Annotated in this window: 94 protein-coding genes, 3 tRNA genes and 1 riboswitch (1 of these 98 running past the window's edge); of the genes, 54 read left to right on the top strand and 43 right to left on the bottom strand. The window is 70.7% G+C overall.

Annotated elements, in window-relative coordinates:
- Positions 1–706, bottom strand: partial view of a 3-oxoacid CoA-transferase subunit A gene (locus AB0K08_RS06315; protein WP_363352679.1) — the 5' portion only. 47 nt of this gene lie to the left of the window's left edge; 706 of the gene's 753 nt are visible here — the first part of the coding sequence; the start codon lies at positions 704–706; the stop codon falls past the left edge of the window.
- Positions 707–990: 284 nt separating this feature from the next.
- Here AB0K08_RS06315 and AB0K08_RS06310 point away from each other — a divergent pair, with 284 nt between their 5' ends.
- From AB0K08_RS06310 to AB0K08_RS06250, 13 genes are all read left to right on the top strand, one after another.
- Entirely contained in the window at positions 991–2,100 is a 1,110-nt protein-coding gene (locus AB0K08_RS06310; RefSeq protein ID WP_363352678.1) for an NDMA-dependent alcohol dehydrogenase, read from the top strand.
- 36 nt (positions 2,101–2,136) lie between these two features.
- Positions 2,137–3,627 (top strand): aldehyde dehydrogenase family protein, encoded by a 1,491-nt coding sequence (locus tag AB0K08_RS06305; RefSeq protein WP_363352677.1) that lies wholly within the window; start codon positions 2,137–2,139, stop codon positions 3,625–3,627.
- Between the two features lie 21 nt (positions 3,628–3,648).
- A complete protein-coding gene (locus AB0K08_RS06300) occupies positions 3,649–4,815 on the top strand; it encodes an NDMA-dependent alcohol dehydrogenase (protein WP_363352676.1) in 1,167 nt (388 codons plus the stop codon).
- 30 nt (positions 4,816–4,845) lie between these two features.
- Positions 4,846–5,388, top strand: coding sequence for a UGSC family (seleno)protein (locus tag AB0K08_RS06295; RefSeq protein WP_363352675.1), 543 nt, complete (start codon positions 4,846–4,848; stop codon positions 5,386–5,388).
- The gene (locus AB0K08_RS06290) at positions 5,385–6,446 is read left to right on the top strand and encodes a hypothetical protein (RefSeq protein WP_363352674.1); all 1,062 of its coding nucleotides are present in this window, start codon (positions 5,385–5,387) and stop codon (positions 6,444–6,446) included. The genes AB0K08_RS06295 and AB0K08_RS06290 overlap by 4 nt, the downstream gene beginning before the upstream one ends.
- Positions 6,447–7,628 carry an alcohol dehydrogenase catalytic domain-containing protein gene (locus tag AB0K08_RS06285; RefSeq protein WP_363352673.1) on the top strand — a complete coding sequence of 394 codons (1,182 nt, stop codon included), beginning with the start codon at positions 6,447–6,449 and terminating at the stop codon, positions 7,626–7,628.
- An 8-nt stretch (positions 7,629–7,636) separates the two neighbouring features.
- Positions 7,637–8,632 carry an amidohydrolase family protein gene (locus AB0K08_RS06280; protein ID WP_363352672.1) on the top strand — a complete coding sequence of 332 codons (996 nt, stop codon included), beginning with the start codon at positions 7,637–7,639 and terminating at the stop codon, positions 8,630–8,632.
- A 110-nt stretch (positions 8,633–8,742) separates the two neighbouring features.
- Complete coding sequence (locus tag AB0K08_RS06275) at positions 8,743–9,789, top strand: ABC transporter permease (RefSeq protein WP_363352671.1); 1,047 nt, start codon at positions 8,743–8,745, stop codon at positions 9,787–9,789.
- Entirely contained in the window at positions 9,786–10,769 is a 984-nt protein-coding gene (locus AB0K08_RS06270) for an ABC transporter permease (RefSeq protein WP_363352670.1), read from the top strand. Before AB0K08_RS06275 ends, AB0K08_RS06270 begins: the two co-directional genes overlap by 4 nt.
- Entirely contained in the window at positions 10,766–12,799 is a 2,034-nt protein-coding gene (locus AB0K08_RS06265) for an ABC transporter ATP-binding protein (protein WP_363352669.1), read from the top strand. The genes AB0K08_RS06270 and AB0K08_RS06265 overlap by 4 nt, the downstream gene beginning before the upstream one ends.
- A 193-nt stretch (positions 12,800–12,992) precedes the next feature.
- Positions 12,993–14,270, top strand: a complete 1,278-nt coding sequence (locus AB0K08_RS06260; protein WP_363352668.1) for an NtaA/DmoA family FMN-dependent monooxygenase — start codon at positions 12,993–12,995, stop codon at positions 14,268–14,270.
- 46 nt (positions 14,271–14,316) lie between these two features.
- Complete coding sequence (locus AB0K08_RS06255) at positions 14,317–15,612, top strand: NtaA/DmoA family FMN-dependent monooxygenase (RefSeq protein WP_363352667.1); 1,296 nt, start codon at positions 14,317–14,319, stop codon at positions 15,610–15,612.
- 140 nt (positions 15,613–15,752) lie between these two features.
- Complete coding sequence (locus AB0K08_RS06250) at positions 15,753–17,405, top strand: ABC transporter substrate-binding protein (protein ID WP_363352666.1); 1,653 nt, start codon at positions 15,753–15,755, stop codon at positions 17,403–17,405.
- A gap of 126 nt (positions 17,406–17,531) precedes the next feature.
- Here the strand turns inward: AB0K08_RS06250 and AB0K08_RS06245 are convergent, their stop codons facing one another.
- Positions 17,532–17,774, bottom strand: coding sequence for a hypothetical protein (locus AB0K08_RS06245; protein WP_363352665.1), 243 nt, complete (start codon positions 17,772–17,774; stop codon positions 17,532–17,534).
- Between the two features lie 105 nt (positions 17,775–17,879).
- Complete coding sequence (locus AB0K08_RS06240; protein WP_363352664.1) at positions 17,880–19,223, bottom strand: MFS transporter; 1,344 nt, start codon at positions 19,221–19,223, stop codon at positions 17,880–17,882.
- Between the two features lie 141 nt (positions 19,224–19,364).
- Between AB0K08_RS06240 and AB0K08_RS06235 the strand changes: the two genes are divergently transcribed.
- The 3 genes from AB0K08_RS06235 (at position 19,365) to AB0K08_RS06225 (ending at position 21,758) form a co-directional block, all read left to right on the top strand.
- Positions 19,365–20,315 (top strand): DUF6282 family protein, encoded by a 951-nt coding sequence (locus tag AB0K08_RS06235; protein WP_363352663.1) that lies wholly within the window; start codon positions 19,365–19,367, stop codon positions 20,313–20,315.
- A gap of 73 nt (positions 20,316–20,388) precedes the next feature.
- Positions 20,389–21,141: a PIG-L deacetylase family protein gene (locus AB0K08_RS06230; RefSeq protein ID WP_363352662.1), complete on the top strand. Its 753-nt coding sequence runs from the start codon at positions 20,389–20,391 to the stop codon at positions 21,139–21,141.
- The gene (locus AB0K08_RS06225) at positions 21,138–21,758 is read left to right on the top strand and encodes a methyltransferase (RefSeq protein WP_363352661.1); all 621 of its coding nucleotides are present in this window, start codon (positions 21,138–21,140) and stop codon (positions 21,756–21,758) included. Before AB0K08_RS06230 ends, AB0K08_RS06225 begins: the two co-directional genes overlap by 4 nt.
- Positions 21,759–21,853: 95 nt before the next feature.
- Here AB0K08_RS06225 and AB0K08_RS06220 read toward each other — a convergent pair whose 3' ends face one another.
- Together AB0K08_RS06220 and AB0K08_RS06215 are read right to left on the bottom strand one after the other, a co-directional pair.
- Positions 21,854–22,840 (bottom strand): hypothetical protein, encoded by a 987-nt coding sequence (locus AB0K08_RS06220; RefSeq protein ID WP_363352660.1) that lies wholly within the window; start codon positions 22,838–22,840, stop codon positions 21,854–21,856.
- Positions 22,841–22,939: 99 nt separating this feature from the next.
- Positions 22,940–23,959 (bottom strand): VOC family protein, encoded by a 1,020-nt coding sequence (locus AB0K08_RS06215; protein ID WP_363352659.1) that lies wholly within the window; start codon positions 23,957–23,959, stop codon positions 22,940–22,942.
- A 170-nt stretch (positions 23,960–24,129) separates the two neighbouring features.
- Between AB0K08_RS06215 and AB0K08_RS06210 the strand changes: the two genes are divergently transcribed.
- The 10 genes from AB0K08_RS06210 (at position 24,130) to AB0K08_RS06165 (ending at position 36,752) form a co-directional block, all read left to right on the top strand.
- Positions 24,130–25,128: an ABC transporter substrate-binding protein gene (locus tag AB0K08_RS06210; RefSeq protein ID WP_363352658.1), complete on the top strand. Its 999-nt coding sequence runs from the start codon at positions 24,130–24,132 to the stop codon at positions 25,126–25,128.
- Positions 25,129–25,235: 107 nt separating this feature from the next.
- Positions 25,236–25,922: a queuosine precursor transporter gene (locus AB0K08_RS06205; RefSeq protein ID WP_363353105.1), complete on the top strand. Its 687-nt coding sequence runs from the start codon at positions 25,236–25,238 to the stop codon at positions 25,920–25,922.
- Positions 25,923–26,033: 111 nt separating this feature from the next.
- Entirely contained in the window at positions 26,034–26,501 is a 468-nt protein-coding gene (locus tag AB0K08_RS06200) for an MmcQ/YjbR family DNA-binding protein (protein ID WP_363352657.1), read from the top strand.
- Between the two features lie 159 nt (positions 26,502–26,660).
- Positions 26,661–26,775, top strand: a riboswitch (SAM riboswitch).
- Between the two features lie 62 nt (positions 26,776–26,837).
- A complete protein-coding gene (locus AB0K08_RS06195) occupies positions 26,838–28,223 on the top strand; it encodes an acyl-CoA dehydrogenase (RefSeq protein ID WP_363352656.1) in 1,386 nt (461 codons plus the stop codon).
- Complete coding sequence (locus tag AB0K08_RS06190; RefSeq protein WP_363352655.1) at positions 28,220–29,530, top strand: acyl-CoA dehydrogenase family protein; 1,311 nt, start codon at positions 28,220–28,222, stop codon at positions 29,528–29,530. Before AB0K08_RS06195 ends, AB0K08_RS06190 begins: the two co-directional genes overlap by 4 nt.
- 72 nt (positions 29,531–29,602) lie before the next feature.
- On the top strand, positions 29,603–30,994 hold the full coding sequence (locus AB0K08_RS06185) for an LLM class flavin-dependent oxidoreductase (protein ID WP_363352654.1): 1,392 nt from the start codon (positions 29,603–29,605) through the stop codon (positions 30,992–30,994).
- 87 nt (positions 30,995–31,081) lie between these two features.
- On the top strand, positions 31,082–32,893 hold the full coding sequence (locus AB0K08_RS06180) for an ABC transporter substrate-binding protein (protein ID WP_363352653.1): 1,812 nt from the start codon (positions 31,082–31,084) through the stop codon (positions 32,891–32,893).
- A gap of 3 nt (positions 32,894–32,896) precedes the next feature.
- Positions 32,897–33,949, top strand: a complete 1,053-nt coding sequence (locus tag AB0K08_RS06175; protein ID WP_363352652.1) for an ABC transporter permease — start codon at positions 32,897–32,899, stop codon at positions 33,947–33,949.
- Positions 33,946–34,851: an ABC transporter permease gene (locus AB0K08_RS06170; RefSeq protein ID WP_363352651.1), complete on the top strand. Its 906-nt coding sequence runs from the start codon at positions 33,946–33,948 to the stop codon at positions 34,849–34,851. Before AB0K08_RS06175 ends, AB0K08_RS06170 begins: the two co-directional genes overlap by 4 nt.
- Positions 34,851–36,752, top strand: a complete 1,902-nt coding sequence (locus tag AB0K08_RS06165) for an ABC transporter ATP-binding protein (RefSeq protein WP_363352650.1) — start codon at positions 34,851–34,853, stop codon at positions 36,750–36,752. The genes AB0K08_RS06170 and AB0K08_RS06165 overlap by 1 nt, the downstream gene beginning before the upstream one ends.
- A 62-nt stretch (positions 36,753–36,814) precedes the next feature.
- Here the strand turns inward: AB0K08_RS06165 and AB0K08_RS06160 are convergent, their stop codons facing one another.
- From AB0K08_RS06160 to AB0K08_RS06145, 4 genes are all read right to left on the bottom strand, one after another.
- A complete protein-coding gene (locus tag AB0K08_RS06160; RefSeq protein WP_363352649.1) occupies positions 36,815–36,994 on the bottom strand; it encodes a hypothetical protein in 180 nt (59 codons plus the stop codon).
- A 3-nt stretch (positions 36,995–36,997) separates the two neighbouring features.
- Positions 36,998–37,081, bottom strand: a complete 84-nt coding sequence (locus AB0K08_RS06155; protein WP_363353103.1) for an NINE protein — start codon at positions 37,079–37,081, stop codon at positions 36,998–37,000.
- 6 nt (positions 37,082–37,087) lie between these two features.
- Positions 37,088–37,270, bottom strand: coding sequence for a hypothetical protein (locus AB0K08_RS06150; protein WP_363352648.1), 183 nt, complete (start codon positions 37,268–37,270; stop codon positions 37,088–37,090).
- Between the two features lie 147 nt (positions 37,271–37,417).
- Entirely contained in the window at positions 37,418–38,518 is a 1,101-nt protein-coding gene (locus tag AB0K08_RS06145; protein ID WP_363352647.1) for an aldo/keto reductase, read from the bottom strand.
- Between the two features lie 76 nt (positions 38,519–38,594).
- Here AB0K08_RS06145 and AB0K08_RS06140 point away from each other — a divergent pair, with 76 nt between their 5' ends.
- Positions 38,595–39,593, top strand: coding sequence for an SRPBCC domain-containing protein (locus tag AB0K08_RS06140; RefSeq protein WP_363352646.1), 999 nt, complete (start codon positions 38,595–38,597; stop codon positions 39,591–39,593).
- A 139-nt stretch (positions 39,594–39,732) separates the two neighbouring features.
- Positions 39,733–41,415 (top strand): AMP-binding protein, encoded by a 1,683-nt coding sequence (locus AB0K08_RS06135; protein WP_363352645.1) that lies wholly within the window; start codon positions 39,733–39,735, stop codon positions 41,413–41,415.
- 30 nt (positions 41,416–41,445) lie between these two features.
- Here AB0K08_RS06135 and tgt read toward each other — a convergent pair whose 3' ends face one another.
- Genes tgt through AB0K08_RS06120 form a run of 3 tightly spaced genes read right to left on the bottom strand, consistent with a single transcriptional unit; the run spans position 41,446 to position 43,345 of the window.
- On the bottom strand, positions 41,446–42,813 hold the full coding sequence (gene tgt / locus AB0K08_RS06130; RefSeq protein WP_363352644.1) for a tRNA guanosine(34) transglycosylase Tgt: 1,368 nt from the start codon (positions 42,811–42,813) through the stop codon (positions 41,446–41,448).
- Between the two features lie 20 nt (positions 42,814–42,833).
- Positions 42,834–43,127, bottom strand: coding sequence for a type II toxin-antitoxin system RelE/ParE family toxin (locus AB0K08_RS06125; protein ID WP_363352643.1), 294 nt, complete (start codon positions 43,125–43,127; stop codon positions 42,834–42,836).
- Positions 43,124–43,345 carry a hypothetical protein gene (locus tag AB0K08_RS06120; RefSeq protein WP_363352642.1) on the bottom strand — a complete coding sequence of 74 codons (222 nt, stop codon included), beginning with the start codon at positions 43,343–43,345 and terminating at the stop codon, positions 43,124–43,126. Before AB0K08_RS06120 ends, AB0K08_RS06125 begins: the two co-directional genes overlap by 4 nt.
- A gap of 237 nt (positions 43,346–43,582) precedes the next feature.
- Here AB0K08_RS06120 and AB0K08_RS06115 point away from each other — a divergent pair, with 237 nt between their 5' ends.
- Positions 43,583–44,743: an FUSC family protein gene (locus tag AB0K08_RS06115; protein WP_363352641.1), complete on the top strand. Its 1,161-nt coding sequence runs from the start codon at positions 43,583–43,585 to the stop codon at positions 44,741–44,743.
- A 43-nt stretch (positions 44,744–44,786) separates the two neighbouring features.
- A complete protein-coding gene (locus tag AB0K08_RS06110; RefSeq protein ID WP_363352640.1) occupies positions 44,787–45,290 on the top strand; it encodes a LapA family protein in 504 nt (167 codons plus the stop codon).
- Positions 45,291–45,335: 45 nt separating this feature from the next.
- Here AB0K08_RS06110 and AB0K08_RS06105 read toward each other — a convergent pair whose 3' ends face one another.
- Positions 45,336–46,262, bottom strand: a complete 927-nt coding sequence (locus tag AB0K08_RS06105) for a DUF6707 family protein (protein ID WP_363352639.1) — start codon at positions 46,260–46,262, stop codon at positions 45,336–45,338.
- Between the two features lie 3 nt (positions 46,263–46,265).
- The gene (locus AB0K08_RS06100) at positions 46,266–46,805 is read right to left on the bottom strand and encodes an NUDIX hydrolase family protein (protein ID WP_363352638.1); all 540 of its coding nucleotides are present in this window, start codon (positions 46,803–46,805) and stop codon (positions 46,266–46,268) included.
- Positions 46,806–46,873: 68 nt separating this feature from the next.
- Between AB0K08_RS06100 and AB0K08_RS06095 the strand changes: the two genes are divergently transcribed.
- Complete coding sequence (locus tag AB0K08_RS06095; RefSeq protein WP_363352637.1) at positions 46,874–47,419, top strand: hypothetical protein; 546 nt, start codon at positions 46,874–46,876, stop codon at positions 47,417–47,419.
- Here the strand turns inward: AB0K08_RS06095 and AB0K08_RS06090 are convergent.
- Positions 47,314–48,087, bottom strand: coding sequence for a glutamine amidotransferase (locus tag AB0K08_RS06090; protein WP_363352636.1), 774 nt, complete (start codon positions 48,085–48,087; stop codon positions 47,314–47,316). The genes AB0K08_RS06095 and AB0K08_RS06090 overlap by 106 nt on opposite strands.
- Positions 48,088–48,125: 38 nt before the next feature.
- Entirely contained in the window at positions 48,126–49,352 is a 1,227-nt protein-coding gene (locus tag AB0K08_RS06085; protein ID WP_363352635.1) for an NADH:flavin oxidoreductase/NADH oxidase, read from the bottom strand.
- A 164-nt stretch (positions 49,353–49,516) separates the two neighbouring features.
- On the opposite strand from AB0K08_RS06085, the gene AB0K08_RS06080 reads away from it, so the two are divergent.
- Positions 49,517–49,825 carry a hypothetical protein gene (locus AB0K08_RS06080; protein ID WP_363352634.1) on the top strand — a complete coding sequence of 103 codons (309 nt, stop codon included), beginning with the start codon at positions 49,517–49,519 and terminating at the stop codon, positions 49,823–49,825.
- Positions 49,826–49,842: 17 nt separating this feature from the next.
- Here the strand turns inward: AB0K08_RS06080 and AB0K08_RS06075 are convergent, their stop codons facing one another.
- Genes AB0K08_RS06075 through AB0K08_RS06060 form a run of 4 tightly spaced genes read right to left on the bottom strand, consistent with a single transcriptional unit; the run spans position 49,843 to position 54,152 of the window.
- Positions 49,843–50,652: an alpha/beta hydrolase gene (locus AB0K08_RS06075; protein WP_363352633.1), complete on the bottom strand. Its 810-nt coding sequence runs from the start codon at positions 50,650–50,652 to the stop codon at positions 49,843–49,845.
- A 32-nt stretch (positions 50,653–50,684) separates the two neighbouring features.
- Positions 50,685–52,505 carry a hypothetical protein gene (locus tag AB0K08_RS06070; RefSeq protein ID WP_363352632.1) on the bottom strand — a complete coding sequence of 607 codons (1,821 nt, stop codon included), beginning with the start codon at positions 52,503–52,505 and terminating at the stop codon, positions 50,685–50,687.
- Between the two features lie 4 nt (positions 52,506–52,509).
- A complete protein-coding gene (locus AB0K08_RS06065; protein WP_363353101.1) occupies positions 52,510–53,121 on the bottom strand; it encodes a VTT domain-containing protein in 612 nt (203 codons plus the stop codon).
- 5 nt (positions 53,122–53,126) lie between these two features.
- Positions 53,127–54,152, bottom strand: a complete 1,026-nt coding sequence (locus tag AB0K08_RS06060) for a pseudouridine synthase (protein ID WP_363352631.1) — start codon at positions 54,150–54,152, stop codon at positions 53,127–53,129.
- Between the two features lie 355 nt (positions 54,153–54,507).
- On the opposite strand from AB0K08_RS06060, the gene AB0K08_RS06055 reads away from it, so the two are divergent.
- Positions 54,508–56,418 carry a 3-oxoacyl-[acyl-carrier-protein] synthase III C-terminal domain-containing protein gene (locus tag AB0K08_RS06055; RefSeq protein ID WP_363352630.1) on the top strand — a complete coding sequence of 637 codons (1,911 nt, stop codon included), beginning with the start codon at positions 54,508–54,510 and terminating at the stop codon, positions 56,416–56,418.
- A gap of 71 nt (positions 56,419–56,489) precedes the next feature.
- Positions 56,490–62,042: a carboxyl transferase domain-containing protein gene (locus tag AB0K08_RS06050; protein WP_363352629.1), complete on the top strand. Its 5,553-nt coding sequence runs from the start codon at positions 56,490–56,492 to the stop codon at positions 62,040–62,042.
- 32 nt (positions 62,043–62,074) lie between these two features.
- Here AB0K08_RS06050 and AB0K08_RS06045 read toward each other — a convergent pair whose 3' ends face one another.
- From AB0K08_RS06045 to AB0K08_RS06035, 3 genes are read right to left on the bottom strand one after another with little or no spacing between them, the layout of a single operon-like run.
- Entirely contained in the window at positions 62,075–63,265 is a 1,191-nt protein-coding gene (locus tag AB0K08_RS06045; protein ID WP_363352628.1) for a sugar phosphate nucleotidyltransferase, read from the bottom strand.
- Between the two features lie 36 nt (positions 63,266–63,301).
- Positions 63,302–64,267 (bottom strand): DNA-formamidopyrimidine glycosylase family protein, encoded by a 966-nt coding sequence (locus AB0K08_RS06040; RefSeq protein ID WP_363352627.1) that lies wholly within the window; start codon positions 64,265–64,267, stop codon positions 63,302–63,304.
- Positions 64,254–69,440: an ATP-dependent helicase gene (locus AB0K08_RS06035; RefSeq protein WP_363352626.1), complete on the bottom strand. Its 5,187-nt coding sequence runs from the start codon at positions 69,438–69,440 to the stop codon at positions 64,254–64,256. The genes AB0K08_RS06040 and AB0K08_RS06035 overlap by 14 nt, the downstream gene beginning before the upstream one ends.
- A gap of 63 nt (positions 69,441–69,503) precedes the next feature.
- Here AB0K08_RS06035 and AB0K08_RS06030 point away from each other — a divergent pair, with 63 nt between their 5' ends.
- On the top strand, positions 69,504–69,767 hold the full coding sequence (locus tag AB0K08_RS06030) for a hypothetical protein (protein ID WP_363352625.1): 264 nt from the start codon (positions 69,504–69,506) through the stop codon (positions 69,765–69,767).
- Positions 69,768–69,810: 43 nt separating this feature from the next.
- On the opposite strand, the gene AB0K08_RS06025 is transcribed toward AB0K08_RS06030, so the two are convergent.
- The 3 genes from AB0K08_RS06025 to AB0K08_RS06015 are packed head-to-tail and all read right to left on the bottom strand — an operon-like array spanning position 69,811 to position 73,999.
- Positions 69,811–71,142 carry an MFS transporter gene (locus AB0K08_RS06025; protein WP_363352624.1) on the bottom strand — a complete coding sequence of 444 codons (1,332 nt, stop codon included), beginning with the start codon at positions 71,140–71,142 and terminating at the stop codon, positions 69,811–69,813.
- 14 nt (positions 71,143–71,156) lie between these two features.
- Positions 71,157–72,338, bottom strand: a complete 1,182-nt coding sequence (locus AB0K08_RS06020) for an acyl-CoA dehydrogenase family protein (RefSeq protein ID WP_363352623.1) — start codon at positions 72,336–72,338, stop codon at positions 71,157–71,159.
- Positions 72,335–73,999: an AMP-binding protein gene (locus AB0K08_RS06015; protein WP_363352622.1), complete on the bottom strand. Its 1,665-nt coding sequence runs from the start codon at positions 73,997–73,999 to the stop codon at positions 72,335–72,337. The genes AB0K08_RS06020 and AB0K08_RS06015 overlap by 4 nt, the downstream gene beginning before the upstream one ends.
- A gap of 230 nt (positions 74,000–74,229) precedes the next feature.
- Here AB0K08_RS06015 and AB0K08_RS06010 point away from each other — a divergent pair, with 230 nt between their 5' ends.
- Positions 74,230–74,715 carry a MarR family transcriptional regulator gene (locus AB0K08_RS06010; protein ID WP_363352621.1) on the top strand — a complete coding sequence of 162 codons (486 nt, stop codon included), beginning with the start codon at positions 74,230–74,232 and terminating at the stop codon, positions 74,713–74,715.
- On the opposite strand, the gene rlmH is transcribed toward AB0K08_RS06010, so the two are convergent.
- Positions 74,716–75,174 (bottom strand): 23S rRNA (pseudouridine(1915)-N(3))-methyltransferase RlmH, encoded by a 459-nt coding sequence (gene rlmH, locus AB0K08_RS06005; protein ID WP_363352620.1) that lies wholly within the window; start codon positions 75,172–75,174, stop codon positions 74,716–74,718.
- Positions 75,175–75,219: 45 nt separating this feature from the next.
- On the opposite strand from rlmH, the gene AB0K08_RS06000 reads away from it, so the two are divergent.
- On the top strand, positions 75,220–75,690 hold the full coding sequence (locus AB0K08_RS06000; protein WP_363352619.1) for a nuclear transport factor 2 family protein: 471 nt from the start codon (positions 75,220–75,222) through the stop codon (positions 75,688–75,690).
- Positions 75,691–75,700: 10 nt separating this feature from the next.
- Here AB0K08_RS06000 and AB0K08_RS05995 read toward each other — a convergent pair whose 3' ends face one another.
- A complete protein-coding gene (locus tag AB0K08_RS05995) occupies positions 75,701–76,630 on the bottom strand; it encodes a LysR family transcriptional regulator (protein WP_363352618.1) in 930 nt (309 codons plus the stop codon).
- Positions 76,631–76,738: 108 nt separating this feature from the next.
- On the opposite strand from AB0K08_RS05995, the gene AB0K08_RS05990 reads away from it, so the two are divergent.
- The gene (locus AB0K08_RS05990; protein ID WP_363352617.1) at positions 76,739–78,103 is read left to right on the top strand and encodes an aminomethyl transferase family protein; all 1,365 of its coding nucleotides are present in this window, start codon (positions 76,739–76,741) and stop codon (positions 78,101–78,103) included.
- A gap of 72 nt (positions 78,104–78,175) precedes the next feature.
- Here AB0K08_RS05990 and AB0K08_RS05985 read toward each other — a convergent pair whose 3' ends face one another.
- From AB0K08_RS05985 to AB0K08_RS05975, 3 genes are all read right to left on the bottom strand, one after another.
- On the bottom strand, positions 78,176–79,552 hold the full coding sequence (locus tag AB0K08_RS05985; protein ID WP_363352616.1) for a PHB depolymerase family esterase: 1,377 nt from the start codon (positions 79,550–79,552) through the stop codon (positions 78,176–78,178).
- Between the two features lie 113 nt (positions 79,553–79,665).
- A complete protein-coding gene (gene sufU / locus AB0K08_RS05980; protein WP_363352615.1) occupies positions 79,666–80,148 on the bottom strand; it encodes a Fe-S cluster assembly sulfur transfer protein SufU in 483 nt (160 codons plus the stop codon).
- A complete protein-coding gene (locus tag AB0K08_RS05975) occupies positions 80,145–81,485 on the bottom strand; it encodes a cysteine desulfurase (protein WP_363352614.1) in 1,341 nt (446 codons plus the stop codon). The genes sufU and AB0K08_RS05975 overlap by 4 nt, the downstream gene beginning before the upstream one ends.
- A gap of 631 nt (positions 81,486–82,116) precedes the next feature.
- Between AB0K08_RS05975 and AB0K08_RS05970 the strand changes: the two genes are divergently transcribed.
- Together AB0K08_RS05970 and AB0K08_RS05965 are read left to right on the top strand one after the other, a co-directional pair.
- Positions 82,117–82,485: a hypothetical protein gene (locus tag AB0K08_RS05970; protein WP_363352613.1), complete on the top strand. Its 369-nt coding sequence runs from the start codon at positions 82,117–82,119 to the stop codon at positions 82,483–82,485.
- 252 nt (positions 82,486–82,737) lie between these two features.
- Positions 82,738–83,187: a hypothetical protein gene (locus AB0K08_RS05965; RefSeq protein ID WP_363352612.1), complete on the top strand. Its 450-nt coding sequence runs from the start codon at positions 82,738–82,740 to the stop codon at positions 83,185–83,187.
- Positions 83,188–83,318: 131 nt separating this feature from the next.
- Here AB0K08_RS05965 and AB0K08_RS05960 read toward each other — a convergent pair whose 3' ends face one another.
- The 4 genes from AB0K08_RS05960 to AB0K08_RS05945 form a co-directional block, all read right to left on the bottom strand.
- A complete protein-coding gene (locus AB0K08_RS05960; RefSeq protein ID WP_363352611.1) occupies positions 83,319–83,831 on the bottom strand; it encodes a GNAT family N-acetyltransferase in 513 nt (170 codons plus the stop codon).
- 640 nt (positions 83,832–84,471) lie between these two features.
- Positions 84,472–84,559: transfer RNA gene (locus AB0K08_RS05955), tRNA-Ser, on the bottom strand.
- Positions 84,560–84,621: 62 nt separating this feature from the next.
- Positions 84,622–85,107: a tRNA adenosine(34) deaminase TadA gene (tadA, locus tag AB0K08_RS05950; RefSeq protein WP_363352610.1), complete on the bottom strand. Its 486-nt coding sequence runs from the start codon at positions 85,105–85,107 to the stop codon at positions 84,622–84,624.
- Positions 85,108–85,118: 11 nt separating this feature from the next.
- Positions 85,119–86,378, bottom strand: a complete 1,260-nt coding sequence (locus tag AB0K08_RS05945) for a multidrug effflux MFS transporter (protein ID WP_363352609.1) — start codon at positions 86,376–86,378, stop codon at positions 85,119–85,121.
- A gap of 84 nt (positions 86,379–86,462) precedes the next feature.
- Here AB0K08_RS05945 and upp point away from each other — a divergent pair, with 84 nt between their 5' ends.
- From upp to AB0K08_RS05925, 4 genes are all read left to right on the top strand, one after another.
- On the top strand, positions 86,463–87,098 hold the full coding sequence (upp, locus tag AB0K08_RS05940; protein ID WP_363352608.1) for a uracil phosphoribosyltransferase: 636 nt from the start codon (positions 86,463–86,465) through the stop codon (positions 87,096–87,098).
- 380 nt (positions 87,099–87,478) lie between these two features.
- Positions 87,479–88,315, top strand: a complete 837-nt coding sequence (locus AB0K08_RS05935; protein WP_363352607.1) for a winged helix-turn-helix domain-containing protein — start codon at positions 87,479–87,481, stop codon at positions 88,313–88,315.
- A gap of 20 nt (positions 88,316–88,335) precedes the next feature.
- Complete coding sequence (locus AB0K08_RS05930) at positions 88,336–89,592, top strand: acyl-CoA dehydrogenase family protein (RefSeq protein WP_363352606.1); 1,257 nt, start codon at positions 88,336–88,338, stop codon at positions 89,590–89,592.
- Between the two features lie 42 nt (positions 89,593–89,634).
- Entirely contained in the window at positions 89,635–90,189 is a 555-nt protein-coding gene (locus tag AB0K08_RS05925; protein WP_363352605.1) for a histidine phosphatase family protein, read from the top strand.
- A gap of 22 nt (positions 90,190–90,211) precedes the next feature.
- On the opposite strand, the gene AB0K08_RS05920 is transcribed toward AB0K08_RS05925, so the two are convergent.
- On the bottom strand, positions 90,212–91,414 hold the full coding sequence (locus tag AB0K08_RS05920) for an AI-2E family transporter (protein ID WP_363352604.1): 1,203 nt from the start codon (positions 91,412–91,414) through the stop codon (positions 90,212–90,214).
- Positions 91,415–91,596: 182 nt separating this feature from the next.
- Here AB0K08_RS05920 and AB0K08_RS05915 point away from each other — a divergent pair, with 182 nt between their 5' ends.
- Positions 91,597–92,049 (top strand): PaaI family thioesterase, encoded by a 453-nt coding sequence (locus tag AB0K08_RS05915; protein ID WP_363352603.1) that lies wholly within the window; start codon positions 91,597–91,599, stop codon positions 92,047–92,049.
- A complete protein-coding gene (locus tag AB0K08_RS05910; RefSeq protein ID WP_363352602.1) occupies positions 92,046–92,591 on the top strand; it encodes a PaaI family thioesterase in 546 nt (181 codons plus the stop codon). Before AB0K08_RS05915 ends, AB0K08_RS05910 begins: the two co-directional genes overlap by 4 nt.
- A gap of 106 nt (positions 92,592–92,697) precedes the next feature.
- Here AB0K08_RS05910 and AB0K08_RS05905 read toward each other — a convergent pair whose 3' ends face one another.
- Both AB0K08_RS05905 and AB0K08_RS05900 read right to left on the bottom strand, forming a co-directional pair.
- On the bottom strand, positions 92,698–94,932 hold the full coding sequence (locus AB0K08_RS05905) for a tannase/feruloyl esterase family alpha/beta hydrolase (protein WP_363352601.1): 2,235 nt from the start codon (positions 94,930–94,932) through the stop codon (positions 92,698–92,700).
- A 433-nt stretch (positions 94,933–95,365) separates the two neighbouring features.
- Positions 95,366–95,442: transfer RNA gene (locus AB0K08_RS05900), tRNA-Arg, on the bottom strand.
- A 313-nt stretch (positions 95,443–95,755) separates the two neighbouring features.
- On the opposite strand from AB0K08_RS05900, the gene AB0K08_RS05895 reads away from it, so the two are divergent.
- Positions 95,756–97,600, top strand: a complete 1,845-nt coding sequence (locus AB0K08_RS05895) for a phosphoenolpyruvate carboxykinase (GTP) (protein ID WP_363352600.1) — start codon at positions 95,756–95,758, stop codon at positions 97,598–97,600.
- Positions 97,601–97,773: 173 nt separating this feature from the next.
- Here AB0K08_RS05895 and AB0K08_RS05890 read toward each other — a convergent pair whose 3' ends face one another.
- Together AB0K08_RS05890 and AB0K08_RS05885 are read right to left on the bottom strand one after the other, a co-directional pair.
- Positions 97,774–98,958: a globin domain-containing protein gene (locus AB0K08_RS05890; RefSeq protein WP_363352599.1), complete on the bottom strand. Its 1,185-nt coding sequence runs from the start codon at positions 98,956–98,958 to the stop codon at positions 97,774–97,776.
- A 115-nt stretch (positions 98,959–99,073) separates the two neighbouring features.
- On the bottom strand, positions 99,074–99,526 hold the full coding sequence (locus AB0K08_RS05885) for an Rrf2 family transcriptional regulator (RefSeq protein WP_363352598.1): 453 nt from the start codon (positions 99,524–99,526) through the stop codon (positions 99,074–99,076).
- A gap of 139 nt (positions 99,527–99,665) precedes the next feature.
- On the opposite strand from AB0K08_RS05885, the gene AB0K08_RS05880 reads away from it, so the two are divergent.
- Complete coding sequence (locus AB0K08_RS05880) at positions 99,666–101,864, top strand: RecQ family ATP-dependent DNA helicase (protein ID WP_363352597.1); 2,199 nt, start codon at positions 99,666–99,668, stop codon at positions 101,862–101,864.
- A gap of 102 nt (positions 101,865–101,966) precedes the next feature.
- On the top strand, positions 101,967–103,271 hold the full coding sequence (locus tag AB0K08_RS05875; protein ID WP_363352596.1) for a hemolysin family protein: 1,305 nt from the start codon (positions 101,967–101,969) through the stop codon (positions 103,269–103,271).
- 98 nt (positions 103,272–103,369) lie between these two features.
- Here the strand turns inward: AB0K08_RS05875 and manB are convergent, their stop codons facing one another.
- Complete coding sequence (manB, locus tag AB0K08_RS05870; protein ID WP_363352595.1) at positions 103,370–104,890, bottom strand: phosphomannomutase/phosphoglucomutase; 1,521 nt, start codon at positions 104,888–104,890, stop codon at positions 103,370–103,372.
- Between the two features lie 55 nt (positions 104,891–104,945).
- Between manB and AB0K08_RS05865 the strand changes: the two genes are divergently transcribed.
- From AB0K08_RS05865 to AB0K08_RS05850, 4 genes are all read left to right on the top strand, one after another.
- On the top strand, positions 104,946–106,157 hold the full coding sequence (locus tag AB0K08_RS05865; RefSeq protein ID WP_363352594.1) for an MFS transporter: 1,212 nt from the start codon (positions 104,946–104,948) through the stop codon (positions 106,155–106,157).
- Between the two features lie 199 nt (positions 106,158–106,356).
- Positions 106,357–107,511, top strand: coding sequence for a DUF1611 domain-containing protein (locus AB0K08_RS05860; protein WP_363352593.1), 1,155 nt, complete (start codon positions 106,357–106,359; stop codon positions 107,509–107,511).
- A 29-nt stretch (positions 107,512–107,540) separates the two neighbouring features.
- On the top strand, positions 107,541–109,466 hold the full coding sequence (locus AB0K08_RS05855) for an ABC transporter transmembrane domain-containing protein (RefSeq protein ID WP_363352592.1): 1,926 nt from the start codon (positions 107,541–107,543) through the stop codon (positions 109,464–109,466).
- Between the two features lie 24 nt (positions 109,467–109,490).
- The gene (locus AB0K08_RS05850) at positions 109,491–110,288 is read left to right on the top strand and encodes a hypothetical protein (RefSeq protein ID WP_363352591.1); all 798 of its coding nucleotides are present in this window, start codon (positions 109,491–109,493) and stop codon (positions 110,286–110,288) included.
- Positions 110,289–110,385: 97 nt separating this feature from the next.
- Here the strand turns inward: AB0K08_RS05850 and AB0K08_RS05845 are convergent.
- Together AB0K08_RS05845 and AB0K08_RS05840 are read right to left on the bottom strand one after the other, a co-directional pair.
- Positions 110,386–110,474: transfer RNA gene (locus AB0K08_RS05845), tRNA-Ser, on the bottom strand.
- Between the two features lie 80 nt (positions 110,475–110,554).
- A complete protein-coding gene (locus AB0K08_RS05840; RefSeq protein WP_363352589.1) occupies positions 110,555–112,939 on the bottom strand; it encodes a prolyl oligopeptidase family serine peptidase in 2,385 nt (794 codons plus the stop codon).
- A gap of 146 nt (positions 112,940–113,085) precedes the next feature.
- On the opposite strand from AB0K08_RS05840, the gene AB0K08_RS05835 reads away from it, so the two are divergent.
- Positions 113,086–115,143, top strand: coding sequence for an FAD/NAD(P)-binding protein (locus tag AB0K08_RS05835; protein WP_363352588.1), 2,058 nt, complete (start codon positions 113,086–113,088; stop codon positions 115,141–115,143).
- Positions 115,144–115,343 lie beyond the last annotated feature (200 nt).

The raw sequence follows: 115,343 nt of genomic DNA, 5'->3' as shown, positions 1-115,343 counted from the left end.
TGGGTGCGGCGGTCATCACCACGTGGTCCACGAAGACCCCGGGCAGGTGGATGTCGTCCGGATCCAGGTCCCCCGCCTGGACCAGCCGCTCGACCTCCACGAAGGTGGTGCGGCCGGACATCGCGGCCAGGGGGTTGAAGTTCCTCGCGGAGAGGTGGAACCGGAGGTTGCCCTTCGGATCGGCCTGCTGCGCCTTGACGAGGCCGAAGTCTGCGGTGATGCCGTACTCGAGGACGTGGGGGCGCCCGCCGAAGTCCCGCTCCTCCTTGGCGGGCAGCAACCGGTCCGGGGCCCCGGAGGAGTACGACGCCGGAAAGGTGCCGTCCGCGAGCATCGTCCCGCTTCCCGAGGGGGTGAAGAAGGCGGCGATGCCGGCTCCGCCGGCCCTCATGCGCTCCGCCAGGGTGCCCTGCGGGATCAGCTCGAGCTCCACGCGGCCGGCGAAGTACTCCTCGTAGAACTCGGGCAGCACGGGGAAGGACGCGGTGAGGCGCCGGACCCGGCCCTCCATGACCAGGCGGCCGATGCCGGTGAAGTCGTCCCCCACGTTGTTGACGTAGAGGTGAAGGTCCGTCTTGCCGAGGTCGGAGAGGGCGTTGAGCAGGGCGTCCGGACGGCCGGAGCTGCCGAAGCCGCCCACGGCGATCGAGGCGCCGTCCCAGACGGCGTCCAGGTCCTCCAGGAGGTCGGTGCGGAACTTGTTCATCACGGGCGTCCTCGATCTCTGCTGTCTGCTGACGGCTCATGGCGGTGTGGTCACCCGTAGTCAATCCCGGGGCGGCGGGGGCGTCTTGCGGGCTTCCGCACCGTAGAAGACCAAGGGGTGACGGACGTCACTGCCTGCGGGCAGTGTCCCCTGTCACGCCGACTTCTTCCATGCCATGGAAGGTCGATGGCAGCCGTGCGGCGGACCGAGCACGGTGGACTCAGCAACATCCACCCGACACCGGTGCCTGTTCCACGGCGCCACCTGCCAGAAAGGGGTCTGTCATGAGCATGAAGACTCAAGCGGTCGTCTGCCGTGAGCCCGGACAGCCTTGGGAAGTCACCGAGCTCGACCTGGACGAGCCGAAGGCCAACGAGGTCCGCATCAAGATGATGGCCGCCGGCATGTGCCATTCCGACGACCACATCCAGAAGGGCGACGCCCCCATGCGGATGCCCGTGGTCGGCGGGCACGAGGGGGCCGGCATCATCGACGCGGTGGGGGAGGGCGTGACCCGCGTCAAGGTCGGCGACCACGTGGTGTGCTCCTTCATCCCCGCCTGTGGCTCCTGCCGCTACTGCTCCACCGGTCAGCAGAACCTGTGTGACTCCGGCAAGAACGCCGCCACCGGCGAGTTCCCGGACGGGACCTTCCGGTTCCACCAGGACGGCGTGGACTTCGGCGGACTCTGCGTGCTGGGGACCTTCTCCCAGTACACGGTGGTCTCCGAGTACTCCGTGATCCCGATCCCCGAGGACCTGCCCTTCGACGTGGCCTGCCTGGTCGGCTGCGGGGTGCCCACCGGCTGGGGCTCGGCGGTGCACGCCGCCGGCGTCGAGGTGGGGCAGACCGCGGTGATCTTCGGGGCCGGCGGAGTCGGCATGAACGCCGTGCAGGGCGCCGCCCTGGCCGGCGCCACCCGCGTGGTGGTGGTGGACCCGGTGCAGTTCAAGCGGGACAAGGCCTTGGAGTTCGGCGCCACCCACGTCTTCGCCACGGCGCAGGAGGCCACGGACTTCGTCATCGAGGCCACCTGGGGTGAGCTGGCCGACCACGCCATCATCACGGTCGGCACCCTGCATGACGAGGTCATCCACGACGCCATCAGCATCGTCGGAAAGTCCGGACAGGTCACCATCACCGCGGTCGGCAACGGCACCATCCGGGAGCACCCGGGCATGCTGATCGGCTACCAGCGCCGCATCCAGGGCGCCATCTTCGGTGCCTGCAACCCCCTGCACGACGTCCCCCGGCTGGTCGGCATGTACCAGGCCGGCAAGCTCAAGCTGGACGAGCTGATCACCAACCGGTACTCCATGGCGGACGTCAACCAGGGCTACCAGGACATGCTCGACGGCAAGAACATCCGCGGCATCGTCACCATCGAGCACTGAGCCAGGCCACGCCACCACCTCACGGAAGAGAACACCATGACTGCAGTGATCGACCCCCAGGCCACCCTGGACACGCCCCTGCTGGCGGAGAACGTCCAGCTGATCGGCGGCGAGTGGGTCCCCGCCGCCTCCGGCGAGACCCTCGAGGTCATCAACCCCGCCAACCGCGAACTCCTCAGCCGCATCCCCCGGGGCGGCGCCGCCGATGTGGACGCCGCCGTGCAGGCCGCCGAGAAGGCCCTGCCCGGCTGGCGGGACACGAACGCCACGGCCCGCGCCGGACTGCTGTTCCGCTGGGCCGCCCTCGTGGAGGAGCACGCCCAGGTCCTGGACCAGCTGGAGTCCAGGGACGTCGGCCGCCCGCACTGGGGCCCCTCTCCGCTGGCCGGGATGATCCGGTTCATCGCCGGCCAGACGGACAAGGTCCACGGACTGTCCCTGCCGACGTACTCACCGGACGTCCTGGGCTTCACCCTGCGTGAGCCCTACGGCGTGGTCGGCGCCATCATCCCGTGGAACGCCCCCGGACCGATGTTCACGAACGAGGTGGCCGCGGCCATCGCCGCCGGGAACACGATCGTCATCAAGCCGGCCGAGGACGCCCCGCTGGCACCCCTGGCGATCGCCCGGTTGGCCATGGACGCCGGGATCCCGGCCGGCGTGGTCAACGTGGTCACCGGCCTCGGGGCCGAGGCCGGTGCCGCGATCCCGAGCCACCCGGGCATCCGGCGGATCGGCTTCACGGGCTCCCCGGCCACCGGCTCCACCGTGATGGAGGCCTGTGCCCGGAACCTCATCCCGCTGCACCTGGAGCTCGGCGGCAAGTCGCCGCAGGTGATCTTCCCCGATGCGGACCTCGCCACGGCCGCCCAGGCCATCGCCACCGGAATCACCCTGAACACCGGGCAGATCTGCGCGGCCGGCTCCCGCGTGGTGGTCCACCGCAGCGTCCACCAGGAGGTGGTGGAACGCCTGGCCGCCGCCATGCAGAAGGTCACCGTGGGTCCCTGGCACCAGCAGGTGAACATGGGCCCGCTGATCAACGGCAAGCAGCACGAGCGGGTGATGGGGTACATCGAGGCCGGGCGCACCGGCGGCGCGGACCTGGTCCTCGGTGGGGACACCCCCTCGGGTGGCGACTACGGGGACGGGTTCTTCGTGAACCCGACCCTCTTCGACAACGTCTCCCCGGACATGAGGATCGCCCAGGAGGAGATCTTCGGTCCCGTGCTCTCGGTCATCCCGGTGGACGACGAGCAGGAGGCCGTCGCGGTCGCCAACGGCGTGGACTACGGACTCGTCGCCTCCGTCTGGACGGAGGACGTGGGCACCGCGGTGCGGATGTCCCGTGCCCTGCAGGCCGGTCAGGTCGGCGTGAACAACGCCCTGGGCGCCGGCGTCATCGGCGGCCCCTTCGGCGGCTACAAGTCCAGCGGCTTCGGACGGACCATGGGAGCCGACTCCGTCCTGAACTGGACGCAGACCAAGACCGTCTCGATGCGCGGCGCCACGCGCCCGGGCCACTGAACCGAAAGGCAGACCAGCACCATGACCATCACCACCCCCTCCGCGACCACCGAGGGCGCCGTCCAGACCCTCACCACCCGGGCGGCCATCGCCCGGGGCCCCCATGAGGGCTGGCAGCTCACCGACCTGACGGTGGACCCGCCCAAGGACCACGAGGTCCGCGTCAAGCTCCACGCCGCCGGACTGTGCCACTCGGACCACCACATCACCGCCGGGGACGCCCCGGTCCGGTTCCCCATCGTCGGCGGCCACGAGGGCGCCGGCGTGGTGGAGTCGGTGGGCCCGAGCGTCACCCGGGTCAAGCCCGGCGACCGGGTGGTCTGCGCCTACATCCCGGCCTGCGGCTACTGCCGCCCCTGCTCCACCGGGCACCAGAACATGTGCGTCAAGGGCCTGAACGCCGGCACCGGTATGTTCCTGGACGACACCTTCCGGTTCCACGACGAGACGGGGGAGGACGTGGGCGGCTTCTGCACCCTGGGCACCTTCTCCCAGTACACCGTGGTCTCCGAGTACGCGGCCATCCCGCTGCCGGACGACATCCCGTTCGAGCTCGGCTCCCTCGTGGGCTGCGGCGTCCCCACCGGCTGGGGCTCCGCCGTCTACGCCGCCGAGGTCCGGGCCGGGGACACCGTGGTGATCTTCGGCGCCGGGGGAGTGGGATCCAACGCCGTCCAGGGCGCCCGCTACGCCGGGGCCAAGAACGTGGTGGTCGTTGACCCCGTGGCCTTCAAGCGGGACTCGGCGCTCGAGCTGTTCGGCGCCACCCAAGCCTTCGCCACGGCCAAGGAGGCCCACGACTTCGTGGTCGAGACCACGTGGGGACAGCTGGCGGACAAGGTCATCATCACCGCCGACGTGGTCACCCAGGAGATGGCCAACGCCGGCATCGCGATGGTCGGCAAGGGCGGCAAGCTCACCATCACCTCCGTGGGGCACCTCAACGAGCAGGCCGTGACCATCCACGCCGGCATGCTGATCAGCTACCAGCGGCAGATCCGGGGCGCGCTCTTCGGGGACTGCAACCCCCTGTACGACATCCCGAAGCTGCTCGGGCTGTACCGCTCCGGGGACCTCAAGCTGGAGGAGCTGATCACCCGCAAGTACACCCTGGACGAGGTGAACACGGCCTATGAGGACCTGCTCGCCGGCCGCAACATCCGCGGCATCATCGTCCACGAGCACTGAGACCCGAGAACTGAGAATGAGGAATCCGTCATGACGCAGATGATCCTGGACCCCACCGGCCGGGGACCACAGGCCAAGGAGGCCGCCGTGCTCGCCGGACGGCCGGCGTCGTTGTCCGGGGCCCGGATCGGGTTGCTGGACAACACCAAGCACAACGCCCTGCTGTTCCTGCAGGCCGTGGGCGAGCTGCTCGTGGCCGAGCACGGCGCGGCGTCCGTGGGGATCGTGGAGACGAAGCAGAACTTCTCGATCCCCGTGGGCGAGGAGATCATCTCCCGGTACCGGCAGGCCAGCGACGTGGTGGTCACCGGCGTGGGGGACTGCGGCTCGTGCAGCGCGGCCGCCGTGGCGGACGGCATCAACTTCGAACGCGCCGGGTTGCCGGCCGCCGTGGTGCTCACGGACGCCTTCGACGTCACCGGGAGGACCATGGCCGGGGTGCAGGGTGCCCCGGACTACGAGTGGATCCGCACCCAGCACCCGATGGCGGTGCTCACCGAGGACGAGGTCCGGGCCCGGGCCCGGAAGCTGCTGCCGCAGATCGTGGCCACGCTGGCGGGGACCGGCGCATGACCGCGGCGGAGGTGGAGGCGGGCGCGCAGACGCTGGACCCGACGGCGGCCCAGCAGGCGATCGAGTACGCCTACGAGCAGGGCTGGACCGACGGGCTGCCCGTGGTGCCCGCCACCCAGGACCTCGTGGACCGGTTCCTGGCCGCCGGGGGCCGTCCGGCGGACGAGGTCCTCAGCCACCTGGAGCAGGTGGACCGCACGGTGACCGTCGAGCTGCTGGCCATCAACGCGGCCATGGCCGGCTGCCGGCCCGAGTACTTCCCGGTGGTGCTCGCCGCCTGGGCGGCCCTCGCCGCCGAGCGGACCACCGCCGGTGGCGGCTGGCAGTCCACCTCCGGCCCGGCCCCGCTGATCATCGTCAACGGGCCGATCCGGCAGGAACTGGGCTTCAACAGCACCGGAGGGGTGTTCGGGCCGGGGTTCCGGGCGAACGCCACCGTGGCCCGGGCCATCGGGCTCACCGTCCGCAACGCCTACGGGATCCGGCCCCACGAGCTGGAACAGGCCACCCAGGGCCTACCCGGGCGCTGGTCCATCTGTCTGGCCGAGAACGAGGACGAGAGCCCCTGGGCGCCCCTTGCCGAGGACCTGGGGGTCAGTGGGAACGCCGTGACCTCCACCCTGTTGCGCACCAGCGAGTTCGTGGACAACCGGCACACCGCCGACCCGGAACAGCTGCTCGCCGACTTCGCCGACACCATCGGCCGGTCCGGCCCCTGGATCTTCAAGAACGCCATGGCCGGGGTGGTGCTCTGCCCCGAGCACGCCAACCTGCTGGCCCGGAACGGGTTCTCCCGGGCGGACGTGGCGGCCTGGCTGGCCGAGCACTCCGGACGGACCACCGGCCAGCTGGCCGCGGTGGGCAAGGACCACTCCGACGAGGGCGTGCGGTTCCCCGGGGGCAACGCGGACCCCGAGCACTTCCAACGCACCATCGCCGACCCAGCCTCCATGATCGTGGCGGTGGCCGGCTCCCGCAACGCGGGGATCTCCATGGTGGTGCGCTACTTCGCCGACTGGTCCGGACAGCCCGTGGCCATCACCACGGAAGGACCATGAATGACCACCACGACAGCCACTGAGACCGTGACCACGACCCCCGCGGGGACCCTCCGTCTGCACGAGAACCTCCCCGACACCGTCCGGGCGGCCGTCCAGACCGGCCCCCGGACCATGGAGGTCCGTCAGTTCCCGCGGCCCGTGATCGGTCCGGACGACGGCCTGCTGCGGGTGGAGGCCAACGGCATCTGCGGCTCGGACGTGGAGATCTACCGCGGCCACCTGCACGGCAGGGCGGCCGCCCCCTTCATCCCCGGCCACGAGCCCCTGGGCATCATCGAGGAGATCGGGGAGCGCGCCGCCGAGCGCTGGGGCGTCACGGTGGGGGACCGCGTGGCGCTCGAGGTGATCGTGCCCTGCCGCTCCTGCGCCGACTGCCTCGTGGGCCGCTACCAGGCCTGCCGCAACAAGCAGAACGGCCACGGGGTCACCCCGCTGGAGACGGCCCCGGCCCTCTACGGCGGATTCGCGGAATACCTGTACCTGGCGCCGAACGCGGTGATGCACAGGATCGACGCCTCGCTGCCGATCGACATCGCCGCCATGTACAACCCCCTGGGCGCCGGCGTGCGGTGGGCCGTGGACCTGGGCGAGGTCGGGCTGGGGGACACCATCGTCATCCTCGGCGCCGGACAGCGCGGCCTGGCCGCGGTGATGGCGGCGAAGGCCGCCGGCGCCCGCACCATCATCATCACCGGACTGGAGGCGGACCGGCACAAGCTGGCCATCGCGGAGGAGCTCGGCGCCGACCACACGGTGGTGGTGGACGGCCCCGAGGGTCGGGACATCGTGGAGGCGGTCACGGAGATCACCGGTGGCCGGATGGCGGACGTCTCGCTGGACCTGACCCCCATGGCCGCCGGCCCCGTCACGGACGCCCTGACCGTGGTCCGCCACGGCGGCCGGGTGGTGCTGGCCGGCCTCAAGGGCGGCCGGGAGATCCCGGTGCCAACGGACCTGCTGATTAACCGCGGCCTCACCGTCCGCGGGGCCTTCGGCGTGGACGCGGCCGCCAACGAGAAGGCCATCGCCCTGCTCGAATCCGGGCGCTTCCCGCTGGAGAGACTCCACACCCACACCTTCGGGCTGGACCAGGTGGCCGAGGCCATCGAGACCCTGGCCGGCGAGCGGGAGGACCGCAGCGCCATCCACATCACCGTCCAGCCCCACCTCACCCGTTAAGGACTCGCATGCTCATCGATGCCCATGCCCACCTGCTCCCCGGCCACTACCCGGAACACGGCCCCGAATGCTTCCCCTCCATGGAGGCGGTGGCCGGTTCCACGGACCGGACGCTCGTCTTCGGCGAGATGCGGTTCCGGGCCAAGGACGTCTTCTTCACGGCCGAACGGCGGATCGAGGCCCAGGACGCCTCTGGCGTGGACCTGGAGGTGATCAGCCCCATGCCGCCGCTGCTGAAGTACGACCTGGACCCGGCCGACGGGCTCGCCCTGGCACAGCACGTCAACGACGTCACGGCCGAGCTCTGTAGCCACGCCCCGGACCGGTTCGCCGGCCTGGGCATGGTGCCCATGCAGGACCCGGAGGCCGCCACCGCCGAACTGGCGGCCATCCGGGAACGGGGCCTGGCCGGCGTCGAGATCGCCTCCAACATCCTGGGCGACTCCATCGGCCACGAGCGGTTCCTCGGCTTCTTCCAGGAGGCCGAGCGCCTGGGCCTGTCCGTGTTCGTCCACGCCATGCCCTCGCCCATGTCCCGGTTGCCGGCCTCCGCCATGGGCACCTACGTGGTGGGGGTGGAGGGCATGTTCGCCGCCGCCTCCATGGTGCTGGGCGGCACGGCTGCCGCCTGTCCGGACCTGCGCCTGTCCTTCTCCCACGCCGCCGGCGGCTTCGCCATGATGCTGCCGCGCGCCAACTACTTCTGGGGCGGGGCCTGGAACGAGGGTCCGGTGGACCTGGAGCGGGCGGTGATGCCCGACGACGGCCCCTCGCCGCTGGAGATCGCGCGGCGGTTCTACTACGACTCGATGGTCTTCGACCATCGCACCATCCGTTACCTCATCGACCTGCTCGGTGCGGACCGGCTGCTGGTGGGCTCCGACTTCCCCGCCATGCTGCGCGAGGACCCGGTGGCGAAGACCCTGAAGGAGATGGACCTGCCCGAGGACCAGTGGGCCGATATCAGCTCGCGCAACGCCCTGCGGTGGTTGGGCCGGGACTGACTTTCACCCGGTGGAACTCCCGTGGGCGGGGCCCGTGGGCTCGGTCAGACTGCTCATTGACCGGATGTGTTGAACCGCTGGAACTGTCCCCTTGAGGAGGCCGAGAGACCGTGGCAGACATCGTGAACCTGGCGCCGACCGAGGCGGCTCCCCCCGTCGGGGGGCCGCCGGCGGGGAAGAACGCACCGCAGCGCAACCAGTCCGTCTGGCGATGGCGGCTCGGCGCGGTGCTGCGGAAGGTCGTGCACCTTTCGCTCGTGCTGGTCATCGTGACCTTCAGCGTGACCGTCCTGCTCTCCCGCAGCAGCAATGCGGCCTCCCAGATCCTCGGCCCGAACGCGACCGCCGAGCAGATCGCCACCATGAAGGCCCAGCTCGGACTGGACCAGCCCGTGATCGTCCAGTACCTCACCTGGGTCGGCAACGCGCTGCAGGGGGACCTCGGACGGTCGCTGTTGAACAAGGCCCCGGTGACTCAGACCATCTCCAACGGCATGGAGGTGACCTTCACGCTGATCTTCCTCTCTCTGTTCATGGCGCTGGTCATCGCGGTGCCGCTGGCCGCCTACGCCGCACGGCACCCGGGCGGGCTGCTGGACACCCTCTGCAACGCGGCCTCGTCGTTCTTCATCGCCATGCCGTCCTTCGTCCTGGCCCTGCTGCTGCTCCTGGTCTTCTCCGTGAACCTCGGATGGTTCCCCGTCAGCGGCTGGGTCCCGATCACCGAGGACGTCATCGCCTCCGTGCGGTCGTTCTTCCTGCCCGCACTGGCCATCGCCCTGACCCCGATGGCCACCTTCTACCGGCTGCTGCGCAGTGACATGATCACCACCCTGCAGCAGGACTTCGTGCTCACCGCGAAGTCCAAGGGGCTGAGCACCCGGTACATCCTGGTCCGGCATGCCCTGCGACCCTCGCTCACCACCGTGGTGACCATGCTGGGCCTGTCAGTCGGCATGCTCATCACGGGCGCGGTGCTCGCCGAGTCCATCTTCCGACTCCCCGGCCTGGGCTCCTCCATGGTCAACGCGGTCACCAAGGGGGACCTGCCCGTGGTCCAGGGACTCGTGTTGGTCATCGCCCTGATCTACATCCTGACCAACGCAGCCGTGGACTTCATCCAGACGCTGATCGACCCAAGGATCCAGGCATCATGACCGACATCGACGTGGTCACCGCGGGCGGAGACCGCCCGAACCACCTGCACCAACCGCAGCAGCCGGACCAGCGGCAGCGGACGAAACAGTCGAAGCGGACGAAGCAGGCGAAGCAGACGAAGAAGGGGGCGGAGGCTCCGGGGGCCCAGAGGCAGCGCCGCGCGCGGATGCCGTTGCTGACGGTCCTGTGCATCGTGTGGACCGTCCTCATCGTCGGGGGTGCCCTGCTGGCACCGCTGCTGCCCATGCCCGGCTATGAAGAGCCCATCGCCGGCTCGGCCCAGGCGCCCTTCACGGACGGCGGGGCGGCGATCCTCGGAACCGACACCATCGGCCGGTCGATCCTCTCGCGGATGATCTACGGTGCGCAGCTCTCGTTGCTGGTGGCCTTCATGGGCACCGCCATCGGCCTGGTGGTCGGGGCCCTGCTCGGCATGGCCGCCGCCTACTACAAGGGGTGGAGCGCCCGGGTCATCACACTGCTCAGCGACTCGGTCCTGGCCTTCCCCGGCCTGGTGCTGCTGCTGGCCACGGCCACCATCATCCCGCCGTCGGTGGCGAGCCTGTCCATCATCCTCGGCGTGCTGACCCTCCCCGCGAGCATGCGGATCGCGTACTCGAACACCAACGCCCACCTCGCCCGCGACTATGTGGCCGCGGCGCGGGCCCTGGGCATGTCCGGAGGACGGATCATCCTGCGCGAGATCCTGCCCAACATCCTGTTCTCCCTCGCGGCGTTCGGGTTCATCATGGTGGGCACCTTCATGGTGGCCCTCGCCGCGCTGGACTTCCTCGGCGTGGGGATGCCGCCACCACGGCCCAGCTGGGGTGGGGACATCGCCTCCGGCTTCGCGAGCATCCGGACCCGCTCCTACCTGGTGTTGGTGCCCTCGGTGTTCCTCGTGGCGACGGTGTTCTCGCTGAATCAGATTGGCGACTACTTGAGAGACAAGGCAGAAGGACGGGGTGGTCAGCTGTGACCGTTACAAGTACCTCAGCGGGGGCGGCGGTGGGGACACCACGGCGTCCCGGCAGTCTGTCCATCCGGGACCTGACCGTGGAGATCGACACGCCCCGGGGGACCATCTGGCCGCTGGACGGGATCGACCTCGACCTGGAGGGCGGCCAGACCCTCGGGCTGGTCGGTGAGTCCGGATCCGGCAAGTCCATGCTGGTGCGGACCATCATGGGGATCTCGCCGGACAGCGCCCGGCTGTCCGGCAGCATCGACTTCGACGGCGAACAGCTGGCCGGCGGCCGCCACACGGACGTCTGGGGCCGGCGCATCGCCATGGTGTTCCAGGACTCCCTGACCTCACTGAACCCGGTCGTGAAGATCGGCCGGCAGGTCGGCGAGCACGCCCGGAAGCATCTGGGGCTGAACAAGGCGCAGACTCGGGAGCGGGTGCTGGAGCTGCTCGACCTGGTCGGCATCCCGGAGCCAGCCAGCCGCATGGAGTCCTTCCCGCACCAGCTCTCGGGCGGCATGCGGCAGAGGGTGGCCATCGCCATGGCCCTGGCCTGCGAGCCGGACATCCTCATCGCGGACGAGGCCACCACCGCGTTGGACGTGACCATCCAGCAGCAGATCCTGGACCTGCTCCAGGAGATCCAACGCCGGCGGGGGATGTCCCTGATCATCGTGAGCCACGATCTGGGTGTCGTGGCGGGCAGGACGGACCGGATCGCCGTCATGTACGCCGGCCGGCTGGTCGAGGTGGCCACCACCGAGGACCTCTTCGCGAACCCGAAGCACCGCTACTCCAAGGCACTGCTGGAGTCCCTGCCGCGGGCGGACCAGCCGAGACACTCCCAGCTGCCCACCCTGGTGGGCTCACCCCCGGACCCACTGGGTCGGCCCAACGCGTGCCGCTTCGCGGGTCGGTGCCCGGCGGAGATCGACCTGTGCACGCAGGACCGTCCGCAGATGACCGAAGGACCGGGCCCGGGCCACACCTTCGCCTGTTTCGTCCCGGTGGAGGGCTTCAACGCCCAGGAGCCGCCGGCGAATCCGGTGTTCGAGGCCACGGAGGCCGGTGAGACGGACATGGTCTCCGTGCAGGACCTCGTGTGTTCCTTCAAGGTCCGCGGTGGCACCGTGCACGCCGTCAGCGGCGTCTCCTTCGGGATCAAGGAGGGGGAGACCCTCGGGTTGGTGGGGGAGTCGGGTTGTGGCAAGTCGACCACGGCCAAGGCCGTGACCCGACTGATCGACAGCCGTAGCGGCACCGTCACCATCGACGGCACCGATGTGACCGGCCTCCGCTCTGCGCAGTTGGGACCGATCCGGCAGAACGTGCAGATCATCCTGCAGGATCCGATCGCGTCACTGAACCCGCGCCGTACCGTCCGGGAGTCCGTGGCCGCCGGGCTGGAGGTGCACCGCTACCCCAAGGAGGAGATCGCCGACCGGGTGGACCGCGCGCTCCGAGACGTGGGTGTGGACCCGTCGATCCACGGCGGCAAGAAGGCGTTCCAGATGTCCGGCGGCCAGGCCCAACGCGTGGCCATCGCCCGGGCCATGGTCCTCGAACCCAAGGTCCTGGTCTGCGACGAGCCGGTCTCGGCCCTCGACGTCTCGGTCCAGGCGCAGGTCATCAACCTCTTGGAGCGGTTGAAGATCGAGAGGAAGCTGACGGTCCTGTTCGTCTCCCACGACCTGACCGTGGTGCGGAGCATCAGCGACCGCATCGCCGTGATGTACCTGGGCAAGATCGTGGAGATCGGTGACGCCGACCTCGTCTACGACGCGCCGGCGCACCACTACACCAAGGCGCTGATCGACGCAGTCCCGGTGGCGGACCCCCAGGTCGACGTGACCGCCAAGCCCCGGCTGTCCGGCCAGTTGCCCTCGCCTCTGGATCCGCCGTCCGGGTGCCGCTTCCGGACGCGGTGCCCCATGGCCACGGACTTGTGCGCCCAGGTGGAGCCCGAGCTCACGGACCGGGGGGACGGCCGCCTGGTGGCCTGCCATTTCCCGCGAAACGACTCCACAAATCGTCACATCTGATATGAACCGCGAAGGCGGCAATCGCTCTTGAATGGCGTTGGACGCGGATTATCTCGAAATTACGCTTGAATATTCGTCACATACGGTACTAGAATTACACGTAGCCGGCACGTGGAATGCAACTCGGCATCGTCGGCGAGAACGTGGAGGAAAGATGTCATCTCGTCCAGAGAAGATGATTTTGACAATGTTCATGTTGACCTCCGGATTTCAGATTGACAGTTGGCGCGCCCCGGGCAGCCGGTCGGAGGAACTGGCCCGGCTCCCGTTGATGCGGGACATGGCGCAGGCGGCCGAGGCGGCGAAGCTGCATGCGGTCTTCTTCGGGGACAGCGTCGACGTCGTGACGATCCGGGACAACAACATCCGGAATACCGGTCTGTACGAGCCGATCTCCTCGATCGGAGCCTTGATCGGGTACACCAAGAACATCGGCCTGGTGGGCTCACTGTCCACCAGCTTCACCGAGCCGTACAACGCGGCCCGGCAGTTCGCGGGACTGGACCTGCTCAGTGACGGCCGCGTCGGCTGGAACATCGTGACGTCCCTCTTCGGGGGGTTCCAGAACTATGGGTTGGACGCCATGCCGGATCCCAAGGACCGGTACCGCAAGGCCACCGAGTTCGTGAAGGTGGTCACGGAACTCTGGGACAGCTGGACGGACGACACCATTCTCAACGACCGCGCCTCCGGACAGTGGGCGGACGTGGAGAAGATCCACGACATCAACCACGCGGGGGAGTTCTTCAAGGTGGCCGGTGCGCTCAACATGCCACGCCCGCCCCAAGGGCACCCGGTGTTGTTCCAGGCCGGCCAGTCGGATCCCGGGGTGAAGCTCGGCGGCGAGACCGCCGACGTGATCTACACGGCACAGTCCAACCGCGAGGAGGCCGAGAACTTCACCCGCCGGGTGCGGGACTCCGCAGCCCAGGCCGGCCGGCCGCGTGACGCCGTCAAGATCCTGCCGGGGGTGGTGCCCATCGTGGCCGCCACCCGCGCCGAGGCCGAGGAGATGTCACGGGAGCTGGCCTGCTACATCGACATGGAGGCCGGGCGCCGCCGCTACGAGAACGCCAGCGGCGTGGACACCAGTGGCCTCGAGCTGGACGACCTGATCCCCGCCGAGCGATTCGAGGGCAGCCGCGGGAACAGCTCCCGCTGGGCCATCATGCGCAGGATGGCGGTGGACGAGAAGATGACGCTCCGCGAACTCATCATCGGCTTCGCCCGTTCCGGCGGACACCGCATCCTCGTGGGGTCCGTGGAGGAGGTCGCCGACGAGATGATCACCTGGTTCGAGGCCGGGATCTCGGACGGCTTCAACCTGGACCCGCCGTCCGTCCCCGAGGGCATGCACGCCATGCTCGACCTGCTGGTCCCACACCTGCAGGAGCGCGGCTACTTCCAGACCGAGTACTCCGGCGGCACCCTGCGGGAGAGCATGGGCCTGGAGCGGCCGGCCTCGCGGTGACCGCGAGGATGTGCGTCGAGCCGGTTCGAGACTAGAGGAGGCTTTTGTGGAACCACGGGGACAGATGGTCCTGACGATGTTCATGCTGGCGTTCGGGTACCAGAACGACGCCTGGCGAGCACCGGACAGCCGTGCCGAGGAGGTCGGCGGGCTGGACATGATCGCCGACATGACGCTGGCCGCGGAGCGGGCCAAGCTACATGCGGTGTTCTTCGCGGACAGCGCCGACGGCAACCCGCTGTTGGGCGGTGACAACCGGGGCGTGACGATCTACGAGCCGGTCGCCACGCTCGGTGCGCTGGCCGCCAAGACCCGTCACATCGGTCTGATCGGCACGGCGTCCACCACGTTCAGCGAGCCATACACGGTGGCCCGGCAGTTCGCGACGCTGGACAACCTGTCGGGTGGGCGCATCGGCTGGAACGTCGTCACGTCCTTCACAGGGGCCCGCAACTACGGCCTGGAGGAGATGCCGGAGCCGGCGGCCCGCTACCGCCGGGCCGGGGAATTCGTGGACGTCACGAACCAGCTCTGGGACAGCTGGGACCGTGACGCGATCATCGCGGACCGCGAGCGCGGCCTGTGGGCGGACCCGGACAGGATCCGCCGCATCAACCACCGGGGTGAGCACTTCACGGTGGAGGGCCCCCTGAACATCCCGCGGCCGGCCCAGGGGCGGCCGCTGATCGTCCAGGCCGGCCAGTCCGAGGCGGGGATCAGCCTGGGCTCCTCGGTGGCGGACGTCATCTACACGATGCAGTCGGACCTGGAGCGCTCGAAGGCCTTCTACCGGGACTACAAGGAGCGGGTGGAGGCCAAGGGGCGGCTTGCCGACCACGTGAAGCTCCTGCCCGGGATCATGCCCATCGTCGGCCGCACCCAGCAGGAGGCGCAGGAGCTCTCGGACGAGCTCGCCTCCTATATCCGCATCGACTCCGGGCGCCGGACTGTCGAGAAGATGATGGACGTGAAGATCGACGACCTCGAGGTGACGGACCGGATCCCGCCGGAACGCATGGTGGACGGCCCCACTCGCATGGACCGGTGGCGGGTCTACCGGGACTACGCGCTGGAGCACACCCTGGGTGAGCTCATCACCGAGCTGAGCCGGGCGATGGGGCACCGGTGGATGGTCGGGACGCCCGGGGCGATCGCGGAGAACCTCATCGAGTGGTTCGACGGCCGGGCCTGCGACGGCTTCAACCTGAACCCGCCGAGCGTTCCCGGGGGCATGAACGCCATGCTCGAGCTGCTGGTACCCGAGTTGCAGGAACGGGGCTACTTCCAGCAGGAGTACACCGGTTCCACACTGCGCGAGCGCATGGGCGTCCAGCAGTTCTGAACCCGTCCACCGGGGACCCTGCTCCCCTCGCGACGGACTTCCGTGGGCCGGAAGTGGGGGTGACGCCCGTCACACCCGCTCATACATTCGAAATGGCCCACCCTCGGGCCGTTGCCGATCCTTCGAAAGGGGCAAAGATCATGGGTTCCACACAGAGAGGTCGTTGGGTAGGCCTGATGGCCGGCCTGGCCGTGGGGGCGTTGACGCTCTCCGCATGCGGTGGGTCGAACGGGGGCGGCGGAGACGGCGGCTCCACGGTCGGTGAGCTGGACCCCGACCTTGCCACCGCCGGGATGAGCACCGAGGGGATCGTGGACGGCGGTGAGGTGAAGATCCTCATCACGCAGGGCATCTTCTCCCTGGACCCGGCCCGCATGCAGACCCCGAACTTCGGCTCGCAGGGCGGCTTCCTCCAGGCCATCTACGACACGCTCTTCTACGTCGACTCGGACACCAACACCGTGATGGGATCCATCGGCGACACGCTGGAGGCCACGGATGAGACCTGCGGTGCTTGGGACATGACACTCAAGGACGGCGTCGAGTTCACCGACGGCACCCCGCTGGACGCGGCGGCCGTCGAGGCGCACTGGCTGCGTCTGCAGGATCCCGAGGTCGCCTCCCCGCAGGCCACGAAGCTCGAGGGCGTGACCTTCGACGTCGTGGACGACCTGTCCATGACGATCACCCTGCCCGAGGCGAACTGCGACTTCGACCGGACCATCTCGACCGGCCTGGGCTTCGTGCCGTCCCCGACCGCGGTCGAGGCGGCGGGTGAGGACTACGGCGAGGACCCGGTCGGCGCCGGCCCCTTCACCTTCGACTCGTGGAACCGTTCGGCCAACGAGCTCAACCTGGTCAAGAACGACTCGTTCCACACCGAGGGGGAGCCGCACCTGGACAAGCTCTCCTTCATCACGGCCTCCAACACCGCCACCGTGGTGGACTCCCTGATCGCGGGCGAGTACCAGCTGGCGGACAACGGCTGGACCCCGACTGCCGTGGACGATGCCCTCGCCGGCGACCTCGGGGTGCAGCTGCGGCGTCCGAACGGTGGTTTCTCGCTGCAGTTCAACCAGCAGAAGCCACCCTTCGACAAGGTCTGCGCGCGCCGGGCCTTCGCCCACGCACTGGACCCGGAGGCCATCACCGCAGCCATGAGCCAGTCCGAGCTCATGTCCGCGCCGCTGAAGACCCTCTTCACCGAGGACTCCGAGTTCTACGCCGAGGACATCGCCTTCCCGGGCTACGACCTCGAGGCGGCCGCCGAGGAGGTCCAGGAGTGCGAGGACCAGGACAACCCCCTGACCTTCAGCATCACGGCCAGTCCCGGCACCGACCAGACCACGGCGGAGTACCTCGCCTCGCGTCTGAACGAGGTGGAGGGCTTCGACGTGACGGTGGATGTGATCACGTACGAGGAGGCCTACACGACCATCTTCCAGAACCGTGACTTCAACATCAACGCCTACCCCGGTGGTCAGCGGTTCTATGACCCCGCCCCGCTGTTCGTCGACTGGCTCCACTCGGCCGGCGCCACCAACATCACCAGCTACGCCAGCGATGAGATGGACGAGCTGATCCAGAAGGCGCAGACCACCCCGGGCGAGGAGGAGCGAATCGCCGCCTGGCAGGACGTGGCGCGGCTGTGGGTGGAGGACGTGCCGACCTATGCCTACATGGAGAACCGCCAGTACTTCCTGTTCGACAAGGACCTGGCCGGCATCTACCCGGTGAACGACGCGCAGAACCTGCTGCTGACGCAGAGCCTGGGATACACCACGCTCGACTGAGCGGTCTGAACGTAGGTCTCCTCCGGCCCGCGGGTGCTCCGGGGCCGGAGGGTGCGAGACGGGCAGGGCCCCGGAACCAGATGGTTCCGGGGCCCTGCCTGTTGGTCTGTTGGTGACGGGCCCGCCTCAGATGAGCTGGCCGTCGTCGCCGATCTCCGTGGGGTAGGTGAGGTCGATGGAGTCCGCGGCGGCGCCGGTGGCGTTGGAGATCATCAGGGTCATGAGGTTCTTCGGCACGAGGCAGTCGCCGCAGACCCCGTCCTCGGCACTGATCCGGGCGTCCATCCGGTCACCGGACTCGGCGATGGACAGGATGTAGCCGTCCGCGGCGAGGGTCTGGCGCAGGTCGTCGAGGGGCTGGGTGGTCATGGTTCCTCCGGTCGGGTGGGGTGGTCGGGCACGGCAGAGCCGTCTCCCGATCATTGTGGTCCGGGCCCCGGGTGCGACGGCGGCCCCCTTCCACCGCGCGGAACACTACCGAGAGCTCTCCCAGGAGGCGTCGAAGCGGCCGGTCTTCAGCGGCAGGATGGTCACCAGCGCCAGGGCGCCGAGGGCCAGGACGTACAGCGAGATGGGCCAGGAGGCGCCGAAGCTCGCGTACAGGCTGGTGGCGATGAGCGGGGCGAAGCCGCCGCCCACGATCGAGCCGATCTGGTAGGCCGTGGAGGCCCCCGAATACCGGACGTTGGCCGGGAAGAGCTCGGCCACGAGGGCCGCCTGCGGGCCGGCCATCAGGGACTGGGCCAGCAGCACCACGGCGAATCCCAGCAGGATGAGCACCGGCTGGGCCGTGTCCACGAGCCAGAAGAACGGGAACGCGCCCACCACCACGAGGGCGGCGCCGGCCACGAAGACGGACTTCTGCCGGAACCGGTCCGCCAGGAGCGCACCCAGCAGCACCGTGACCAGGTGGATCACGGCGCCGCCGACGATCAGCCACAGCATGGTCGGCTGGGGCAGCCCCAGCGCGTCCGTGCCGTAGGACAGCATGTACACGGAGTAGATGTAGCCGATGGCGGGTGAGGCGGCGGAGGCGAGGCCGGCCAGCAGCGTGGTCCCGCCGTGGTGGCGCAGCAGCTCACCGAGCGGGAAGCGGTGCACCTCGTCCTGCTCCTGGGTCTGCTGGAAGACGGGGGAGTCCTCGACCTTGAACCGCAGGTAGAGGGCCACGACGATCAGCAGTGCCGAGAGGAGGAACGGCACGCGCCAGCCCCAGGCCTGGAACGCCTCGGGGGCCAGGGTGGCCGTCACCACGATGAACACCAGGTTGGAGACGATGATGCCGACCGGCAGGCCCATCTGTGGGAACGCGCCGAACAGCGCGCGGCGGTTGCGCGGTGCGTACTCGACGGCCATCAGCACGGCGCCGCCCCACTCGCCGCCCACGCCCAGGCCCTGGATGAAGCGCAGGACCACCAGCAGGATCGGCGCCCAGACGCCGATGGTGGCGAAGTTCGGCAGCAGGCCGATGCCCACCGTGGCCCCGCCCATCACGAGCATGGTGATCAGCAGCATCTTCTTGCGCCCGATCTGGTCACCGAAGTGGCCGGCGGCGAGGCCGCCGATGGGACGGGCGATGAAGCCGACGGCGAAGGTGGCGAAGGCCGCGAGCGTGCCGGCGATCGGGTCCTCGCTGGGGAAGAACTGGGGCCCGAAGATCAGGGCGGCGGCGGAGCCGTAGATGAAGAAGTCGTACCACTCGATCGCGGTGCCCATGAAGCTGGCACCGAGGACCTTGCGCTGCTCCGCCGGGGTCGGGGCCACGGGGCCGCTCGGTTGCGGGGTGCTGGAGAGGGTGGAAGTGGAGGTCGAGGACAAGGAGCCCAGCCTTTCTCGGGATCTGGTCACGATGTGCGTCGGTGACGTGAACTGATTCACGAGAAACCACTCTGTCCATAGGCAGTTAGATTGTCAACAATTTTGGTGGCAATCTTGCGGGCCATTGTCTACGCTGGGGGCATGACTGAGCATCCCGTCCCCTCCGCCCGCGCCCGGGAACTCGTCCGGGGTGCCTACGACCTGCACGTGCACGTGGCACCGGACGTGATGAGGCGGCGGATCAGCGACCTCGATCTGGCGGTGCGCTTCCGGGACCTGGGCCTGTCCGGTTTCGTCATCAAGTCCCACTACGTCCCGACGGCGGAGCGCGCCGAACACGTCCGCGCGGTGGTCCCCGAGGTCCAAGCCCTGGGGGCCATCACCCTGAACGCCTCCGTGGGCGGCATGAACCCCGTGGCCGTGGAGATCGCCGGCCGCGGCGGGGCGAAGGTCGTCTGGTTCCCCACCGTGGACTCGGACAACCAGCGCTCCTGCCTGGCCGAGGAGCCTGAGGGGGCCACCCCGCCCATGTGGGCCCGGCTGCAGCAGGACCTGGAGGACGCCGGCATGAAGGCCGAGGCGGTGCAGGTCCTGCAACCGGACGGCACCCCCACCCGGGCCACCGCCCAGGTGCTCCAGGTGATGGCGAAACACTCGATGGTCCTGGCCACCGGGCACCTGCACACGGACGAGTCCTCGGCCCTCATCCCCGCCGCCCGGGCCGCCGGGGTGGAGAGGATCATCGTCACCCACCCCGAGTTCACCTCCCAGCGCATGGGCCTGGACTCCCAGCGCGCACTCGCCGAGCAGGGAGTCTTCCTGGAGCGGTGCCTGACCACGCCCCTGACCGGCAAGGTCTCCTGGCAGACCTGGCACGCGAACATCCGCGGGGCCGGCGTGGAGCACTCGGTGGTCTCCACCGACCTGGGCCAGCCGTTCAACCCGCCCGTGGAGGACGGCCTGGGCATCGTGGCGGACCTGATGCTCGCCGAGGGGTACACCGAGGCCGAGATCCGGCTGATGACCGTCCACAACTCCCGGCACCTGGCCGGGGCCGAACCCCTGCCGGACGCCCCGGCGCACCTGCGCTGAGAAATTTCCGCGCCGCCGTCGTTCTCGCCGGCCGGCATACCCACCACCACCCCGTCCCGAAAGGACCCCACCGATGACCGCACAGCCAGCCGCCGACCGATCCACCGACCGTTCCACCGGACGCCTCCTGGTCGTCGGCGCCCACTCCGCCGACTTCGTCTGGCGCGCCGCCGGTGCCGTGGCCGCCTTCGTGCAGGCCGGAGGCGAGGCCAAGGTCGTGGCCCTGACCTACGGCGAGCGCGGCGAGTCCGGCGTGCTCTGGCAGGAGGAGGGCCAGACCGAGGAGAACGTCAAGAAGATCCGCCACGGTGAGGCCGAGCGCGCCTCGCAGCACCTCGGCGCCTCCTTCGAGGCCTTCGACCTCGGCGACTACCCGCTGGTCAACGACCACTCGGACATCGAGCGCCTGGCCGAGCTGATGCGGGACTTCGCCCCGACCGTGGTGCTGACCCACCCGGACAAGGACCCCTTCAACCCGGACCACCCGGTGGCGTACGAGATGGTGCAGAAGGCCCGGTTGATGACCTCCGGCGCCGGCGTGGAGTCCGGGTTCAAGACCGCCCCGCCGAGCGAGTTCCTCGTCTTCGAGCCGCACCAGCCCGAGCTGTGCGGGTTCGTGCCCTCGGTCTTCGTGGACATCACCGCCGTGTTCGAGCAGAAGAAGGCCGCCATGGCGGAGATGAAGGCCCAGGCCTACCTGCAGAGGTACTACGCCGAGCGCGCCGAGCACCGCGGCAACCATGCCCGCAAGGTCACCGGCAACAAGGAGATCCGCCAGGCCGAGGCCTTCATGCGCCTGGTGCCGAACGTGGTGGGCACCCTGTGAGCGAGACGATCACGGCCGAGGGCGCTGCGCAACTGTCCGAGGCAGAGCTGATCGGACGCTTCGCCGCCCTGCCGGTGGCCAACGTCGGGGACGCCATGGACCGGCTGAACGTGGTGGACTCCGGGATCCAGTCCGTCTGGCCCGCCGCCGGGATCCGGATGGCCGGCCGCGCCGTGCCGGTGACGGTGGCCGGCGGGGACAACCTCGGCATCCACGAGACGATCGACTCGCTGCAGCCCGGCGACGTCTTGGTGGTCAACGGACAGGGTGCCACCCATCGGGCCCTGATCGGCGAGCTGATCGCCGGCCGGGCCATGGCCCGCGGCTGTGTCGGCTTCGTGCTGGACGCCAGTGTCCGGGACGCCGTGGACCTGCAGGAGATGCGCTTCCCGGTCTTCGCCCGCGGCACGACGCCGGCCGGCCCCTACCGCAACGGGCCTTTCGTTCGCGGGGTGGCGGCCGCCGTCGGGACCGTGGTGGTGCACCCGGGTGACCTCGTGCTGGGGGATGACGACGGCGTCGCGGTGGTCCCGTGGGCCAGCGCGGCCGAGGTACTGGTCAAGGCCGAGGCCAAGCACGCGGCCGAGACGAAGCAGCGCGCCGAGATCGGCTTCTGACCCCAGCTCACCTGAATCACGGCCGCAATAATTGTCGAGAATCGCCGAGCGAATCGACAGTTGGCGCGGCCGTGTTTGGTGTTTTGGACCCCGGGTCAGGGGAGGGGGTCGGCGTCCTCGGTGATGAACTCCAGTTCTTCCGGCACCGGCCACGCGGTGAGGGAGTTGATCGCCTCGTCGTAGTCGACCTCGCTGTCCGGCCCGTTCATCTCCTCGGCGAGCATGATGGACAGCGACTCTAGCCGGCCCTCGTGGATCTGCAGCTCGACCTCGAAGACCACGCCGTCCCGCGTGAAGCGGCCCTTGACCGGCCAGGTCTGCCTCCGTGGGCTGACGCGCGGGGAGTCCGGGTGAGCGACCAGGAAGGCGTCCGTCACAAACCCGGAGTCCACGTCCTGCTGCTCCACCGTCTCCAGCTGGATCCGCAAGGCCTCGGCGCCCGGGACTCCGGGCTGCAGCAGCGCGCCCAGGATGGCCGCGACGGCGGGATCGGCAGGACCCTGGCCGTCGTCCTCGTCGGGAATCTCCGCACCCTCCGGGAGGGCGCGCCGCAGGGCGCGGGCCTCGGCCCGGTCGGATGCCCAGCCGGCGGCCACCAGTGCCACTCCGACGCCGGCCATCCACCACCGCGGCCGGCTCACCCCGCGCTCGTCGAGCCAGCCGACGATGCGGGCGTCCAGTGCCTCGAGCGGATCGGCCAGGCCGAGGGCGAGGCCGCCGGTGGCCAGCGCCGCCGAGCCGCGACCGACGTCGCCCAGGGGGATGAACTGTCCATGCGGCCCGTCGCTGTAGCGGGCGGGCATCCCCGCCGTGATCCCGGCGGGCAGGGTGGCGGCGGTGTACGCGCCGGTGAGCGCCGCCGTCGTGATCCGGTAGACGGCCCGGGCGCCGGAGCCCAGGTGGCGGGGCTCGATGAGTGTCAACCCGCCGATGGCGGCGGCCGAGGCGGCGGCGAACCAGGGGGAGGCCGCCACGGGCCGGGAGCCCAGGGCGGCCTCCTGGTGGAGCACCGCCTGGCTGCTCGGAGCGAAGGCGTTGCTGGACCGGGGCGCAGAGGCGAACCAACCGAAGTTCTGGGGCATGGTCCGAGCCTACGCGGACAGCACCAGTCAACACGGCCGCGCCAACTGTCGATTCGCTCGGCGATTCTCGACGACTGGCGCGGCCGTGATGGTGAGGGGTCAGGACTCCAGGCCGGAGTCCTGCGGGGCGGCGTGCGGGTTGGCCGTGGCGTCCGAGTCCTCGACGACCGGGGTGCCGTGGGTGTGGAAGGTGGGGATGGTCTTCATGCCCCAGGCCTGGCCCTTGGCGCGCTCGCCCTGGGACCACGGGATGGGCTTCCAGTCCGGGGCCAGGATCAGGCGGGAGCCCTGGTTGGCCAGCTCGATCCGGTTGCCGCCCGGCTCCCACACGTAGAGGAAGAAGCCCTGCTGGATGGCGTGCTTGTAGGGGCCGTACTCGATGAAGATGCCGTTCTCCAGGAAGATGTCCGCGGCCTTGAGGATGTCCTCGCGGGTGTCCGAGGCGAAGGCGAGGTGGTGCAGGCGCCCCGGGGTGCCGGTCCAGTCATCGGAGTAGACCATGTCGTAGGACTTCTGGCCGAAGGTGAACCAGTGGCCGCCCACGTCCCCGTCGTCGAGCTGGATGAACTCGGTGGTGTAGCCGCCCATCACGTTCTCGGTGAAGTCGCAGACGGCGGCCATGTCCGAGGTCAGGTAGTTGATGTGGTCCAGGCGGCGCGCGTTGGCGCCGAAGCCGGGGAACCGGGCGGCCTGGTTCTTCAGGGCCGGGCGGTCGGAGTCATCGGCCTCGTACCAGGCGGTGTCGAAGTAGACCTCCATCAGGTGCTGGTCCGGGTTGCGGTACCGGAAGGTGCGGCCGCGGCCCATCTCCCCGTCCACCCAGCCCTCGCCCAGGCCGGTGGCCTCGATCCGGGCGACCACGCGCTCCAGGGCCTCCTGGCTCTGGGCGCGCCAGGCCACGCGGCCGACGCCCGCGTGGGACTTGGCGGTGAGCTTGATCGAGTAGGTCTCGTAGTCGTCCCAGCAGTGCAGGTACGCGGACTCCTCACCGTTCTCCGTGGTGCGGCCGACCTCGCGCATGGCCAGCAGGTCCTTGAAGAACCAGAGGGACTCCTCGAACTTCGGGGTGTACAGCTCCACCGTGGAGAGGTGGGCGATGTCGCGGATGCGCTCGGTCATGGATGTGCTCCTGTCAGACGCGGTGCTGCTCGGGGACGAAGGGGGCTGTGGGGCTGCGAACGGATGTTGAACAAGATTGTCAACAAAATTATAGACAGTTCGGCGCGCTGTGGCTACGGTCATAGGTATTCATTCGCTGAGTGACCTGTCTCACGCTTCCAGGAGTCGCCTTGAAATCCCGCCATCTCGCCGCCCTGTCCGTCCTCGCCGCGGCCGGCCTGGCCCTGACCGCCTGTTCCTCGGGAACGCCCTCGGGTACCGGGGACACCTCCGAATCGGGCGTTGCTGCCGTAGCGGAGGGGGAGCTGACGCAGGTGACCCTCGGTCTGATTCCCCTGGCGGCATCGGTCGCCGTGGAGTACGGGATCGAGGAGGGCATCTTCGAGAGGCACGGTCTCGAGGTGGAGATCGCCCTGGCCAACGGCGGCGCCGCCATGCTGCCGGCCGTGTCCAACGGGCAGATGGACTTCGGGGTCGGCAACCCCCTGTCCGTCCTCACCGCCGTGGACCAAGGTCTGGACATGAAGATCGTCGCCGGATACAGCAACTCCTCGGACGAGGGGGAGGACACCTCCGGGGTGGTCACCCGCGTGGACGCCGGGATCAAGGACTATGGGGATCTGGGTGGCAAGATCACCTCCATCAATGCCCTGCGGACTCTGGGAGACCTGACCCTGATGGACCTGGCGGAGCAGGGCGGTACGGACCCGGCGGACGTGAAGTTCGCCGAGATGCCCTTCCAGGACATGCCCGCCCAGCTGGAGCAGGGCAACACGGACGCGATCTGGATCCCGGAGCCCTTCCTGAGCAAGGCACTGGAGGACCCGGCGAACGAGCTGCTCGGCTACTCGTTCCGCGACTCCATCGAGGGCATGCCCACCATGGTCACCTTCACCTCCGGTACCTTCGCCGAGGAGAACCCCGAGACGGTCGAACAGTTCCAGGCGGCCATCACGGAGGCACTCGCTGCCACGGACGAGAACAACGATGAGGCGAAGAAGCTGCTGCCCGAGTTCATGAACCTGCCCGAGGACGCCGCCATGGCCCTCAAGCTGGACCAGCTCGGTGGCGAGATCCGCGAAGACCAGCTCCACGCGATGGGCCAGCTCGCCGTCAAGTACGACTTCATCGACGCCGAGCCCGATCTGGACGCCATGATCATCCAGTAGGACGGTGCGGCCCCGCCGGCAAGCTGCGGATATGGAAGAATAAGGGGTCGTCCGGACGCAACCTGGGGCAGCAGGATCGCGTCCATCCCGCAGCGCATCGTCCAAGGATTTCCGTGAACACCACCGCCCCTGCCCCCTCCGCCGCCCGCTTCGCCCCCACCGGCACCGGGCTGTACGCGATCTTCACCGCCGTCATGGCCGTGGTGCTCATCCTGTCCAACCTCGGGGCCTCGAAGGGCGTCATGTTCGGGCCGATCGTCACCGACGGCGGCTTCTTCCTCTTCCCGCTCGCCTACATCGTGGGGGACGTGGTCTCCGAGGTCTACGGCTTCAAGGCCTCCCGCCGGGCCATCGTGACCACCTTCGCGCTCTCGGTCTTCGCGGCGGTCTGCTTCTGGGTCATCATCGGGCTGCCCGGTGCCGAGTGGTACGACGGCCAGGACGCGCTCGTGCGCACCCTGGCCCCCGTGCCGCTGATCGTGCTGGCCTCCCTGCTGGGCTTCCTGGTCGGGCAGCTGGCCAACTCCTGGCTCATGGTCCGGATGAAGCGGCGCTCCGGTGAACGCCTGCTCTTCGGCCGGCTCGCAGCCTCCACCCTGGTGGGCGAGTTTCTGGACACGCTCGTCTTCTGCTCCATCGCCGCCGGCGTCATCGGCATCACCGACGTCCCGACCTTCCTCAACTACGTGCTCGTGGGCTTCGTCTTCAAGTCCGTGGTGGAGATCGTGCTCTCCCCGGTGACCATGTGGGTCATCGGCCGGGTCAAGAGGGCCGAACCCGCCTACTCCGCCTGACCCCCTGGGCGCACAGTGACCTCACCCCCACCGACGTGACGCGGTCTGGTCACCCCGTGCCCCGGGAACAGGGGCTTTCATCGGACGCCGCGGGCCGTGACACTGATGCGCATGGCCCACCCAAAGATGTACGACGACGGCGACCTCCACTTCCAGCGCGTCCGCGCCGTGGCGCTGGACCTCCCCGAGGCGCAGATGAAGGTCTCCCACGGTCGGCCGGCGTTCTTCACCACCACGGTCTTCGCGTACTACGGGACCTCGGTGAAGGCGGCGGCCGCAGGGGGCGACACCCCGCTGCCACCCGGCGGCCGCCGGAGCGGGGACTGGGAGGGCTACCTGCAGTATCCCCGCGCCCTGGTCATCAAGCCCGAGGGCTCCGACCTCGACTTCCTGGAGCAGGATCCCCGCGCCTTCCGCCCGGCCTACCTGGGCGCGAGCGGGTGGTTCGCCATCGACCTCTCGGCCCTCGACCCGGGCGCCGATGATGACGACGAAGGCTGGGCCGAGGTCGCCGAATGGCTGGAGGCCAGCTACCGGCTGACCGCCCCGGCCCGCTGCGTGAGGGCGCTCGACGCCTGAACGCTGGGCCTGATCGGGCCCGTCATCCCCCGTCACACAGGAGCGGTTGGGGCCGCTCCGGCCCCGACGTGGCGGATCGGGGCCGGAAGATGACGGCGCAGAACGGTTCATGACGACATGGTTGGCAGGCCCGGACCGCCTCCCTAGTGTTGACCTCGGAATCACGAGATCCGGTGCGAAGCCCTGGCTGGCCGGACGGCAACCCTCTCACCGTAGTGGGGTGCTCCAGGTGATGATTCGGCCCCCGGGGACCGCCGCGGGGCAAGTACGGCATCACCGCAACCGCATGCCCCGCATCGCGCGTCTCCGGTGTGCCATGGATGACAGGGACCACCCATGCCGGACAGCACTCAAACCAACACCACCACCACCCCCGACGCCGGCCCCGCCGGCCAGTTGCCCACGTTCGAGGACCTGCGCGCGGCCACCGCCGCCTCCGGACCGACGGACGCCCAGCTCACCGCACATTTCGCCCCGGTCTTCGCGGCCGTCGCCGCGGGCACCGCCCAGCGCGAGCTGGACCACGAGCTGGCGTTCGCGGCCATCGAGTACCTGCGCGGCGCGGGCTTCACTCGGGTCCGCCTGGGCCGGCAGTACGGAGGCATCGGGGCAAGCCTGCCCCAGCTGGCCGAGCTGCTGGTGGACCTGGCCGCCGCGGACCCCAACCTGCCGCAGGCCCTGCACGGGCACTTCATGTTCACCGAGCAGCACGAGAACGAGTCCCAGGGCGCGGTCTCCGAGTGGTGGCTGGCCGAGGTGGCAGCGGGCCGGATCTTCGGCAACGCCCTGGTGGAGCTGCCGCCGTCCGCCGGCCAGCGCCCCGTGCACTGGATCGACGCGGACCCGGACACCGTGCAGGCGGCCGCCGCCACCGGCACCACCGAGGTGGCCCGGCTCACCGGGGACAAGTTCTACTCCACCGGGGCGGTCTTCGCCGACTACCTGCTGGTCTCGGCCATTAAGCCCGGTTTCGAGGAGGACGGCCCGGTGTTCGCGATCATCGACGCCCGGGATCCCGGCGTGCAGCGGATCGACGACTGGAACGGCTTCGGCCAGCGGCTCACCGCCTCCGGCACCACGACGCTGGACCATGTCCCCGTGCAGGCCCAGCGCACCCAGGAGTTCAACGTGCCCACCGGGGTCCTGGCGTACACGGTGCTGTGGCTTGTGCTGACGGCCACCCAGGCCGGGATCGGGACCACCGCCCTGGGCGAGATCACCGCCTTCGTGAGGGGCCGGCGTCGTACCTATGACCACGCCGCGGCGGAGACACCGGCGGAGGACCCGCTGGTGCACCAGGTCATCGGCGCGGTCTCCGCCAAGGTCGCCGCCGCCCGGCAGATCGTCCGTGGCGCCGCGGCCGTGGTGGAGGAGTCCTACGTCCAGGTCCGCGGCCACATCGACCTGGAGGACCCGGTGGTCGTGCAGGCCCACACCCGGGCCAACATCACCCTGTCCGAGGCCTCGCTCGTGGTGTCCGAGCTGATCCTGGACGCCACGAACCTGATCTTCGAGACCGGCGGCGCCTCCGCCACCGACGCCTCGAGACAGCTGCACCAGCACTGGCTCAACGCCCGCACCGTCGCCAGCCACACCCCGCTGATCTATCGCACCCAGGCGATCGGCGCCTACCGCCTCCACGGGACCGTCCCGCCGTTCCACTCCACCGCCCGCAACTCGGCCCCGGCCGCAACCCCTTCCGCCACCACCCCAGGAGCATGATGACTGCCACCACCCTGTCCACCCCGTCCACCCCGCCCACCGCGTCCAGCCTGACTTCCCGTCCAGGCCAGGCCTCCGAGGCCTACCGGACCGCCCGGGAACGCCTCACCCCGGTGTTCGCCGAGATCGCGGCCAGCGCCGCCCAGCGGGAGGCCGACCGGCACATCGACCGCGGCGCCGTCCGGGCCCTCGCCGAGGCCGGGTTCACCTCCCTGCGGGTCCCGGTGGAGTACGGGGGGTCCGGGCTGACCTTCGCCGAGCAGGCGCCGCTGATCCTCGAGCTGGCCGCGGCGGACTCCAACCTCGTCCAGGCGCTGCGGGCGCACCTGATCAACCAGGAGAACGTGCTGGGCCACCCGGATGAGGCCCTGCGCCAGCGGTGGCTGCGCCGCCTCGGTGAGGGGGCCGTCGTCGGCAACGCCGTGACGGAGATCAACAACGCGGTGGGCCAGGGGACCACCACCCTGGTCCAGGACGTGGCCGGGACCTGGCGGCTCAACGGCACCAAGTACTACTCGACCGGCACGCTGTACGCGGACTGGATCATCGTGGCCGCGGTGGACGCGGCGGGCGAGGAGATCGCCGCCACGGTGCCCGTGGACGCGGCGGGGGTCACCCTGCTGGACGATTGGGACGGCTTCGGCCAGCAGCTGACCGCCTCGGGGACCACGGTGTTCGCGGACACCCCGGTGGCGGCCGAGGAGGTCTACGCCGGCGGCCTGGATGACGGCACCCGCGTGGCCACCGGGCAGGCCAGCTGGCAGTTCCTGCACCTGGCGGCGCTGACGGGCATCGCCGAGGCGATCGTGAGGGACGGCGCAGCATACGTGGCCGGCCGCCGTCGTTCCTTCAGCCACGGTGCCGCCGAGCTGCCGCGCGAGGACGCCCAGGTGCTCCAGGTTGTGGGCGAGCTCTCCGCCGCCGCCTTCGGGGCACGGGCCGCGTTCGACTCCGTGGTCACCGCCCTCGGCGGCATCCTCGAGCGCGAGGCCGCGCTGACGGACGGCGGGCAGCTGCCGGAGCAGGACGTGGACGAGCTGTACGTCCGCGTCTACCAGGCCCAGCAGGTCATCGCGAAGACCGTGCTGGCCGCCGCCACCCAGCTCTTCGAGGTGGGCGGGGCCACCGCCCTGAGCCAGACGAAGCGGTTGGACCGGCACTGGCGCAACGCTCGCGTGCTGGCCAACCACAACCCGCTGATCTACCGGGCCCGGCTGCTCGGCGACTGGGAGGTCAACGGCACCGGCCCCGAGCGCTCCTACCGCGTCGGCTCCGCCCCGGCCACGCCAACCCCGGGCGCAAAGTGACCCCACCCCCACCGGAGTGACGTGGTCTCGTCACTCCGTGCCCAACCCCTCACGAACCCTCAGGAGAACCCCATGAGCACACCCCTGCACTTCAACGCCTTCGTCATGAACACCACGAGCCACATCCACCACGGCCAGTGGCGCCGCCCTGACGCCGGCCAGACCGAGTTCACGGACGTCAACACGTGGATCAACCTCGCCCGGACCCTCGAGGCCGCCAAGTTCGACGCCATGTTCTTCGCCGACGTGGTGGGCCACTACGGGGACGCGGACGCCGACTACTCCGTCTACGTCAACGAGGGACTGCAGATCCCCTCCAACGACCCCACCGTGCTGCTCGGGGCGCTCGCCGTGAGCACCGAGCACATCGGACTGGCCACCACCTCGAACGTGTTCCAGTCCCACCCGTTCCAGTTCGCCCGCCAGCTGTCCACGCTGGACCACATCTCCGGCGGCCGGATCGCCTGGAACATTGTGACCGGCACCCAGGACAACGGCTCACGCAACTTCGGCCTGCCCCGGCTGACCGATCACGCCGAGCGCTACGCCTGGGCCGAGGAGTACGTGGACGTCACCTACAAGCTCTGGGAGGGGTCCTGGGACGAGGGCGCCGTGGTCAAGGACCGGGACGGATCCCGGTACTCGAACCCGGCGAAGGTCCACAAGATCCATCACGTCGGTGAGCGGTACACCGTGGAGGGCCCGCACCTTCCCTCCCCGTCCCCGCAGCGCACCCCGCTGCTGTACCAGGCCGGCTCCTCGGCCTCGGGGCGGGACTTCGCCGCCCGCAATGCAGAGGCCGTGTTCATCATCGCGGCGAGCCCGGAGATCGCCCGGCAGCAGATCGAGGACACCCGGCGCCGCGCGGTGGAGGCCGGGCGCGCACCCGAGGACATCACGTTCTACCAGGGCCTGAGCTTCGTCATCGGCGAGACCGAGGAGGAGGCCCACCGCAAGCTCGCGGAGTACGAGCAGTACGCCTCCGTGGACGGCTACCTGGCCCACGCCGCCCTGGTGGACCCGGACGGTCGGGTCTACCCGCCGGACACCCCGCTGTCCGAGCTGAACACGAATACGCAGAAGGGCTTCGCCGAGTGGACCTCCAAGGCCATCACGGACCGTGAGCCCGTGGTCGCGGACGTGGCGTGGCGCAGCCACCGCAACAACCGCATCGTCGGCACCCCCGAGCAGATCGCGGACCAGCTCGAGGAGTGGCAGGCCGCCGGCGTGGACGGCATCAACGTCATCAACTGGGTCATCCCCGGCTCCTTCGAGGAGTTCGCGGATAAGGTCCTGCCGGTGCTGCGCGAGCGGGGCCTGGCCCAGTCCGAATACGCCCCGGGCACGCTGCGGCAGAAGCTCTTCGGCCGGGACCGCCTCCCGGCGACCCATCCGGCCGCCTCCTACCGCGGGGCCTTCGCCCGCGACTCCCAGCGTGAGGAATCCGTCCCCGCCGGGGCCTGAGCCCGCCCCATCCGGGCACAGAGTGACCCAGCCACGTCACCGCGGCGGGGGTGAGGTCACTTTGCGCCCGGGCTGAAAGGAACCACCATGAGCACCCCACCTTCCCCGAGCGCGCCCGAAAGCGGGCCCGCCGTCAACACCCGGGCACGACGCCGGCCGGTCGGCCCCGCGTTCGGCCTCACCCTGGCCGCTGTCTCGGCCCTGGCCCTGACCGCCTGCACCGGCACCCCCACAGCAGGCAACGCAGCAGATCCCGCAGCGGATACCGCCGCCCTGACCGGCGCTTCCGCGGCCGCCGGGTCCTCCGCCAGTCCCCTCCGGGGCGGGGTGATCGAGTACGGCCACCTCCAGGAGCCCAACTGCATCTACGGCGGCTGGATCCAGGAGAACTTCACGGCCCGGCAGGTGCTGGACAACCTGGTCTCCGCCACGGAGGACGGCTCGGTGGTCCCCTGGATCGCCACCTCCTGGGAGATCTCCGAGGACCAGAAGATCTGGACGCTGCAACTGCGGGAGGATGTCACGTTCACGGACGGCACGGTCCTGGATGCGGCTGCGGTGGCCTACAACTTCGACTACTGGCTGGACGGCGGCAACGGCACGGCCGCGGCTCATCTCGGCGGTTTCTACGATCACTCCGAGGTGGTGGACGAGCACACGGTGCAGATCCATCTGTCGGCGCCGTTCGCCCCGTTCCTCTCCACCATCTCCCAGTCCTACTTCGGCCTGCAGTCACCCACGGCCCTGCAGACCCGCACGGACGAGGAGAACTGCACCGAACCCATCGGTTCCGGCCCCTTCACGGTCCGGGACTGGCGGCGCGGGGAGTACATCGAGTTCGAGCGCAACGAGGAGTACGACTGGGCGCCGGAGAACGCCCGGCACCAGGGCCCGGCCCACGTGGCGGGCATCCGGTGGAACATCGTCCCGGACAACACCTCGCGCTACGGCTCGCTGCTCGCCGGTGAGATGGACGCGATCGGCGAGGTGCCGGCCGTGAACATCGCCCAGGCCCGTCAGGAGTTCGAGTTCACCCAGTACATCACCCCGGGCCGCCCCGTGGTGATGAACCTGAACACCCAGCAGGGGATCTTCACGGAGCAGCCGGTCCGCCAGGCGCTGAGCTTCGCCACGGACCGCGAGGCCAACGTGGAGTCCGCGTTCCTGGGCACGGTCCCATTCGAGCCCAGCGGCTACCTGTCCCAGACCACCCCGGGCTATGACGAGAACGCCGCCACCGAGTACCCCTTCGACCTGGACCGGGCCGACGCCCTGCTGGACGAGGCCGGCTGGACCGGCCGGGACGCGGACGGCACCCGGACCAAGGACGGACAGCGGCTGACCGCCAAGGTGGTCTACGGGCTGAACAGCATCATCACCCCGGACGGCAACACGGTGATCCAGAACTTCCAGGAACAGGCCCGGGCCGCCGGCTTCGACCTCGTGCTGCGCCCGGGGACGCCCTCGGAATTCTTCGGGGGCGCCTTCTCCACGCCGGACAGTTATGACGCGCAGGTCGGCTACTGGACCAGTCCGCACGCCGGGATCCTGAACATCAACTACCGTCCGTCCACGGAGGACGCCCCCAACGGCGCCAACACCACCTTCCTGGACAACGCGGAGGTCTTCGAGACCATCCAGTCGGCCCTGCAGGCGCCGACCCCGCAGCTGGTCACCGAGCGGTTCTCCGCGGCCCAGTACCAGCTCAGCGAGCTGGCCCCGGCGATCGGGCTCTACGCCCAGACCAACACCCTGGCCGTGTCCGGGGAGGCCACCGGGATCTGGCTCGAGCCCGCCCAGGGCGGGCCGGTCTTCCACGACGCCGCCTTCACCTCCGAGGCGGCCCGGGACGCCTCGGAGGGATTCGCCTCCCGGACCCCGGCAGAGAACGAGGACTGAGCCATGACCGTGACCACCGACCGCGTGAGCCTCCCGGAACCACCGTCCCCCGCGCCGGGACCGCCCGCACCGGGACCGACCGCGCCAGGGCCTCGCGCCCGCCCTTCGGCCACCGCCCTGGCGGTCCGGATCGGCCGCAAGCTGGCCGGCGCCGCGATCGTGGTGTGGGCCGCGGCCACCATCACCTTCCTCATCCAGACGCTGCTGCCCGGGGACCGCGCCACGCTGCTGCTGAACCAGCAGACGGGCCAGGTCCAGGAGCGCACGCCGGAGGAGCTCGCGCCGATCAACGAGATGTTCGGTTTCGACGACCCCCTGCTGATCCAATACCTGGACTTCATCGGCGGGCTGCTGCGCGGGGACCTCGGCATCTCCTACACCCTCTACCAGCCGGTGACCACGGTGATCGGGGACCAGATCGCCCCCACCGTCGTCCTGACCTTCACGGCCCTGGCCGTCGCGTGGGCCCTGGCCCTGGTGCTCCTCGTGCTCACCGCCCGGCGCACGCCCTGGGTGTCCCGGCTCTTCTCGGGCCTGGAGGCCGCCGCGGCCGCCCTGCCGCAGTACTGGCTGGGCATCATCCTGCTGGTGGTCTTCGCCCTGTGGCTGGGCATCTTCCCCGTGGTCTCCGGATCCGGCACCGCCGGACTGGTCTTGCCGGCGCTGACCCTCGGCATCCCGCTGGCCGGCTTCCTGGCCCAGGTGATGCGCACCGAGTTCGAGCGGTCCCTGGATGAACCCTTCGTCCTCACCGCCCGCGCCCGCGGGCTCTCCGATTCCGGGGTCCGGATCCGCCATGTGCTGCGCCACGCGCTGCTGCCCGGACTCTCCCTGACGGGCTGGGCGGTGGGGGCCCAGTTCTCCGCCGCGGTCATCGCCGAGAACGTCTTCGCCCGCCCCGGCCTCGGCCGCGTCCTGGTCACCGCCGTCAACGGCCGGGACCTGCCGGTGGTCTGCGGCGTGGTGATGCTCGTGGCCGTGATCTACGTGATCACCAACCTGGTGGTGGACGCCGCCTACCTCCTCGTCGACCCGCGCCTGAAGGAGTCAGCATGAGCACCTCAACGGCCCCCCTCCACGACGCCGGCCCCGTCACCTCCGCCGGCCCCGTCACCTCCGCCGGCCCCGGCACCTCCGTCGGTCCCGGCGCCTTCCGCAGGGTTCCCGTCACGGTCTGGATCGCGGGGGTGTTCGCGGCGCTGCTGGTCCTCGCCTCCTTCGCCCCCTCGCTGCTGGCCACGGCGGACCCGCGGGCCATCAACCTGGCGGAGCCCCTGGCCCCGCCGAGCCTGCAGCACTGGTTCGGCACCGACCAGTCCGGCCGGGACCTGTACTCCAGGATCGTGCACGGCACCGGCCAGTCCCTGTTGATCGGTCTCGGGGCCACGGGGGTCGGCGTGGGACTGGCCGTGGTGTTCGGCTCCTGGGCCGCGCTCGGCGGACGCTGGGCGGACGCGGTCATCGGCCGGGCCATCGAGGTGCTCTTCGCCTTCCCGATCCTGCTGCTGGCCATGGTCTTCATCGCCGTCTACGGCCCCTCCGTGCCGACACTCGTGTTCGCCGTCGGGCTGGGGATCGCCCCCGGCTACGCCCGCATGGTCCGCGCCCAGGTGATGTCCGTGCACCGTTCCGGCTACGTGCAGGCCGCCCGCGCCCTGGGCCATCACCCGGCCCGGATCCTCGGCCAGCACGTGCTGCCCAACGCCCTGCGGCCCCTGCTGGCCGTGCTGACCCTGGGCATCGGCCAGTCGATCGTCTGGGCCTCCGGGCTCGCGTTCCTCGGCTTCGGCGTGGCCCCGCCGGCCCCGGAGTGGGGCGCCCTGCTGGAGGCGGGTCGCCCCTACATCACCGCCGCCTGGTGGCTGGAGATCATCCCGGGGCTGGCCGTGCTGGCCACGGCCCTGACCGCCACCAGCCTCGGCAAGTACGTGGAGTCCACCCTCGAAGGAGACCGCTGATGAACACCCTGACCGCCACCGCCATCCCGTCCCGGGGAGCCGCGCCCGTCGTTCCGAACGAAGGCACCGGCACCACCACAGCGGAGCCGCCCGCCGGCCCACCATCGCTGGCCCGGCTGGAACACCTGAACGTCTGGTTCGCGGACGCGCACGGCCGGCGCCGCCAGGTGGTCCACGATGTCTCACTGGCGATCCGCCCGGGCGAGTGCGTGGCCGTGATCGGCGAGTCCGGCTCCGGCAAGTCGGTCACCGCCCGCACCCTGATCGGGCTCACCGGCCCGAACTCGTACGTGGAGGCCACCACGGCCACCGTCTTCGGGCGCGAGGTGGGCACGCTGGGGGACCGCGAGTGGAGTCGGATCCGCGGCACGCAGATCGGCTTCATCCTCCAGGACGCCCTCGTCTCCCTCGACCCGCTGCGCCCGGTGGGCGCCGAGATCGCCGAGTCTCTCCGGGCGCATGGCGTGCGTGACCGTGCGGAACGGGCCGCACGGGTGGAGCGGCTGCTGGCCGAGGTCGGCGTCCCGGAGCCGCGGCTGGTGGCCGGCCAGCGGCCCGACCAGCTCTCCGGCGGCCTGCGCCAGCGGGCCCTGATCGCCTCCGCCATCGCCAACCACCCGCCGCTCGTGGTGGCCGACGAGCCCACCACCGCCCTCGACGTCACCGTGCAGGCCCAGGTGCTGGACCTGCTCGCCCAGCGCAAGGCGGCTGGCACCGCGCTCCTGCTCATCAGCCACGACTTCTCCGTGGTCGGCCGGCTGGCCGACCGGGTGCTCGTGATGCAGGGCGGGGCGATCGTGGAATCCGGGGCCGCCGCGGAGGTCCTGGAGGACCCGCAGCACCCCTATACCCGCCAGCTGCTGGACGCGGTGCCCTCCGGCCACACCCGGGGCGAGTTCCTGACCGAGGACGGTCGGGCCCGGGCCGCCGCGCGGGCCTCAGGTGCCGCGGTGGTGTCCGGGGAGCCGGGCGCGACGCCGGCCGGGACCTCCCAGCGCCAGGCCCCGGCCGGCGTCGTGAACCCGGTGGAGAAGGTGGCGGAGAAGTCGCCGGCGGCCGGCCGGCCGGCCGTGCTCTCCGCGCGCGGGCTGACGAAGTCCTACCGCGGGCCGGACGGCCGGGACCGCGCGGTGGTGCGGGACGTGTCCTTCGACGTGCACGCGGGCCGGACACTGGGGATCGTGGGGGAGTCCGGCTCCGGGAAGTCGACCACGGCGTCGATGGCGCTGGGCTTCATCGCCCCGGATGCCGGCACCGTGCTGCTGGACGGGGCGCCGTGGAGCGGGCTGTCCGTGGCCGGGCGGCGGGGACGGCGGCGCGAGGTCACCGTGGTTTACCAGGACCCGCTGAGCTCCTTCGACCCGCGCTGGACCGGCGAGCGGATCCTCACGGACGCGCTCGACCCGTCCGGGGCGGCCGGTGCGCCCGGGCTGCTCGCCTCGGCCCGGGCCCGGCGCGTCCACCGGGCCGAACAGTCCGAGCGGGCCGCGGAACTCGCGCGGGTGGTCGGGCTGGCCCCGGAACACCTGGCCAAACACCCGCTGCGCCTGTCCGGCGGACAGCGGCAGCGGCTGGCGATCGCCCGGGCGCTGGCCCCGGAGCCGAAGGTCGTGGTGCTGGACGAGGCCGTCTCCGCCCTGGACGTCTCGGTGCAGGCCCAGGTGCTGGACCTGTTGGCGGAGCTCCAGGAGACCCTGGGGACGACCTACCTGTTCATCTCCCACGACCTCGGCGTCATCCACCACCTCAGCCACGAGATCCTGGTGATGAAGGACGGGGAGGCCGTGGAGTACGGGGACGCCGACCGCGTGTTTGAGGACCCCGAGCACGACTACACGCAGACCCTGCTGTCGTCCCTGTCATCCCTGTCTTCCCTGACCTCCCTGTCAGGCGCAAAGTGACCGCACCCCCACCGTTGTGACGTGGTCTGGTCACTCTGTGCCTAGGACGGGCGGGGTCGGTGTCAGGCCGCGGCGGTCACTCGGCTGCCGGGTCTGCCGGTCACGATGCTCCCGACGGAGACGATCCCCCACAGCACCAACGTGGAGATCCATGCCGTGGTCTGGTGCTTCTGCTGTCCAGCCAATGGGCGGCCCCCTCGGTCATGCATGGAACCGGTCACCACCAGGATGACGTCGACCATGTATCAGATGAAGAAGCCACCGAACGTGAAGAGCTTGACCAGCCCCAGCCCGTTCTGCCCCCGGTAGAACCGATCCGCGCCGAAGATCCCGAACTAGACGGAGATGAGCCACATGGCCATGAAGGACTTCTGTGGTTCGATCGCGCGCGGGCCAGGCTGACCGGGGTGGCCGCGGTAGAGGTAACCGGGCTGAGGCGCATACGGCCGTACCGGGTGGTAGCCGGCCGCGAGGATCCGATCGCCGTCATTCCGGTCATACCGATCCTGCCCAGCCACAGGGATAGTCCTTGTGGCCGGGCAGGATGAGTGCGGCCAGACAGTTCGAGAACTCACGCCACCGGGCACTGAGTGACCAAACCACGTCACTACGGTGGGGGTGAGGTCACTGCGCCCGGAGGGGTGGGCCGGAACCTGCGGTGAACCTCAGTCGATCCGGGCGGAGACGTTCCAGATGTCGATCGAGGACACCTCTCCGGGCTCCTTGCCGGTGATCGCATCGATCCGGGCCAGCTCCTCGTCGCTGAAGGGCGCGCCGCCCAGGGCGCCGAGGTTCTCGTCCAGCTGTGCCGTGGAGGAGGCGCCCAGCAGCACCGAGGTCACCCCGCCGGGCCGCAGCAGCCACGAGATGGCCAGCTGCGCCAGGGACTGGCCGCGCTCGCCGGCCACCGCGTTCAGGGCCCGGGCCTTGTCCAGGTTCTCAGGCGTGAGGTGACCACTCAGGGAGGTGCGGCCGCCGGAGGGGGCGGCACCGTCGTCGTGCAGGTACTTGTCCGTCAGCAGGCCCTGGGCCAGCGGGGTGAAGGCGATGGACCCCATGCCCTGCTCCGCCAGGGTCTGCAACAGCCCGTCCTCCACCCAGCGGTTCAACAGGGAGTAGGCGGGCTGGTGGATGACCAGCGGGGTGCCCAGCTCCCGGGCGATCCGCTGCGCCTCGACGGTCCGCTCGGGGGAGTAGGACGACAGTCCCACGTAGAGGGCCTTGCCCTGGACCACCAGGGTGTGCAGGGCGCCGACGGTCTCCTCGAGCGGGGTGTCCGCGTCCGCGCGGTGCGAGTAGAACACATCCACGTAGTCCAGGCCCATCCGCCGCAGGGACGCCTCGGCGGAGGCCAGGATGTACTTGCGGGACCCGAGGTTGCCGTACGGCCCCGGCCACATGTCCCAGCCGGCCTTGGAGGAGATGACCAGCTCGTCCCGGTACCGGCCCAGGTCCTTGGCCAGCACCCGGCCGAAGTTCTCCTCGGCGGAGCCGGCGGGCGGGCCGTAGTTGTTGGCCAGGTCGAAGTGGGTGACGCCGCGGTCGAAGGCGTGCCGCAGGATCTGCCGCTGCGTGTCGAAGGGGCGGTTGTCCCCGAAGTTCCACCACAGGCCCAGGCTGATGGGCGGCAGCGCGAGTCCGGTGGCGCCCACCCGGCGGTAGACGGTGGACTCGTAGCGGTCCGCAGCCGCCGCGTAGGGGGCGTGGTGCTCGGGCGTGGAGCCGGGGCGGATCTCGGCGGCGGGGCGGGGCTCCTGGGCGGTCATGCTGCTCCTCGGACGGTCGTGGGAAAACGGGCGGCCTACCGTTCAGACCCTACGCCGGGTATGTCAGGCTGGCCCCATGAGCGCTGCATCCCCCAGCTTCGCCGGCCCGCACCCCGCCGACCACGAGCCCACGGCCCGGCTCATCCGTCCCGCCGGTGGCTGCTTCGCGGTGGTCGAGGTGGACATACCGGCGGCCGTCGAGGACGTCTGGGAGTCAGTGGCCACCGGGCCCGGCTACCGCCGTTGGTTTGTGGAGGCCGAGCTCGAGGGCCGGGTCGGCGGCCGGCTCGTCACCCACCACGGCGACTTCGGGGACTCCACCGGGACCATCACCGTCTGGGAGCCGCCCCACCGCTACGCCTACACCGAACCGGACTGGATGGGGGACGGCACCACGGTCCCGGACTGGGTCACGGAGATCACCGTGCACCGACTCTTCCCCACCGATCCGGCCTCCGGCCCCGGCCCTGGCTTCGGCCGGCCCACAGACCCGGGGCACGACGACGGCCCGGGCCGCACCCGCGTCCGGCTCGCCAGCGGGGTGGAGACCGAGGGGGAGCGCTGGGGGCGGGACATCGAGGGAACGATCCCCGGTTGGACCTCGGCGCTGCGGCTGCTGGCCGGATATCACACCCATTTCGCCGGTCGGCAGACCGTCCAGGCGCTCCTGATGCGCGACGTCCCGGCGGGGCGCCGGCTGGTCCCGGCGCTGGGACTGGACGGGGCCGTCGTCGGGCAACAGGCCACCGCCCGCGGGGAGGCCGAGGGCGGGCCGGCCGAGGTGACCGGCACCGTGATCGAGGTGACCGGCGGGCCTGGGGGCGGGGGACCCACGGGCCAGGAGTCCGTGGTGCTGCGCGTGTCCGGCGCGGACGGCGCCTCGGCGCACGACCTGCCGGCCCCGGGCTTCTACGAGTTCGGCACCATGCAGTTCGGGCAGGCCCGGATGTCCGTGGTGCGCGGCTACCTGAACCTGCCCGCGGACTGGGGCGCCGAGGCCTGCCAGGAGGCGGCCCGGCGGACCCGCGCCCGGTGGTCGGCGGTGCTGGACCGGCTGCTCGAGCCCTCCCACTGATCCGTCCTCGAGGCAAGGGCGTGGAACTGAGTACCGGGTTTCTTGGAACTGGGTTGCGGGATTAGGGTGTTGCGGGTCACCCTCGGGCGGCCGGGACCGGCCGCCCGCCTCAGGACGACCGCCGAGATCAGGAGCCCTCATGACCACCGCCTCCATCGCCTCCACCACCCCCTCCGCCGCCTCATCCGCCGCGAACTCGGAGCAGCTCAGCCCCCTGGGGTTCCTGGGCCGCTCGGCCGCGGTGTTCCCCGAGCGGGAGGCCGTGGTCTACGGCCACCGCCGGTCCACCTACCGTGAGTTCGCCCAGGAGGTCCAGCAGCTGGCCAAGGCGCTCGCCGCACGCATCACCCCGGGGCAGACCGTCACCGTGATCGCCCCGAACATCCCCGAGATGCTGATGGCGCACTTCGCGGTGCCGCTGGCCGGCGGCAGGCTCAGCGCCCTCAACCCGCGCCTGACCTCACGCGAGGTGGAGTACATCCTGGGCCACTCGGAGGCCGCCGTGGTGTTCGCCGACGGGGACGTGGCGGACACCGTGCGGAGCATCGCCGCCGGGCTGGAGAACCCGCCGGTCGTGGTGGAGATCGTCGACGCCGAGGCCGGCCACACCGCCCCCGAGACCGGCGAGACGACCTACGAGGACTTCCTGGCCCGGGCGCCGGAGGGCCCGGACCTGCCGTGGCGGGTCGAGGACGAGCAGGCGCCGATCACCTTGAACTACACGTCCGGGACCACCGGGGCGCCCAAGGGCGTCATCTACACGCATCGCGGCGCCTATCTGGCCGCGCAGGGGGAGGTGTTCCACAACGGCTACACCGGCTCCACCCGGTACCTGTGGACGCTGCCGATGTTCCACTGCAACGGCTGGTGCATGCCCTGGGCCGTGACCGCGGCGGCCGGCGCGCACGTGTGCCTGCGGGCCGTGCGCCAGGACGCGCTGTGGGAGGCGATGGACCACGAGGGGATCACGCACCTGTCCGGCGCCCCGATCATCTGCTCCATGCTCGTGGAGGCCGAACGGGCGCACGAGCTGGATCGGGAGGTGCGGATGACCACGGCCGGGGCCGCCCCGCCGCCCTCGGTCATCGAAGGCCTCGAGTCCCTGAACATCACCCCGGTGCACGTCTACGGCCTGACCGAGTGCTACGGGCCGTTCACCATCTGCGAGCCACAGGAGGCGTGGAAGGAGCTGTCCCGCGGAGAACGGGCCCGGCTGATGGCCCGGCAGGGCGTGCCGATGGTCCACGCGGCCGGGGTGGAGATCATGGACGCGGAGCTGAACATCCTGCCGGCCGACGGGGAGACGATGGGGGAGGTGGTGCTGCGGGGCAACGGCGTCATGGCGGAGTACTTCAAGAACCCCGAGGCCACCGAGGAGGCCTTCCGCGGCGGTTGGTACCACACCGGCGACCTCGGGGTGAAGCACCCGGACGGCTACATCCAGCTGCGCGACCGCCTCAAGGACATCATCATCTCCGGCGGTGAGAACATCTCCTCGATCGAGGTCGAGGGCGTGCTGCACGGCCACCCCCGGGTCGCCGACGCCGCCGTGATCGGTGTCCAGGACGACAAGTGGGGCGAGCGGCCCATCGCCTACGTGGTCGTCGAGACCGGTGCCGAAGACGGTGCCGAAGACGGTGCTGAAGACGGGGCCGGCGCCTCCGGCCGGGTGACCGCCGAGGAGCTGCGCGCACTGTGCAAGGAGAACCTGGCCGGGTTCAAGGTGCCCGACAGGATCGAGTTCGTGGACGAGCTGCCCCGCACCGCCACCGGCAAGATCCGCAAGAACGCCCTGCGGACCCTGCAGGGGAAGGACGGCTGAGCGTCCGCCCGGCCCGTCCGGTCAATCCGGTCAGTCTCGGGGGGCGTAGTAGCGGCCCAGCACCTCGTCCTTGAGCTCGTAGAACGTGCCGTCGACGATGGACGCCCGGATCCGGTCCACCAGGCGCACCGTGAACCGTTCGTTGTGGATGGACATCAGCGTGTGCGCCACCATCTCCTTGGCCTTGATGAGGTGGTGGATGTAGGCCCGCGTGTAGTGCGCGCAGGTGTAGCAGTCGCAGCCGTCCTCCAGGGCACCGAAGTCACGCTTGTACCGCGCCCCGGGCAGGTTGAACCGGCCGTCCGCCGTGTAGAACGCGCCGGTGCGGGCCACCCGCGTGGGGGAGACGCAGTCGAAGGTGTCCGCCCCGTTCTCCACCGAGGTGAACAGGTCGTCCGGCTCGGAGATGCCCAGCAGGTGCCGCGGCCGGTCCTCCGGCAGCTCTTCAGCACACCACCCGACGATCGTGCCCAGGTTCTCCTTCTCCAGCGCCCCGCCGATCCCGTAGCCGTCGAAGCCGTGCTCCAGCGCGGTACCGGACCCGCCGCCGTCGGGGAAATCCGATCGCATGCCCGCCAGATCCCCGCAGGCCTTGCGCCGCAGGTCCTCGAACTGGGCCCCCTGGATGACGCCGAACAGGGCCTGGTAGGGCTTGCCCGCGCGCTCGGAGGTCAGGCGCGCGTGCTCGTCCAGGCAGCGCTGGGCCCAGCGGCGGGTTCGCTCGAGGGCCTCCTCCTGGTAGCCGCGCGAGTTGTGCAGGGTGGTCAGCTCGTCGAAGGCGAACATGATGTCCGCGCCGAGCTGGTGCTGGATGCCCACCGAGACCTCGGGCGTGAAGCGGTGCCTGTCCCCGTTGAGGTGGGACTTGAACCAGACACCGTCCTCGTCCACATTGGCCAGGCGCTCCTTGCCGGGGGCCACCGCGTCATCGGCGCCCTGGCCGGACGGCGCCGTGGGCCCGTTCATGTCGATGACCTTCTTGAACCCCGAGCCCAGGCTCATCACCTGGAAGCCGCCCGAATCGGTGAAGGTGGGCCCCGGCCAGTTCATGAACCTCCCCAGCCCGCCCGCCTCGTCCAGCAGGCCCGCGCCCGGCTGCAGATACAGGTGATAGGCGTTGGCCAGCAGCGCCTGGCCCCCCAGCGCGGCCATCGCCTCCGGCAGCACCGCCTTGACGGAGGCCTGCGTGGCCACCGGGATGAAGGCGGGGGTCTGGATGGTCCCGTGCGGGGTGGTGATGGTCCCCGTCCGCCCGTGGCGCGGCTCCCCGTCCGGTCCGGTCAGGCGGTGCCCGACGGCGAAGGTGAAGTCCCGCGGGGAGGCGGCGGCAGGTGCCGGGCCGGCACCACCAGACGACGTGTTCTGGGCAGGCAGAACTGCGGGCGTATCTCGGGTCATGGTCACTTTCTTCGGGTCCGTCAGTGTGCCCGGGATGGGTTCTGACGGTGGTGCAGCACGGCGATGATCTCCACCAGTCTCGTGTTCTCGTGGATGCGGTACCAAATCTGATAGGGGAAGACCTTCAGGCTTGCACGACGGGTACCCCGGTAGACAACGGGTGTCGACTGGGGGAACTCGCTGAGCCTTCGGGCGAGCGCGTAGAACTCGTCGATAAAACGCCCGGTCTGGTGGGGCGCCTCGGTGTCATACCACGCGAGAATATGGTCTCGATCTCGCCGAGCCGATGGAGTGAGGTGGACGGCGTACGTCACGCGACATGACGGTGAGAGCGAACCTCATGCTCGTCATCGTCCAGCGTGACGTTGTCCTCCGGGGCCGCATCCGCCTCGGCGATGCGCTGATCGATCACCGCAGCGTCGTCTGGATGCACGAAACCGTCATCGAGCGAGTCGTCGATGACGGCCCTCAACTCGCGACGGGCAGATTCATCCAGTCGCAGTACCTGAGCCAAGAGCGTGCGGTCGACCATGTTCCTATGGTACCCGTGGAGTCCACCGTCAGCGTCGAGTTGTCCACAGGAACGCGGGGATCCCGGGGCCCACCCAGGTGTAGCCGTGGCGGCCCGCTGCTGCACCATTCCACTTCTTCGCGTACGTCACAGGTGATGGTCTGTTTGGTCACGACTGGCCGGGATCGACCGGTGACCACCACACTTTCAATGGTAGGTAACAAGGGGGACAGGTTTAGCCAGAGGCATAGGAGGGGGATGGTGGGGTTGAGCATGGATGAGGCAGGGCAGCAGAAGAGGACCCGGCTCGCGGACCTCAACCCGATCCCCGCGCTGTTCACCATGGCGCCGGCCCACCGGGATCATGAGGTGGCCATCCGGTGCGGCATCACCGTGCTGGTGCCGCTGCTGACCCTGCTGCTGATCGGCCGGATCGACCTGGCGATCTTCGCCTCCTTCGGGGCCTTCACGGCGATCTACGGCCGCAACCTCCAGCACGGCCCGCGGCTCCAGATGCAGGCCCGGGCCGGTGCCCTGATGTTCGTGGTGCTGCTGCTGGCCACCCTGGCAGGGCGCAACGGCATGTCCGGGACGGAGGACCCGTGGGCGCTGGTGGGACTGACCACCGTGGTGGCCGGGCTCTGCGCCGTGGTGTCCGCCTACTGGAACCTGCGCCCCTCCGGCTCCCTCTTCCACATCTTCGCCTTCGCGGCCGTCTCGTCCGTGCCCTACCAGCCGCCCCTGGGCGAGGCGATGCTGACGGCGGCGGCGACCATCGTGTTTGCGCTGGTGGTCGGGATCTCCTCCCGGGTGCTGCCCCGCAACCGGCACCGGATCCAGCGGCCGGAGGGCCAGCCCCTGACCGGACCACGCCACCGTCTGGTCTGGTCCGAGGCGGCCTGGTACGTGGTGGCGGCCGGCGTCTCCGGCTCGCTGGCCACCGCCCTGGGGCCGGTACTGGGGATCCAGCACAACTACTGGGCCATGGTGGCCGCCGTGGTCCCGCTCGTGGGCCACTCCACCCGATACCGCGTCAACCGGGGCATCCAGCGGATCATCGGCACCTTCCTCGGGCTACTGGTGCTGGCCGCGGTGCTGTGGATCCACCCGCCGCTGTGGGTGATCGTGCTCATCATCGCGGGGCTGCAGTGCACCGCGGAGCTGTTCATCGCCCGGCAGTACGTCCTGGCGCAGATCGCCGTCACCCCGCTGGCGCTGCTGTCCACCGTGCTGGCGATGAGCGCCTCCACGGCCGCGGTGGACACCTCGGGCCTGGTCTATGACCGGTTCATCGAGACGGTGATCGGGGCCGTGGTGGGCATGGCCTGCGTGCTGACCCCGTGGGCCTGGCGTAAATGGGTGCTGCACTCAGCCAGCCCGTCGAGGATCGCTCCGGCCGAGGGGCACCGCCAGAGTTGAGCGGGACGGTGAACGTCAGTAGCTTGGCCTGTACCAACCGGTGATGAGAGCGAGACCTGACATGGACCGTAGAACCGAATCCTCTCCAGGCGAGCAGCCGGGCTCCGGCCCGGGCGCCGTGGACCCAGTGTCCCGGGGTGAGATGGAGCTGGACTACGAGACCGAGGCCGGCCCCGTGGACGCTCCGGAATCCGCCCACGGTCGGAAACGGGAAGTGGACGGCGCCACCACGCCCCGCCCGGTCACCGATCCCTCGCTGGACCGTCCCACCCGCACGGGAGTCAGCGGCGGGACCTGGATCGCCCTGATCCTCGGCGCCGTGGTGCTCGTGCTGCTGCTGATCTTCATCCTCCAGAACAACGTGGAGGCGCAGTTCGCCTACTTCGGCTGGAGCTTCACCCTGCCCCTGGGGATCGCCATGCTGTTCGCGGCGATCGCCGGCGTGCTGGTCATGGGGCTCTTCGGCTCAGTGCGGCTCATCAAGCTCGGTCGCCGGCTCCGCAAGCTGGAGAAGGAGCGCGAGGCCATCAAGGACCGGCTCCGCTAGATCGCCCCGGCTCCGCCGGCCCCCGTTGACCGGCGAGGCCGCAGCTCAGTCGTTCCCGTCGGTCACCGCGATCCGGTCCGCCAGGGCCCGCAGGTCCGCCACCTCGCGGCGCACGCGCCGGTCGAGTTCCTCCTCGCCGAAGGTCTCCGAGCCGCCGCGGGCCCGCAGGTACATCAGCGTGGCCAGCCGGGCCTCGCGCCACTGGCGCTCGCCCGCCAGGTCCCCGGCGGTCTCGGCCCGCAGCACCTCCCGGTCGTAGAGGTTCGGCTCGTTCATCTGGCGCTGACGGATCTCGGCGGTCCGTTGGGCACGGATCGGATCGTCCTCGGCCTCGTCCGGCTCGGCCAGCCGGGCCCCGGCGGCCCGGCCCTCGACCTCCTCGCCCCGGTAGAAGTGGATGGTGGCGGCCAGCGCCAGCGCGGACTCGATCGACTTCCACCGTCCCATGGCCCCGTCATAGGGCAACTGGGTCAGCAGGGTGGTCAGCGTCAGGGCGCCGTCCGAGTCGTCCAGGTCGATGAACAGGTGGTGCGCCAGGGTGTCGATGTCCTCGAGCTGCGAGCCGGAGCGCAGGTTGATCCCGCGGGAGAGCTTGGAGGCCACGGACAGCACGTGCTGGTTGTCCGGGTGCAGCTGGGCCACCTGGACCACCGTGGCCTCGGGCGAGCCCGCCTCCGCGGGGTACAGGTCCGTGCCGGCGTCCAGCGCCGGGGCGGGCCGTTGGGTGCGCACGCGGATGGTGGAACCGAAGGCGATCCGCACCTCGCGGCCGTCCGCCAGCGTGGCCACCACGAGGGCGGGGGTGCCGAAGTCGTCACGGGAGGTGCGCACCTGCGTCACCGGTGCCGAGGGATCGCCCTGACGCTTCAGGAAGCGGTCTCCCGGCCCGACCTGCTGGGCCTTGACCGAGCGCAGGTAGTCTCCTCCGACGTCGTGCGTCCCGGGGTTCTGGGGGTTCTGGGGCGTGGCCATGGTTCAGCGCCCCCAACCCACGTGGGCCAGGGCCTGGCGGACCAGGTTCCCCCGCCCGCCGATGAACTCGGACTGGACCTCGTCGCTGAGCGCCTCCTCGGGCGTCAGCCAGGACAGTTCCAGCGCGTCGCCGCGGGGCTCGCACTCACCGGTGACCGGCACCAGGTAGGCCAGGGCCACGGCGTGCTGGCGGTCGTCCGTCAGGCCCGTCTCGGAGGGGCTCGGGAAGTACTCGGCCACCGTGAACGGGATGACGGAGGGCGGCAGCTGCGGCAGGGCGAGCGGGCCCAGGTCCTTCTCCAGGTGGCGCATCAGGGCGGCACGGACCGTCTCGCGGTACATCACCCGGCCGGAGACCAGGGTGCGGCGCAGGTACCCCTCGGCGTCCGCCAGGTACAGCAGGCCGATCTCCGAGACGTACCCGAGGGCGTCCAGGCGCACCGGCAGGGCCTCCACATAGACCATGGGCAGGCGGCGGCGGGCCTCGTAGAGATCCTCTTCCGACAGCCACCCGGGATTCGGGTCGGGGGTGCGTACGCTCATGGCTTCAGTTCTACCCGAGTCCGGACCGCCGGTCACGCCGACGGTCCGGACAGGGGCAGACTGAGACCATGTCCAGCGGAGCGATCGGTGCCCTCATCTTCCTGTTCCTGACTGCCGTGGCCGCGGCGTTCCTCCTCGCCTTCGCCGCCGCTTACCGGGGACGCTGGCTGCAGTGGCTGATGGTCTCACCGCCAGGACTCCCCAGTGGCCGGTACTGGGGCCTGTACATGATGGCGTTCTTCGGTGCTGGAACGTTGGTCACCGGGGCCTATGCCTGGCTCGTCATGGGGCTCTACGGCACCGGCGACGACTCACCCCTGTGGATCACCTGGACCTGGATCGGCCTCATCGCCGTGCTGGCGATCGTGGGCATCGTCTCCAGCTTCTGGTTGCCCCGGCGGCTGAAGCCGCGCTGGCTGCTCGACTGGGAGGACGCCGGCGCCGATACCGGCCACATCACCGCCACGGTCCGTCTCCGGCGGGAGCTCCGGCGGGAGCACCGGCGCCGTCACCGGGCGTACCGCCGCCGGAAGTTATCGAGCACCTTGCGCGGCTCGGTGACGGTGGCGGCGCGCACCCGGGCGAAGAGCTCCTCGGCCTCGGCCGGGTCGTAGTAGCCGTGGTCGGCGTAGATCTCCAGCCGGTACAGCAGCCCCTCCAGGTCCAGCTCGGGGTGGAACTGGGTGGCGTACTGGTGGGCGCCGATCCGGAACATCTGCACCGGGCACGCCTCGCCCGCCACCAGCACCTCGGCGTGCCCCGGCAGGGCGCGGATGGCCTCCTTGTGCCCCACAAAGGCGGTGAACCGGGGCTCGACGCCGGCCAGCAGCGGGTCCTGCCGGCCCGCCTCGGTCACGTGCAGGGTGACGGCCCCCGCGGGTTCCCCATAGGTCGCGTCCACGTGGGCGCCCTGATGCGCCCCGAGGGTGCCGACGCCGTAGCAGGCGCCGAGGAAGGGCACGTCCCGGTCCATCACCACGTCCAGCAACCGCCCCAGCTCGGCCTCGACGGACACCTGCAGGCCGGACTTGAGCTCGTCCGGGTCGGAGGAGTTGAACGGACTGCCGCCCACGATCACCCCGGAGTGTCCGGCCAGGACCGCGGCCCAGTCCAGGGCCGCAACCCCGGGGCCCGACGCCGGCCGGCCGGCGTCCAGGACCCGGTCCAGCCGCAGGGTCGTCAGCTCCCCGGCACCGAAGCCGCCGAGCTCAGTGGTGGAGCGGAGCTCGTCGGCGGCGACGGCGTCATCCGCGCGGGTCTGGATCAGCAGGAAGGGCAGCACCTGCCTCAGATTAGCCCGAACCGGCCCGGCCCCACCGATCAGCCTGCCGCGCCGGCACCCACGGGCTCGGCGGGAGCCTGCTGGCGCACTGGCGTGGACGTCCGTCCCCAGGAGCCCCGGTGGTAGGCCGGGGCCGTGAACTCCCGGTACCGCCCATCCCCGAGGGACTCGGCCGCCTCCACGGGCCAGTTCGGGTGCACCAGGGCTGCCCGGCCGATGTCCACCGCATCCGCGCGGCCCTCGGTGAGCACGGACTCGGCCAGCACGGGGTCGGTGATGGAGCCGACGGCCGAGACGAACAGCCGGCGCGCGCCGCCGTCGTGCCCTTCCTGCCCTGGGCCGTCCGGCGTCCCCCGGCCGGGGGCCAGGGGGAGGTCCGCGGTCCCGGCGCGGACCGCCTCTGCGAGCGGGACCTGGTAGGCGGGGCCCTTCGGCCCCCGGTAGGTGTCGCCGATGCCGCCGGAGGAGACGTCCACCCAGTCCAGGCCGAGCCCGGCCAGCTCGCGCACGAGGGCCACGGTGTCCTGCTCACCCCAGCTGCCCTCGAGCCAGTCAGAGCCGGAGAGGCGGATGCCCAGGACCTTCTCGGCGGGCCAGACGGCCCGCACGGCCTCGGTGACGCGGCGGACGAACCGGGTGCGGTTCTCGAACGAGCCGCCCCACGCATCCGTGCGCCGGTTGGTGACGGGGGAGAGGAACTGGTGGATGAGGTAGCCGTGGGCGCCGTGGATCTGGACGGCGTCGAAGCCGGCCTCGTCCGCCCGGCGGGCCGCCTCGGCGAAGGCCGTGACGGTGTCCTCGATCTCGGCGGTGCTCAGCTGGCGGGTGGGCCCCACGGCGCTGACGGCCGGCACGCCGGAGGGGGAGCGCGTCTCCCAACCGCCCTCGTCCAGCGGGATGCCGTCCGCCGGGTAGCCGGGGTGGCCTGGCCAGGTCGAGGCCTTGGAGCCCGCGTGGGCGAGCTGGATGGCGGGCACGGCCCCCTGGGAGCGGATGAACTCGACGATGGGGGCCCAGGCGTCACGCTGGGCGTCGTTCCACAGTCCCGTGTCCTGGTCGGAGATGCGGCCCTCCGGGGTGACGGCGCTGGCCTCGGCCACCACCATCCCGAAGCCGCCGGCGGCGCGCGCGCCCAGGTGCGTCAGATGCCAGGGGCCGGGCACGCCGTCCTGGGCGGTCACCATGTACTGGCACATCGGGGGCAGGATGACGCGGTTGCGCAGGGTGGCGCCGGAGACGGTCACGGGGTCGAAGAGAAGACTCATGCCCGGCATAACCCTGCGGCCGCCCCGGCCTATTCCTCGCCCGGTCCCTGCCGGTTCCGTGGGTGGTCAGTTTCCGTGGGTGGACAGTTCCGGTGGGTGGTCAGGCGGCGGACCGGCACGGGATCTGACCACCCAGCGCAGGGGGGACTCACTAGACTGGGCCGATGCCCTCGTTCCGCGTCCGTCTGCCCATCGGGGACCTGCTGCCGGGCCACGCCCCGGAGGAGGTCATGGAGACCGCGGAGGCCGTGCTCGGCTCCATCTACCGGGTGGAGGCCAGGGACCTGGAGGTGGTCGCGCGGATCCCCCGCATCGTGCTGCGCTTCACCGTGCCCGAGTCCTCCTGGGATGCGGAGCGTGCGGCGGCGGTCACGGCCGCCGGGCAGATGCGCGACGCCGTCCGGCAGGTCGCGCAGACCGGTCGCCTCGATGTGCTGCGCCGGGTCCGGGGACGCTGGGTGCCGGAGGTCTGAGGCCCGCGGCCCGCACGTCAGGCGGCCACGGCCGTGACGAAGCCGGCGACGTCGGCCGCGAACCGCGCGGGGTCCTCCATCCGGGGGACGTGGCCCACCCCCGGGTAGACCCGCAGCTCGGTGTGCGGGATGGACGCGGTGAGCGCCTCCTGGTCCAGCAGGCCCACGCGCCGGTCGGCATCGCCCCACAGCAGCAGGGTGGGCGCCTGGATCCGGCCGAGAACGTCCACCTCGTCATACTCCACGAGGCCGCCGAATGTGCCCTGCCACACCCGGGCCGGGACCTTCGCCAGCTGCTCCATGTGGGTCTCGAAGGCGGAGGGCTCCTGGTTCCGGGGAGCCGCGCCGGACAGGAACGTTCGGATGAAGCCGGGGCTGATGGGGTCGGTGAGGTTCAGGACGGCCGTCGCCACGAAGTCCTCCATCTCCGGGTCGCGGTACAGGCTCAGCGGGGAGGCCTCGAGGATGAGCCCGGACACCCGTTCGGGGCTCTCGGCCGCGACGCGGCGGACCACCAGGCAGGAGGCGGAGTGCCCCGCCAGGACCACGTGCCGCAGTCCGAGGGCCGTGAGGAACGGGACCACGTCGGACGCATAGTCCGGGACCGTGTACCCGGTCTCCGGCTTGTCCGAGTCGCCGTGGCCCCGGGCGGAGACGGCCACGGCGTGGACCGAGGGCGGGAGGTGGTCCAGGACGACGGCGTAGGAACGCCAGGAATCCATGGGCCCGGGGAAGAACACCACCGCCGGTCCGGAGGGGTCACCCTGTCTCGCGAAGGCGAGGTGGAGGCCGGGCCGGACCTCCACCCTGGCCTGCTGGCGCTGCATGAGACCACGGTAGGCCGTGGCCGGGCGCCGGACTAGAACTCGTCGACCTCGTGGCCCAGCGCGGCCCGGTGCTCGGCGTGATTGATCCGGTAGCGCCGGTTCTCGGTGGCCAGCAGCACCATGAACAGCCCCATGGCGGCCACGATGGCCACCCACACGGAGGTCATGGACCCCACCAGGCGCGGCACGAGGATGGCGGCCAGGCCCCAGGACAACCCGACCGCGATGCTGATGCGTCCCCGTTCGGTCATCGCCAGGTAGGCCGCGCCCCAGACCACCACCACCAGGGTCAGCACGGCCCAGACCGGGCCGGGGATCCAGAACAGGTTGACGCCCAGGGACTGCAGCCAGATCGAGGCGTTGGTGGCGGCGAAGATCAACGCCCATCCCGTGAACAGCCCGATCATGCCGTCCGTGATGGCCCGCTCCGCGCGGTTCCGGGCCGTGTAGAGGTTCAGCTGGTGGACACTGTCCACCAGCAGATAACCCAGGGCCAGCCAGACGAACAGCTCCACGCCGAGCAGCACCCCCGTCCGGGCGATGACGAACCACACCACGGCGGCCACCATGGCCGCCGCCACCCGCCAGCCGGTGGCCCGTTGCCGGTCCGCCGCGGCCTGGGAGGGCAGCCACTGGTGCACCGTGTAGACGCCCAGGGCCACCCAGAGCAGGGGCCAGGCGAACTGGTGCCAGGGCGCCATGGAGAGCATGGAGAACCCGCCGGTGAACCGGCCCTCGTGCAGTTCCTGCAGCCAGGGTCCGGTGGCGTCCTCGCCCAGGAAGCCGAGGCCGTAGACGCCGCCGATCACGAACACCGCGTAGGCCGCGGTCACGGCCAGGCGGCGGACCAGGTCCGAGGCTCCCGGGGCCGGGTCGGGCTCCAGGGAGGGCAGGTTGTAGGGCGGGATGTAGCCGGCGGGGGCGGGCTCCGGACCCGGGTCCAGCGTGGCCACGGGTGGGCGCGAGCGCCGGACGGTGGCGGCCTCGATGGCCTGGGCCTTCTCCACGATGCGGTCCCGGTGGCGCCACTCCGGCAGGGAGGCCCGGGCGCGGTCCAGCAACTCGGCATCCGTGAGGTTCTCCCCGCGTTCCTCGAGCAGGGCCCTGCGGTCCGCGGGCGGGACCCAGTCGGTGCCGTCCGACTCCCGGGCCGCCGTCTGCAGGGCCCAGGTCTCGCGTTCGCGCTGGCGGGCCAGCCACTCCTCGTACTCCTGGCGCTCCATCTCCAGGCGGAGGGCCTCCTCCTCGGCGCGCTGGAGTTCGAGCAGTCGCTCGTGCTCCAGCCGGGCCTGTTCCTCGGCCCGGTGCCGGGCCTCGATCTCGGCCTCCTCGGCGGCGATCCGCTCCGCCTCGATCCGGTCCAGTTCCGCCTGCTCGGCGGCGCGCTGCCGTTCGAGCTCGGCCAGCCGCTCGGCCTCGATCCGGTCCCGTTCGGCCTGTTCCTCGGCGAGGCGCCGCTCCTCGGCCTTGCGCTCCCGTTCGGCCTCGCGGTGGGCCCGCTGCCGTTCGTAGGCGGCCTTCACGGTGGCCGGGGAATCGTAGATGGACTGGGAGACCTTGTCCCAGTCCGGTTCGCCGAGGCCGTCGAGCCAGTCGTTGAAGGAGTCCAGGGGACCCTGCGTCTCGTGGGTGCTGGCGTGGCGCAGGCGCGGGGACACGGTCGGCTGCTCGGCGCGATCGGCCGGCTGGGCGCGATCGGCCGGCTGGGCCCGATCGGCCGGCTGGGCCCGATCAGCCTCAACGTGCTCGGTCTGTTCGGGGCGCGCCGGCTGCTCGGCGGTCCGGCTCTTCTGGGCGGCGGCCTTCATGCGTTCCAGCGCGGCAGAGGAGGATGAGGACGCGTCGTCGAGCACTGTTTCACCCCTCCCTGGAACGTCGTCGGACGGCGATCACCGCCGCCATGATCAACCCTGCAAGGGTACCCAATCCCATGCCCACCAAGGCGCTGGCCCAGAACGGCAGGCCTGTCGCGCCGCCGGTGAACCACCCCAGTCCCACCATGTACACGGACCACACGGCAGAACCCGATCCTGACAGGGCCAGGAAGGGGCGCCAGGGGATCCCGGCGATCCCGGCGGCCGCCATGGACGCCGTCCGGCCGCCCGACACGAAGCGCAACACGAACAGCGAGGCGTAGCCGGGGGCGGGGCCGGCCTTGTCCAACAGCTTCAGGATCCCGCGGTGGATCCGCTGTCCCCAGGAGGCCCGGTCGAGCAGGCCGGTCAGGCGGTACCGGAACAGCGCGTAGAGCCCCGCGTCCCCGGCCCAGCAGCCCAGCCAGGTGGCCAGCAGAGAGGGGACCAGGCCCACGCTGCCCAGTTGGGCCAGGGCGCCGGAGCCGATGACGAGCAGCTCGCTGGGCACCGGCGGGATGGGCGCGTCCAGGGCCACCAGCAGCGCGGTCAGCGGGTGGAACCACCAGCCCAGGGACTCCACCCAGGCCGCGTCGAGCCCGGCGCCCGCGCCCATCCCGTTCACGCGCCGGGCTCCGGCCGCTCGCGCAACTGCAGACGGGAGGAGAAGCACCGCTCGGCCCCCGTGAGGGGGTCCGTGAAGCCGATCGTGTGGGCCAGCAGCTGCAGCGGGCGCTCGTAGTCGTCCGGGGCCACGTCCTGAAGCACCGGGTAGAACGGGTCGTTGAGGATGCCCAGCCCCAGCGCAGCCAGGTGCACGCGCAGCTGATGGGTGCGCCCCGTGCGCGGGAACAGGCGGAGGTGCCCGACGTCGGCCCCGGCCCAGGTGCCCGCGGAGACTCCCGCGCCGATCAGCTCGATGCGGGTCTCCGCGTTGGCCCCGGTGGTGGGCCGGTTCGTCTTCCGGCCGGGACGTGACGGCGCTCCGGGGGAGCGGCCCGACTCCCGTGGGCCGAAGTCCAGGAGGCGGGCCGTGAGCACGCCCTTCACCTTGTCCATCCGGTTGCGGTAGGTCACCGGGAAGCGCTCCGTGGCATCCGACCGGTGGTGGGGCAGGGCGGAGACGGCCTCGTACACCTTCCACACCTGCCGCCGCTCGAAGAGCACCTGGTAGGGGCCGCGGGTGTCCGGGTTCGTGGAGAACAGCAGGACGCCTGCCGTCGCCCGGTCGAGGCGGTGCATGGGGACGAGGTGGTCCAGCCCGAGCTGGTTTCGCAGCCGGACGAGGGCGGACTCCTGGACGAAGCGGCCGCCCGGGGTGGTGGGCAGGAAGTGCGGCTTGTCCACCGCGAGCAGGTGCTCGTCCTGGTGCAGCACCGTGGCCTCGAAGGGGATCGGGTCCTCATGCGGGAGGGACCGGTAGTACCAGACGAAGTCGTGGGCGGCGAGGGGGGTGGTCTCGGTGACGACCGAGCCGTCGGCGGCGCGGACCTCGCCGGTGCGGAAGCGTTGGAGAATGCCGTCCGGGTCCACGTGCCCCCAGCGGTGCAGCACATAGTCGAGCACGGTGTCCCAGCCGGAGGCCGGCACCGTGAGGCGGGTCGCGTTGACGCCGTCGCGGACGGGCAGGGGCGGGAGCTGGGGCACGGGACCAGTGTTCCAGACCGGGTCAGGGGTGGAGGGCACTGTCGCCACGCCCCTACCGGCGCGTAGTGTGTCTCAGATCACTCTGCTGCATCTATTGAGACGAAAAATTGGTCCATTGTTTGTGACGAGTTTACCTTTTCATGAATGACCCTTCGGTAACCGCCTGTCGGCCCACGTCACGGGCCAGATCCCCGTGATCCGGGGGCGAGCGGCGGTTCGTCATATATCGGAATTCCCCTCCGGGCACCCTAGGCTCAGCCTCATCCGGACCGATGCACAGGAGCCCAACATGTCTCAGCCCGCCATGCTGAATAGCCACGGACGATTGATTTTCCCCTCTAATTTCATTCCCGAATTGGACCTTTCCGCGCTGGACAGCCTGGATGACCTGGAGGCGGTGATCCGGCGCGACTTCGAGGACAAGTCGCCCAGCGGCACGGAGATCCTGGCCCGGATCGAGCAGGGCTCCTACGCCACCAAGGCCGACCTGCTGCGGGACCTGGCCATGAACCTGTTCTGGACCAACCGGTACGCCATCACCATGTATGACAAGGTGCTGGTGCGGTGGAGTGACGTGCCGCGTCACCGCGAGGACCTCTACCTGCCGCAGCTCACGCCCTGGGAGGACGGGGACCGCAAGGTGGCTGCCGTGCGGGAGGCCTTCCCGGCCCTGCCGGCACAGTGGGACGCCGCCGTGGAGGACAGCATCTTCGAGCTGGTCTTCGACGTCTTCGCCCATCGGCGGTCGCATGCCACGGAGCTCTCCGCGATCAAGCCGACCGTGGCTGAGATCCTCGAGGACCCCACCCACCTGACGACCCGCGTCACCGGATACGACCCGAACTACCCGGTCTTCAGCGAAGCGGACATCTTCGACGCGCATGAGGAGGTCGCGGAGCTCGAGTCCCTGCGGCGCTGGGGCATGGTGCTGCACAACCAGTACCCCTGGGACCGCACGAAGACCGAGCTGGCCCCGGTGTCCCAGCTGCGCGATGACGATTTCGTCGTGGTCTTCCGGCCCCGCGACCGCGAGGTGCAGCGCTTCCTCCGCCGGGTCGCCACCGGCCGCACCCGCCCGGCGGTCCCCCCGGTGCCGGCCGCCGAGTCCACCCAGCCCTCCCGCCCCTACCGCCCCCTCGACGTCCGGTCCCTGGCGGTCCAGCCGCGGATTCTGTCCCTGTCCGTGGAGCCCGGAGAGGTGGTCTGCAGCAACGACGACCTGGTCCGGAACACCGCGTACAACTGGTCGCCCATGAGTGCCGCCTCGATCGTGCAGAAGACCGGGATCGAGCAGCGCCGGTACAGCATGTCCCGGATCGAGGACCTGGCCCTGAAGGCCGCCCGCTCGGCTCTGGACCATGCCGGGGTGGGGCCGGCCGACGTCGGAGCCGTGATCGTGGCCACCTGCACGAACGACCGGCTGATGCCCTCGATCGCCACGTACCTCTCCGGTGAGCTGGGCATCTACCAGTCACACGCCTCGTTCGACCTGATCGCCGCGTGCGCAGGGATGCCCTACGCCATGGCCGAGGCGACCCGCCTGCTCCAGGAGGTGGAGCGCCCGGTGCTGGTGGTCTGCGTGGAGAAGTTCTCGGACAAGATCGGCAACGTCCGGCCCTCGCGGATGATCTTCGGTGACGGCGGGGCCGCGATCCTCGTCGGCCCCACGGAGGCCGGCGGAACCACGGACATCGAGTTCATGGACACCTACGCCTCCGGGCCCACCTCCCAGGTCAACTCGATCATCTGGCCCAACCCCGAGTTCGACAACAACCTCACCGTCTACGGGCCGGAGGTCAAGGACCTGGCCGGCCGCTACCTGGCCCAGATGCTGGACGACCTCAAGGACCTGCCGGACCCGGACGGGGTGGCGGCCACCCTGCTGGACAGCATCGAGCTGATCGTGCCGCACCAGGCCAACAAGACGATGGTCACGGACCTGGCCCTCAAGGCGGGCCTGACCCCGGAACAGCTGTACTTCAACATCGACCGGGTCGGCAACACCTCCTCCGCCAGCATCCCGCTGGCGATCCACGATGCGGTCCAGGACGGACTCATCACCCGACCGACCCGCGTCTTCGCCCCCGGCTTCGGCGCCGGGGCGGTGGCCGGCTACGCCGTGATGCGGATCGACCCGGCCGTGATGGCCCCCCGCCCGGACAGCGCGGACGCCACCCACGCCGAGCGCCCGGACGCCACGACCGGGCCCGCTGCCGGGCCCACGGCAGCCACCTCCGTGGACAACATGGCCGCGGCCTTCGCCTGAGCCGGCACCCGGCCAGGCCCACCACCCCCACCAGACTTCACAGCCCGACCCAGAGTACGGAGACAGACCTCATGTTCGAACGGATTGCAGTGGTCAACCGCGGCGAGGCCGCCGTGCGCCTCATCCGCGCGGTGCGCGAGATGAACGCCGAACACCCCTACGGCATACGCACCATCGCCCTCCACACGGAGGCCGAGCGGCGGGCGATGTTCGTCCGCCAGGCCGACGAGGCCATCGCGCTGCGCGGTGACGGCCCCGGCTCCCCCTACCTGGACTACGCCGAGCTCGAGCGCGTGCTGCGGCTCTCCCGTGCGGACGCCGTGTGGGTGGGCTGGGGCTTCGTGGCGGAGGACCCCGCCTTCGCCGAGCTGGTGGCCTCCCTGGGCATCACGCTGATCGGTCCCTCCGCCGAGTCAATGCGCCGGCTCGGTGACAAGGTCACCGCGAAGCTGCTCGCCGAGGACGTCGGCGTGCCGGTCGCCGCGTGGAGCCGCGGGCCCGTGGAGTCATTGGCGGATGCGCGGCGGCACGCGCAGAACATCGGCTACCCGCTGATCATCAAGGCCCGCAGCGGCGGTGGGGGCCGCGGCATCCGCAAGGTCTACTCCGAGGACGAGCTCGAGGTGGCGTTCGAGCGCACCCAGGGCGAGGCGCAGCGTTCCTTCGGGGACCCGGTCGTGTTCATGGAGCGGCTGGTCACGGAGGCCCGGCACGTGGAGGTCCAGGTCATCGCGGACAACCACGGCAACGTCTGGGCGCCCGGCGTCCGCGACTGCTCCATCCAGCGGCGCAACCAGAAGGTGATCGAGGAGTCGTCCTCGCCGCTGCTGACCGAGGAGCAGTCCCAGCACCTGCGGGAGGTCTCCGGCCAACTCGTGCTCGCGGCCGGGTACCGGGGCGCCGGCACGGTGGAGTACCTCTACCAGCCCGAACAGCAGCTCTTCACCTTCCTCGAGGTCAACACCCGCCTGCAGGTCGAGCACCCGATCACGGAGGCCACCACCGGCCTGGACCTGGTCAAGCTGCAGATCCTCGTGGCGGCCGGCGAGCAGCTCGCCGGGGACGCCCCCGCGGAGTCCGGCCATGCTGTCGAGGCCCGTCTCAACGCCGAGGACGCGGACAACGAGTTCGCCGCCGCCCCGGGCACCGTCCGGCTCCTGGACCTGCCGCTGGGCCCCGGGATCCGGGTGGACACCGGCATCGGCCAGGGGGACGTCATCCCGCCGGACTTCGACTCTATGGTCGCCAAGATCATCGCCTGGGGACCGAACCGCTCCGTGGCCCTCGCCCGGCTGCGCACCGCCCTGCGGGAGACCACCGTGGTGATCGAGGGCGGCACCACCACCAAGTCCTTCCTGCTGGACCTGCTGGACCGCGAGGAGCTCGTCACGGCCTCGGCGGACACCGGCTGGCTGGACCGCACCGGCGCCGGCACCGTCAAGGTCACCAGCCCCCAGGCCGATGTGGCCCTGCTGACGGCCGCCGTGGAGGTCTACGAGGACGAGGAGGCCCTGGAACGGACGCGCTTCCTCGCCGCCGCGCACGGCGGCCGGCCGCGGGCGGACGAGACCGTGGGACGCCGGGTCGAGCTGGCGTATCAGTCCAACCCTTACTCGTTCACCGTCGGCAAGGTCGGCCCGCACCGCTACCGGGTGAGCACGGAGCAGGGGGACGGCCAGGTGGACGCCCAGGTGGACATCGAGCGCCTGGCCGAATACGAGCGGCGCGTGGTGACCGGCAAGGGCACCTTCCAGGTGGTCTCGGTGGCCGGGGCCGGCGGGCACCTGATCGAGGTGGACGGCATCTCCCACCGCATCAGCCGTGACGAGGCCGGACTGGTCCGTGCCCCCTCGCCGGCCGTCGTGATGGCCGTGCCGGTCCGCGTGGGGGACGAGGTCCAGGCCGGGGACGTCCTGGTGGTGCTGGAGTCCATGAAGATGGAGACGGCCGTGCGGGCCCCCGCTGCCGGTCAGGTCCGCGAGGTCCTGGCCACCGTCAACACCCAGGTCGACGCCGGTGCCTCCCTGGTGCGGGTGGAATCGGCGGACGATCAGGCCGGTGACTCCTCGGTGCCGCTGGTCACCTTCGACGAGGACGTCTCGGCCGCACCGGCCGACCAGCACGCCGGTGCCCGCGCCCAGCTGGACGCGTTCCGCGCCATGATCACCGGCTTCGACGTCACCGCCCGGCGCGCCCGGGCCCTGCTGTCCACCTACGAGGAGGCCTGCGCCCGCAGCGAGCACGGCAGTGCGGGGAGCGGGGACGGGGATTCCCTCGTGGCGGCGGAGCTGGACGTGCTGACCACGTTCGCAGACCTCTGCGAGCTGGCCCGCAACCGGCCGGCCCTGGGGGAGGACGAGATCGAGACCCGGGTGCACAGCCCCCGCGAGTACTTCCACCGGTACCTGCACTCCCTGGACCCGGAGCGGGAGGGCCTGCCCCAGGCCTTCCAGGACCGGCTGGCCAATGCCCTGCGCCACTATGAGGTGGACGGGCTGGAGCACACCCAGGAGCTGGAGCAGGCCGTCTACCGGATCTTCCTGGCCCAGCAGCGGATCGAGGACCAGCTGCCGGTCGTCTCCGGGCTGCTGAACCGCTGGACCGAGGACCGGGAGCCGTCCGCGGAGACCCCGGAGGGCCTCGAGGAGGTCCTGGACCGGCTCGTGGTGGCCACCCAGTCGCGCTACCCGGTGATCGGGGACGTGGCCCGGAGCCTTCGCTACCGGCTCTTCGAGGAGCCCCGCATCTCCGCCGCGCGCGAGAGGGTGTATGACCGGGCCCGCGGGTCCGTGGCGTACCTGGACGCCAACCCGGACGCCGCCGACCGCGAGGCCCGTCTCGACGAGCTGGTGGCCGGCCCCGAGCCACTGCTGGATCCGCTGGCGGACGCCATCAACGGCGACGGTACCGGCGTCCGCGAGTTCCTCAAGGTGGTCACCCGCCGCTACTACAAGATCCGCGACCTGCAGCAGGTCCAGTCCTTCACCGCCGGGACCCGGCCGGTGGTGACCGGGACCTTCGAGCTGCGCGGGGACCAGCTGGACCTGATCTCCTCGGTCGGCTCCGTCGAGGACCTGGCCACGGTCCTGGAGGACCTGCGGCCGGTGGCCGAGGGCATGTCCGGGCAGATCGTCCTGGACCTGTACCTGGCCTGGCCCGGGCGCCCACAGGACCCGGAGGCGATGTCCGAGCAGCTGCGGCTGGCGCTCGAGCGGGCCGCGTGGCTGTTGGGCGTCCGCCGGGTCACCATCACGATGTGCGGTGAGACCGTGGACTCGCACCACCGCTTCACCTTCCGGCCGGCCGACGGCGGGCTGGCGGAGGAGCTGGTGGTGCGGGACATGCACCCGCTGACCGGTCAGCGCGTGGAGCTGTGGCGCCTGAAGAACTTCCACGGCACCCGGCTGCCCGCCGAGACGGACACCTACCTGCTGCACCTGGTGGCGAAGGACAACCCCGCCGACGAGCGGTTGGTGGCCCTGGCGGAGATCCGGGACCTCACCCCGGAGTACGACGAGGACGGCAGCGTCCTCGGCCTGCCGATGGCCGAACGCACCGTGGCGGCCTGCCTGAACGGCATCCGCCGGGCCCAGGCCCAGCGCGGCAGCCGCAAGCGGCTCTCCGCGAACCGCGTGGTGCTCTATGCCTGGCCGGTGTTCGAACTGGACGTGGAGGACGTCCGGGACGTGGTGGCCCGCAACATCGGCTCCCTGGCCATGGGCCTCGGCCTGGAGGAGATCACGCTGATCGTCCGGGTGCGTTCCGCCGCGGACACCGAGCCGCGCGAGGTGGCCCTGCGATACGTGTTCGACGCCGGCGGCCGCATCACCACGCAGCTGACGGAGCCCGTCACGGATCCGCTGGAGCCGATGGACGACTACGAGCAGAAGGTCCGCAAGGCCCGCTCCCGCGGCACCGTCTACCCGTACGAGATGGTCCCGCTGCTCACCGGGACGGAGGGCACCTTCACCGAGCACGACCTGGACGGTGAGGGCCGGCTGGTCCCGGTGGAGCGCCCCTTCGGCCAGAACACGGCGGGGATCATCGCCGGTGTGGTGAGCACCCCGACGCCGCTGTACCCGGAGGGGATGACCCGCGTGGTGCTGTTCGGCGATCCCACCCGGGCCCTGGGCTCGCTGGCCGAGCCGGAGTGTGCCCGCGTGGTGGCGGCCATCGACCTGGCCGAGCAGAGGGGCGTCCCGGTGGAGTGGTTCGCCCTCTCCGCCGGCGCGGAGATCTCCATGGAGCGCGGCACCGAGAACATGGACTGGGTCTCCCGGGCCCTGCGCAGGATCGTCACCTTCACCCAGGGCGGCGGGGAGATCAACATCGTGGTCGCCGGGATCAACGTGGGCGCCCAGCCGTACTGGAACGCCGAGGCCACCATGCTGATGCACACCAAGGGCATCCTGGTGATGACCCCGGACAGCGCCATGGTGCTCACCGGCAAGCACTCCCTGGACTACGCCGGCGGCGTCTCGGCGGAGGACAACTTCGGGATCGGCGGCTACGACCGGGTGATGGGCCCGAACGGCCAGGCCCAGTACTGGGCGCCGAACCTGGCCGCGGCCGTGGACGTGCTGTTCGCGCACTACGAGCACGCCTACCTGGCCCCGGGGGAGCGCTTCCCCCGCCAGGCGCCCACCTCCGATCCGGTGGAGCGGGATGTGCGCAGCTTCCCGCACACCCACCCGTCCAGCGACTTCACCACGGTGGGGGACATCTTCTCCGCCGAGGCGAACCCGGACCGGAAGAAGCCCTATGACATCCGCACGGTGATGCGCGCCGTGGTGGACCAGGACCACCGGGTGCTGGAGCGCTGGGCGGACATGGCCGACGCCGACACCTCCGTGGTCTTCGACGCCCACCTGGGCGGATACCCGGTGAGCCTGATCGGCATCGAGTCCCGCGCGGTCCCCCGCACGGGTCAGTACCCGACGGACGGCCCGGACCAGTGGACCGCCGGCACGTTGTTCCCGCGCTCGTCCAAGAAGACGGCCCGGGCCATCAACGCGGCCAGCGGCAACCGCCCGCTGGTGGTGCTGGCCAACCTCTCCGGCTTCGACGGCTCGCCGGAGTCGATGCGCCAGTGGCAGCTGGAGTTCGGCGCCGAGATCGGGCGGGCCGTGGTCAACTTCGACGGTCCGATCGTGTTCTGCGTGGTCACCCGGTACCACGGTGGTGCCTTCGTGGTGTTCTCGGGGCAGCTGAACGAGAACATGGAGGTCGCCGCCATCGAGGGCTCCTACGCCTCGGTGCTGGGCGGCGCCTCCGCCGCGGCGGTGGTCTTCACCCGCGACGTCAACCGGCGCACGGAGGCCGATCCGCGGATCAGCGAGCTGCAGGCGGCCATCGCCGAGGCCTCGGACGCGGACCGGAACCGGCTGCGCGTCCAGCTGGGCGAGCTGCGCTCCACCGTGCGCTCGGAGAAGCTCACCGAGGTGGGCCAGGAGTTCGACGGCATCCACAACATCGAGCGGGCCCGCGAGGTCGGCTCCGTGGATGTCATCGTGCCGGCCGAGCGGATCCGCCCCTACCTGGTGGATGCCGTGGAACGGGGCCTGGAGCGGGTGGCCGGGCAGCGCTCCGGAGAACTGGCCGCCGGACAGCCGGTCGCCCGGTAGCGGCCGGTTCCGGCACCTGACGCCGGCCGGCGTCAGGTGCCGGTGGTCTCATCCGGGCCCTGGGGTCCGCGGTCCGCGGGCACCAGGACGGTGATGTTGCCGGGGCCGGGCCGCGTCCGGCCGGACCGTCCGTCCGGGACGTGTGCGCCGACGTCGGCGATCACGGACTCCAGCACGGCCCCGGAGGGGACCACGCAGTCCCCGAGCAGTACGGACCGGGACACCCGGGCTCCGGCCTCGATGACCACCCCGGGGCCCACGACGCTGTGCTCGACCTCGCCGAGGATGCGGCAGCCCGGTGCCACGAAGGAGGCCGAGACGGACGCGCGGGTGTCGATCCAGGCCGGCGGGGCCGGTTCCGGGTTGGACACCAGGGGCCAGCCGGGCCGGCCCAGGTCCAGGCCGGTGCCGTCCAGCAGCTCCATGTGGGCCTTGAAATAGGCGTCCACGGTGCCGATGTCCCGCCAGTACCCCTCCATCCGGTGGGTCCGCGTCCGGCGGTGGTCCACGAAGTGCGGGACGATGGTCTCGCCGTAGTCGCCCAGGGAGTCGCCCTCCGGGTCGTCCTGCTCCGCCGCGAGGTGCCGCGACACCTCGGCGAGGGCGGCCACGTCGTAGATGAAGATCTCCGTGGCCACGAGGCGCCCCTCCGGGCGTTCCGGTTTGTGGTCGTAGCGGGTGGGCACGCCCTGCGCGTTCACCTGCACCACCCCGAACCGGGACGGGTCCTCATCCGTCTGCGTGGTCACCATGGTCAGCTCCGCGGAGCCGGCCCGGTGCTGCTCCAGGGCCGGGCGCAGGTCGAACTGGTAGAGCTGGTCGGCGCTGAGCACCACCACCGTCTCCGCGCCGAAGGCCTCCAGCAGCGGGATCTGCTGGAGCAGGGCGTGGCCGTTCCCGGCGGCGAAGCCCTCCTCGGTCCGGCCCTCGGCGGGAGGCAGCAGGCGCAGCCCGTGGCGGGTGCCGTCGAGGTCCCACGGCCGGCCTCCGGCCAGGTGCTGGTTGAGGGTGAAGGGCCGGAACTGCTCCACGATCCAGACGTCGCGCAGCCCCGAGTTGGCCAGGTTGGACAGGACCACGTCGATGAGCCGGTACTGTCCGGCCACCGGGACGGCGGGCTTGGACCGGGCCTCCGTCAGCGGGGCCAGCCGGCTGCCCCGGCCTCCGGCCAGCACGAGGGCCACCGTGGAGTGGGCCCAGTCCTGCGGAAAGGGGTCGGCCATCGGAAGCGTCCTCTCAGGGAAGGGGTGGGGGAACGATCATCGCTGGCAGTGCCTGCACCAGTACAGGGTACGGTCCTGGCCCGGGAGATCGCCGAAGTCCTCCACGGTGACCGGTCCGCCGCAGCGCAGGCAGCCCTCCCGGCGCCGGCCGTACACCCAGTAGTGGGGCTCGCGGCCCCGTCCTGGCCTCGGGCCCGACGGCGGCGCCGCACCTGCCGCTGTCGCCTCCCGTCCCGCGGTGCCCGCGCCCGGCACGCGCACCCCGTAGGGGGCCGTCGGGTCCGGGGCCACGCCCGTGGTGGTGCGCCGCGGCGCAGGGCGGCCGGGTCCGGCGGGCCGCGTGTTGACGCGCATCAGGTCCCGGGTCAGGGTGATCAACCCGGGCAGGTCCGGCACCGAGGCGACGGGGCGGTGCGGGTCCAGCCCGGCCAGCAGCAGGGCCTCGCAGCGGTAGATGTTCCCGATCCCGGAGACCAGCCGCTGGTCCAGCAGGGCCAGCCCGATCGGCCGGTCCGCCGCCGCGGCGATCCGGAGGACGGCCTCCGCGAGCAGGTCTCCGCCCGGATCCGCCCCGCCCGGATCCGCCCAGTCCGGGTCGAGCAGGTCGGGGCCCAGGAAGCCCAGGCGCTCGGCCACCCCGGCCGTGGGCAGCACCTCGAGCAGCCCGAGCTGGAACCCGACCACCTGGTCCCGCTCGGTCTCCAGCACGCACCGCGCCTGCCAGCCGGGGTGCCGCCAGCGCGGGGTCAGCCGGCCACCGGCGGCGTCCAGGCGCGGATAGGCCTCCCACCGCCCCTCCATCTTCAGGTGCGAGAGGACCGTCAGCTCTCCGGCGTCCATCAGCAGGTACTTCGCCCGGGGGCGCACCGAGTGGATCCTCGCCCCGGACAGGTCGAGGGTGGCCAGCCGGGGTACCCGGAAGTCAGTCCGTTCCAGCTGGCGGCCCGCCAGCACCGGCCGCAGGCGGTCGGCGAGCCGGACCAGCGAATCACCCTCGGGCATGGGTGGAGGACCTGAACCTCAGGCCGGAGGGCGAGGAGTAGAACCCCGCCTCCAGCAGTGCGGCGGCCAGGGGCGTGCCCGTCAGGGGCAGCCCGTTGACCTTCTCCAGCGACATCTTCTCCACCCGCGCGGTGTGCAGCGCCCAGCCCAGCGCGGTGGCCAGTGGTGCCAGCGCGGACTCCTCCTCGGTGAACAGCAGCAGGGTCCGGCCGCCGCGCTCCACGTAGAGTGCCAGTTCCCCGGCCACGAGCACCACCACGGCGCCCGCCTTCCGGCCGGGCCGCTGCCCCGTGGGCCGCACGCCGTCGGACCCGGTGGGGATCTCCGGCCACGGCAGGGCGGCCCCGTAGGGGTTGGCCGGATCGGTGGCGGCCAGCGCCACGGCCGGCGTGGCCGGGGCCGGCCGGGAGTTCTGCGACGGCGCCCGCCAGGGGGCGGGATCCCCGGACTCCGAGGTGCCCGAGCTGTCTGCCACGTCCTGCCGGGCGAAGCCCCGCAGCCGGTCCACGGTGGCGCCGGTGGAGAACTGGGCGGCGCCGAGGTGCTCGATGTAGTAGCCGCGGCGCACCTGGCCGGCCTCCTCCATCCGGGTCAGCAGCCGGTACTGGGTGGCGAAGCCACCGGGGACCTCCTCGGCCATCACGGAGCCGCGGGTGATCACGCCGTAGCGGTCCAGCAGGTACTCGGCGGTGGCATGGGCCCGCACGGTCGGGTCGTGGATCGGGGCGGGCACCAGGGTCCAGCGTCCGGCGGCCCGTGCCGCGTCGGCGGGGCCCAGATCATCCATCAGGCCGGTGGCGGCGGGGACCGCGGCCAGGCCGGTGCCGTCGGCAGAGCCGCTGCCGGCCCCGATCCCGCCGGTGGCCTCCTCGAGCCGCCGCAACCGGGAGAGCCGCGCCCCCCGGCCCGGCCGGGCCGGGCGCGCCCGGGGCGAGCGGGACCGGGACTTGTGCGCGGTGCGGCCCTGGCCCAGCAGCCCGCGGACCGGGGCGAAGGTGTCGTTGCCGACCCGTCCGGCCCACACCAGGTCCCACAGGGCGGCCAGCAGATCGGCGCTGGTCAGCCGCACCGCACCGGCCGGGAGCGGGCCTCCGGAGGCCGCCGCGCCGCCGTCGTGCCCCTGGTCCACGGCCCGTGCGCGTTCGGCGAGCTGGCCGAAGAACCAGGCCCCGCCCCCGCCGAGCACCTCCAGCAGGGCCCGGTGGGCCGGGCCGGGCTCGAAGTCCTCGGCCCGGGTCAGGGAGAGGTCGGCGGTCTCGGCACCGTGGAAGGCGATCCAGCCGTCGTTGCCGCTGCTCGCCGCCGTGCCGGAGAACAGGTACTCGCCGGCGGCCAGCAGCTCGTCCAGCATCGCCGGGGCGTAGTCGCGGACGCGGGCCGGCAGCACATGGGACTCCCAGGCGCTGGCCGGGACGGGGACCCCGGAGAGCTGGTCCAGGACCGCGGCCACGCCGTCCACCCCCCGCAGGGTGGCCGGCGATCCGCCGCCAGGCGGCGGGGACAGGTGCTGCCAGTCGGCGAGGAACCGGGCGTAGCCGGACTGTTCCACCGGCTCGACCTCGGCGCGCAGGGCGGCCAGGGAGCGGCGGCGGATGCGCCGCAGGACCTCGACCTCGCACCACTCGGCCTCGAGCGGACCGCCGGTGCCGTGCTCGCCGGCCCCGGGCCGGAACTGTCCCTCGCTCACCCGGTGCTCCGCGGCGAGCCGCTGCAGGACTTGGAGGACGACGGCGGCGCCCAGTCCCAGCGCGGCCCCGGCCTCGGCGGCGGTGAAGGGGCCGTGGGTGCGGGCGTAGCGGGAGACGAGGTCCCCGAGCGGGTCCGCGACCGGTTCGATGAACGCGACCGGTATGCCCATCGGCAGGGCCACCCCGAGGGCGTCCCGCAGCCGTGCGGCGTCCTCGACGGCGGCATAGCGGGTGGTGCCGGCCAGGCGCACCGTCAGGGCGCGGTTCGTGGAGACGAGCCGGTCCAGCAGCGCGGTGACGTCGTCGTCTCCCGCGAACCGGGCCGCGGCCTCCTGCGCGGTCAACGGCCCGAGCAGGCGCAGGAGGTCGGCCAGCCCCTCGACGCCCTTGACCCGGCGGTCCGGGGAGAGCCGCTGCAGGTCCGCCTCCACGGAGGCCATCACCTCGGGGTCCAGCAGGTCCCGCAGCTCGGCCCGGCCCAGCAGCTCGTTGAGCAGGCCGGGGTCCAGGGACAGGGCGGCGGCGCGGCGCTCGGCCAGGGGGGAGTCGCCCTCGTAGATGAACTGGGCCACGTAGCCGAACAGCAGCGACTGCGCGAAGGGGGAGGGGGAGGCCGTGGTGGTCTCCACGAGCCGCAGCGACCTCGCCTCGATCCGGGTGGCGATGTCCTTCAGGGCGGGCAGGTCGTAGACGTCTTGCAGGCACTCGCGGACGGTCTCGAGGATGATCGGGAACTGCGGGTACTTCCGGGCGACCTCGAGCAGCTGGGCCGAGCGCTGGCGCTGTTGCCACAGCGGGGTGCGCTGGCCCGGGTCCCGGCGGGGCAGCAGCAGGGCGCGGGCGGCGTTCTCCCGGAACCGGGCGGCGAACAGGGCCGAACCGCCCACCTCTGCGGTGACGATTTCCTCGAGCTCCTCCGCGGTGAACAGGAACAGCTCCGCCCCGGGCGGCTCGTCCTCCATCATCGGCACCCGCAGCACGATCCCGTCGTCGGCGGCCATGGCCGAGCCGTCCATCCCGTACCTCGCGTGCAGCCGCGCCCCCACGGCCAGCGCCCACGGGGCGTGCACCGGCATCCCGTAGGGCGAGTGCAGCACCACGCGCCAGTCCCCGAGCTCATCATGGAAGCGCTCCACCACGAGGGTCTTCTCCGTGGGCAGCTGGCCCGTGGCCTCCTGTTGCTCGGCCAGGTAGGCGGTCAGGTTGTCCCGAGCCCACTCGTCCAGTCCGGCGGCCGCCAGCCGGTCCGCGGAGGGAGTCCCGACGCCGGCCGGCCCGGCTTCCGGCGCGGCGGCCCGGCTTTCGGCGGCGCCCGCCACCTCCCGCCGGAAGGCACCGACCGCCTCACCCAGCTCGACGGGGCGCCCCTCGGCGTCACCACGCCAGAACGGCAGCCGGCCGGGTTGGCCGAAGGCCGGGACCACGAGCACCCGGTCGTGGGTGATGTCCTGGATCTGCCAGCTGGTGGCCCCCAGGACGATCACGTCTCCCACGCGGGACTCGTAGACCATCTCCTCGTCCAGTTCACCCACCCGGCGCCCACCCGTGCGGGCGGTGCCGGCCTTCTCGTCCTCCGTGCCGGCCAGGAAGACGCCGAAGAGCCCCCGGTCCGGGATGGTGCCGCCGGAGGTGACGGCGAGCCACTGCGAGCCCGTCCGGCCGGTGAGGGTGCCGGCCTCGCGGTCCCAGACCACGCGGGGGCGCAGCTCGGCGAACTCGTCCGAGGGGTAGCGGCCGGAGAGCAGGTCCAGCACGGACTCATAGGCCGAATGGGGCAGGGCGGCGAAGGGGGCGCTGCGGCGGAGCGTATCGAACCAGGCCTCCACGTCCAGGTCCTCCAGGGCGCAGGCGGCCACCGTCTGCTGGGCCAGGATGTCCAGCGGGTTGGCCGGGACGGACATCCGCTCGATCTGCCCGGCGAGCATGCGTTCCACCACCACGGCGGAGTCCACGAGGTCGCCGCGGTGCTTGGGGAAGAACCAGCCCGTGGAGGTCTCCCCGACCTGGTGCCCGGCGCGGCCCACCCGCTGCAGCCCCGAGGCCACCGAGGGCGGGGACTCCACCTGGACCACCAGGTCCACCGCGCCCATGTCGATCCCGAGCTCCAGCGAGCTGGTGGCCACCACGCACCGCAGGGTGCCGGACTTCAGGGCGTCCTCGATCAGAGCCCGCTGTTCCTTGGACACCGAGCCGTGGTGGGCCCGGGCGAACTCGGCCTCGCTGCCCTGGGAGGCATGGCCGGCCGACTGACCCGATCCGCCCATCAGCTCGGCGGGCGCGTGGCGGGGTGCGTGCGCACGGGGGCTGACGAGGTGCTCCGCGGTGCCGTCCGGCTGGGAGGCGCCCTCGGGCTGGGAGGGGGCGCCGCCGTCGGGCGGTTGCTGGCGTTCCTCCCAGATCTCGTTGAGGCGCCCGGTCAGCCGCTCGGCCAGGCGGCGGGAGTTGGCGAAGACGATGGTGGACCGGTTGGCGGCCACCAGGTCCACGATCCGCTCCTCCACGTGCGGCCAGATCGAGGCGTTGGCCTGCAGGCCGGACCCCGGCCCGAGGTCATGGGCGGCCGGGGCGGAGGGCAACTGGGTCATGTCCGGCACCGGGACCGTGACGTGGACGTCCCAGGACTTGGTGGAGGCCGGGGCCACCACCCGCACCGGCTGGATCCCGCCGAGGAACCGCGCCACCTCCTCGCGGGGTTCCACCGTGGCGGAGAGCCCGATGCGCTGGGCGGGTGCCTCCAGCAGGGCGTCGAGGCGTTCGAGGGAGACCGCCAGGTGGGCGCCGCGCTTGGTGCCGGCCACCGCGTGCACCTCGTCCACGATCACCGTCTCGACCCCCGCGAGCGTGGCCCGGGCCTGGGAGGTCAGCATGAGGTAGAGCGACTCGGGGGTGGTGATCAGGATGTCCGGCGGATGGCTGGCCAGCTGCCGGCGCTCGCGGGCCGGGGTGTCCCCGGACCGCACGCCCACCCGGACCTCCGGCGGCTCCTCGCCGAGCCGCCGGGCCGTCTGCGTGATGCCGATCAGGGGCGTGCGCAGGTTGCGCTCCACGTCCACGCCGAGGGCCTTGAGCGGGGAGATGTAGAGGACACGGGTCAGGTTCTTCGGCTTCTTGCCGGCTTTCTTTTCGGCCGTCGCCCCGCCCGCCGCCCCGGCTGCCGAGGTGTCCGACGCCGTCCGCTCGCCCGGCGCGTTCGGCCCGCCGGAGGCGATGGTGTCCCCGGCCGGGGCGCGCAGGAACCCGTCGAGGGCCCAGAGGAACGCGGACAGCGTCTTGCCCGAACCGGTGGGGGCCACCACGAGCGCGTGCTGGCCCGAGGAGATGGCGTCCCAGGCGCCGATCTGGGCGGTGGTCGGCGCGGCGAAGGCCCCCGCGAACCACTCGCGGGTGGCGGGGGTGAAGCGGGCCAGGACCTCGTCCGCCGTGGGCTGTTCCACGAGGTCCGGTGCGGGGTCCGGTGCGGTGTCAGGCTGTGGGTGTCGGGCCATTGCGGCCATGCTACGCCGGGGCGCGGACGGGATAGTGCCGTCAGGGCGTGGCACGATCACTGCATGAGCGATTGGCGATTCGAGTTCACGGACGACCCTGCGGTTGAGCGTGACGATCCCGCGATGGACGAGCTCGAACGGCGACTGGATACCAGCGCGGATCGCGTGGGCAGGGCGCAGTCCGAACTGCAGCGCGCGGTCCGGGAGCTGATTCCCGTGGTCCAGGAGGCCTCAGTCGCCGGAATGCCGGTGGGCCGGATTGCGTCCTTCGCCCGGATCTCCTCAGACGACGCCCAGCGGATCGTGGACACCGGGCGCCTGTACTGATCCTCCGGCACGGGACGGCCAGCATCGTGAGCTGGGCGCCGTGTCAGGTACCTTCGCCGGCGGTGACGTCATCCGCATAGTCGCGGTGGGTCCGGAAGCGGGACAGCGCCAGAGTGCTGGCAAGCATCACGAGAGCCGCAAAGACCACGTAGAGGGCGACGGACCAACTCGAGCCGGTCTGCGCGAGCAGTGAGGTGGCGATGAGCGGGGCGAAGCCGCCGCCGACGATGGCGCCGAACTGGTAGGCCATGCTGATGCCGGAGTACCGGATGTTGGCGGGGAAGGCCTGGGTCAGGATCGGCGGGACCACGGACCACGCGAAGGACGTGGAGGCGTGGGCCAGGATGGTGGCCAGCGCGGCCAGCCAGATGTTCCCCGTGTTGAACAGCGGGAAGAACAGCAGCGCCGTGACCGCCATGAGGACGGCGCCCAGTGCGGCCATCCGGGTCAGGCCGGTGCGGTCAGCGCGCCGGGCCAGCAGGGGCAGCATGATGATCTGCAGGACGCAGCAGGCGATCCCGATCCACAGCAACGAGGACTGGGAGTAGCCGATCTCGACCGTTCCATAGGACAAAGCCCAGGTCAGCACGATGTAGGACAGGATCGAGGGGACGCCGGCGACGAAGATGGTCAGCAGCAACTGGGGGGTGAAGCCCTTGAAGACCTCGAGGAAGGGGACCTTGGCCGGTTCGTTCTTGACCGACTCCTCGAACAGCGGGCTCTCGCCGAGCCGGCGGCGGGCCCAGATGCCGACGACGACCAGCAGGAAGCTGATGACGAAGGCGATCCGCCAGCCCCATTCCAGGAAGGCGGGCCCGGTGACGGCCATCAGGATGATGAGCATGAGGTTGGCCAGCATCAGGCCTGCGGGCAGCCCCATGGTCGGGGCGGCTCCGTACAGGGACCTCTTGTCGGCGGGCGCATGTTCGATGGCCATCGTCACGGCACCTCCCCATTCGGCTCCGACGCCCAGGCCCTGGATGAGCCGGAGTACGGTGAGCAGGGCGGGTGCCCACATGCCGATGGACTCGAAGGTGGGGATCAACCCGATCAGGACGGTGGCACCGCCCATCAGGTAGAGCGAGAGGACGAGCATGCGCTTGCGTCCGATGCGGTCCCCGAAGTGCCCGGCGAGGATTCCGCCGACCGGTCGGGCGATGAACCCGAAGGCAAAGGTGGCGAAGGCCCCCAGCTGGCTGGCCGTCGGGTCATCCGAGGGGAAGAACTGCGGGCCGAAGATCAGGGCGGCCGACGCGGCATAGAGGAAGAAGTCGTACCACTCGATGGTGGTGCCCAGGAACGTCGCCCCGATGACACGGCGGGCCTCCCGGCCCCTCTCTGCCTCGGATCTGACAGGGGTGTGGTGTTGGGTCATGATCTGCTCCGTTTCTACAGGAAGGCGCTGTGGCCGGTGATGTCACGGCCGACGATGAGGGTGTTGATCTGGTCGGTGCCCTCGAAGGTGTAGAGGGATTCCGCGTTGGCATGGAACCGTGCCGCCTTGTGGTCCAGCAGGATGCCGTTGCCGCCCATCAGTTCACGGCCCAGGGCGGCGGTCTGGCGCATGTGGCGGCAGACCCAGGTCTTGGCCAGGGTGGCCTGCTCGCCGCTGACCCCGCCCGCCGCTGCCAGCTGGGACAGCCGGACGGCGAGGGCCAGGGAGGCGTTGGTGTTGCCGAGCATGGTCACGAGATGGTCCTGGACCAGCTGGAACGAGGCGATGGGCCGGCCGAACTGTTGCCGTTGGCGGGTGTAGTCCAGGACGGTCTCGTAGAGGCCGAGCTGCAGTCCGGTGGCGTTCCAGACGACGTCCGGGCGCAGCGTCTCGAAGGCGCGGTTGAGTTCCGCGAAGGAGTTGATCCGCTGCAGCCGGTGTGTCTCGGGGACCCGGACGTCACGCAGGCGGATGTCGGAGTTGTCGACCATCCGCAGTGAGGTCTTGCCCTCGATCTTGGTCAGCTCCAGGCCCGGGTCGTCGGTGCGGGCGAGGAAGACCTTGACCTGGCCGTCGTCGGCGTCCTTGGCGGCCACGGCGACGTACTCGGAGAAGGCGGCGTTGCCGATCCACCGTTTGGCACCGTTGAGGATCCACCCCTCGCCGTCCCGGCGGGCCTCGGTCTCCACGCCGCGGGCGATGTCCGAGCCGTGCTCCGGCTCGGTCAGGGCGAAGCAGCCGGTCATCCTGAAGCTGGCGATGTCCTCGTCCCAGGCTTCCAACTGCTCCTCGTTGCCGCCGGTGGCGACCACCGTGCGGAACATCCCGGCCTGGCCGCCGAAGAGGATCGCCAGGGACCCGTCCACCCGGGAGAACTCCAGGTTGCGGAAGCCGGAGTACAGGGGCCTGACGGATTCGCCGGCCGCCCGGATCTCGGCCGGGTCCACCAGGTCCAACCCGGCCAACCGGTCCCGGAGGAACAAGGGGGTCTCCCCGCGTTCCCAGTGGTCGGCCAGGACCGGCTCGGCCTCGTCCTTCAGGAAGGAACGCAGCCGGGCCAGCACGGTCTTCTCGGCCTCGGAGAGCAGGTCCGCGTAGCCGAAGTAGTCGGCGGTGCCGAGGAACCCGGTGGTCATGCCTGTTCCCCGTGGGCGGTTGCGTCCTGGGCGGCGAGGGCCTTGAGCGAGCGCATGTTGAGCTTGCCGGAGGGTCCCCGGTCCAGGGTGTCCCGCAGGATCAGGGTGCGTGGCTTCTTGTACCCGGCCAACCGAGTGCCGACATGGTGGAGCAGATCCTGCTCGGTGACCGCGGCGTTGGGTGCGGTGGCGACCACGGCCGTCACGCGTTCTCCCCAGACGGGGTCGGGGGCTCCGAAGACCACCGCATCCAGCACCCCAGGGTGCTCCATCAGGACCTCTTCGACCTCGCCCGGGAAGACCTTCTCACCTCCCGTGTTCACCACGGAACTCCCGCGGCCGAGCAGCTCGATGTACCCGTGCTCCTGAACCCGGACGTAGTCGCCGGGCGAGCAGTGCCGGACCCCGTTGATCACGGGGTAGGTCTCTGCCGACTTCACCGGGTCATTCAGGTAGCCCTTGGGCAGGGCTCCGCGATAGGCCAGGACGCCGACGGCCCCGGGCTGGTCCTGGACGTCCCGCTCGTCCGGGTCCAGGACCACGGCGTCCTCCGTCAGCTGGAATCGGCCCGGCAGCTCGTCGGCAGCAGTCGTGGTGGCCATGGCGTAGGGCCCGCCCTCCGTGGAGGCCAGGATGTCCACGATCGCCACCCGGCCCAAGGCATGGATGCGGCGCTTGGTGTCGTCGCTGAACCGCATGCCGGAACTGATGACCGAGGTCAGGGACGGCGCCGACGCGGCCTGTTCGGTCTCGAGGGCCTCCAGCAGGGGGACCACCACGGCGTCCCCGGCCACGATGAGTCTCGTCACCTCCTCGGTCACGATGAGCCGGGCCGCGGCTGACGGGGCCAGGCTGGCGCTGGGGTTGATGACCACCGTTCCGCCCACCGCGAGGGTGTTCATGGCGCTGAACAGGGCGGTGGCGTGGATGAAGGGGGCCAGGGGCAGGGTGCGGACCCGCGGGATGCTCTCGTCCACGGCCAGGCCGACGGCCGCCTCCAGGTCTTCCGGCGGCTCGAGCCCCATCGGACCGTAGATCGAGGACTGCTGGATGTGCAGCAGATCGCCGATGCCCCAGACGACCGCCTTGGGGGTGCCCGTGGTCCCGCCGGTGAAGATGTACAGCTCGGCGTCCCGGCTCGGATCGGGGCGGGGCTCCGGGGCGTTGCGGCGTCCGTCCCGGTCGACGGGGGTGGCCAGGTCCTCGAACCGGAGGCGTTCCACGCCGGGTTCGCCGGAGAGGGACGCCCCGGAGCCGATCTCGACCAGCAGGTTCAAGGTCTCTGCGGCGCTGCCGTCCAGGAGCTGTACGGCGTCCTGGACCGCCGGCCGATAGGCGGAGCCATAGGCGAGCACCCTCGGCTCGCAGGCCCTGAGCAACTCGGCCAGCTCGGCGCCCCGGTACCGGAAGTTCACGGACACCGGGACCGCCTCGAGCTTGAGGCAGGCGTAGAACAGCACGAGGTACTCGGCGGTGTTGTGGAGGAAGAACGCGACCCGGTCCCCGCGTCCCACCCCCTGGGCGGTGAGCCGGTCCGCGACGACGGAGGCGAGGTGCTCGAGGTCTCCATAGGTGAGATCGCGGTGATCGGACCGGATCGCCGTCAGGTGGGGTGCCCGCTCGGCGATGCGGTTCCAGAGGACGGCGTAGTTCTCATACATTCCATGGCTCCTGTGGTGCGCTGGCGGCGGTTCCGTTCGTGATGTGCACCACCCTGAGTTTCAGGGATCCTGAAACGATAGTCAAGGGCCCCAAGGGGTGACGGAGGCCGGCTTCCGGGGCCCACGACCGGGGTGGGTCCTCGACAGATGTTTCAGGCTGCCTGATACATTCGGCCGTGTTAGGTTGAGGCGCAATCGGGCGGAATCCGCCTGTCAGACACGGGAGAACGATGGACGTTCCGCAGGGACATGGAGACCGGGGGGCTGGGACGCCACGCCCGGAGCCGGTGGAGGGCTGGTTCATCTACACCATCAAGCAGTTGGAGCTGGGGTTGCGTGTCCCCCTGGAGCAGGCCACCCAGCAGGGGGCCGGGCTGTCCACGGCCCAGTACACCGCCTTGTCCGTGCTGGACCGCTGGCCCGGGATCACCTCCTCAGAATTGGCCCGCCGGTCCTTCGTCAGGGCACAGTCCATGGCCGAGACGATGACGCCGTTGATCGAGATCGGCCACGTACGCCGGGACCGGGATCCGGAGAACGCACGGCGTTTCCCCCTCTTCCTGACGCCGAAGGGCCGGAAGGTCCTCGAGTCCGCCCGTGGGCCGGTGTCCGAACTCGAGTCGAGGCTCCTGGCCGCGATCCCGCCCGCAGAACGCAGCCAGTTCGCGGACTTCCTCCGCTCCTGCCGGACAGCGCTGCCCGGGTTGCCTCGCTGATCACACGTGGTGGTAGGGCCGCCCGCCGGCGATCTCCTGGGCGCGGTACAGCTGTTCGGTCAGGATGAGGCGCACCAACTGGTGCGGGAAGACCAGTTTCGACAGGGACCAGACGAAGTCGGCGCGGGCGTGCACCGTCTCGTCCACGCCGTAGGCCCCGCCGATCACCACGGTGACCGCCTGTCCGGCATCGAACCGGCCCTGCAGGTGCTGTGCCAGTGCAGGGGAGTCCACGTTCCGGCCCCGCTCGTCCAGCAGCACCACGTGGTCGCGCTCGCCGACCTTGGCCAGGATCCGGGTGGACTCCTCCTGACGGGCGGTGTCGCCCTCGCGGGCGGAATGGGGGAGGAGCTGCCAGGTGAGGTCGAAGGGCTTCTTCAGGCGCTGGGCGTAGCGGTCGATCCCCGCAGACACCCAGGACTCATGCTTCTTGCCGATGGCCAGGACCTTCACGCTCATGGGACCATCCTGTCAGGACACCGAGCCGAGAGTGAGTTGGACATCATGACTGAGACGTCGGAACCGCGACCGCCCTTCCCGCCCTTCACCGAGGACACCGCCCGGCAGAAGGTCCAGGGTGCCGAGGACGCCTGGAACACCAGGGACCCGCACCGGGTCGCGCTGGCGTACACGGTGGATTCGGAGTGGCGCAACCGGGACCAGTTCGTGCGGGGCCGGGAGGAGATCGTCGGATTTCTCACCGCCAAATGGGAGCGCGAGCTCGACTACGCCCTGCGCAAGAGCCTGTGGAGCTTCTCCGGGAACCGGATTGCGGTCCGGTTCCAGTACGAATCCCGGGACCGGGACGGTCAGTGGTGGCGCAGCTACGGCAACGAACTGTGGGAATTCGACGATGACGGGCTGATGCGCCGCCGTGAGGCCAGCATCAACGACCTCGCCATCGACGCCGGCGACCGGCGGGTCCTCGGACCCCGGCCCGAGGGGGAGCGCGACCGGGACATCCCGCTGCGCTAGCTTCTCCGCCTCATCCCCCAGGAGGGGGTGCGCCGATGGCCGAGAACTCCCCGGGCTCCCCGCGCAGCGCCCGCAGCACGGTGCGGTGGAACCAGTCCAGGGCCGCAGCGTGCTGGGCCGTGGTGCGCCGCAGCAGCGAGACCTCGGCCCCGGTCAGCTCGAAGGGCAGCTCCCGCAGGGTCAACGGCCAGGTGGCGGCCCAGCCGGTCGCGATCGACACCGGCACCGTGGCGATCAGGTCGTCCCGGGTGGCCAGCAGCGCCGGCAGGGAGGCGAAGTGGTTGACGGTGGCGGCCGGCGAGATCGAGGCGCCCAGGCGCCGCAACGCCGCCTCCAGCGTGGGCCGGCCCGAATCGCCGGACACCACCGCATGGTGGGCGTCGAGGTATCCGGACAGGCCGACGTCGTGCCCGGCCAGCGGGTGCCCGCGGCCCATCAGGGCCACGTATCCCTCGGACTTGAGCACCTCGTGCTCGAAACTGCCGGTCAGCGGCAGGGAGGTGACGGCCAGGTCGACGGTCCCGCGCGCGAGCCAGGCGGGCAGCCGGTCCAGGTCCAGGGGCACGACGTCGACGCTCACCCGGGGTGCCTCGGCGCGGGTCGCGGAGAACAGGGCCGGGAAATAGCCGATCTCACCCAGCTCGGACATGGCCACCCGGAATCGATGGTCCGAGGTCCGCGGGTCGAAGGTGTGCACGGTGTCCAGTGCCCGGTCGATTGACACCAGGGAGTCTCGGAATCCCGGGTAGACCGAGTGGGCCAGGGGCGTGGGCTCCATGGTGCGACCGGTCCGCGCGAACAGCGGATCCGCCAGCGCGCGGCGCAGCTTGGCCAGCGCCTGGCTGACCGCCGGCTGGGACACGTAGAGGCGCGCGGCGGCGCGGGTCAGGTTCCGGGCCTCGTAGACGGCCACGAAGGTCCGCACCAGGTTGAGGTCCATGGGCTCTCCCGTCGGCATGATAGCGATAAGCAATTCTTATGCTCAGACGCTTCAACTATACGTAGGCTGGGTGTGAACCAGACCACAGACCGTTCCCAGGAGTATCCGATGACCGATTTCCCGTCCGAATCCCTGTCCGCCGCCATCGACCGTGCGGGATCGCCCGTGCAGTACCTGCGCAACGCCCCGTCCAAGGCCACCGTGTTCCCGGTGCAGCCGGAGTTCACGAACTGGCGTTCGGAACAGCAGTCCTGGCGGAACTCGGTGGCGCTGTTGGACCAGTCCCACCACATGACGGACCTGTTCATCACCGGGCCAGACGCACTGAGGCTGCTCTCCGACGTGGGCGTCAACAGCTTCGCGAAGTTCGCCCCCAACAAGGCCAAGCAGTTCATCGCCGTCAACCACGAGGGCTATCTGATCGGCGACGCCATCCTGTTCTACCTGGAGGAGGAGTCCTTCGACCTGGTCGGCTGGCACATGGTGCTCGACTGGGTGCAGTACCACGGGGAGACCGGGGACTACGACGTCACCTTCGAACGGGACGCCAGCTCCGCCGTCCGCCAGGGAGACCCGAAGCAGTACCGCTTCGAGGTCCAGGGACCCCACGCCCTGGAGCTGATGGAGAAGGCGACGGGATCAGCGGTCCCGGACACCAGGTTCTTCGGCATGGCCACCTTCGAGATCGACGGCCTGCAGGTCCGGTCGCTGCGCCACGGGATGGCCGGCCAGCCCGGCTTCGAGCTGTTCGGTCCCTGGGCCGAGGGCGAGCGGGTCCGGGCGGCCCTGCTGGCAGCCGGTGAGGGGCTGGACCTGGTGCAGGTCGGGTCCAAGGCCTACTCCTCCTCCAACCTCGAATCAGCGTGGGTCCCCTCGCCCTTCCCGGCCATCTTCAGCGGCGAGGGCACCGAGGCCTACCGCGAGTGGCTGCCGGCCGCCCGCGCCGGTTCCCTGGCCGGGAGCCTCACCGCGGACGCCGTCGAGGACTACTACCTCACCCCCTATGACCTCGGCTATGGCCGCACCGTCAACTTCGACCACGAGTTCATCGGGAAGGCTGCCCTGGAGAGAATCGCAGCGGGGCCGCAGCGGCAGAAGGTCACCCTGGTCTGGAAGCCGGAGGACGTGGCGGCCGCCATCCAGACCCAGTTCGAGCCCGGCGTCCCCGCCAAGTACATCGACTTCCCCAAGGCCCGCTACGGGCAGTACCAGGTGGACCGGGTCCTGGTGGACGGCCGGGACGTCGGCATCTCGCACGACGCCGGCTACCTCACCAACGAGCAGGCCTTCGTCTCGCTGGCCAGCGTCGACGCCGCAGTCGCCGAGCCGGGCACCGAGGTCACCGTGGTCTGGGGCGAGGAGACCCCCTCGGCCAAGCCCTCCGTGGAGCACCACCGCCAGGTGCGGATCCGCGCCACCGTGGAACCGGCGCCGTACTCCTCCTTCGCCCGGGAGAACTACCGCAAGGACTGACCCTCCCGCCCCACCGACGTTTTGAGGGCGATCCCACGCGTGGGATCGCCCTCAAAACGTGGGGGTGCGGCGTCAGTCGCAGCTGGCCACGAGGTCGAAGGAGTTCGCCGAGAGCTGTTCCAGGCTCGTGGTGGTGGCGTTGCCCTGGCCGAGGTAGTCCTGCGTGCCCACGGCGTAGTAGGGGTTGTAGGGGTCGACCCCGTAGGAGGTGGCCCGGCCGGCCGCCCGGTGATCCGCGTTGGTGGCGGTGAAACAGGTCTCCGGACCGGTGGTCGGCTCGTCCGTCGGATCCGGGGTGGGCTCCTCGGTCGGTTCCGGAGTCGGCTCCGGCTCCTCCGTCGGCTCGGGCGTCGGGTCGATGCCGCCGGCGCGGCGGTTGTTCTGCAGGAAGAACTCCGTCACGTAGGCCGGGTAGTCGATGCTGTCGGTCGAGATGTAGCTGCCGCCCGGGCCGCCGCCGGCCGGCCAGTTGTGGCCCAGTCCGGTGTTCGCGATGACGGAGACCCGTGGACCCTCGGCGTCCGCGTACAGCGTCCCCGTGCCGGCGGTGTTCGTGCCGTCCAGGCCGTCCAGGGAGAAGGTGGTCTTCGTGGCGGCGCCGTAGATCCCGGCCATGATCTCACCGTTGAGGGTGTTGTAGCCCGGGGCCACGGTGTAGTCGTTGTCGCCGTAGACCACGGAGGTCAGCTGGGTGTCGAACGAGTCCGCGGCGGATCCCGCGAAGCCCTCACACGTCGAGGTGCCCTGGGCCCTGGATACCGCCACCGCGCCGATCTGGCCCGAGGTGGTCCCCACGGTGGGGCCGGCGTTGATGCCGATGCCTGCGAAGACGTCCGGGGCCAGGCAGCCCATCACCATGGTCTGTCCGCCGCCCGAGGAGAGCCCCGAGAGGTAGACCTGATCGGCGTCGATGCCCAGGTCCGCACGGGACTCCAGGGCGGTGGCGAGGTCGATCAGGTTGTCGTCATGACGTGCCGGGTTCGCGTTGGAGTGGTTGGAACCGTAATAGTCCCAACAGCCGAGCAGGACCCCGCCGTTCGGAGCGGCGGGGATGGCCACGACCATGCCGTGCTCGTCCGCCGCGGCGGCCCAGTTCCCGCCGGACTTCAGGTTCGCGGCGGTCTGCACACAGCCGTGCAGGTTGACCATCAGGGCGCGCCCGTCCGGGTGCGCCGGCGCGGTCTCGGGGACATAGAGGTTGACGCTCATCCCGGCGATCGTCTCCGTGCTCCAGGTGCCGGTGGCCCCGGTGTCCGGGCCGCCGTCGTCCGACTCGGGGGCGGTGGTGCAGCCCGGCAGTGACTCGAAGCCCGGCGGGCAGGTGATGGCCTGCGCGGCGGGGGACAGGCCGACGACGGCCGTGGTCGCGGCCAGCGCCGTGGCGGCCAGGCCGGCCACCAGGACGGCGGTGGACCGGTGCTTCGTGGTGCGGTGTGACTGGTGCGTCATGGGTGAGACTCCTCCGAGTCCTGACCCGCGGCCCTCCGGGACCCGTTCCCGGATGCATGACTGTGAGTCAGGTCACAGCACCGTACACCTGAAAGTAGATTCAGGTAACAGGTTCAGGCGCGGGTCTCGGCCATGGTCAGCGCGTGCTCCGCGGCGACCCAGCCGAGCATGGCGCACTTCACGCGGGCCACGTACCGGGAGACGCCGCCCAGTGCCACCGCGTCACCGAGCAGTTCCTCGTCCGGGGCGACCTTTCCCCGGGACTGCATCGCCGTGCGGAAGGCATCGATCCGTACCTGCAGATCGTGCACGGTCAGCCCCTCGGCCAGCTCCGTGAGCAGGGAGGCAGACGCCTGGGAGATGGCGCAGCCGTGGCCCTCCCAACGGATCCGCTCGATCACCCGGTCGGCCGGGGACTCCGCCGGCTCCGTGCCCTCGCCGGCCAGATGCACCTCGAGGGTGATCTCGTCCCCACAGGTGGGGTTGAGCTGGTGGGACTGCCCGGCGGCATCGCTCAGCAAGCCCACCCCGTACGGGTTCTTCGAGTAGTCGAGGATGACCTGCTGGTACAGGTTCTGCAGATCGGAGGAGCTCATACCGTGACTCCGAAGAACGTGGCCGTCTCTGCCACCCCGGCCAGGAACCGGTCGACGTCGTCGGTGGTGTTGTACAGGTAGGTGCTGGCCCGGGTGGAAGCCGTGACCCCGAGGCGGCGGTGCAACGGCTGGGCGCAATGGTGACCCACGCGCACGGCGATGCCCTGATCGTCCAGGAACTGGCCGACGTCGTGCGCATGTACCCCGGGCAGGTCGAAACTGGCCGCGCCCACGCGGGGGCCGGTGGCCTCGCCACCGAGGATCCGCACCCCGGGAATCCGGCCGAGCCCATCCAGCAGGCGCTTCCCGAGCTCGTCCTCGTGAGCCGCGATCCGGTCCATGCCGATGCCCTGCAGGTACGTGACGGCCTCGGCCAGGGCGATCGCCTGGGAGACGCGCTGGGTGCCGGCCTCGAAGCGCTGTGGCGGCGGCAGGTACTCCGCGGACTCCATGGTGACGGTGGTGATCATCGAGCCGCCGGTGAGGAACGGGGGCATCGCCGCCAGCAGCTCGCGGCGGCCGTAGAGCACCCCGATCCCGGTGGGTGCGAGCATCTTGTGGCCCGAGAAGGCGGCGAAGTCCACGTCCAGGGCCTTCACGTCCACGGGCAGGTGCGGCACGGACTGGCAGGCGTCGAGCACCACGAGGGCGCCCACGACGCGAGCCCGTGACACGAGTTCGTCCACCGGGTTGACCAGGCCCAGCACGTTGGAGACATGCGTGAAGGCGAGCAGCCGGGTGCGGTCGGTGATCACCGAGTCGGCCGCGTCCAGGTCCAGGGAGCCGTCCTCGGCCATCGGGATGAAGCGCAGGGTGGCCCCGGTGCGGAAGGCCAGCTCCTGCCAGGGGATGAGGTTGGCGTGGTGTTCCATCTCCGTCACCACGATCTCGTCGCCGGGGCCCAGGCGGAAGCGCTCGGCCTCGGCGCCGCCGCGGCCCACTGTCGCGTTCGAGAAGGCGTAGGCCACGAGGTTAAGGGCCTCGGTGGCGTTGGAGGTCCAGACGACCTCGTCCTCCTCGGCACCCACGAAGTCCGCCACGGTGGTGCGGGCGTCCTCGAACATCAGGGTGGCCTCCGCCGCCAGGGTGTGGGCGCCGCGGTGGACGGCGGCGTTGAGGTGCTCGTAGTAGTTGCGCTCCGCGTCCAGCACGGAGACCGGCTTCTGCGAGGTGGCGCCCGAATCGAGGTAGGCCAGGGGGCGGCCGTTGACCTCGGCGGAGAGCAGCGGGAAGTCCGTACGCCACCGGTTGACCTCGGCCGCGGTGGGGGCGGGGGAGCGGGTGGACGACGCCGGCCCGGTCGCCTCGGTCGGGATGGTCTCGGACGCTTCGGTCATCTGCACTGCCTTTCGGGGGTCGCCTGCCGTTTGCACCACTACCTTGAGCACCGCGGACGGTCAGTTTGTTCCGCTCCGGCTTCCACTCTGCGCTGCAGCCCGGCGGGTCGGTGAATGCCTGTGCCGTATGGCGCCCGGTCACCGGGCAGTTCACCGGACAGGTCTCGCGGGAAACTGTGTGAAGAACGTACCTCTGGGTCAGGGTCAGCATAGGTTGTGACCGGAGAGGGTTCGGCTATCGGGCCGGCTGCTGCCAGACCTTTTCCGGATGTGAAGCGCTCGTTCGTCTGCACGCGCCCTATGGGTACGGAACCGCGATCCGCTCTTCATGGGCGCTTTCGCACAACTGTGGGCTCCCCGCACACATGCCGGTCAGACCCAAGCTGTAACGCCTGTCGCAGTCCCTGTCGCGACTCACGGTCTTGAGCAGACGTTTTCCGACAGCTGGCCGAGAAGTCCGCGCATAGGAGCATCAAGAGCGACAGCATCTTTGACCCGTTGGCAGCACTGGACGCCTTCCGTGTCGCCATCGAGGCGCGCGCCGGGGGGCGAGCCAGCCAAGCCTGCGGCACCGGCTAAATTGCCCAAGTACACCCTCGCCTCACATTCTGCACCGACCGATAGGACGCCCGTGAAGAAGTCCCTCGCCGCCCCAGCCCTGGCCGCCAGCCTGCTTACCCTCGCCCTCACTGGTTGCTCCGGGCAGCCTGGTTCCGCCGACGACCTGGTGAAGGTGGTCGAGGAGGCAGGGTTCTCATGCACGGAGCCGGCCGAGAAGAACGGCTCCGTCCAGTCCGAGTGCGGCGGAGTCGATGTCCTCTACTGGGAGAATCCCGAGGACGAGCTGGCCACCCACGGCATCACCGGCGGGATGCTCAGCGACTATCGCCAGACTGAGTACCTGATCCGCGGCAAACAGTGGTGGATCATCGGGGACGAGTCCTCCGTCTCCAAGGTTGCTGACTCCATGGATGAGGACTACGACACCATCGGCTACTAACCGGCAGGTACCCCTGGATGCTCAACAGGCCTGCCTCACAACGGGGCCGAGCTGTCCACGATCTGGCGGGCTGGTGCTGGGCTCAGCCGGTCAGGCGCAGTCGGTGTCCTAGCTGTCGTTGTGGCTCCAGGGCAGCCGCGGTCACTGCTTGACGAGCGGGTTCAGGGCGGCGGAGCGCGACAGGACGAATGTGCTGACAGCCAAGCATATTATTAGAAGTCTGAATCATTTTATGCCTGAAGGGAATCCGTTTTGAAGAAGAAGCTCTGCTTGGTCGGTGTCGGTCTCACATTCACCCTAGGATTGACCGCTTGTGGCGGTGCGGGATCGGCCGAACTTACCCCGACGGCAACTCCAGTCGGAAAGTCCGAGGTGGAGACCCTTGCATCCGCCACCGATCAGGAGAAGCTGGCCTGGGCGGAGACTCTTGCAGCTGACGTGTACCAGCTTTCTGAGCCAGCTGAGTCGGCGGAGTACGTCGTGACTTCTCCGGAGAACTTCTGCTCAGTCATCGAGTCCGCGTCTGACACGGACCAGGCCACGGGCGACGCCATGGCTGGGCACCTGAATCAGTACATGTCAGTGGACAAGGCCACCGGCGCCGACATGATGTTTACCTACGACGTCGCCGCCGCGATCGACTGCACGGATCACGCGGACACCATGCGGGACGTCGCAGTCCAGTTCGGCTTCGACCGGTAGCGGGTTGTCGCTTTCAGAAGTCGACGGCATGGATGTCAAAAGTCACCTGCACGGATCGCCGAGGTGGCATAAGCACTGTCCGCGTGGGGATCCCGTCGTGGGACGGCCCAGCTGTGTGCACCAGCAAGAGATCAGCGGGCGCGTTCCGTGGTGGGGCTGAGGTCCTTGACCAGCAGGTGATCGTGCTCGGTCTCATGTCGGACTGTCCCCTCGGCGGTGATCCAGTCATACTCACTGACATCGATCACCCCGGTGGAGCGGTAACCCAGACGCCGGTACAAGCGTTCGGCATCCGGATTGTCCTCAGCGACGCCCACCGCCATCTGGTGTCGGCCGGTCTGCGCTGCGAGGGCCTCAGCGGCGGCGATCAGAGCGCTACCCACTCCTTGTCCGCGACAGTGGTCACGGACCTGCAGGTGATTGAGCTCCACCGCATCGGGATACGCGGCCCGCGCGTTGGACCCGATGCAGCCACCCCACTGCAGCACCCCGGAGCCCAGCGGCTCCTGGCCCTGCCACGCGACCAGGTAGGCGACCTCACCGGCCAGATGACGGGCATGGTGCCTCTCGTGGACGCCGCCGGGCGTCTTCCAGCGTGAGCACAACAAACGCAGGTCCGCGTCGGTGCAGGGGCGAATATCCATTCCGCCATTCAACAAGACTCGACCCCGGCAATGCCGCACGACTGCCAACGGCATCGACGGACATCGTTATGCTTGCCCGGATCCGCTTTCGGTTGGCGACCCATCGGGTGTGAGCAAGCCAAGGCCGATGTAGGACAGCGTCCCCAGGATCAGCCCCGCGCCAATCCAGATCGCCCAGAGCCCCCCTCTGCGGCCTAGGGCTCGACTGAGGAGCCCAAGGGCCAGTACCAGCGGACCGATAAGCCAGCCGAGGTAACCGAACATGGCAAGACCCAGTCCGACGGGGACGGTCAGCATGGCTGCAAAGGCCATGGCCACCGTGCGTCGGTCTGGTGCATATGATCTGTCCGCTGGCGGTTGCGTCATCTCTAGTCGTAGTCCAGATCTATGGGGCGCCTCAGGCTCCCCGGTCCCTCTACCGTAGGGCGCGGCATCAGACGGTGATAGCCCGCAGGGTCACTCCTCTGCGGTAGGTCAGTGCAGGCTTGTCGCTTTGGCGAACCCATCGGCTTCGTTCGGGTCGTCGAATACTCCCAAGACGACATTGTCAGGCGTCTCATCCTGTTGCATTATCTGGAACAGACCGTCGGAAAAGGCCCCCACTCCCGCGTATTTCCGGGGGAGCAGGGGCCTTCTCAACTGGCGGTGACGGTGGGATTTGAACCCACGGTAGGTTTCCCTACACAACATTTCGAGTGTTGCACCTTCGGCCGCTCGGACACGTCACCAGACTGGACTACTGTACCGGAGCCGCCGAACGCACCCCAAACCGGGCCCGAGGCCGTGCTCCTCAATCCCGGTGGGCCCGGAAGAAGTCCGTCAGCAGCCGGGCGCACTCGGCCTCGCGCACGCCGCCGAACACCTCGACCCAGTGGTTCAGCCGCGGCTCGCGCACCACGTCGAACACGGAGCCGCAGGCGCCGGCCTTGGAGTCCCAGGCCCCGAACACCAGTCGCGGGATCCGGGCCAGCACCAGGGCCCCGGCGCACATGGCGCAGGGCTCCAGGGTCACCACGAGCGTGCAGTCGGCCAGGCGCCAGCCGTCCGCGTCCCCGGCTGCCCGGCGCGCGGCGGCCGCCTGCCGCAGGGCCAGCACCTCGGCGTGGGCGGTCGGATCGCCGGTGGCCTCCCGCTCGTTGCGGCCGGTCCCGAGGACGGTCCCGTCCGGGCCCACGACGACGGCCCCGATCGGGACGTCGGCCGTCTCCAGTGCCGCTCGGGCCTGGTCCAGGGCCAGGCCCATCCAGGCCAGTCGGGGATCGTGCTCACGGGTCATGGTCGCCGAGCCTATCCGCTGCCGGAGGTGGAGGCCGGACGGGTCGCGTCACGGCGCGGGACCGCGAGGAAGCAGGCGGCGGACAGCACCGCGCAGCCCAGCACGAATGCCGCCATCGGCAGCGGGTCGTGCTCCCCGCCGAGACCCACGAGCGGTGCGACGGCGGCACCCAGCAGGAACTGGAAGGCGCCCATGAAGGCGGAGGCGGTCCCGGCCGACGTCGGGACCGCCCGCATGGCCAGCGCGGAACCGTTGCCGAGTACCAGGCCCATGGAGGAGGTCAGCAGGAACATGGAGACCAGCGTCGGGACGGCGGGCGTGCCTGCCAGGACGGCGGCGAACAGGCCGCCGGCGGCGGCCAGCATCACGGCCACACCCACCGCGAGGACGCGGCGGACCGGGAATCGGCCGACCAGTCGGATGTTGAGGGCGCCGGCCGCCATGATGCCCACCGAGTTCACGCCGAACGCGATCGAGTACTCCAGGGAGCTCAGGCCCACCACGTTCTGCAGCACGAAGGGGGAGGCGGACACGTAGGAGAACAGGGCGCCGAAGCCGAGCGCGAAGACCAGGGTGGCGGAGACGTACCCGCGGTGACGCACCACGGTTCCGGCGTGGGCCATCAGGGTCCGCAGCCCGCCCTCGTGCCGGCGCCCAACGGGAAGTGTCTCGCGGATGGAGGTGGCCACCCCGATCGCCATGACGGCCACGAGCGCCGTGATCACCCAGAACACCCCGCGCCAGTCCGTGACCTCCAGGATGAGTCCGCCGCCGAGCGGCGCGAGGACGGGCATGATTCCGCCGATCACCATCATCAGGCTCATGAGCTGCGCGGTGGCCGGCCCGCGCGTGGTGTCGGTGATGATGGCGCGGGAGAGCACGACGCCGGCCGCACCGGTGAAGCCCTGGAGGAACCGGGCGATGACCAGGACGGTGACGTCGGGTGCCAGTGCGCAGGCGATACCCGCCAGCAGGCAGGCCACGGTGCCGATCAGCAGGGGCCCTCTCCGGCCGGTGGAATCGGACAGCGGCCCGATCACGAGCTGGCCGGCTGCGAGTCCGAGCATGAAGGACGTCAGCGTCAACTGCACGCCGGAGGCCGTGGTGCCCAGGTCCCCGGCGATATCCGGGAAGGCGGGTAGGTACATGTCCGTGGCCAACGGGGAGACGGCGGAGAGCAGGGCCAGCAGGCCGACCAGCAGCACCGTGGGCGGCTGACTGCCGGGGACCGCTGCGGGCGGGCCACCGGTGGCTGGAGGGCGCTCGGGCACACGGCTCCTTCGGGGTAGGTCGGACGGGGGGGTGACACCCCATTCTCTCAACTGCCGCCGGGGCTGGCCGGTAGGGTTGGTCACATGCGCGTACAGCTCGTTGAACATCCGCTCGTCAGCCACAAATTGACGGTGCTCCGCAAGAAGGAGACGCCCTCGATGATCTTCCGTCAGCTGACGGAGGAGCTCGTCATGCTGCTGGCCTACGAGGCCACCCGCGATGTGAAGGTCGAGCCGGTGCAGATCGAGACCCCGGTGGCGCCCATGACCGGGGTGGCGCTGGCCAAGCCGACCCCGCTCGTGGTGCCCATCCTGCGGGCCGGGCTGGGCATGCTGGAGGGCATGGTCCGGATGGCGCCGAGCGCCGAGGTGGGCTTCCTGGGCATGGCCCGCAACGAGGAGACCCTGGACATCGTCACCTATGCGGAGCGGTTGCCCGCTGACCTGACGGACCGCCACGTGTTCCTCCTGGACCCCATGCTGGCCACCGGCGGCACCCTGGTCGAGGCCGTGCGGTTCATGTACGCCCGGGGTGCCCGCCGCGTCACCTGCATCTGCCTGCTCGGTGCCCCGGAGGGCATCGCGCGCCTGGAGAAGGAGCTCGCGGAGGTGGAAGTGGACCTCTACCTGGCGGCCATCGACGAGCGTCTGGACGAGCACTCCTACATCGTGCCCGGGCTCGGCGACGCCGGCGACAGGTTGTACGGTCTGGCCGACTGAGACCTGGCGGGCCCCCACTGGGTCCGTCTGTCATAAAAGTGCGCGGGGCGCGCGTTGGCAGTAGTTTGCCCCAAAGTGCCGGAATGGATGCTTCAGAACCCCGATTCGGCGTGATCTTCGTCACGAAACGCGGTGTTCGTCTCGCATGGTGAGACGCGCGTCCCATTGTTACTTGCGAGAAACGAATGTGACGCTAGATCGTTGTCATATGAACTACCGCGACTCGGCTGTTCCTCCGGGGACAGCGACCGGCCGGCGATGGTGCCGACGGTCCAGCCGAGCCCACTCCCGTCCGGGGTGTCTGTAGCGGGGACGGCTGTGATCCGGCCTGACCCGCCACCTACGCCTTCAGACCGGCACTGACGCAAGGATTCATCACTATGACCATCAGCCCCCAGGGATACGTCCACATCTCGGTCCGCAACGCCCAGCGACGCGCGGCACGGGTCCGCAGTTACCGTGAGCAGGGCGGTACCTATGGGCGGCCGGCCGAGCGGCAGCTCCACCCGGTCCAGAACGAGACGGTGGAAGCCGAGGAGCCGATGCAGATCGACCCGCAGACCGCGCCGATGCCGGTCCTGGCGCCCAACGGGATCCCCGGCCCGCAGGCGGTGTCCACCGACACCGAGGCCCGCGGCTTCGTGATCTACGTGGGCATGGATGAGTCCGCGGCCTCCGCCGCCGGGACGTCCCTCACGCGCCTGGCCAACGAGCTGCGCCACTACGTGGAGTCGCTGGTGCCCGGTTCGCAGTCCGCTGCCGCCGTGGCCATCGCCCCGGCCGGCGCCCCCGGCTCGGACCTCGAGGTGGTCCGCCAGGTCCTCGGCGACCCGACCATCCAGCAGGGCACCCGCCCGGACCTCTTGCAGGCTCCCGCGCCCGTCTCGACCCGCCAGCCCGGCGTCCTGATCGACCTGGCACGCCGCGAGGTCCAGCTGGACGGCGAGGGGCTGAACCTCACCTACAAGGAGTTCGAGCTGCTGAACTACCTCGTGGAGAACGGCGGACGCACGGTGGGCCGCGACGAGCTGCTGGAATCCCTGTGGAAGAACTCCGATGAGGTGCCGAACGAGCGCACCATCGACGTCCACATCCGCCGCCTGCGCTCCAAGCTGGGCCGCCTCTCCGGCACCGTCCGGACCGTGCGCGGCCAGGGCTACCGCTTCTACGAGCACCCCGAGGTCGTGGTCTGGGCGGCCCCCGAATACAGCATCTGAGCTCAGGTGATCGGACAGGCATGACCAGGGACAGCACGACGCCGGCCGGGCCGGGTTCCGCAGACTGCTCCGGCTCCTTCCTGGGGCCGGTGGACCTGACCGGGCTGGACGGGCTGTTCAGCACGCCGGAGAAGGACCTGGCCTTACGGGTCCGCGGCTTCGTGGACGAGCACATCCGCCCGAACATCGCCGACTGGTATGACCGGGCGGTGTTCCCCGCCGAGGTCATCCCGGAGCTGGGCCGGCTCGGGGTGCTGGGCATGCACCTGGACGGCTACGGCTGCGCCGGCCGCTCGGCGGTGGAGTACGGGCTGGCCGCCCAGGAGCTCGAGGCCGGGGACTCCGGACTGCGGACCTTCGTCTCCGTGCAGGGCTCCCTGGCGATGTCCGCGATCCACAAGCACGGCTCCGAGGAGCAGAAGAACCAATGGCTGCCGGCCATGGCCGTCGGGGAGGCGATCGGCTGTTTCGGGCTGACCGAGCCCACCGCCGGCTCCGATCCGGCCTCCATGCTGACCCGCGCGAAGCGGGAGCCGAACGGGGACTGGGTGCTCAGCGGCACCAAGCGGTGGATCGGACTGGCGAACCTGGCCGACGTGGCGATCATCTGGGCCCAGACCGCGGACCACGGCACCGGCCGCGGGGTCCGCGGCTTCGTGGTCCCCACGGGCACCCCCGGCTTCCGGACCGAGGTGATCTCCCAGAAGCTGTCCATGCGGGCCTCCGTGCAGTGTGAGATCCACCTGGAGGAGGTCCGGCTGCCGGCTGACGCGATCCTGCCGGCCGACTCGGCGGTCGGCCTGAAGGGCCCGTTCGCGTGCCTGAACGAGGCCCGGTACGGGATCATCTGGGGCGTGATGGGTGCGGCCCGCGACAGTTTCAATGCCGTGCTGGACTACTCCGCGACCCGGATGCAGTTCGGCGCCCCGCTGGCCGGCCTCCAGCTGACCCAGGCGAAGCTGGCGGACATGGCGGTGGCCATCAACAAGGGCTACCTGCTGGCGCACCAGATCGGCCGGGTCAAGGACGGCATCCTGCCCGGTGTGCTCACCCCGGCCATGATCTCCACCGGAAAGCTGGACAACTGCCGGGTGGCCATCGGGATCGCCCGGGACGCCCGGCAGATGCTCGGCGGCAACGGCATCACCCTGGACCACTCGCCGCTGCGGCATGCCAACAACCTGGAATCGGTGCGCACCTATGAGGGCAGCGACGAGGTCCACCAACTCACCATCGGCCGGGCCCTCACCGGTCTCGGGGCCTTCACCGCCGGCTGAGCGGGCCGCCGGGCCGCCGGGAAGGCCACGTACGCTGGGACCATGCCTGCCGACGTCGTACCCCCGTCACGCCCCGACACCTCGGGTGAGAAGACGCTGATCATCCTGCGTCACGCCAAATCGGACTGGCCCCTCGGGGTGCCGGACCATGACCGCCCGCTCGGCGGGCGCGGCACCCGGGAGGCGCCCGAGGCCGGGAGGTGGCTGGTGCGGCAGAGCCTGTACCCCGAGATGATCCTCTGCTCGGATGCCGTGCGCACCCGCCAGACCTGCACGTGGGTGTGCAACGAGCTGGGGGAGAAGGCGCCGACGCCCTACCTGGACTCGCGGCTCTATGACGCCGACGCCGCCCGCGCCCTGGCCGTGATCAACGAGACCGAGGAGCAGGTGCGCACCCTGATGGTGATCGGGCACATGCCCTGGGTCCAGGACCTCGGGATGCGTCTCGCCTCCGTGGACTCGGATGAGGAGGCGGTGGTGAGCATGGCCGAGCGCTATCCCACCCTGGGGCTGCAGGTCTTCCGGATCCCGGGCGAGTGGGCCGCCCTGGACGGCCGCGATGCGCGGATGACTCACTTCACCGTGCCGCGGCCCTAGCCCGCCTCCCGTCCCCGCCGGCTCAGGTCTTCGCGTCCTGGCGGGGCACGACCACCCGGCGGATGATCAACAGGACGGCCGCGGTCACGGGGATGGCGACGAGGGCGCCGATCAGCCCGAGCAGCGTGCCGCCCACCAGCGCGCCGATCACCACGAGCGCGCCGGGGATGGAGATGGCCCGGCTCATCACCCGCGGCGTCAGCAGGTAGGCCTCCACCTGCATGTAGACCAGGTACGCGATCGCGAAGACGATCGCGGAGGCCGGGTCCACGAAGAGGGCGAAGAAGCTGCCGATCACCCAGAACAGGACCGTGCCCACGAGCGGGATGATGGTGATGCAGAAGGCCGTGACGGCCATGAGGGCCGGGAAGGCCAGTCCCAGGACCAGGTGGAGGATGAAGACCACTACGGCGTTGAACAGGGCGAGGACGACCATGCCCGCGAGGTAGGCACCCACGGACTGGGTGATCTCCTCCGTGAGGTCCTCGATCCCCGGCCGGTTCCGCGCGGGGGCCAGGCGGTAGAGGGCCCGTTTCATCGACCGCAGCGAGGCGAGGAAGTACAGGGCGAGGACGAGGATGATCAGCGCCCCGGAGACCCCGTTGGCGATCCCCACGCCGGCCTGCAGGGCCCCGCCGCCGATCATGGCCAGGCTGTTGGGATCGGTCAGGAAGCCCTCGACCTGGGCGGTGAGCGTGCCCAGGCCCTCTCCGAAGATCTCCTCCAGGCGGGCGAAGAGCGGAGAGGTCATGAAGTCGTCCACCATGCCGGGGATGCCCTGGACGAAGTTGGCGACCTGCTGCACCACGGTGGGCACGATCAGCCAGAGCACCCCGGCGATCGTCAGCAGGAAGGCGAGCACGGTGATGGTGATGCCCCACGGGCGCGCGAGGCCGCGGCGCTCCATGACACGGACCGCCGGATCGAGGGCGAGTGCCAGGAACAGGGCCAACAGGATGTACACCAGGACCGTGCTCAGGGACGTCAGGGCCGCCCCGAGCAGGATCGCGGCCAGGCCACCGAGGGTGAGGACGAAGCCGAAGCCGAAGGGGTGGCCCACGGCGTCCAGCGCCGCCCTCAGCTTCGAGCGGGTGCTGCCGCGGTCGGCGCGCGGCGCCGGGGGTGTCGGGATCGCCGCGGCTGGGGAGGCCGGAGAGGCCTCCGCCCGGGCAGGGGACTGGACGTCCGGACTCTCGTCGGGGTCGAGGGGGTCTTCGGTGGCCATGGTCACCATTGTGTGCGAATCACCGGGCCCTGTCTTCCACGGCGCCACAGTGTTCCTGCCGAGCCACAGTGTTCCTGCCGAGCCACAGTGATTTTCGCTGTGGCGCGGCAGGATCCGTGGGGCGGTGGGCGTCCCGACAACGGGCGGCCATGATGGACGTCAGGAGCGATAGGAGTGATGAGATGACAGACCACCACCATGAGGCCGCGGGCGAGATCCCGGACGTGTCCTTGACGGCCGCCAGCCGGTTCGTGGCCGGAACCGGATTCGAGATCGAGGAGGTCACGCCCACCTCGGTGACCGGCCACGCCGACTTCGGGCCGGACCAGCACACGCCGTGGGGCGTGGTCCACGGCGGTGTCTACACCACCATCGTGGAGAGCGCCGGCAGCGTCGGGGCCAGCCGGGCCGTGCTGGAGCAGGGCAAGTTCGCGGTGGGCGTGCACAACGCCACCGACTTCCTGCGTCCGAGCAGCGGCGGCCGGGCCCTGGTCCGGGCCACCGCCCTGCACCAGGGCCGCACCCAACAGCTCTGGGAGGTCATCATCACCGCCGCCGAGGGCGGCAAGGTCCTGGCCCGGGGGCAGCTGCGGCTGCAGAACGTGCCGCTGCCGGCCACGGGGGAGGAACGGTGAGCGCCGCCCCGCGGCAGAACCAGGAGAACCGGGAGAACCAGCAGACCCGGGAGACCGTGGTCCGCTGGGAGGACACCGCTGAGGCCATGGCGGCGCTGCCTGAACTGGCGGGCCTCGAGTTCCTGCGCCGCATGATCTCGGGGGACCTGCCGGGCCCGCCGATCTCCGGCCACGTCCGGATGGACCTCGTGGCGGCGGAGGAGGGCAGGGTGGTCTTCCGGTGCGAGCCCGATGAGTCCCACTACAACCCCATCGGGGCCGTGCACGGGGGACTGATGTGCACCGTCCTGGATTCGGCGCTCGGCTGTGCCGCCCACTCCACCCTGCCCGCCGGCATGGGGTACACCTCCATCGACCTCACCGTGAACTACCTGCGACCCGTCCGGGCGGACAGCGGGCCGCTGACCTGCACGGGAACCGTGATCAAGCCCGGTCGACGGGTGGTGTTCGCCGAGGCCGAGATGGTGGATGCCGCAGGGAGGGCCGTGGCCACCGCGACCGGTTCCCTGCTGGTGTTCCCGATCGGACCCGACGCCGCCTGAGGGGCGCGTTGCAGCAGAAGGACGGCCCCACCCCGCCGGCTGGCGGGGTGGGGCCGTTGCTCCGGTGGATCAGTGACCCACCCGGGTGGGTCAGCTGCTCAGTTGCTCAGTCCTGCGGCAGCTGGTCGTACCCGTAGAGCACCTTGGCCACCTCGGCGCGGGTGATCGGCTGATCCGGGCGGAACTCGCCGGTGCTGTACCCGATCACCAGTTCCTCGGCGGTGAGCCAGGAGATGGCCTCCTGGTGGGGGTTGCCTGACGGCACGTCCGAGAAGACGGGCGCGGTGCCGTCCGCCGGTTCCGGCGTCGCGGTGCGGTAGAGGAACGAGGCGAACTCCCCGCGCGTCACCTCGCGGGTCGGTTTGAAGGTGCCATCCGCGTAGCCCTGGGTGATGTCCAGGGCCTGGGCCCAGGAGATCGCGTCATAGAACTCGTGGTCCTGCCGGATGTCGGGGAAGGAGGTGCCGTCCTCGACGGGCTCCTCGCCCCAGTACCGGTACAGGAACGCCAGCGACTCACCGCGGGTGATGTCCCGGCGGATGCCGTAGCTGCCGTCCGCGTAGCCCACGGACAGGCCGGTCAGCTGCATCCACCGCACCGGCTGGTAGTACCAGGTCTCCTGATCGGTGTTGTCCGTGAAGTCGGCGGGCTCCTCGGCGGGATCCTGGCACTCGAAGCTCGCGGCGTCCTCCGGGTCGCCCTCGGTGTAGACGGCGACCTCGGGATAGGCGCACAGCGGGCGGCTGCGGTCCGTGGACCAGTCCGCGGGCAGGGCGGCGTTGCCCGGGTTGACCCAGGCCTTCAGGCTGTCCGGCTGCTGGCCGGCCTCCACCCAGTCCACGAGAGCGGCCAGCGAGTCGTGCTGGTCGGTCGCCGGTCCGCCGGAGACGTGGTCCATGCCCGGCACCTCGTAGTACTGCACGAAGTCGGAGGCGTCCCCGCCGTGGGCGGCCTCGAGGTCCCGGTACCAGGCGGCGGTGTCCTCCATGGAGAACACCCCGTCCGAGGCGCCGTGGATCACCATCATCTTGCCGCCGGAGGCCTTCAGGTCCTGGTACTCCAGGTCCGGAGGCGTCATGAACTCCATGGCGCTCTCGGTGTAGAGACCTGAGGTGGCGTAGATGGAGGCGTTCGCCTCGTCGATGTCCAGGTCCAGGACGAAGTCCCGGAGGCCGTCCATCGGCGGTGCGTAGGGCGGAGCCGAGAAGACGTACCCGACGGCCGTGGAGTCCAGCTGGATCGGGGCGAAGAACTTCCAGAAGCCCCAGCCGCCGCTGACCAGTCCCGGATCGTAGGCGAAGGAGCTGTAGATCTCCTCACCCTCGGAGGTGGTGGCGCCGGCGAAGACCTTCGTGACGACCCCCTTCTGGTCCTCACTCAGGCAGGTTCCGTCCCGGTCCGCCTCGCAGGTGGGCACGTGCTCGGCCACGGAGAAGGTCTCCTGGCAGCCCGCGCTGTCCTGGACCATGCCGTCCTCGAGGCCGTCCAGCCCGTCGCACTGCGCCAGGATGGCCGTGGCCAGCACGGTCCGCTCATCCGGGGTCAACGCCGTGTTCAGGTCCGCACTGGTGGCCACCGAGTCCCACTGCTGGGCGCCCCAGAGCTGGGCGGTGGCGGCCTGCGGCAGGTTGAAGCCGGGGGCCAGGGCCAGGAACCCGTCGTAGTCGTCCGTGTAGCGGGAGGCACCGATCATGGTGTGCCGTCCGCCGTTGGACCCGCCGGTCATGTAGGAGAACTCCGGGCCCTCGCCATAGCGTTCCGTGACCAGCGCCTTGGCCATGGGGGTCAGGGTGCCGACGGCCTGATAGCCGTAGTCGAGTCGCGCCTGCGGGTCCAGCCCGAAGGACGGGTTCTGGCTGCCGGTGTGGCCCGCATCCGAGCTGATCACGGCCATGCCCATCTGCAGGCCGCTCTCGCCGCCGCCGACACCGCCGGTCGCCGTCGCCACGCTCCCGTCCATGCCGCCGTTGGCCTGGTAGAGGTACTGGCCGCTCCAGTCGGCGGGCAGGCGCATCTCGAAGCCGATCGCATACCTCTGACCGTCGACCTCGGAGGTGCGCTCGTTCATGTGGCCCGTGACGAGGCAGTGCTCGCCGATGGGAGCTCCCCGGTTGGTCAGTTCGCCGGCCGGGACGGTCTCGGCCTCGGTGATGACGGTGGACTCGAAGTCGAAGGTGGCCAGGTCCGCGCATTCGGCCGGGTCGGGAGCCGGGGAGGAGGCCGGCTGCCCGGAGGCCAGGGCCGGCGCGGCACCGGCGAGCGTCAGGGCGAGGACGGCGACGCCGGCCAGCAGGCCGGTGCGGCCGCGGCGCCTGAGGCGCGGTGTGGGTTCGCTGCTCATCTCAACACCTGCCCTGGGGCCGGAGGCTGAGCCTTCGGTGACTGGTGGGTCGTGCGGGAACAAGACGGTGTTTCACGGTGATGTCCTTTCACGGGGGACCGCCTCTGCGCCAGGAATTGCGATGGCGTGATGCGTGTCACATCAAGGCGATGTCGTCATGCTAGGACACTCCGTTGTGGTCCACAACGGTCGGTGACGTCAATGAAGCGGTCGAGTCTGGATGAGGCCGGATGAGGCCGGACGAGACCGGATGGGTCTGAAGGAGGCCACGCCGGTTTCATTCTGCGCGCAGCCACAGCGTTCCTGCCGAGCCACAGCGATAAACACTGTGGCTCGGCAGGATCGGTGTGGAGGCCAGGATCGTCCTGGAGGCGTGAGGGAACGCAACAAAAAACCCGGACCGAAGTCCGGGTCTGTGTGGCCTGCTGGCCTGTGGTGCGCCCTAAGGGATTCGAACCCCTGACCTTCTGTTCCGTAGACAGACGCTCTATCCAGCTGAGCTAAGGGCGCATCGGCCGCGATCGGCCTTGAAAGACTATACCGGTCCACCTGCTGTTCACCAAATCATCCGCCGCGCCGCATCAGGCCGGGCCGGGCTGGCCCACCGCGGGAGGCGCGCCGCGCGTAGGAGGTGCGTGGCCGGCGTCGTGCCCCGGGGGTTGCGCGGGTGGATGTCAGGTGACGTCACCGGGAAATCCACGGAAAGTCCGTGGGTAGAATGGCTGGCGGAGACGGTGTACGCACAATGGGGTGCCGGCCGGCCACGGCCGCATTCCCCTGTGCCCAACCGGAATGCACCCGCAACCCAATGGAGGGAACCCTCATGGCCAACAACTCCTCACTCGCGTTCGCAGATCGCGCCGTGGCGGAAGCGCCGACCAGCTACGGCAAGCTGCTCGACTGGGTGAAGGAGGTTGCCGAGCTCACGGAGCCGGACTCCGTGTATTGGGTGGACGGCTCCCAGGAGGAGTATGACCGCCTCGCCGGGGAACTGGTGCAGGCCGGAACCTTCGTCAAGCTCGCCGAGGACAAGTTCCCGAACTCATACGCCGCCTTCTCGGACCCTGCCGACGTGGCCCGCGTGGAGGACCGGACGTTCATCTGCTCCGAGAAGGAGGAGGACGCCGGCTTCACCAACAACTGGATGGACCCCTCCGAGATGAAGGGCATCCTGAGCGAGACCTTCAAGGGCTCCATGCACGGGCGCACCATGTACGTCATCCCCTTCGTCATGGGCCACCTGGAGGCCGACGACCCGAAGTTCGGGGTCGAGATCACGGATTCCGCCTACGTGGTGAACTCCATGCGCATCATGGCCCGGATCGGCACCGACGTGCTGCAGAAGATGGAGGAGACCCAGGCCTTCTTCGTCCCGGCCCTGCACTCCGTGGGCGCCCCGCTGGAGGAGGGCGAGGCCGATGTGGCCTGGCCGTGCAACGAGACCAAGTGGATCGTGCACTTCCCCGAGGAGCGCTCCATCTGGTCCTACGGCTCCGGCTACGGCGGCAACGCCCTGCTGGGCAAGAAGTGCTACGCCCTGCGCATCGCCTCGGTGATGGCCCGGGACGAGGGCTGGCTGGCCGAGCACATGCTGATCCTGAAGCTGACCAACCCGGCGGGCAAGTCCTACACGATCTCCGGCGCCTTCCCCTCGGCCTGCGGCAAGACCAACCTCGCGCTGATCGACCCGACGATCGAGGGCTGGAAGGCCGAGACCCTCGGCGATGACATCACCTGGATCCGACCCGGCAAGGACGGGGAGTTCCGGGTGGTCAACCCCGAGTCCGGCTACTTCGGCGTGGCACCGGGCACCGGTTGGTCCACCAACCCGAACGCCATGAAGGCGATCGCGAAGGGCAACTCGATCTTCACCAACGTGGCCCTCACGGATGACGGCGGCGTGTGGTGGGAGGGCATGACGGACGAGGTCCCGGCCCACCTGACGGATTGGCGGGGCAATGACTGGACCCCCGAGTCCGGTACCCCGGCGGCGCACCCGAACTCGCGCTTCTGCACCCCGATCGACCAGACGGAGATGCTCGCGGACGAATACCACGAGCCCAACGGGGTCAAGCTGGACGCGATCCTCTTCGGCGGCCGCCGCAAGACGACCATCCCGCTGGTGACCGAGTCCTTCGACTGGGAGGACGGCATCTTCAAGGGCGCCACCCTGTCCTCGGAGACCACGGCCGCCGCCGCCGGCGCCGTGGGCGTGGTCCGCCGCGACCCGATGGCCATGCTGCCCTTCATCGGCTACGACGCGGGCGACTACCTGGAGCACTGGGTGAAGGTCTCCGGTGAGGTCGACCAGGCCAAGCTGCCGCGGATCTACCTCGTCAACTGGTTCCGCCGCAACCGGGATGGCGGCTTCGCCTGGCCCGGCTTCGGGGAGAACTCCCGCGTGCTCAAGTGGGTCGTGGAGCGTCTTGAGGGTACCGCCGAGGCGGTGGAGACGGCCATCGGGCGCGTCCCCACCCCGGAGGCGCTGGACCTGAGCGGCCTGGACCTCTCGGACGCGGACCTCGAGGACGCCCTGCGGGTGGACCCCGAGGAGTGGAAGGACGAGGTGGCCTCCATTGAGGAGTGGTTCGCCCGCTTCGGAGCCTCCCTGCCCGCCTCGATCGCCGGCCAGTTGGACGGGCTGAAGGAGCGCGTCCACCAGGCCTGATCGGCCCAGGTCGCACCCTGCGCGCCGCCGCCCGGTACCCCGCTGGTACCGGGCGGCGGCGTTTAACGGCTCGGGGCCGGCGTCGGGAAGGGGGATTCCCGACGCCGGCCCCGGGGCTCGGCGAGATGGTGCGGCTGGGGTGCGCGGCGGCCGAGGTGGCCGCCGCCCCCGGCTCAGGCGGCCAGCCAGAGGTCCGGGCCGAAGACCTCGTAGTGGATGTCCGTGGCGGGGATGCCGGCGGCGATCGCCTGGGAGCGGACGGCCTTCATGAAAGGCAGCGGCCCGCAGAGGTAGAGCTTGGCGTTGGCCGGCAGCTCGATGTGCCCGAGGTCCATGAAGCCCTGGCGCGCTGCCAGCTCCTCGGCGGCGCCGGCGGTGTCCTCCAGCCAGAGGGCCAGGTCCGCGTTCGGCAGGGCGGCGAGCGACTCGCGCATCTGCTCCTTCAGGGCCCAGTCCTGCTCGGTGCGTTCGGCGTGCAGCACGAGCACCTGGCGGTCCGAGGCCTCCTGGGCCAGGGTCTGCAGCGCCGAGGCGCTCGGGGTGCAGCCGATGCCGGCGGTGGCCAGGACGATCGGGCCGCCGGAGCTGTCCAGGGTGATGTCCCCGTAGGGGTTGGACAGCTCGACGACGTCACCCACGGTGATGTGCGCGTGCAGGTGGGGGGACACCTCGCCGCCCTCATCCAGCTTGGTGGTGAACACGCGCGAGGTGGTGGAGGTCGCGTCCTCGGACAGGGAGTACTGGCGGCACTGGCGCAGCCCGTCCTCCAGCTTCACGCGCACGGAGACGAACTGACCGGGGCGGCCCGCGGTGGCCGGGGTGTCATCGGCGGGTTCGAAGCGGAAGGTGATGCTGCCACGGCCGGCGGCCTCCTTGGCCACGAGGCGCCAGGGGGTCCAGACCTGGTCATTGGCCTGCTGGGCGTAGAGGCCCTTCTCGATCTTGATCAGGGCGTCCGCCATGAGCCAGTAGACCTCGGTCCAGGCGGCGGCCACCTCCGCGGTGACGGCTTCGCCCAGGATCTCCACGATCGCCGCGAAGAGGTGCTCGTAGACGATCTGGTACTGCTCCTCGACGATGCCCAGGGAGGTGTGCTTGTGGGCGATCCGGGACAGGACCTGCTCCGGAAGGGTGTCCGGGTGATCGAGCAGGTGCTGGGCGAAATGCACGATCGCGCCGGCCAGGGCCTTCTGCTGGGTGGCGTTGCTCTGGTTGGCACGGCTGAAGAGTCCATCGAGCAGCTCAGGACGTGCCTCGAACATGCGCGCGTAGAACCTCGGGGTGATCTGTTCGTCCATGTGTGCGGCGACCACGGGAAGCGTGGCCTCGATGACGGGGCGGGCGGTGTCCGAGAGCATGGAGTGACTCCTTCGTCTGCGATACTTGCATTGGGTATGCAAGATTTATGATCTCAGTTCTACACGCTGTAGAACTCGAGGGCAAGTCGACGGGCCCCGGCAGGTCGGGGAGGGGTCAGCGCGCGGGGAGGGAGGGCATCGGCAACCGGACCACGGCGTCGGAACCGGTGAGCTCTGCCACGGTGGTGCCGTCCAGCTCCGCGTAGAACGCCTCGCGGGCCCGGGCCAGGGAGCGGCGCAGCCGGCAGCCCTCTACCAGGGGGCAGGCGTGACCGTCCGGGGAGTCCTGTCCGGTGCAGTCCACGATGTCGGTCTGCGTGTCGAGGTCACGCAGCAGCGCCCCGATCGACAGGGCGAGCCCCGCCTCCGTGATCCGCGCGCCGCCGTTCCGGCCCCGGGTCACGTCCAGCGCCCCGCGCCGCTTCAGCTCCAGGATGGCCTTGCTCACGTGGTTGTACGGGGTGCCGACCGCGTCGGCGATGTCCCGGCCCGTCATCTGACGGTCGGGTCGGGCACCCAGGATCATGAGGGTGCGCAGGCAGACGTCGCCGAACGCATTGAGTTTCACGGTGCCATTGTCCCAGACGGCCGCTCCGGCACCGGCGGTGGGCGGCCGGGTCCTCCACAGGGCCCGACGACGGCCGCCGGCTCCACCGTGCGGCCCGCCGGACGCATGGGGTGTCCGTGGGGGCTGGAATACTGGCGCCATGATGCAGAACGAGACCGATCCTGGCACCAACACCGGCACCGACGGGGGCCGGGCCGAGTTGCGGGCGGAGGCCCGGGAGATCCTGGGCCGGCTGGTGGGCCGCCAGGACGCGGACTTCCACCCCGGCCAGTTCGAGGCGATCGAGGCGCTGGTGGCGGACCGGCGCCGGGCCCTGGTGGTGCAGCGCACGGGCTGGGGCAAGTCCGCCGTGTACTTCGTGGCCTCCCTGCTCCTGCGGGTTCGCGGGGCGGGCCCCACGCTGATCGTCTCGCCGCTGCTGGCCCTGATGCGGGACCAGGTGGCGGCCGCCGCCCGGGCCGGGGTGCGCGCCGAGGCCATCAACTCGGCGAACCCGACCGACTGGGAGCGGATCCGCGAGCGGTTGGCGGAGGACTCGGTGGACGTCCTGCTGGTCTCCCCGGAGCGGCTCAACAACCCCCAGTTCCGGGACGTGCAGCTGCCTGACCTGATCCGCAGGACCGGCCTGCTGGTGGTGGACGAGGCGCACTGCATCTCGGACTGGGGCCACGACTTCCGGCCTGACTACCGGCGGATCCGGGACCTGATCGCCCAATTGCCGGGCTCTGGGGGCCGGTCGGTTCCGGTGCTCGCCACCACCGCCACGGCCAATGAGCGGGTGGTCCAGGACGTGGCCGAACAGCTCGGCGTGGACGGAGCCGGGGACGTCTTCGTCCTCCGCGGCCCGCTGGCCCGGTCCTCGCTGCGGCTGGGGGTGCTGCGCATGCCGAGTCCGGCCAGCCGGCTGGCCTGGCTCCTGACCCACCTGAGCTCCCTCCCGGGGTCCGGGATCGTCTATACGCTGACCGTCTCGGCCGCCGAGGACACGGCACGGGCGTTGCGGGACGCCGGCCACGAGGTGGCGTCCTACACCGGACGCACGGATCCGGAACAGCGGGCCGAGCTGGAGCAGGCGCTGAAGGAAAACCGGATCAAGGCGCTGATCGCCACCTCCGCGCTCGGCATGGGGTTCGACAAGCCGGACCTGGGCTTCGTGGTGCACTTCGGGGCGCCGAGCTCCCCGGTGGCCTACTACCAGCAGGTCGGCCGTGCGGGCCGGGCCACGGACCACGCCGATGTGCTGCTGCTGCCCGGCCCCGAGGACCGGGACATCTGGCGGTACTTCGCCACCACGTCCATGCCGGATGAGCACCGGGCCCGCGCCGTGCTGGGCGAACTGGAGGCCGCCGGCAAGCCCCTGTCCGTCCCGGCCCTGGAGACCCGGGTGGACCTGAAGCGGACCCCCTTGGAGCTGCTGCTCAAGGTCCTGGCCGTGGACGGAGCCGTGGAGCGCACCCAGGGCGGGTGGCAGCGCACCCGCGAGCCGTGGACCTATGACGGGGAGCGCTACGGCCGGGTGGCCCAGGCCCGGGTGGACGAGGAAAAGCTGATGCTGGACTACGAGAACACGTCCGGGTGCCGCATGGAGTTCCTCTCCCGGGTGCTGGACGATCCCGAGGCCGCCCCCTGCGGCCGGTGTGACAACTGTGCCGGCCCCTGGTTCCCCACCTCGATCGACGAATCCGCCAAGGGCAGCGCCTCGAAGGCCCTGGGCCGGGTCGGCGTGGAGATCGAGCCGCGGCGCAGCTGGCCCAGCGGCATGGACCGGCTGGGGGTCCCGCTCAAGGGGCGGATCCCGGAGGAGTCCCAGGTGCTGGAGGGCCGCGCGGTGGCACGGCTGACGGACCTGGGCTGGGGAGGGCGGCTGCGGACCCTGTTCGCGGAGACCGAGTCCGGAGTCCAGGACGCCCCCCTGGACCAGGACCTGTTGCAGGGGGCGGTCCAGGTCCTGGCGTCCTGGGAGTGGGCGGAACGGCCCATCGCCGTGGTGTCCGTGCCCTCCCGGTCCCGCCCGCAACTGGTGGGGTCCTTTGCCGAGGGCATCGCGAGGATCGGACAATTGCCGTACCTGGGCTCCCTGGAACTGGTGGACGGCGGCCCCCGCGGGGAGTCCGGCGGCAACAGCGCGTTCCGGCTGGCCGCGGTGTGGCAGATGTTCACCGTGCCGCAGGAGCTGGCCGCCCACCTGGGAGAGGCCCGCGAGGCCGGCCGGCACGGGCCGGTGCTGCTGCTGGATGACCGGGCGGAGAGCCGGTGGACCCTCACGGAGGCCGGCCGCGTGCTGCGAGAGGCGGGGGCCAGCGGTGTCCTGCCCTTCGTGCTGGCCCTGAACGGCTGAGCGGTTGAACGGGCGAGCGACTGAACGGCGGGGCCGGTCCGGAGGTAACTGCAGGACGGGGCGGGACAGGGGGCGAGGCTCCCGGCCCGGTAACGTGGTGCCATGGATCTCGACACCCTGCTCAACGTCGCCCTGGTCATGTTGTTCGTGCTCATCGGCGGCGTCTTCGCCGGCACGGAGATGGCGATCGTCAACCTGAGGCAGTCGCAGGTCCAGGCGATCGAGGACAGCGGGGCGCGGGGTGCCAAGACCGCGGCGCTGGTCCGGAATCCGAACCTCTTCCTCTCGGCCGTGCAGATCGGCGTCACCGTGGCCGGATTCTTCTCCTCGGCCTACGGCGCCTCAACCATCGCCCCGGACCTCGTCCCCGTGCTGGTGGGGTGGGGGGCCGGCGAACAGGCCGCCGGGACGGTGGCGCTGGTGGGCATGACCCTGGTGATCGCCTACCTGTCCCTGGTCTTCGGCGAGCTGGTGCCGAAGCGGCTGGCCATGCAGAACGCCGTGGGCTTCACCAAGGTCCTCGCCCCGCCACTGAATGCCTTCTCCGTGCTGATGCGGCCGGTCATCTGGCTGCTCTCCGTCTCCACCAACGGGGTGGTCCGGCTCCTCGGCGGAGATCCGAAGGCACATCAGGAGGCGGTCTCAGCGGAGGAGATCCGGTCCATGGTCACCACCTCGGAGGCCCTGGAGGACACGGACCGGCACGTGCTGCAGTCCGTGTTCGACGCCGCCGAGCGCACCGTGGTGGAGGTCATGCGGCCCCGCCCGGAGGTGAACTTCCTCGATGGCGAGATCACAGTGGGCGAGGCCCTGCGTGAACTGGCCTCCCTGCCGAACTCCCGCTACCCCGTGACGGGCGAGGACACGGATGACGTGCTGGGCTTCATCCACATCCGGGACCTGCTGCGCATCGGGGACCACTCGCTCACCCTGGCCGGCATCGCCCGGGAGATCACGGTGCTGCCCGGAACAGTGGACGTGCTGCAGGCCCTGGGCCGCATGCGCTCCAGCGGCAACCAGATCGCCCTGGTGATCGACGAGTACGGCGGGACGGACGGGATCGTGACCCTCGAGGACCTGCTGGAGGAACTCGTCGGGGACATCTATGACGAGTTCGACGACGGCCTGGCGCCGGAGGACACCGCACTGCGGCAGGGGCAGGACGCCGAGGTGGACGGCGGGCTGATCCTGCAGGAACTCGTCCAGCAGACCGGGGTGGAGCTGCCGGATGACGGCTCCTACGAGACGGTCGGGGGCTTCGTCATGGCCCAGTTGGGGCGGGTGCCCGAGGAAGGGGACCGGATCGAGACCGAGGGCGCAAACCTGGAGGTCCTGGGCATGGACGGGCACCGGGTGAGTCGGGTCCGGGTCACCCGGGACACGGACCCGCAGGCGGATCCCGCCTGACCACACCCCTGATCACCCCCTCCTGATCACTTTGAGGGCAATGCCAACCAGTGCGTATTGCCCTCAAAGTGCAAGGAAGGGGGGCAGGCGGTCAGGGGTCAGGCGGTCTGGCGGACGAGCTCCAGGACGGTGTCGCGGACGGTGGCCATGGTGGCGGGGTCGTGGGCCTCGCCGTTGTAGCGCAGGAAGGGTTCGGTGTTGGAGGGGCGCAGGTTGAACCACCAGGTCCCGTCGGCGGCGGCGACGGTGGTGCCGTCCATGGTGTCCACGGTGACCTCCGCGCCGGCGAGCTGGGCGTCCGGCAGGCAGGCCTGACAGGTGGTGCTGGTCCCGCCGTCGGTCCGGCCGGCCTCGATCCACCCGTTGGCGAAGACCTCCAGCACCCGGTCCACCGCGGCGTCCTTGTCCTCGACCTCGGAGTTGATCTCCCCGGAGGCGGTGTACGGGTCGTACTCGGCGGCCAGTTCGGACAGCGGCCCGTCCTGGGCGCCCAGGGCCGCCAGCACGTGCATCGCGGCCAGCATGCCGGTGTCCGCGTTGAAGAAGTCCCGGAAGTAGTAGTGCGCGGAGTGCTCCCCGCCGAAGACCGCACCCTCGGAGGCCATCACGGCCTTGATGAAGGAGTGGCCCACCCGGGTCTTCACCGCCCGGCCCCCGGCGGCGGCCACCAGCTCGGGCACGGCCCGGGAGGTGATCAGGTTGTGAATGACCACCGGCTCGGCCTCGGGCGCCTGGATCACCCCGTTGACGGTGTCCCCGGCCTTGGCGCGGGCGATCTCCCGGCGGGCCACCAGACCGGTCACGGCCGAGGGCGAGACGGGGGCGCCGGTCTCGTCGATCACGAAGCACCGGTCGGCGTCCCCGTCGAAGGCCAGCCCGATGTCCGCCGAGTGGGCGAGCACCGCGGCCTGCAGGTCACGCAGGTTCTCCGGTTCCAGCGGGTTCGCCGGGTGGTTGGGGAAGGTCCCGTCCAGCTCGAAGTACAACGGCTCGATCTGCAGCGGCAGGCCCGCCAGCACGGTCTGGCCCAACACGGCCGGGGTGGTCATGCCGGCCATCCCGTTGCCGGCATCCACCACCACCTTCAGCGGACGGATCCCGGACAGGTCCACCAAAGAACGCAGGTACGCGGCATAACCGGCCAGCACGTCCTGCTCGGTCACCGCACCGGTAGCCGAGGCAACCGGCACCTCACCGGAGTCCAGATAGGACTGGGCCACGTCCCGGATCTGGAACAGGCCCGTGTCCGAGGAGACCGGCACCGCCCCGGCCTTCGCCATCTTCATCCCGTTGTAGGCGGCCGGGTTGTGGGAGGCGGTGAACACCACCCCGGCGGCCTGTTCCACCCCGCAGGCGTAGTAGAGCATGTCCGTGGACACCAGGCCCAGCATCACCACATCCGCCCCCCGGGCCGTGGCGCCCTCGGCGAAGGCCGCCGCGAAGCCCGGCGAGGAGGGACGCATGTCCCCGCCCACCAACACCCGGGACCCGGCCAGCCCCAGCACGTCCACGAACGCCGCCCCCACGGCCCGCACGGACGCCTCGGTGATGGACTCCCCGACGATGCCACGCACGTCATAGGCCTTGAAGGACTGGCTGAGATCAATTGGTGTGGTCACGGTCCCCCATCTTAGGACAGCCGCCCGCACGCCGGCCGAAGCTAGAGTCGAGGCCGTGGACACAGCAGCCGGGGGACCGTGGGCGGGGCATGTGCCCGGCACCCCCGGGTACCGCCGCCTGCTGCTGGGACTGTTCCTGGCCGGCGTCGCGACCTTCGCCCAGCTGTACTCGCCCCAGGGACTGCTGCCGCTGATCAGCGGCGATCTCGGCATCCCCGCCTCGGACGCGGCGCTGATGATCTCGCTCGCGACGCTCGGACTGGCCCTCGGCGTGATCCCGTGGTCCTACGCCGGCGACCGCCTCGGCCGCAAGCGGGCCATGGGGTGGGCCATCCTGGCCGCCTGCCTCTTCTCCCTGGCCGCCGCGGTGATGCCGGGGTTCGGCGGCGTCCTCGCCTTCCGCCTCCTCGAGGGTTTCGCCCTGGGCGGGGTCCCGGCCCTGGCGCTGGCCTACCTCAACGAGGAGGTCAACGCCGCCTCATCCGCCCTCGCCGCCGGCACGTACATCTCCGGCACCACCATCGGTGGACTCGCCGGCCGGCTCCTGGCCGTGCCCGTGGGGGAACTCCTCGGGTGGCGTGCCGGGCTGCTGGCCGTCACCGTGATCGCGGTGGCCTGTGCGACGGCCTTCCTCCTGCTCGTCCCGGCCGCCCGGGGGTTCATCCCGCATCGGACCTCACTACCCGGGGCCGTGCGGTCGTTGGCGGGCAACCTACGATCGCCCCTGCTGCTGCTCGTCTACGCCCAGGGGTTCCTGCTGATGGGCGGCTTCGTGGCCATGTACAACTTCCTGGGCTTCCACCTCGCCGAGGCGCCCTTCAACCTGCCGCTCTCGGTGGTCTCGCTGGTGTTCGTGGCCTACCTGGCGGGCACCTGGACCTCGCCGTTGGCCGGCCGGCTGGCCGGGCGTTTCGGACGGAAGCCGGTGCTGCTGGCGTGCATCGCCATCATGATCGCCGGGGTGCTGCTGACCCTCGTCCCGGTGCTTCCCGTGGTGCTGCTGGCCGCGATCGTCTTCACGGGCGGCTTCTTCGCGGCCCACGCCGTGGCCTCAGGCTGGGCGGGGGCCGCCGCCGTGGCGGGGCGGGCCCAGTCCGCCTCGCTCTACAACTTCGGCTACTACGCGGGGTCCAGCCTGTTCGGCTGGCTCGGCGGCGTGTTCCTGGCCGGGGCGGGGTGGCCGGGGACCGTGCTCATGACGGTGGCCCTCGCCCTGCTGGCCCTGGGCCTGGCCTGGTGCATCCGCAGCCCGCACGCCGGCACGTGATCCTCCACACATCGTCCCTCTCAGCAAACTCTCATACGTGCTGTCTACCCACGTCAGACGCGATGTACAGGACCAAAGACGGTTAGATGAGAGCGCTCTCATTCGCGGCTCATTCACCGCTCATGGGCCGTTGGTTCCATAGTTCCTGAGGCCGGCGGAACACCCCGAACGGTCACCGAGACACAGTGAGAGGCCCGCCATGACCATCGAGATCACGAACCCGACCAGCGCCATGACGATCATCGACACCGCTGGCACCACCTACCAGCGTGCCGAGCTGCCGACCCGCATCCAGGCCGCCTACACCACCCGCTTCGTGGGGGCCGCCCTGGAGGCCGACCGTTCCGCCTTCCACCTGGCCACCGGCCCCACCGTCACCCCGAAGGCGGGCGACGTGGTGGTGGCCCGCGTGTCCGAGATCCTCAACCACAAGCGGATCGAGACCCCGGAGTCCCGCAAGGCCATCCTCTTCCCGGACCACATCGTGATGCTGGCCTACGGCCACCGCTACGCCGCCGACCAGTTCCTGGCCCACGTCCCGGACTCGCTGGAGCCCTGCCACCTGGTGGCCGCGGGAGGCGTGGCCGGCACCGTCACCGAGCAGCACGCCAACATGGACGAGCCCACCCGGATCGAGCCCCTCGGCCTGCTGGCGGATGCCCAGGGCATCGTCAACCTCTCCCGCTTCGCCCCCTACTCCCTGAACCCGGTCCCGGCGATCGGTTCCTCGGAGCAGGAGCTGGCCGCTGCCCTGCCGGGCCGCCCCACCGTGATCGCGGTGCTGGGCACGTCCATGAACTCGGGCAAGTCCACCGCCATGGCCACCCTGGTCAACGGCCTCACCAACGCCGGTCTGACGGTCTCCGCCGGCAAGTCCACCGGCACCGGTGCCGGCAATGACCCGATGATCTACGTGGACGGCGGCGCCGCCAAGGTCCTGGACTTCACGGACTTCGGCTACCCCACCACCTTCAAGCTGGACTTCGAGCAGGTCCGGTCCCTGACCGTGAACCTGGTGGACGCCATGGCGGAGACGGACACGGACGTGGTGGTCGTGGAGATCGCCGACGGCGTCTACCAGGGCGAGACGGCCCGGCTGCTGCGCGATCCGCTCTTCCAGTGCGTGGTGGACCGCGTGGTCTTCGCTGCCGGTGACGCCCTGGGTGCCGTGGCCGGCGTCCGCGAGCTGCAGGACTCCGGGCTGGACGTGGCCGCGGTCTCCGGCGTGCTGACCTCCTCCCCGCTGGCGACAGCCGAGGCCAACCAGGTCCTGGCCTGCGCCGGGGTCCCGGTCATCGACACCTACGAGCTGACCGACGCCGCCGTGTCCTCCGCCCTGCTGCCCCGCTCCTGACAGCCTGACAGACTGACCCCGAGGTCCCCATGACCATCCACCCCACCCTGGAGGACATCCTGAACCCGGATCGCCCCACAGCACAGAGGCACGACGACGGCCGGGCTGGCTCCCAGCGCCGGTTCCGGCTCTCGGCGGAGCCCCAGGCCGGAGACGAACCCGGAGACGGTCTCGGGGGCGGTGTCGGGGACGAAGCCCTGGGTGCCGCCACCGACGCGGAGGATGAGGGCACCACCGAGGCCACCGGTGCGGGGGAGAAGATGCCGACCGTCTGGTCCGGCCGGCGCCGCTACCTGCTGGTGATCCTGTTCCTCCTGGGCGTCTTCCAGGCCGTCATGGCGCTGGTCATGTCCTTCGCCGTGGACTCCCTGCTGGGGATGCCGGCCCAGGTCAACGCCGCCCTGAACGCCGGGACCGCCCCGGACGGGAGCGCCCTGGACCCCGCGGCCGCCGCCGAGGCCGGCACCTATATCCCGTGGCTGCAGCTGTCCATCCTGGTGGTCGCCGTGCTCTCCATCTTCGGCGCCCGCTGGGGCGAGCGCGTGGTGGGGGAGGACCTCGGTCAGGACTACGTCTACGAACTGCGCCGCAAGCTGATCGGTACCACGCTGGCCGGTTCCGGCAACGCCTCGCTCGGGGTGACCATCACCCGTGCGTCCAACGACCTGACCGCTGTGCGCAACTGGGTCTCCCAGGGGATCGTCCCGCTGATGACCTCGCTGCCCCTGATCGTCGTGGTGCTCGGGGTGCTGGCGATCTCCAACTGGCAGGTGGGCCTGGCGGTGGGGGTCCCGATCGTGCTGCTGGGCCTGGCCGTGCCGCCCATGGCCAAGGCGACCTTCGTGCGCGCGAGGTATCTGCGCCGCCGTCGTGGCCGGATGTCCGCCCGGATCGCGGACACCGTGCGCGCCGGGGAGTCGATCCAGGCGGCCGGCGGGGTCAACCGCGAGCTCAATGCGCTGGACCGGGACTCGGGCAAGGTGGTCAACGCCGCCGTGGCCCGCGCCCGCATCACCGGCCTGGTCCGGGCCTCCGCCATCACGGCGGCCTCGCTGGCCACCGCAGCCGTGGTGGTGCTCGGCACCCTCGGGCTGATCGACACCGCCGGGGTGGCCTCCGCCATGACCCTGGTGGGCGTCATGTCCGCCCCGCTGGGGGACCTGGGCCGCGTGGTGGAGTACCGGCAGAACTACAAGGCGGCCCGCCGCATCCAGGCACCCCTGCTGGCACAGGCCGAGGTGCTGAGGCAGGCGGAGAAGGACCGTGAGGAGCACTGGAAGGACGTGGAGCGGGACCGCTCGAGCACCGGCCGCCACGGCCTGCGGATCCGCCGGATGGTGGTGCAGGGCCAGCGCGTGCCCATGCTCCAGGCCGCTGCCGGGGACGTCATCCACATCCAGTCCCATGACCCGGGCCGGATCCAGCCCTTCCTGCTGAACCTGCTGGCCGGGCAGAACACCGGTGCGGAGCCGGGGCAGCCCACACCCGCGCTGGACATGCTGGTGGACGGCTACGACTACACCCTGGCCCCGGGCCGCCAGCGGCGCAAGCTGCTCGGCCATGCCTCGGTGCGCGTGCCGCTGGAGCGCGGCACCGTGTCCCGCGCCATCGCCTACCGCAACCCGAAGGCCACGGAGGAGCAGACCCGGGAGGCCTTCGCCCGGGTGGGGCTGGACCGCGTGCTGAGCCAGTTCCCGAAGGGCGCGCAGACCCGGATCAAGAACGGCGGCCAGCCGCTGACCGGCTCCCAGGTGGCCCGGCTGAAGCTGGGCCGGGCGCTGCTGGAGGACCCGCCGTTGCTGGTCCTGGACGGGATCGACTCCGATCTGGATTCGGAGGGGATCCGCCTGCTGCGTGCCGAGCTGGAGGACTATCCAGGCGTGGTGCTGTTCACCTCGCAGAACCCCTCGCGGGTGGCCCCGGGCCACCGGGTCTGGACGGTCGACGCACCCTGAGGTAGTCGACCTAGACTGGAGACCATGGAATACCTCATTCCGCTGTTGATCATCGTGCTCGTGGCCGTGCTGGTCAGTGGCGTCGCGTGGCTGTACTCGCGCCGCTCCTCCGCCGGCGGGGGCCAGGCCTCCGGGCGTGCGGGCAGGCCGCGCCGTGGGTCCCTGGCCGGCCGCGTGAGCGCGGACAGCGCCCGGGCCGCCTCGACCCGGCTGGACCAGGACACCCACCGCGAGGTGTACCGCCTGATCGCGGCCGGCCGCACCGCCGAGGCGATCACCGCCTACCGCCGGAGCACCGGGGCCGGCACCTTCGAGGCGATGCTGGACGTCCAGGCGCTCGCCACCTACCCGCAGATCTGGGCCAAGCCCACCGCCGGTGGCACCGCCGCCGGTAGCTCGCTTCACCCCGGGGGAACGACGCCGGCCGCCCCCTCCTCCTCGGACGGTCCCGGTCCAGTGGGGGCCGGGGATGAGACTGCCGGCCAGGACACGGGGACTCCGGGGAAGACCGGGCCAGCCGGCCACCGGGTCCCATCGGGGGACATCGCCGACGGGACCGATCTGGTGGTCCCCGAGGACTGGCTGGGTGACCGTCTGCCCGCCGACCGTCCCTTCGAACTCGAGGTGGTGCGGGACGAGACCACGGTCCGCGTCTCCTCCGATGACCTGCCGCCGTTTCTGCGCGACCAGCTGACCGCCCTGGTGCGGGACGGCCGCGTGGAGGACGCCGCGCTGGAGCTCTCGGCCCATACGGTGCTCACGGCGGAGGAGGCCCTGCAGTTCCTGCACATCCTCCAGCGGGAACAGGGCCAGGACGACTGAGCCGACTGAGCCGACTGAACCGGCTGCCCGGACGCCGCTGACCGGCCCGGACACGGAAGAAGCCCGGGAACTCGAGGTTCCCGGGCTTCTCACACTGCGGAGACGGGGGGATTTGAACCCCCGGTCCAGCTTTCACCGGACCCTTCATTAGCAGTGAAGTCCATTCGGCCGCTCTGGCACGTCTCCACTGTCGCCATCGATGAGATGGTAACCCTGACATGCTAGCCGTCACAGGCCCCTGAGTTCAAAGCGAGCCTGCGGAGTGACTATCCCACGTCTCCCACGTCGCCGACGGTCTTCCACAGGAACTCCAGGGACCGCGCGTGCAGGGCGGCGGCCTGCCGGTTGTCCGAGGCCCCGGCATGGCCGCCGTCGAGGTCCTCGTGGAACCACACGTTCGGCACCCCCAGGTCCAGCATGCGGGCGGCCATCTTGCGGGCCTGCACCGGCCCCACGCGGTCATCCGAGGTGGCCGTCCACACGAGGAGGTCGGGATACCCGGTCCCCGGCCCGCCGCCGTCGCGCCCCTCGGCCGCACCCGCCACGGGGCGGTTCAGCAGCAGGTGGTACGGCGAGAAGGTGCGGATGAACTCCCACTCGGCCGGAACGTCCGGGTCGCCGTACTCGGCGATCCAGCTGTGGCCGGCGGACAGCACGGTGTACCGGCGCATGTCCAGCAGGGGCACCCCGCAGCTCAGGGCGCCGAACAGCTCCGGGTACAGGGTGGCCATGGCGCCCATCAGCAGCCCGCCGTTGGAGCGGCCGGTTGCGGCCAGGTGTGCGCGGTCCGTGACGCCGCGGCGCTGCAGGTCCCGGGCGATGGCGGCGAAGTCCTCGTAGGCGCGGTGGCGGTTCTGCTTCAGGGCGGCCCGGTGCCAGTCGGGGCCGTATTCGCCGCCGCCGCGGATGTTGGCGATGACGTGGATGCCCTGCCGGCCCCCGGGGTTGCGGCGGGTCAGCCAGCCGCGGCCGTAGACCCCGGAGTAGCCGGGCAGCTTCGAGGCGAGGAAGCCACCGTATCCGTCCATCAGCACCGGGTTGGCGCCGTCCAGTTCGAGGTCCGCGGGGCCGATCTGGAAGTACGGGACCCGCGTGCCGTCGTCGGACACCGCGAAGTGTTGGCGCACCTGGAGTCCCGTGGCGTCGAAGCGCTCCGGTCCGGTCCGCACGGTGACCAGCGCGGGCACGACGCCGGCCGGTACCGTCCCGGGGTCGGCCGCACCCAGGTGCGTCGGCAGGGTGGCGCGCAGCAGGGTCGGCGGCGTCAGGGCGCCGGTGGCGGTGATCCACAGGTCGTCGCCGCAGTCCGGGTCCTCGTCGTCAACCGCGGCCACGCCCAGCGTCAGGAACGGGTCGGCGGGGTTGGGGTTCTCCAGCATCAGGCGCCGGGTGGCGTCCAGGGCTGGCGTACGTACCGGGGCGGCGGTGCCGGACTCCGGGGCGGCCAGCGAGCTCTGCGGCAGTGCGTACACGGCCGAGGCCACGTCCTGCAGGACGGTCAGCACCAGGTGGGACGCGGTCCAGGTCCACGCGGACAGGGTGGTGCCGCCGGTGGGCAGGAAGGCCGGCCGCGGCTCCTCGGAGCCGTCCAGGAAGCCGTCCACGGTGCAGACCAGCAGCGAGCCGGCCGGGTGGGCCGCCCCGGGCAGCTCCCACTCGGACTTCAACAGGACGGTCAGCCACTGCCGGTGCACGTCCACCTCGGCGTCCAGCGGGACCTCGAGGCGCCGCCAGCCGGGGCGCTCGCCGTCGGTGCCGGGCAGGCTGCCGGGGAGGGGGCCGGAAGGGGTGCTGGACGAAGTGTCGGACGGGGTCCCCGGTCCTCCGTCCGGCTCGCGCAGCCACGTGGTGGAGTCGTAGAAGTCGATCGCGTCGATCGCCACCGTCCGCTCCCACCCGGGCGTGGAGTCGTGGCCGCCGAAGGCCGCCACGTGGTCCCGGTCCACCGTGAACACGGTCTCGGCGGTCTCCAGCGTCCCGCCCCGGTCCAGCACCCGCAGGGTCCGCGCGTAGGAGGACCGGGTGGCGTCCCCGCCCTCCGGATCCCCGCCCTCCGTGTCTGCGCCCTCGGCATCTGGGCCTGGGCCCGGGTCCGTCACGGTGCCTACCAGCAACCGGTCGCGGCTGATCCAGGAGACCTGCGTCTTGGCCACGGGCAGCTCGAAGCCGGCGGGCGCGGTGACGAACGAACGCGTGGTCAGGTCGAACTCCCGCACGGCCACGGCGTCGCCGCCGTCGGGGGAGAGGCTCAGCAGGGCGCGGTCCCAGTCCGGGCGCAGCAGCCGCGCGCCGGAGAACACCCAGTCCGTGCCCTCGGTCGCGGCGAGGGCGTCCACGTCCAGCAGGACCTCCCACTCCGGCTCGCCGGCCAGGTAGGGCTCCCACCGGGCGCGGCGCCACAGCCCGCGCGGGTGATCGCCGTCCCGCCAGAAGTTGTAGTACCAGTCGCCCCGCTTGCTCACGTGGGGGATGCGGTCCGGGGCGTCCAGGATGGCGGTGAGGTCCTGCTGCAGCTCCGCGAACCGGTCCGAGTCCAGGAGCGACTCCGTCCGGGCGTTCTGCCGGTGCACCCAGTCAAGTGGGTCCTGACCGTGGATGTCCTCGAGCCAGAGGAAGTCGTCATGGGGCTGGGAGTCAGGGCTGAGCGGCATCCTCCTATGCAATCACAGTGCGCCCACCGTGACCGTAGGCTGGGGCGGAGAGCGGCACGCCGCCAGCAGACTGTCAGCACACCGCCAGCATTCCGTCAGCACACCGAGAGCACTCCGTCAGCACACCCCGCCGAGAGGAACAGCGTATGACCGCCGTAGTGCCCGAGGGTGCGCCCGAGGAACGGTTCACCGTGGCCGTGGTGGGGGCCGGCCCGCGGGGGACCTCCTTCCTGGAGCGGCTGCTGGCCGCCATCGAGCAATCCTCCTCAGAGCAATCCGCCGCAGAGCCTGCCGCGGCGTCCGCCTCGGCGTCCGACTCGGCAGCTGCGGGGGAGCCCGGCCGCACGGCACCGCTGCTGGACGTCGTGGTGATCGACCCCCACGAGCCGGGGCCGGGGCACGTCTGGCGGGACGGGCAGTCCGAGCTGTTCCTGATGAACACGCCGGCCTTCTTCCCCACCGTGGCGGCGGCCGGCACCCCGGGGCTGAACCCCTCCTCGGCCGCCCTGACCTTCGACCAGTGGCGCATGGCCCACCCGGACCGGTCCCGGGTCCTGGACCGCACCGACTATCCGCCGCGGGCCGTCTACGGCCGGTACCTGGCCGAGATGTTCCGGGAGGTGACGTCCGCGCTGAAGGGGCGGGCCGGCGTCGGGCATCTGTCCTGGCGGCAGGCCGAGGTGGTGCACCTGGCACCGGCACCGGCACCGGGATCCCGCGAGTCCGGCCGGGCGACCCTGACCCTGGACGACGGGAGCACCGTGGCGGCGGACGCCGTGGTGCTGTGCGTGGGGCACGTCCCGGCCCGGCTGACGGCCGAGCAACGGCGGCTCCAGGAGGCGGCGGACCGGCTGGGCCTGCACTACCGTGGCCCGAACATCCCCTGTGACCTGGACTGGGAGGCCATCCCCGCGGGCGAGGACGTGCTGGTGCGCGGGATGGGGCTGAACTTCTTCGACGGGCTGGCCCAGCTGACCCTCGGCCGGGGAGGGACGTACGCGGACACGGGGGCGGGCCCGGGCCGAGCCCTGGAGTACCGCCCCTCGGGCGCCGAACCGGTGCTCCACCCGGCCTCGCGCCGGGGCGTGTGCTACCTGCCCAAGGCGGAGCTGGACGCCTTCGTCCCGCACGCGGTCTCCCTGAAGTACCTGGTGCCCCAGGCCGTCGAGGCGCTGCAGGCCGAGCATGGCCCGCTGGACTTCACGGTCCACCTCTGGCCGCTCATCCACCGGGACGTGGTGCGGGCGTACTACAACGCGCTGGTGCACCTCCGTCCGGAGGTGCTGGGCGGGGCGGGACCGGCCACGGAGTTCCTGGCCGGGCTGGTGGGACTGCTGGAGCAGGCCGGCCGCGGGGAGCCCGTCACGCGTCACCAGGCCCAGTCCCTGCTGAACGAGTACGCGCCCGGCATGCCGTTCCTGGACATCCGGGACCTCGCCCGGCCCTTCGAGGGGCAGGTGTTCGCCACGGGGGAGGAGTACCAGCGGGAGGTGATCGGCTTCCTCGAGGGGATCTGCGCGGAGGCCGCCGCGGGGGAGGACTCCCCGCTCATGGTGGCGATCGGCACCCTGCACGCCGCGCGGCTGCAGGTGAAGCAGCTCGTGGCGGAGCGGCGGATCACGGACGCCTCCCGGCGCGGGGACGTGACCGGCTGGTTTGAGTCCCTCGTGGAGGGGACCGCCTCCGGCCCGCCGCTTCAGCGCGTGGAGCAGTTGCTGGGCGCGGCCCGGGCGGGCCTGGTCCGGTTCGTGGGCCCGGACCCCCAGTTCGAGCCCGACGCCGGCCGGTCCCGGCTCACGGTGTCCTCACCGCAGGTGGGTGGTGCCGTCCAGGGCCAGGACGTACACCGGGGATCGTGGATGGTGGAGGCGATGATGCCGCCGAACCGGGTGCTCGTCTCCGAATCGCCCCTGGTGTCCTCCCTGTTGGCCGAGGGGGTGGCCGTGCCCCATCCGGAGGAGGACGAGGAGGGCGATCCCGTGCCGGGGCGCGGCTTCGACGTGACGGATCGGCCCCACCGCCTCCGGGACGCCGCCGGAGCGGTGCACGAGCGGATCTTCGTGCTGGGGCTGCAGCTGGCCTCGGTCCAGTGGGGCACCGCCATCGCGGCGGAGGCCGGCCGCGACCCGGACGGACGGGCCCGCACCCTCGGGGACGCGGACGCCGCCGCCCGCGCCGTCTGGTCCCTCGCCCAGCGCCATTGAGCACAGTGACCCCCCCCATTAAGCGCACAGTGACCCCGCCCCCACTGTTGTGACGGGGCGGGGTCACTCTGTGCCCGGTGAGGGCGTGTCAGCGACGGGCTGAGCTGTCAGCCTTCGTTGGCGATCATGGTCTCGTAGCGGTAGAGGATGGTGGCGACCTCGGCGCGGGTGATGTGCCGGTCGGGCTGGTAGGAGCCGTC

It is taken from the genome of Citricoccus sp. NPDC055426 (genome assembly GCF_040677445.1).
In the GTDB taxonomy this organism is placed as follows: Bacteria; Actinomycetota; Actinomycetes; order Actinomycetales; family Micrococcaceae; genus Citricoccus.
Note: the sequence above shows the minus strand (reverse complement) of the source record. Positions and strands in the feature narration are given on the sequence as shown.

Excerpts from the sequence above, each read along its gene's own strand:
- AB0K08_RS06235 (WP_363352663.1), top strand. The coding sequence starts at position 19,365 with ATGACTGAGCATCCCGTCCCCTCCGCCCGCGCCCGGGAACTCGTCCGG.
- tgt (WP_363352644.1), bottom strand. The coding sequence starts at position 42,813 with ATGACCCGAGATACGCCCGCAGTTCTGCCTGCCCAGAACACGTCGTCT.
- AB0K08_RS06020 (WP_363352623.1), bottom strand. The coding sequence starts at position 72,338 with ATGACCACCGGGTTCCTCGGCACCGCCGACTACTTCGGCTACGCGGAC.
- AB0K08_RS05895 (WP_363352600.1), top strand. The coding sequence starts at position 95,756 with ATGGCCAACAACTCCTCACTCGCGTTCGCAGATCGCGCCGTGGCGGAA.
- AB0K08_RS06175 (WP_363352652.1), top strand. The coding sequence starts at position 32,897 with ATGACCGTGACCACCGACCGCGTGAGCCTCCCGGAACCACCGTCCCCC.
- AB0K08_RS05960 (WP_363352611.1), bottom strand. The coding sequence starts at position 83,831 with ATGGATATTCGCCCCTGCACCGACGCGGACCTGCGTTTGTTGTGCTCA.
- AB0K08_RS06050 (WP_363352629.1), top strand. The coding sequence starts at position 56,490 with ATGTTCGAACGGATTGCAGTGGTCAACCGCGGCGAGGCCGCCGTGCGC.
- sufU (WP_363352615.1), bottom strand. The coding sequence starts at position 80,148 with ATGAGCTCCTCCGATCTGCAGAACCTGTACCAGCAGGTCATCCTCGAC.
- AB0K08_RS05935 (WP_363352607.1), top strand. The coding sequence starts at position 87,479 with ATGACCATCAGCCCCCAGGGATACGTCCACATCTCGGTCCGCAACGCC.
- AB0K08_RS05990 (WP_363352617.1), top strand. The coding sequence starts at position 76,739 with ATGACCGATTTCCCGTCCGAATCCCTGTCCGCCGCCATCGACCGTGCG.
- AB0K08_RS06120 (WP_363352642.1), bottom strand. The coding sequence starts at position 43,345 with ATGGTCGACCGCACGCTCTTGGCTCAGGTACTGCGACTGGATGAATCT.
- AB0K08_RS06185 (WP_363352654.1), top strand. The coding sequence starts at position 29,603 with ATGAGCACACCCCTGCACTTCAACGCCTTCGTCATGAACACCACGAGC.
- AB0K08_RS06200 (WP_363352657.1), top strand. The coding sequence starts at position 26,034 with ATGGCCCACCCAAAGATGTACGACGACGGCGACCTCCACTTCCAGCGC.
- AB0K08_RS06105 (WP_363352639.1), bottom strand. The coding sequence starts at position 46,262 with ATGGCCACGCCCCAGAACCCCCAGAACCCCGGGACGCACGACGTCGGA.
- AB0K08_RS06085 (WP_363352635.1), bottom strand. The coding sequence starts at position 49,352 with ATGAGTCTTCTCTTCGACCCCGTGACCGTCTCCGGCGCCACCCTGCGC.
- AB0K08_RS06110 (WP_363352640.1), top strand. The coding sequence starts at position 44,787 with ATGAGAGCGAGACCTGACATGGACCGTAGAACCGAATCCTCTCCAGGC.
- upp (WP_363352608.1), top strand. The coding sequence starts at position 86,463 with ATGCGCGTACAGCTCGTTGAACATCCGCTCGTCAGCCACAAATTGACG.
- AB0K08_RS06135 (WP_363352645.1), top strand. The coding sequence starts at position 39,733 with ATGACCACCGCCTCCATCGCCTCCACCACCCCCTCCGCCGCCTCATCC.
- AB0K08_RS06115 (WP_363352641.1), top strand. The coding sequence starts at position 43,583 with ATGGTGGGGTTGAGCATGGATGAGGCAGGGCAGCAGAAGAGGACCCGG.
- AB0K08_RS05925 (WP_363352605.1), top strand. The coding sequence starts at position 89,635 with ATGCCTGCCGACGTCGTACCCCCGTCACGCCCCGACACCTCGGGTGAG.
- AB0K08_RS06010 (WP_363352621.1), top strand. The coding sequence starts at position 74,230 with ATGGACGTTCCGCAGGGACATGGAGACCGGGGGGCTGGGACGCCACGC.
- AB0K08_RS06035 (WP_363352626.1), bottom strand. The coding sequence starts at position 69,440 with ATGGCCCGACACCCACAGCCTGACACCGCACCGGACCCCGCACCGGAC.
- AB0K08_RS06195 (WP_363352656.1), top strand. The coding sequence starts at position 26,838 with ATGCCGGACAGCACTCAAACCAACACCACCACCACCCCCGACGCCGGC.
- AB0K08_RS06250 (WP_363352666.1), top strand. The coding sequence starts at position 15,753 with ATGGGTTCCACACAGAGAGGTCGTTGGGTAGGCCTGATGGCCGGCCTG.
- AB0K08_RS06100 (WP_363352638.1), bottom strand. The coding sequence starts at position 46,805 with ATGAGCGTACGCACCCCCGACCCGAATCCCGGGTGGCTGTCGGAAGAG.
- AB0K08_RS06260 (WP_363352668.1), top strand. The coding sequence starts at position 12,993 with ATGTTGACCTCCGGATTTCAGATTGACAGTTGGCGCGCCCCGGGCAGC.
- AB0K08_RS05915 (WP_363352603.1), top strand. The coding sequence starts at position 91,597 with ATGACAGACCACCACCATGAGGCCGCGGGCGAGATCCCGGACGTGTCC.
- AB0K08_RS05930 (WP_363352606.1), top strand. The coding sequence starts at position 88,336 with ATGACCAGGGACAGCACGACGCCGGCCGGGCCGGGTTCCGCAGACTGC.
- AB0K08_RS06145 (WP_363352647.1), bottom strand. The coding sequence starts at position 38,518 with ATGACCGCCCAGGAGCCCCGCCCCGCCGCCGAGATCCGCCCCGGCTCC.
- AB0K08_RS06170 (WP_363352651.1), top strand. The coding sequence starts at position 33,946 with ATGAGCACCTCAACGGCCCCCCTCCACGACGCCGGCCCCGTCACCTCC.
- AB0K08_RS05905 (WP_363352601.1), bottom strand. The coding sequence starts at position 94,932 with ATGAGCAGCGAACCCACACCGCGCCTCAGGCGCCGCGGCCGCACCGGC.
- AB0K08_RS06230 (WP_363352662.1), top strand. The coding sequence starts at position 20,389 with ATGACCGCACAGCCAGCCGCCGACCGATCCACCGACCGTTCCACCGGA.
- AB0K08_RS06270 (WP_363352670.1), top strand. The coding sequence starts at position 9,786 with ATGACCGACATCGACGTGGTCACCGCGGGCGGAGACCGCCCGAACCAC.
- rlmH (WP_363352620.1), bottom strand. The coding sequence starts at position 75,174 with ATGAGCGTGAAGGTCCTGGCCATCGGCAAGAAGCATGAGTCCTGGGTG.
- AB0K08_RS05985 (WP_363352616.1), bottom strand. The coding sequence starts at position 79,552 with ATGACGCACCAGTCACACCGCACCACGAAGCACCGGTCCACCGCCGTC.
- AB0K08_RS06040 (WP_363352627.1), bottom strand. The coding sequence starts at position 64,267 with ATGCCCGAGGGTGATTCGCTGGTCCGGCTCGCCGACCGCCTGCGGCCG.
- AB0K08_RS06095 (WP_363352637.1), top strand. The coding sequence starts at position 46,874 with ATGTCCAGCGGAGCGATCGGTGCCCTCATCTTCCTGTTCCTGACTGCC.
- AB0K08_RS05920 (WP_363352604.1), bottom strand. The coding sequence starts at position 91,414 with ATGGCCACCGAAGACCCCCTCGACCCCGACGAGAGTCCGGACGTCCAG.
- AB0K08_RS06160 (WP_363352649.1), bottom strand. The coding sequence starts at position 36,994 with ATGGTCGACGTCATCCTGGTGGTGACCGGTTCCATGCATGACCGAGGG.
- AB0K08_RS06305 (WP_363352677.1), top strand. The coding sequence starts at position 2,137 with ATGACTGCAGTGATCGACCCCCAGGCCACCCTGGACACGCCCCTGCTG.
- AB0K08_RS06300 (WP_363352676.1), top strand. The coding sequence starts at position 3,649 with ATGACCATCACCACCCCCTCCGCGACCACCGAGGGCGCCGTCCAGACC.
- AB0K08_RS05880 (WP_363352597.1), top strand. The coding sequence starts at position 99,666 with ATGATGCAGAACGAGACCGATCCTGGCACCAACACCGGCACCGACGGG.
- AB0K08_RS06065 (WP_363353101.1), bottom strand. The coding sequence starts at position 53,121 with ATGGGCGCGGGCGCCGGGCTCGACGCGGCCTGGGTGGAGTCCCTGGGC.
- AB0K08_RS06295 (WP_363352675.1), top strand. The coding sequence starts at position 4,846 with ATGACGCAGATGATCCTGGACCCCACCGGCCGGGGACCACAGGCCAAG.
- AB0K08_RS06190 (WP_363352655.1), top strand. The coding sequence starts at position 28,220 with ATGATGACTGCCACCACCCTGTCCACCCCGTCCACCCCGCCCACCGCG.
- AB0K08_RS06045 (WP_363352628.1), bottom strand. The coding sequence starts at position 63,265 with ATGGCCGACCCCTTTCCGCAGGACTGGGCCCACTCCACGGTGGCCCTC.
- AB0K08_RS06215 (WP_363352659.1), bottom strand. The coding sequence starts at position 23,959 with ATGACCGAGCGCATCCGCGACATCGCCCACCTCTCCACGGTGGAGCTG.
- AB0K08_RS06080 (WP_363352634.1), top strand. The coding sequence starts at position 49,517 with ATGCCCTCGTTCCGCGTCCGTCTGCCCATCGGGGACCTGCTGCCGGGC.
- AB0K08_RS05840 (WP_363352589.1), bottom strand. The coding sequence starts at position 112,939 with ATGCCGCTCAGCCCTGACTCCCAGCCCCATGACGACTTCCTCTGGCTC.
- AB0K08_RS05860 (WP_363352593.1), top strand. The coding sequence starts at position 106,357 with ATGACCATCGAGATCACGAACCCGACCAGCGCCATGACGATCATCGAC.
- AB0K08_RS06310 (WP_363352678.1), top strand. The coding sequence starts at position 991 with ATGAGCATGAAGACTCAAGCGGTCGTCTGCCGTGAGCCCGGACAGCCT.
- AB0K08_RS06280 (WP_363352672.1), top strand. The coding sequence starts at position 7,637 with ATGCTCATCGATGCCCATGCCCACCTGCTCCCCGGCCACTACCCGGAA.
- AB0K08_RS06245 (WP_363352665.1), bottom strand. The coding sequence starts at position 17,774 with ATGACCACCCAGCCCCTCGACGACCTGCGCCAGACCCTCGCCGCGGAC.
- AB0K08_RS05855 (WP_363352592.1), top strand. The coding sequence starts at position 107,541 with ATGACCATCCACCCCACCCTGGAGGACATCCTGAACCCGGATCGCCCC.
- AB0K08_RS05890 (WP_363352599.1), bottom strand. The coding sequence starts at position 98,958 with ATGCTCTCGGACACCGCCCGCCCCGTCATCGAGGCCACGCTTCCCGTG.
- AB0K08_RS06030 (WP_363352625.1), top strand. The coding sequence starts at position 69,504 with ATGAGCGATTGGCGATTCGAGTTCACGGACGACCCTGCGGTTGAGCGT.
- AB0K08_RS06025 (WP_363352624.1), bottom strand. The coding sequence starts at position 71,142 with ATGACCCAACACCACACCCCTGTCAGATCCGAGGCAGAGAGGGGCCGG.
- AB0K08_RS06000 (WP_363352619.1), top strand. The coding sequence starts at position 75,220 with ATGACTGAGACGTCGGAACCGCGACCGCCCTTCCCGCCCTTCACCGAG.
- AB0K08_RS05850 (WP_363352591.1), top strand. The coding sequence starts at position 109,491 with ATGGAATACCTCATTCCGCTGTTGATCATCGTGCTCGTGGCCGTGCTG.
- AB0K08_RS06290 (WP_363352674.1), top strand. The coding sequence starts at position 5,385 with ATGACCGCGGCGGAGGTGGAGGCGGGCGCGCAGACGCTGGACCCGACG.
- AB0K08_RS06075 (WP_363352633.1), bottom strand. The coding sequence starts at position 50,652 with ATGCAGCGCCAGCAGGCCAGGGTGGAGGTCCGGCCCGGCCTCCACCTC.
- AB0K08_RS06220 (WP_363352660.1), bottom strand. The coding sequence starts at position 22,840 with ATGCCCCAGAACTTCGGTTGGTTCGCCTCTGCGCCCCGGTCCAGCAAC.
- tadA (WP_363352610.1), bottom strand. The coding sequence starts at position 85,107 with ATGACCCGTGAGCACGATCCCCGACTGGCCTGGATGGGCCTGGCCCTG.
- AB0K08_RS05995 (WP_363352618.1), bottom strand. The coding sequence starts at position 76,630 with ATGGACCTCAACCTGGTGCGGACCTTCGTGGCCGTCTACGAGGCCCGG.
- AB0K08_RS06015 (WP_363352622.1), bottom strand. The coding sequence starts at position 73,999 with ATGTATGAGAACTACGCCGTCCTCTGGAACCGCATCGCCGAGCGGGCA.
- AB0K08_RS05835 (WP_363352588.1), top strand. The coding sequence starts at position 113,086 with ATGACCGCCGTAGTGCCCGAGGGTGCGCCCGAGGAACGGTTCACCGTG.
- AB0K08_RS05975 (WP_363352614.1), bottom strand. The coding sequence starts at position 81,485 with ATGACCGAAGCGTCCGAGACCATCCCGACCGAGGCGACCGGGCCGGCG.
- AB0K08_RS06140 (WP_363352646.1), top strand. The coding sequence starts at position 38,595 with ATGAGCGCTGCATCCCCCAGCTTCGCCGGCCCGCACCCCGCCGACCAC.
- AB0K08_RS05875 (WP_363352596.1), top strand. The coding sequence starts at position 101,967 with ATGGATCTCGACACCCTGCTCAACGTCGCCCTGGTCATGTTGTTCGTG.
- AB0K08_RS06285 (WP_363352673.1), top strand. The coding sequence starts at position 6,447 with ATGACCACCACGACAGCCACTGAGACCGTGACCACGACCCCCGCGGGG.
- AB0K08_RS06165 (WP_363352650.1), top strand. The coding sequence starts at position 34,851 with ATGAACACCCTGACCGCCACCGCCATCCCGTCCCGGGGAGCCGCGCCC.
- AB0K08_RS06180 (WP_363352653.1), top strand. The coding sequence starts at position 31,082 with ATGAGCACCCCACCTTCCCCGAGCGCGCCCGAAAGCGGGCCCGCCGTC.